Here is a 110679-nt window from a genome sequence, read left to right on the forward strand (position 1 = left end):
CGGACTACGTCAACGCCCTGTGGAACATCTTCAACTGGGCCGAGATCAGCAAGCGCTTCGACAACGCCGTCGCCGGCGGCAACGGCCTCCTGCTCGGCTGAACCCGACGCACTGAAGGCACCGGAAACGGGGTCCGGCCCACGCGGCCGGGCCCCGTTTCGCCGGTTTCGGCGCAATAGTCGCCCGGCTGGGGGAAATCGCCGCAGCACCTGTCGGGAACCGCTGGTCCGTCGGCGCTCCGCCGCACCGTCCGCTCACCCCGGAAGTTGCCCGCACAGCCTGGATCCGGGTGCATCCGGGCGTGCACGCCGCACGCCCGCCGAATACGGCCGCCGATTCGCGCGACCGGCCGTCCGCGGAAGGACCACCTGATTCAGCGAGATTCGCTGGCATTCGGTGGGTTCTTTCCCCTGAGCGAACAATCGCCTGGACAGCGGCGGACTCGCGCGGCACCCTGGAAGTGCAACCATGTCGGGGGGCAGGGGGAGCACATGGCGTTGCGCATTCATTTCACCGACGACGATTTCGGCCGGGCGAGGCGGCCCGCCGGCCCCGATCCGCTGTGGGAACTGGTGCTGAGCCTCACCGCGCTGCAGAGCCGCCGTCCGGCGGGCGGGCCGCGGGTCTGGTCCGCGCGTGCCCGCAAGCAGCTTCGCCGGGAGGGGCTGCTTCCGCACCCCCGTCCGGTGCCCGCGCTGGAGTTTCGCAACCGGGCCGTGAAGGCGCTGCCGCCCGGCGGGCAGTCCGGCGGCGGCGAAGCGACGGCCCGCCGCACGGGGGTGCTGAGACCGGCGGAGCGGCGGCGGGAGATCGGCCCGGTCGCGGGGGACGGCGTCGTGCGCGTGGAGAAAACGAGGCTGCGCGCCGACCTTCAGACGTTCTTCGTGCACGGGGTCGCGCCGTCGTGGGCCGGGGAACTGGCCGACGGGGCCCGTGCGCTGCTCGGGTCGGCGCTCACGTCGTACGGCCTCGCACGGCAGACCCCGGCCGCCCGCATCGACCGGGCCGGCGCCGCGATCTCCTGGGAGGGCCCGGAATTCTCCGGCGATCCTCCCGCGGACCGCAGTGTCTACTTCGGAGGGTTGCTCGTGATCCCCGGCTATTTCCGTTTCGTGGAAACGGATCCGGCGACCGGACCGGAGCCGTCGGCGGTACTGGTCCGGCCCGCGGGGCGCGCGATCACCGCGGGCGAGAGCGCCCAGGACCCGCTGCCGGACCTGCTCGGCGCGACCCGCGCCCGCGCGCTGCACGCGCTGGCGGTCCCGCTCTCCACTGCCGAACTGGCCGGGGAAATCGGCGTGACCCCGGTCGCGGCGAGCCGGCACGCGGGTGTCCTGCGCCGCGCGGGATTGGTGGAGAGCCAGCAGGACGGGAAGACCGTCCGGCACGCGGTGACGGCCACCGGTCAGGCGTTGCTGAGCGCGTCCGGCGGGTGACGGGGAATGATTGTGCGCGCGGGAAGAATTCCACGTACTAACGGAAGACCGCGGCAATAAACGACGTGACCGCACGACTGGCAGGCGACGCGGTACCGAGGGCGGCTCCACCGGCGCGGAATGGAACGCGGATTGCCGATCCTGCTGCGGCGTCTGGGTTGCCTCGGTGTGGCGTTACCCACGAATGAGTGAAAAGAACGGGTGAAATCGGACATCGGCTCGGTGCCGACTGCCCGCGGTGGGCGCTTTTTCCTGCGACTTGGGCACATTTGTCCGCAAACCCTGTCACGGTCCCGGTTTTCGCGGCATTCTCGAGACATGGCTTCTGGTGGTTTGCGCGCGTCCGCGCAGCGCGGGCGCACGTTCCTCCTTCCGGTCCTGGCCGCGGCCGTCGCGGTCTCGGCGCTGGCCGGGATCTGCCTGGGGCTGTGGATCCACCGGCAGGGCTCGGCGGCGATCGGCCGCGCGCCCGGCCGGTCCGTCGTCGCCGCTGTCCAGCCCGGCTCCGGCGCGCTGCGCGGGAGCGAGGGCGCCGCGACACCCGACACCCGGCGCGTCACGTGGACCGCCCCGGACGGCGGCAGAGAAGAAGCGAACATCCCGCTGCGCTCCGACCCGGCGGCGCGCGGCTTGACCCGCGTCCGCGTTGACGCACGGGGCCAGCTCCGGGCCTCGTCGCCGGACCGGATCGACGTGCTGTCGGTGTCAGTGATCACGACGATCGCCTGGGAACTGGTCACCGTGATCGCGGGATTCGCGCTGTACCGCCGGTTCGCGCGAGGGCGCGCCGCCTGAAGTCTCAGCCGCCAGCGGCGGGGCGGAGCGCATGGCGAGGGAGTTCGGTGAAGGGCTCCTTGAGAGAAACAGAGTTCCTCAAGGAGTCCTTCACTGATCTCCTCGCGATCGCCTGCCGGGTCCGTCGGCAGTGGCGAGAACTTGCGCCGGGCTCGGCCGCGCGCAGGCACGGGTTTCCTGGGCGGGGGTCTTGCCCGGGGACGGCGCGCGGGGTCAGCGCCAGTGGCAGCGGTAGAACCAGACGATCGTGAGCGGGATCGCCGTTGTGAGCACCGCGCCGACCGCGATCGGCGCGGCGGAGCCCATCCCGAACCCGACCACCAGGACGACCAGCCCGGTCAGGAACACGCTGAGGACGCCGAGCGCGGCCGCGGCGAAGGTGACCGCGGGCATCGGGCGGAACTTCTCGAACCGGCGGGCAAGGCGCGGATTTTCCTGGGCGAGGCACCGCTCGATCTCGTCCAGCTGGTGTTGTTCGTGGTCGCGCAGCGCCATCGTCCGCTCCGCCCGTCGACCTGGCCGGGATTTTCTCCGCTGATTCTGCCACGAAAAGCGGCCGGAATCCGGGTCCGAGTTCGTTTCGACGCCCTGTGCGGGCGAGTCCGGCGAGCGGCGCGAAAGCGCTTCCGGACCGCGCGCGGCGAGGGCGGCCCAGCGCGTGGCGGTCGCGGCGGGCCGCCCTCGCGGGTCAGTCGCGGCGGCGGCCGCCCGCGATGAGCCGGTAGCCGGTCAGGATGACCAGCGCGCCGAGCACCGCCAGACCCCAGGTGCGCAGGTCGAAGAACGTCCCGAGCTGGGTGTGGAACAGCGTTTTGCCGATCCAGCCGCCCACGAACGCGCCTCCGACCCCGAGCAGGATGGTGATGATGCAGCCGCCCGGGTCCTTGCCCGGCATGAGGGCCTTCGCGATCAATCCGGCGATCAGGCCCAGCACGATCCAGCTGACAACGCCCACGTCGGTCCTCTCCTCGGTACGGCGGCGGCCCGTCGGGCCGCCCCTGACCGGATCAGGATGGCATGGTCCGACCGGGTGGCGCGCGCCAGCATCGGGGCTACTGTCTGTAGCACCGTCGGGAGTCAGCGGCGGAGAGCGGTTTCGGTGTCCATGTGCGACAGCTTCGCCGGATTCCGCACCGCGTACAGGCCGGTGATCTTGCCCTCGTCGATGCGCAGCGTGAGCACCGTGTCGACCTCGCCGTCGAGCTTCAGCACCAGCGCCGGGTGCCCGTTGACCTGCGTCGGGCGCAGCGGCGCGGGGATCTGGGCGCTCCCGGCGGCCAGCAGCCGCGCGACCTTGCCCGCGCCGACGATCGGCCGCGGCACCGCCTGTTTGACGCCGCCGCCGTCGCCGAGGAAGACGACGTCCGGGGCGAGCAGGTCGAGCAGCCCTTGCAGGTCGCCGGTCTCGACGGCCTTCTGGAACGCGTCGAGCGCGCCGCGGGTTTCGGCGGGTGTGACGTCGCCGCGCGGACGGCGGGCGGAGACGTGCGACCGCGCCCGGTGCCCGATCTGCCGCACCGCCGCCGGGGTTTTGCCGACAGCTTCGGCGATTTCGTCGTACGGCACGTCGAAGACCTCGCGCAGCACGAACACCGCGCGCTCGGTCGGCCGCAGCGTTTCGAGCACCAGCAGCATCGCCGTCGAGACGCTGTCGGCCAGTTCGACGTCCTCGGCGACGTCCGGCGCGGTGAGCAGCGGCTCGGGCAGCCAGGTGCCGACGTAGGACTCCTTGCGCCTGCCGAGCGTGCGCAGCCGGGTCAGCGCCTGGCGGGTGGTGATCCGGACCAGGTAGGCGCGGTGCTCGCGGATCTCATTGAGGTCGACGCCCGCCCACTTCAGCCAGGTCTCCTGCAGCACGTCTTCGGCGTCGGCGGCCGAGCCGAGCATCTCGTAGGCCACGGTGAACAGCAGGTTCCGGTGGGCGAGGAAGGTCTCGGTGGCGAGGTCCGCGCTCGCTTCGCCGGGCGCTGTCATGGGTGGCTCCTTCGCGTTCTGGGGTCGATCGCCCATAGGACGCCGGCCGCCGGGAGTTTGTGACATCAGGTCCGGCGCTCGGTGCCGAGCCACGCCCGTGCGCCGAACCAGACGCCGTCGCGGCCGTGGTGCTCCGTCATTTCGGCGGGCAGCCGGGCGCGGGCTCGGTTTTGCTCACCGGCGTCGCGGGCGGCGAGCAGGTCGTTCGCTTCGCGGAGCTTGAGCACCGCGTCGAATGCCGCGGCGGGATCGGGGCCGTACCAGACTGGTTCGCGCACGCCGGCCAGTTCGACGTCGGCGAAGCCGTTCGCGGTGAGGACACTTCGGACAGTCGCGGGATCGGCGAGGGAGAAGGCGTCGCCGCGGGCGGTGCCGGACGGCGGATCGGCCTCGGCGAGCGCGCGGTGGATCGCGGTGACCCATTCCTGCCGCGCCGCTCCTGCCAGACGAGTTGCCCGGGCCGCAGCGCGCGGGCGACGTTGGCGAACGCGGCGGGCGGATCCTCGAAGAACATCGTGCCGAACCGGCTCAGCCCGAGCGTGAACGCGGCCGGCGGGAACGGATGGACCTGGGCGAACCGGACGTTGGGCACGTCCGCGGCCGCTCGCTCGGCGCGGGCGATCGTCGAGGCGGACAGGTCGGCTCCCAGCGCGCTGCCGCGCGTCGCGCGCTGAGCGGCGGCGCGGGTGGGCTCCCCGGCGCCGAAGCCGATGTCGAGGACATGGTCGTCCGGCTGGACGTCGGCGGCCTCGTGCAGGCGCCGGTGGTAGCGGCGGAGCTCGGCGTCGTGGTCGAAGGCCCCCATGGGATGCGAGGGTAGCCGGAGGAGACCTCGGCGGAGAGGAGTTCGCGACGATGGCGGAACGGGGACCGGACTGGCTGCGGCGGACGTGGGACGAGGCCGCGCCGCGGTACGACCGCGACATCGCCTGGTTCGAGCGGGCGCTGCTCGCCGACGGCCGCGAATGGGTGTGCGGGCAGGCCGCGGGGGAGGTGCTGGAGGTTGCCGTCGGGACCGGCCGGAATCTGCCGTTGTACCCGCCGGAGGTGCGGTTGACCGGGGTCGACCTCAGCCCGTCGATGCTGGACCTCGCCCGGCGCCGGGCCGCCGAGACCGGCCGCGCGGCGACGCTGACCGAGGCCGACGCGCAGTCCCTTCCGTTCCCGGACAGCACGTTCGACACGGTCGTCTGCACGCTGGGCCTGTGCGGCGTCCCGGACGAAGGCGGCGCGATCGCGGAAATGCACCGGGTGCTGCGGCCGGGCGGGCGGTTGTTGCTGCTGGACCACGTCGGCAGCCATCGCCGGTTCGTTCTCGCTGCTCAGCGGCTGCTGGAGAAGCTGACCGTGGCGCGGCTGGGGGACTACCTGACGCGCCGGCCGCTGCCCTTGCTCGCCGCGGCCGGGTTCGAGGTGGAACGGGCGGAGCGGAGCAAGGCCGGGATCGTCGAGCGGTTGGCCGCGCGGAAGGCCGGCTGATCCTGTACGTTCGTATAGGAGGGTGCGATGAGCGGCGCATGGGCGCGGGTCCTGGTCGGCGTGCTGATGGTGGTCGTCGGCGCGGTGCTGTACTTCGTGTTCCACGACGTCGAGACGCCGGTGATCGGGTTGCGGCAGGTCGGCGTGGTCGTGGGAGTGCTCGGGGTGCTTGAGCTGGTCGCGGTCGCGTGGCGGGCGCGCACGGGGGCGTCCCGGCGGTGAAACGCGGCGCCCATGTGCTCGATGCCGTGCTTACTGTGTTGGCCGAGCAGGGAATCGGCTCGCTCAGCGTGCGGACAGTCGCCGCGGCGGCGGGCGTTTCCCCGGCTCAGGTGCAGTACTACTACCGGACGAAAAACGACCTCGTGCGCGCCGGTTTCGAGTACGCGGGCGAGCAGTTCCTGGCCGAAATCGAGGCGGCGCGACCGAAATCGATCGCCGGTTTCGTCGAGCTGTGGCTGCCGCTGGACGAACCGCGTGCCCGGCGTGCCCGGGTGTGGCTCGCGTACGCGGCGGCGGCCGTTGTGGATCCGGTACTGCGGAAGGAAAACGCGAACCTCGATCGCGAGCTGCGGCAGTGGTACGTCGGCGCCGGGTTGTCCGAGGACGTGGCGGCGCAGGTGCTCGCGATGATCGACGGCGTGACGCTGCAGTGTCTCTCCCTGCCGATGGCGGAGCGTCGGGCGTTGGCGGACCGGACGGTCGGCACGTTCCTGGCAGCGCTACCTGAGTGAATGTAACACGTGATACATTCAGTGCTGTGGCGGACGACAAGTGGCTGGTGCTGGTGGTGCGGGTGCCGTCCGGGCCGTCGCGGCATCGCGTCGCCGTGTGGCGTGAGCTGCGGCGGACAGGGGCGTTGTCGCTCGGGCAGGGCGCCTGGGCGGTGCCGAATGTGCCCGGGTTCGCCGGTGGCGTCGCGCGGGTCGGGGAGCTGGCCGCACGCGGCGAGGGCGAGGTGATCACGCTCGACGCCGCGGAACGGGACGGTTCTCGCCTGGTGGAGATGTTCACCGCCGAGCGGGAAGAGGAGTGGGCGGAGTTCCTGGCCGACTGCGGGAAGTTCGACGCCGAGATCGACAAGGAAATCCGGATCGGCAAGTTCACGATGGCCGAGCTGGAGGAGGAAGAGCAGAGCCTGGAGCGGTTGCGGCGCTGGCATCGGGACCTGAAGGCGCGGGACGTGTTCGGCGCGCCTTCGGCGGGGGAGGCCGAACAGCGGCTGAAGCGGTGCGCCGAGCGGCTCGCGGACTACACCGAGCAGGTTTTCCAGGCCCTGCACCAGATGTGAAAGTTCCGATGCGTTCCGCTGAGCTGCGTCCGCTGTACGCCGCCGGGTTCGTCACCGCGTTCGGGGCGCACAGCGTCGCCGCCAGCCTCGGCACGTACACGCACGGCGATTCCTTGCTGACCCTGGGATTGCTGCTCGCGGTCTACGACGGGGCCGAGGTCGTCCTGAAGCCGGTGTTCGGTTCGCTGGCCGACCGGATCGGGCCGCGGCCGGTCCTGCTCGGCGGGTTGCTCGCGTTCGCGCTCGCGTCGGCGGCCTTCGTCGTCGCGGGAAACCCGGCTGCGGTCGGGCTGGCGCGGTTCGGTCAGGGCGCGGCTGCGGCGGCCTTCTCGCCTGCGGCCGGGGCACTCGTCGCGCGGTTGTCGCCGGCGAAACGGCAGGGGCGCGCGTTCGGCGGTTACGGCGCGTGGAAGAGCGTCGGGTACACGCTGGGCCCGTTGCTCGGCGGTGTCCTGATCACGCTGGGCGGGTTTTCCTTGCTGTTCGGCACCCTGGCGGTGCTGGCCTGCGTTGTCGCCGGATGGGCCGCGCTGGTGGTGCCCGCGCCGGAACCGTTGCCGCGGCGGCGACAGACCGTTCTCGACCTTGCCCGCCGGCTCGCTGAGCCTGGGTTCCTCCGGCCGGCCGCGGTGCTGGCCGGAACGACCGGGGCGCTCGCGGCCGGGATCGGATTCCTGCCGGTGGCCGGGGCGGCGAGCGGTCTCGGCACGCTGGCGACCGGCGCGGTCGTGTCGGTGCTGGCGTTGTGTTCCGCGCTGGTGCAGCCGTGGGCCGGCCGGCTCCGGGACGCCGGGCGGATCCCCGACGGGCGGGGGATGGCCGGCGGGTTGCTGCTGGCTGCCGCCGGTCTGGCGTTGGGCGCGTTCGTGCCGGGTGTCGGGGGAGTGGCGGTCGCGGCCGTGGCGATCGGCGCCGGGGTCGGGGTGGCCACGCCGATCGGGTTCGCGCATCTGGCCGGCTCCGCGCCGAAGGAACGGCTCGGGCAGACGATGGGGGCGGCTGAGGTCGGCCGTGAACTGGGCGACGCGGGCGGGCCGCTGCTGGTCGGCGCGCTCGCGTCGGCGGCGACGCTGGGGGCGGGGTTCGGCGGGCTGGCTGTGGTGCTCGCTGCGGCCGGCTTGCTGGTGGCTGGCTTCCGAAAGCCGTGCGGGGAACCCTGAGGGAATCTGATTCCCTCAGAGGGTGTTTCGAAACCCGGTGGTGTGGTCGGGCGTTGACTGTGATTTCGGCGTGGCGCGCCGTTCGCTGGGCGGTTGTGTGCAAGCTTCCGAGTAACACACGGATTCAGCGACTGACCACGCGGCTTTCGAAACACCCTCTCAGGGTTCCCCGCACCGGCGATCAGCTCGTCGCGATGGCCGGGTCGCTGGTGGAAGGTCGGCCGGTCTCGGCGTGGCCAGCGAAACGCCGGACGTACTGCCCGTCGTGATCCGCCTTGACCGTGATGTCGTACCAGCCGTTGGCCACGCCCCACTTCGGCACCGTGCGCGACGTGCCCGGGGCGAGCGTGTACTGGTAAGCCTCGGCCGGCGCGTAAGCGTCGACGCCGGTGAAGGTGACCGTCTGGCTGGTCGGGTTCGCGAACGTCACCGTCACATAGCCCGCGTCGTGCCGCGCGGTGACTTCCGGGCCCAAGCCGCCGATCGTCCCGGCCTGTTCGCGGAGCCAGCCGTTCGGGCCGAAAACCGAGTACTGGTACCAATCTCCCGCGCCGCCGGGCAGCTGCCAGCTGTCGGCGACCGACTTGTGGCCTTCCACGGTGTAGGGCCACGGCCCGTCCGAGCGCATCCGGGACGTCACGTGGAATCCGGCTCCGGCGTCGCCGAGGTTGGCGAAGGTGAAGTACATCCGGCCGTCGCGGGCCTCGGTGTCCGCGGCCAGGTCGTACGGCAGCGCGCGGGCCTTGCGAGTGCCGGGTTCCTGCTTCGGGAGCGAGCCGTTCGACGGCGGAACCGGGTGGTAGGTCGGCGGGGTGCGGTGGTCGGCGGGCGGTTGGTAGTCGCCGGTGCCGGGCAGGGCCGGGACGCCGCTGTTGGCTCCGGTGAAGTCGAACGCCGACGTGAGGTCCCCGCACACCGCGCGGCGCCACGGCGAAATGTTCGGGTTGTGCACGCCGAATCGCTTTTCCACGAACTGGATGAGCGAGGTGTGGTCGAAAGTCTGCGAGCAGACCCAGCCGCCGGTGCTCCACGGCGAAACGGCCAGCAGCGGCACGCGCGGGCCGAGTCCGTAAGGCATTGCTTTGGTGTAGGACGCGGCCGCGCCGCTTTCGTACCATTCTCCGGCGACGCTCGCCGTCGATTTGCCCCAGTTCGCGTCGCGCGGCGGGTACGGCGGGACGACGTGGTCGAAGAAACCGTCGTTCTCGTCGTAGGTGATGAGCAGGACGGTTTTGCTCCACACGTCCGGATTCGACGTGAGCGCGTCGAGCACGCCGGAGACATACCAGGCGCCGTAGTTGGCGGGCCACGCCGGATGTTCGCAGTACGCTTCCGGGGCCACCACCCAGGAAACCTGCGGCAGGCGGTTCGCCTTGACGTCCGCGGTGAGGTGGTCGAAGAAACCGTCGCCCGCGGCGGCGTGCGTGCCGGTGCGCGCCTTGTCGTAGAGCGGTGTGCCTTGCGTGGATCTCTGGTACTGGGTCAGATAAAGCAGTGAGTTGTCGCCGTAATTGCCGATGTAGGCGTCATCGGTCCAGCCCCACTTGTGCTCTTTGTCGAGACCGTTGCCGACGTCCTGGTAGATCTTCCACGAAACTCCGGCCTTTTCCAGGATTTCCGGGAAACTGGTCCAGCCGTAGCCGGATTCTTCGTTGCCCAGCACCGGTCCGTTGCCGGAACCGTCGTTTCCGGTCCAGCCGGTGTACATGTAGTACCGGTTCGGGTCGGTCGAGGACAGCATCGAGCAGTGGTAGCCGTCGCAGACGGTGAACGCGTCGGCGAGCGCGTAGTGGAACGGGATGTCCTTGCGTGTCAGGTACGCCATCGTGGTGCTGGTTTTCGCCGGGATCCACTGGTCCCACCGGCCGGTGCTCCACGCCGTGTGCGTGCCGTTCCAGTCGTGGTTGAGGTCCTCGATGAAGGTGAGGCCCAGGTTGTCCTCGGCGGGCCGGAACGGCAGGGTCTCGGCACCGGAGGAGTCCGCCTGGTTCCACACCGGTTTCCCGCTAGGCAGCGAAACCGGGCGCGGGTCGCCGAAGCCGCGGACGCCGTTGAGGGTGCCGAAATAGTGGTCGAAAGACCGGTTTTCCTGCATCAGCACGACAACGTGTTCGACGTCCGCGAGGGTGCCGGTGCGCACGGCGGCCGGCACCGAAGCCGCCCGCGCGATGCTCGCGGGCAGAGCCGTGCCGGCGGCGGTGGCCGCGGCGAGGTGCATGAATCTGCGACGGCTGACCGATGACATCGATGTCTCCTCGAAAAGTCGGGGACAGTTCGCGGACGCGTTCGGGAATTTCCCACCGGGAAAGGCCGAACGCATCATCGATGGATGATCCGCGCGCTGTCAACCGCCGGCCGGGATGGCGCCCGTTCGTACTGCGTCACAGCCGGTTCGCTGCCTGTTTCACCGTCTTGATCACCGGTGCTGTTTCCACGTGGGTGACCGCGGGGAGCGCGGCGACGCTGGTGGTGAGGTAGCGGTACAGCTCTTGATGGCTGGCGCAGACCACTGTCGCGTACAGGTTGGTCGGGCCGGTGGTCGCGGCGGCGTAGGCGACTTCCGGGTGCGCGGCGAGCGCGGTGCCCGTTTCCGCCAGTGCCGCCGGGGCGACCGACAGCCACAGCAGGGTCCGGATCCCCTTGCCGTACAACCGCCAGTCGAGGTCGAGGTCGAGGTACAGCACGTCCCGTTCGCGCAGTTCCGCCATGCGTCGGCGGACGGTGGTCGGGGACCAGCCGGTCGCGGCGGCGAGGCGTTCGAATCCGGCGCGGCCGTCGTCGGCGAGGGCGGCGAGGAGCTTGCGGTCGCCGTCGTCGAGCGTCGCCGGGCCTGGCCGGAGGGGGATCGGCGGTGGGCGCAGCCGGGCGACGGCGGCGTCGTCCAGCGTGCCGATTTTGGCGACCACGCTGTCGGAGCCGCCGTAGAACGCGTGCAGCACCGAATGCGCGGTGACACCTTCGACCCGTGGCGTGCGGGGGAGTTTGGCCAGCAGCAACGCTTCGCTGTCGGCTGCGTTTTCGAGCCGGACCGTGCAGGTGATTTCGGTGCCGCCGGAGGTCAGGCTCACCCACGCGGTGTCCGGCCGCCGCGCGAGTGCCTCGGCGACCACGCCCGCCGCTGCGGGTGCGCACCGGATGCGCAGGAACCATTGCACGGCACCGAAAGCCGCCTCGTTGACGCCGCCGATGACCCGGACCGCCCCGGTCGACCGAAGCCGGGTGTAGCGGCGGGCGACGGTGCGATCCGACACACCGAGCGCCTCGGCGATCGCGCTGAACGGTGCCCTGGGGTCGATCTGCAGTGCGTGCACGAGCTGCCGGTCGAGATCGTCGTAGTCAGAATCCACCCTCTTGAAGGTACCGGTGTCGGAATCCGCCGCATCCGGGTCGTTTTCTGGCTCGCGGCCTGGTGCCGAGCCGAGAGTCGGTTCCGAACACCGACCCACGAGGGGAGAGATCATGACTGCCGAGGTGCTCGTCGTCGGCGCCGGTCCGACCGGGATGACGACGGCGAACGAACTCCAGCTTGCCGGAGTGTCCTGTGTGCTGGCGGACCGGCTGCCGCGGGCGAGCGACCTGTCCAAGGCCGGCGGGCTGCAGTCCCGCACGCAGGAGGCGCTCGACCAGCGCGGCCTGCTCGAACCGCTGCTGGCCACCGGCGACTACCCGGTCACCACCGCGCATTTCGCGGGCAATCTGCTGCCGCTGGTCCGCGGGCGGCACCGGTTCCCGTGGCGGTCGCTCCCGCAGGTAGTGATCGAAGGATTCCTGGAGAAACACCTTGCCGCGCGGGGAATTCCCATTCGGCGAAACCACGAGCTGGCCGCGCTGGAGCAGGACGCGGACGGCGTCACCGCGACCTTCGCGGACGGTGCGGTGATCCGGGCCCGGTACCTGGTAGCGGCCGACGGCGGGCGGAGCACGGTCCGGAAGCTGCTCGGCGCGGAGTTCTCCGGCCGTGCCGGGACGGCGACCATGGTGGCCGCCGACGTGCGGCTGAGCGCCGAGGTCCCGATGCACACGATCACCCCGGAGGGCTACCGCGCGCAGGTGTTCCCGCTCGGCGCCGACGCCGAAGGGCGGCCGCTGCGCCGTCTGACGCTCGGCGGACCCGGCTGGTCGCTGGAACGGGACGTCCCGGTCACCGAGGACGAACTCCGCACCGGGCTGAAGACGGTCTTCGGCGATCGGGTGGAGCTGGTCGAACTCCGTTACGCGCGCCGGATCACCAACGCCGCGCTGCAAGCCGCGCAGTACCGGCACGGCCGCGTCTTCCTCGCCGGCGACGCCGCGCATGTGCATCTTCCGCTTGGCGCGCAAGGGATGAACACCGGAATCCAGGACGCGATGAATCTCGGCTGGAAGCTCGCCGCGGCGGTCCGCGGCACCGCGCCCGAGGGGTTGCTCGACAGCTACCACGCGGAACGGCATCCGGTCGGCGCGGCGGTGCTGCGCAACGTCCAAGCGCAGTCGCTGCTCCTGGACGACGGCCCCGATTCGGCCGCGGCCCGGTCGTTGTTCGCGGACCTGGTGCAGCTGCCCGGAGTTCAGTACCTGCTGGACGACATGCTGTCCGGCATGGGATTCCGCTACGCCGTCCCGGGCAGCGCGGACCACCCGCTGGTGGGGCTTCCCGCGCCCGGCCTCGGCCCGGAACTGCGCGCCGGACGCGGTGTTCTCGTGGACCCCGAACAGCGGTTCGGCGAGGTGGCGGCGCGGTGGGCGGACCGGGTCGACCGCGTGGAGACGGGTGCCGAAGCGATGCTGGTCCGTCCGGACGGATACGTGGCGTGGGCTGGTGATCCGGACGCTCTGGAGCCCGCGATCCGCCAGTGGTTCGGCGCGCCGGTGAGCTAGCGTGGCCGTCGTGCGGACCTGGCTGACCGACACCCGGACCTCGTACGACACCGTCGCCGCCAGCTACGCCGACCGGTTGCGCGACTCGATCGCCCGGAGCCCTTCGCTGCGCATGACGTTGGGATTGTTCGCTTCGCTGGTGCGCGAAACCGGCCCGGTGGCCGACGTCGGCTGCGGCACCGGGCACGTCACCGCGCACCTGAACGGCCTCGGCCTGGACGCGTTCGGCCTCGACCTCTCGCCCGGCATGATCGAGGTGGCCCGGCGAGACCACCCGGGATCGCGGTTCGCGGTCGGCTCGATGACCGCGCTCCCGCTGCCCGACGCTTCGGTGGCCGGGCTGCTGTCGTGGTGGTCGCTGATCCACGTCCCGGACGACGAAGCGCCCGCCGCGCTCGCGCAGTTCCACCGCGTGCTGCGGCCCGGAGCGCCGGTCGCGATCGGCTTTCACGTCGGTGACGTGGCGAAGGTGAAGACGCGAGGGTACGGCGGGCATCCGATGCGGGTGCGCGTCCATCGCCGGCGTCCCGCGCAGGTGTCGGAGTGGTTGCGCGAGGCCGGGTTCAGCGTCGAGGCGGAGTGGGTGGAACAGCTGGACAGCGAGGTGCCGCAAGCGGTTGTCTACGCTCGCCGTCCGGCCTGAGCAGTTCAGCCGAGGCCCAGCTACGCCAGGTATCTCGATGAGGGGCCGCTGGTCCGGGAGATCTGGACCGGGGCCGCTCCCGGCGCCCAGGCCTCGTGAGCGGCAATCCCGGTTCTCGCCGGGATTGCCGCTCCCGAGGCGCAACCCCGCGCCAGCCGACGCGTCCTGATGGTGTCGCCGTCCGCAGCCGGAAGGATGCCCTCGCCATGCAACTGCGCCGGTTCGCCTTCCTGGCCTCAGCCGCTGCCCTGGTCGCCGTGGCGGGAGCGGCCCCGGCGCCGGCGGTGATCGGCGGTTCGGTCAGCGGTTACGGACCGTGGGCGGTGCGGATGCTGGTCGACGGCAAACCCGAATGCACCGGCACCGCGATCAGCCGGGAGTGGATCATCAGCGCCGACCACTGCTTCGCCGAAGCCGCGGAGCCCATCGCGGACTCCCGGATCGAGTTCCGCGTCGGCAATCTCGACCAGCGGCTCGGCACCGTGGTCAAGCCGGTCCCGGGAAGCCGCGACAACCACACGCTGGCCGACATCATGCTGATCAAAGTCACCCCGATGGACATCACCCCGGCGAAGCTGCCGACCGGCGGACCGGTGCGGCCGGGCGAGACGGTTCGTCAGCTCGGCTGGGGCGCGACTTGTCCCGGCGATGAGAACAGCTGCCAGTCCGACGTGCTCAAGCAGGTGGACGCCGAGGTCATCGACCCCGACGACCCGCGCTGCGACGGCATGACCGTCTCCGGCGGCACCGATTTCTGCGCGCTGACCACGGCGGGCGTCACGGCGGGCGGCGACTCCGGCGGACCGGTCATGTCCACCGTCGATCGCGACACGCTGGTGGGGGTTACCAGCAAATCCGACCGCAGCAGTCTCGCGGCCGACGGCGACGTCTTCGGCCAGCTGGAGTGGATCAAGAAGACCATCGAAGGCTGACCGTCGAAACGGCGCTCCGCAGGGCGCGCACGGCCTCGTCGCGCCCCACCACGAGTTCCGGGCCGGACACCGCCACCAGAGCCGGGAGGACGCCGCCGTTCGCGGGTTCGGCGATGTGCTCGATTCCCGGCCGACCTGGTGCACCGGCGTCCGGACGAGCCCGTTCGCCGCGCACGCGGTGGGGGAGCCGTACCCGGACGGTCACCACGCGCCGATGCTGTCGGTCCCGCCAGTGGTGATGTCCAGAAACGCCTGAGTCGCCGCGGTCATCGGCCCGGACCGGTAGATCAGCCACTGCGGGAGTGTCTCCGGCGGCGCGAACCGGAGCACCTGCGCACCGGCCCGGCGGGCCAGCTCCGCCCAGCCGTCCGGCATCAGGCTCGCGCCGATCCCGCGCAGCACCATCGGCAGCACCACGCTCCGGTCGCCCACCTCGGCCGCGATCGACAGGTCCGGCACGCTCGCCGCGAGCCGGTCGAAGAAGCCGCGCACCGCGGTAGGCGACGTGGTGACCACGAACTGCATGCCGCTGAGTTCGGCCCGCTCCACGGCCCCGTCCGCCCCGATCTCCGTGCCCGGCGGGGCGACCAGCAGCAGTTCCTCGTCCCGCAGATGATGTGCGACCAGACCCGGCCCGGCCGGGCGTTCCGCGCTCCCGCACACCCCGGCCTCGCACCGGCCCTGCACCACCATCGCGACCACCTCGGCCGCCGACAACGCCGCCGACGTGCTCACCAGCACGCCCGGATACCGCGTGCGCATTTCGGCGACGATGCTGATCACCGGCTCCAGCGCGGACGACGACGTGGCCGCGACGTCGATCCGCCCGGCTGGTCCTTCACCCGCCATCCGCGCGGCGGCGCGCAGGGCGTCGAGGTCGCGCAGCACCAGCCGGGCGCGCTCGGCCAGCAGTTCGCCGGCGTTCGACAGCACCGCGTTGCGCCCGACCCGATGGAACAGCTCGACGCCCAGGTCCTGTTCGAGCTTCGCGATCGCCCGCGACAACGACGGCTGCGCCACCCGCAGCGCCCGTGCCGCGTGCGTGAACCCGCCGTGCTCGGCGATCGCGACGAAGTACTCCAGCTGGCGGCGTTCCATAGCGATACGCTATCGGACTGGTGTCTCAGATGTCTTTGACGTACCGCCAGCCCGCGCGCGACGATAGGGCCCATGGTCCAGACGCGCCCGACGTTGCAGGGCACCTTCGGCATGGTGTCGTCCACTCACTGGCTCGCCTCGGCGGCCGCGATGGCGGTGCTCGAGGACGGCGGCAACGCCTACGACGCGGCAGTCGCGGGCGCGTTCGTGCTGCACGTCGTCGAGCCGCACCTCAACGGGCCCGGCGGCGAGGTGCCGATGATCCTCGCCCCGGCGGGTGGCACGCCCCAGGTGCTGTGCGGGCAGGGCCCCGCGCCGGCCGGAGCGACGATCGAGCACTACACCTCGCTCGGCCTGGACCTCGTCCCCGGCACCGGCCCGCTCGCCGCCGCCGTGCCCGGCGCGGTCGAGGCGTGGCTGCTCCTGCTGCACGACCACGGCACGAAGCCGCTGCGCGAGGTGCTCAAGTATGCGATTCACTACGCGGCGGACGGCCATCCAGCGGTCGAGCGCGTCGGCGCGACGGTGGAGACCGTCCGGGAGCTGTTCGAGAACGAATGGACGACGTCGGCCGAGCTGTACTTGCCCGGCGGGGTCGCGCCGAAACCCGGCGGGCTGCTGAAGAATCCCGCCCTCGCGGAGACCTGGCGCCGCCTGATCGCGGAAGCGGAGGCGGCCGGGAGCGACCGGGAAGCGCAGATCGAGGCGGCGCGGAAGGCGTGGCGCGAGGGGTTTGTCGCCGAAGCACTCGCCGCCTTCGCCGCGAAACCGGCGATGGACTCTTCCGGCGAACGGCACGCGGGGACCCTCACCGCTGACGACATCGCCGCGTTCCGCCCGGCCTACGAGGACCCGGTCACCTCCACCTGGAACGGCTGGACGGTCGCGAAAGCCGGGCTGTGGAGCCAGGGTCCCGTCTTTCTGCAGCAGCTCGCCCTCCTGCCGGACGAGCTGGAGTACGCGACGCCGGAGTACTACCACCGGCTCATCGAGGGCACGAAGCTCGCGATGGCCGACCGGGAAGCCTGGTACGGCGACAGCACGGAAGTGTCCATCGAGGCGCTGCTTTCCCCGGAGTACACCGCGGCCCGGCGCGAGCTGATCGGCCAGCGCGCGTCCTTCGACCTGCGGCCGGGCAGCCCCGAAAGCCGCGAGCCGAAACTGAGCCGGCACGTGCATTACGTCGCGGGCGGCGGGGTCACCGCGCCGGCGATCGGGGCGGGGGAGCCGACGGTCGCGAAGGACGGCCTGACCCGCGGCGACACCTGCCATCTCGACGTGGTCGACCGCTGGGGCACCATGATCGCCGCGACCCCGAGCGGCGGCTGGCTGCAGTCCAACCCGGTGGTGCCGGAGCTGGGCTTCCCGCTGGGCACCCGGTTGCAGATGGCGTGGCTCGACCCGGGCCTGCCGAACTCGCTCGTCCCGGGGAAACGGCCGCGCACCACGCTCTCGCCGTCGCTCGCACTGCGCGACGGCGTCCCGGTGATGGCGTTCGGCACCCCCGGCGGCGACCAGCAGGACCAGTGGAACTTCCACTTCTTCCTTGCCGCGGCGCTGCGCGAAAAGGTCCGCGGCGGACTCGACCTGCAAGGCGCGATCGACGCGCCGAACTGGCACACCGACAGCTTCCCGAGTTCGTTCTACCCGCGCGGCATGGCGGCGGGCAGCGTGACGGTGGAGTCGCGGATCGGCGCGGACGTGATCGCCGCGCTGGAAAGCCGGGGGCACGACGTGACGGTCGGCGGGCCGTGGTCGGAGGGGCGGTTGTGCGCGGTGGCTAAGGATCCGGAGACCGGTGTGCTTTCGGCGGCGGCGAATTCGCGTGGCGCGCAAGGGTATGCCGCTGGGCGGTGACCCGCGCTGTCCGGGACGAGCGACCCGGACCAGCCGCGGGCGATCAACGACCGCCGGCCCGTGCTCGCGTTCGCCAAAGACCTGGGCGCCGTCCAGCCGGGCGCGGACGCCGACCCGCTGGTGGTCGCGATCGGGCACCCGCAGTCAGCTACCTCGGTGCGCAGCTGGCACCGTGGTGGACCAGCGGATCGACAGCGAAGCATCTGCCGCGGCCGACGATCATTACGCGGCGATCTGCGCGCTCGCCCTGCGCCAAGCCTTCGGCGGCACCGAACTGGTCGCGCGGAACGGCTCGCCGTGGGCGTTCCTGACGGAGATCTCGTCCAGCGGCAATGTGTCCACAGTGGACGTGGTCTACCGGTGCTGGACCACGCGGAGCACGGCGGCTGGCCGATGACGTTTTCGGAGCACGACACCGGCACCCTCTTATCCACAACGACGGCAACGAGGAAAGCATGCCGGTCGAGGAATCGGCCAATATGCTCATCATGTCGGCCGCAGTCGTGCAGCGCCTGGGCCGAATACCTGGTCGGCAACACTCTCGACCCGGGCAACCAAAACCAGGCCGGCGACTTCACCGGCTGGATCGCGCACAGCGCCAACCTCGCGTTGAAGGGCGTCATCGGCGTAGGCGCGATGGCGGTTCTCGCCGATGTCACCGGAAATTCCGCCGATGCCCTGCGTACATCAGCCAGTGGACGACGTTGGCCGACGACCGCTCGCACCTGCGGATGGTGGGCCTCGACCTGGTTCCGCTCGGCGCCGCCGCGCGGGAAGCCGCCTGGTATCAGTCGAAACGAGGCGCACACGGCGTCCCGCCGGACCTCTGCCACGATGACACGAAGGCCGACTGGGAGTTGTGGACGGCTGCCTGGCTGACCGGCCACACCGACATCCGCACGACGCTCGTCGAAGGCGTCTACAGCTTCGCCGATACGACTGGCTCCCGGGTCCCGTTCTCCGGCTGGTATTTCGTCGCCGACGCCCGGAAATCGGGCTTCCAAGCACGCCCGGTCGCCGCTGGGTGCCTGGTTTTGCTGCGGCGCCCGGCCGCTTCGACGACTTTGTGGCGGCGAATCCAGAACCGGCGGTCCGGGAAACTGCGGTTCAGCTAACCCGCTGACGTGCCGTGAGGGGAACCCTGAAGGAATCTGAATCCCTCAGGGTTCCCCTCACAGCATTACCGGGAGACCGAAGCGGCGGAGTCGGTGTAGCGAGACCGGAGTTCGCGCTTGAGCAGCTTCCCCGTGGCATTGCGCGGAAGCTCGTCCACCACCTCGACCCGGCGCGGACACTTGAAAGCGGCGATCCTCTCCCGGCAATAAGCGATCACCGCGTCCCCGTCGAGCGAGTCTCCGGCGGGCACCACCACCGCGACCACGGTTTCGCCCCATTGCGGATCCGGCGCGCCGATCACCGCGACGTCGGCGATGTCCGGATGCCGGTGCAGCACCTGCTCGACCTCGATCGGATAGACGTTCTCGCCGCCGGAAATGATCATGTCTTTCTTGCGGTCCACCAACGTCACGAAACCGTCGGCGTCGCAGCGGGCCAGGTCGCCGGAGTGGAACCAGCCGCCGCGCAGGGTCTCGGCGCTGGCTTCGGGCAGGCCCCAGTAGCCGGCGAAGACGTTCGGGCCGCGCAGCACCAGTTCGCCGACCGTTCCGGTGGGCACGTCGTCGTCGCGTTCGTCCACGATCCGCGCCTCGACGTGCAGGAAGGGCCGTCCGACGGACCCGGCGTGCGAGCGCACGAACGCCGATTCCAGCACCAGCGCGGCGGGGGAGAGTTCGGTCATCCCGAAACCCTCCACAAAGGTCAGACCCTTGTCCTCGTAGAACTCGATCACCGGCAGCGGGCACGGCGCGCCGCCGCACAGCAGGTACCGCAGCCGCGACAGGTCGTAGGAATCGAAATCCGGGACCTGCGTCATCGCCGCCCACATCGCGGGCACCATGAAGTGGACGGTGACCTTTTCCCGCTGGATCAGCGCGAGTGTCTCTTGTGGATCGAACTTGCCCGCGACCACCACGGTGCCGCCCGCGTACAGCAGCGGCAGGGTGAACAGGGCCAGCCCGCCGATGTGGAAGAGCGGGGCCACCGTCAACGTGATGTCCGAGGGGAGGATGCCTTCCCCGGAGGTGAGCACGTTGATCGCGTTCGCCTCCAGGTTGCCGTGCGTGAGCATGGCGCCTTTGGGACGGCCGGTGGTGCCGGAGGTGTACATCAGCACCGCGACGTCGTCCGGCCCGGCCGGTTCGGGTTCGACGCGGCCTTCCTGGACGAGTTCGCTGTCGCTGACCAGCGTCCGCGCGCCCGAAGCCTCCTTCGCGAGTGCGGCGAAGGTGTCGTCGTGCACCACGACCACGGGCCGGGCGTCGTCGAGGAGGTACTCGATTTCGGCCGCCGCGAGCCGGAAATTGATCGGCAGCGTGATCGCGCCGAGCCAGGCGACCGCGAAGAGCGTTTCGAGGTAGCCGGTGGAATTCAAGCCCAGCAAGGCCACCCGGTCGCCCTTGCGCACGCCCAGTGCGCGCAGCGCCGCCGCTCGCCCCGCGACCCGGCGTTCGAGGTCGGCATACGTGATCCGTTCGCCGGTCTCGGCGGCGACGAGCGCGACCGACCCGGGGGTGATGGTGCCGCGCCGGGCAATCCACTGCGCCAAGCTCGATGCCATGCCGAGACTCCTTCGTCGCCGGGGACCACGACGAAGGTAACCGTACGGACGGTCAGTGGTCAAACCTTCGGTTACAGTGGGCCGATGCCATCCAAAGGCCGCGCCGGGGACATCCTCGCGACGTTCACCCGGTATGTCGCCGAGCGCGGGTACGACGCCACGAACTTCTCCGACATCGCCGGCGAGCTGGGGCTGTCGAAGGGCACCATCGTGCACCACTTCGGCACGAAGGACCGGCTGCTCGCCGCGCTGCACGAGTCGTACATGCGCCGCAGGCTCGCCGAGGCCGCGCTGATCCGCGACCGCCTCGCGACGCCAACCCGGCAACTGGCCGGGCTGCTGTACGCGTTCGTGCTGTACCAAGTGGTCGACCGGGAGGCGACCGTCGCGTTCCAGCGCGAGGTCGTCCGGCTCGCCGACCACGAGGCGATGGCCGAGGGCCGCCGGATGCGCGCGGAATACCTCGACCTGGTGCGCGCGACGTTGGCCGAAGGGATCGCGTCCGGGGAGTTCCGTCCGTGCGACGTCGAGGTGCAGAGCCTGCTGATCTTCGGCTCGGCGCACTGGGCGTGGACGTGGTTCGACCCGGCCGGTCCGGTGTTGGCGGAGCAGGTGGGCGCGCAACTGGTCGAGCTGGTCCTGGGCGGCCTGTTGACGCGCCGCGCCCGGCTCAACGGATTGACCGGAGCGGAGGGCAAGGTGGTCCAGGTCGTGCGTCAGTCCATTGCGGACACTACCGGATCCTGAGCCGCCGCATCATCTTCAGCCCGGACAGCATTCCTTCCACGTACTTCTCGTACTTCTGCCCCGGTCGCGGGCTCATCACCGGCTTCTTCAGCACCGCCAGGTTCTGCACGTCGGTGTACTTCAACAGCCCCTGGTCGCCATGCCGGGCACCCACTCCGGACGTCTTCACGCCGCCGGAAGGTGTTCCCTTGGCGGCGTACGCGGTCGCCAGGCTGTCGTTCACGTTGACGTTGCCCGTCTCCAACCGGGCCGCCACCGCGGAAGCCGCGCGAATGTCCTTGCCCCACACCGAAGCGTTCAGCCCGTAATCGGTGTCGTTGGCCAGTTCGACGGCCTCGTCCACTGTCCGATAGCGATGCAAGGCGACTACGGGGCCGAACGTTTCGGTGACCCCGCACAGCATGTCCTTCGTGACGCCTTCCAGAATGGTCGGCTCGAAGAACGCCGGGCCCAGATCCGGCCGGGGACGCCCGCCGCACAAGACGGTGGCTCCCTTCGCGACCGCATCGTCCACATGGGACTTGACCCGGTTCAGGTGGTCCACCGAGACCAGCGAGCCCATTTCCGGGCCGAAATCGTACGCCGCCCGCACATCCAGCGAAGAAGCCTTGGCCACAAAGGCTTCCTTGAATTCCTCGTAGCGCGACTCCGGCAGGTAGATCCGCTCGATGTGCATGCAGATCTGCCCGGTGTTCCCGAACGCGCCGAACACCGCGCCCGGAACCGCGTCGGCGAAATCGGCGTCCGGCAGCACGATCATCGGATTCTTGCCGCCGAGTTCGAGACAGCAGCCGATCAGGTTCCGGCCCGCTTGCTCGCCGATCACCTTCCCGGTGGCGGTGGAGCCGGTGAACATGACGTAGTTCGCCTGGCCGATGAGCGTCGGACCGACGTCCGGGCCCTCGCCGCACACGACCTGGAACAGGCCCTGCGGCAACCCGGCTTCTTCGAGCAAGTGCACCCCGTACAGCGGCGAAAGCGCGGTCTTGTTGTCCGGCTTCAACACCACCGCGTTACCTGCCAGCAAGGCCGGAATAGCGTCGGAAATGCCGGTGGCGAACGGGAAATTCCACGGCGCGATGATCCCGGCCACGCCCTTGGGCACCCGGATCTCGGTCGAGGAAGACACGAGAGGCACCGGTCCGCCGCGCCGCGTCGGGGCCAGCAGTTTGGGCGCGCGCCGCAGATAGTGGCTCATGATCATCGGCGGATCGCACGTTTCCTCGATCGCCATCCGCCGGTTCTTGCCGCTTTCGATCTGGATCAGGTCGGCGATCGTCCGTGCGCGGTCGATGAACAGCGAATGCGCCCGCCGGAACACCGCGAGCCGCTGTTTGAGCGGCGTCGCGGCCCATTTCGCCTGTGCCGTCCGCGCGGCGGCGAACGCCTGCTCGATGTCCGACGGCGTCGACTGCGGCAGCTCCACCAGGACGTCGCCGGTGTAGACCTCGGTGAGCGGCCACACCGCGCCGCCCGAGCCGGGGACGCGCGCGACGAGCCCGCGGAGGAGTTCGTCGGTCGCCGAAGCCGGGCGGGTGGGCCGGACCGGGGTGAGGGTCATGGGTCTCGCGCTCCCGTCAGTTGCCGGAAAGGACCAGCTGCGCGCCCATTTCGCCGATCATGATGCAGGGCGCGTTGGTGTTGCCGCCGGTGATCGAGGGCATGATCGAGGCGTCGCAGACCCGCAGCCCGTCGACCCCGCGCACCTTGAGGTCGGGCCCGACGACGGCGAGGTCGTCCACGCCCATCCGGCAGGTGCCGACGCCGTGGTAGACCGACGTCGCGCGGTTGAGGATCGCGTCGCGCAGTTCCTGCCCGCGCAGCTGCTTGCCCGGGTGGATTTCCTCGTTGACCGAGCCCTTGAACGCCTTCGAGGCGAAGATCTCCCGCACCGTCTCGGATCCCTCGCCGAGCACTTCGAGGTCGGCCGGGTCGGAAAGGTACTGCGGGTCGATGAGCGGCGCGGCGGCCGGATCGGCCGAGGAGAGCCGGATCGTGCCGCGGCTCTTCGGGTAGATCAGCGTGGCGAGCACGGTCAGCGCCGGCCGCTTGTCGACCGGATGCCGGACCGGCGCGTCCTGGTTCGGCGACACGTACGCCCACGGCAGCAGGTGCAGCTGCAGGTCCGGCACCGTCGTGGCCTGCGACGTCTTGAGGAACGCGAGCGCCTCGAACACCGAGTTCGCGAGGAACGTCGAGCCCGGCTTGAGCAGCTCGCGGGCCATCCCGCGGGCGAAATACGGTGCGGTGCCCTTGTTCTTGCACGACGACACCTGGAACGTCAGCGCGTGGAACATGTGGTCGTGCAGGTTGTCGCCGACCGGCAGATCGGCGAGCACGTCGATGCCGTGCTCCTTGAGGTGCTCGGCGTGCCCGATCCCGGACAGCATCAGCAGCTGCGGCGACCCGACGAACCCGGCGGCGAGGATGACCTCCTTGCCCGCCCGGACCGTGCGGTGCCCGCCGTTGGCGTCGGTCACCTCGACACCGGTCGCGCGGCCGTTCTCGATCACCACTTTCCGCACGAACACGCGGGACTGGATCTCAAGCGTCCGAGGCGCGAGGTGATGCAGGTAGCCGCGGGAGGCGCTGTAGCGCAGGCCATCGGCAGCGTTCTGCTGCATCCGGCTGACGCCCTCCTGCGACGGCCCGTTGTAGTCGTCGATGATCTCGCAGCCGATCGCGTCGGCCGTCGCGTCGAGGAACTGCAGCGTGCCTTCCTGCGGGATCTTGTTGCGGGTGATCTTGATCGGCCCGCCCGCGCCGCGGAAGGCGTTCTCGCCGTCTTCGAAGTCCTCCATGCGCTTGTACGCGGCGTTGACGCTGTCGGCGTCCCAGCCGGTGTTGCCCTCGGCCGCCCAGGAGTCGAAATTCGCCCGGTTGCCGCGGACGTAGACCATCCCGTTGACCGAACTGGAGCCGCCGAGCACCTTCCCGCGCGGCACCGGCAGGCGCCGATCGAGAACATGTTTCTGCGGGACCGAGGAGAACCCCCAGTCGCTCATTTTCTTCAGCTGGGGCACCGCGTGCAACGGGGCCACCAACCCCGGCTTGCGCAACAGCAGCTGCTCGTCGCTCTTGCCCGCTTCGAGCACGATCACGCTGGCCCCAGACTCCGCGAGCCGCCCGGCGACGGCAGCTCCCGAGCTGCCCGACCCGACGACCACATAGTCGGCTTCGTTGCCTCGGGCCACCCTGGCTGCCATGTCCGCTCCTCGTCCCGCGCCCCGCCGAAACTGTAACCTGTTCTAGTTAAGGCACGGTATAGCTTTCCCGTCGGACGCGCAACGCCTCGCGCGCGAACCTGATGGACTCGCCCTCGTGAGGTTTTCTCAGTGCTGCGGAGCATTGGCTGGCGAGACCGGCTGCGCTGCTTTCTCCCGCTGAGGTCCGCGAAGGGCTCCTTGAGGGAATCTGATTCCCTCAAGGAGCCCTTCGCGGGCGTCGCGCCTTCGCGGGCGTCGCGCCTTCGCGGGCGTCGCGCCTTCGCGGGCGTCGCGCCTTCGCGGGCGTCGCGTGTCTCGGCAGGAGGCAGAACCCCCGCAGGCGCGGTGACAGGAGCGCCTGAAGTTGTCCCTGGCCGATGGGCGCGGTCTGGTCGGTGTGGGCGTGCGCGAGCAGAGAGTCACGCGGCCCGGGCGTAGCGAGACTGCGCACCGCAGCTACTGAGAAACCCTCCATGGGACCGGGGAAGCCAACCGCCGGGGAGGAGACGCTGGATCTGCGGGGCTCGCACCTGACCGAGGTCCCGTCAGGGGAGAGCCGGGGATCGGCGGTCTCGGGAAGCTGGTCTTGAAGGGCGACGTCCTGCGGGCGCTGAACGTCCGCCAGGCCCGCCTCGTCCGGTGGCTGGAGCGGCTGGGGGAGACGGCGAGCCTCCGGAGGGGGGCGCACGCTCTGCCTGTGCCCGGAGCACCTGGCCTTCTCCCGCGGCCCCGCGTGAGCGGTCTTGCTCCGTTCGGTGCGACCCCGCGCACACCGGCTGTGCAAACCAGGCGATAGCGGACACATCGGGCTCCGGTTCGATTGACTGCGGACCAGCGCCGCCGTACCGTGCTGCTCGCGCGACGGCTTCCCGAAGCCGGTGGGATTCCGGCACGGTCGCGCCACTGTGTGCCCATCCCGGGCGAGTCAGGTCGAGGAGCCGTCGTCGAGGTCCACCCGCAAGGGACGCGTCATCCCGAAGGAGAGCCATGGCCACCATTCCGGCCGATCGGTCCACCCCGGTCGTCTTGCCCGTGTCGAAAGCCGTGCTGCTGCTCGGCGCGACCGTCGTCGGCGCGCTCTTGCTGTACTACTTCATCGGCGTCGACCAGGGCGCGGTCTCGATCTTCGGCAGCGACACGCACGTGCACGAGTTCGTCCACGACGCGCGGCACTTCCTCGGCTTCCCCTGCCACTGACGCGCGCGGAACGGACAACCGAACAATGCAGAACAAGCTGATTCTGCGCGGCCTCCTCGCCGGAGCGCTGGGCGGAGTGCTGGCGTTCGTCTTCGCGCGGATCTTCGCCGAGCCGGCGATCCAGGCCGCCATCGACTACGAATCCGGCCGCGACGAGGCGCAGACGGCGCTCGACAAGGCCGCCGGGCTGCCGGTCGAGCCCGAGGGGCACGAGGTCTTCAGCCGCGCGGTGCAGGGCAACCTCGGCATCGGGCTCGGGATGGTGCTCTTCGGCGTGGCCATGGGCCTGCTGTTCGCCGTCGTGTACACCGTGCTGCTGGGCCGCGTCGGCCGGATCCGCGCGCGGGTGCTGGCGGTGCTCGTGGCCGGGGCCGGATTCCTGTCGCTGTACCTCGTGCCGTTCCTGAAGTACCCGGCCAACCCGCCGGCGATCGGGCACGAGGCGACCATCGGCGCGCGCACCGGGCTGTACCTGACGATGGTCGTCGCGTCGGTGGTTTTCCTGGTCGCGGCCGTCGTCGCGGGCAAGCGGCTCGCGCCGAGACTGGGCAACTGGAACGCGACACTCGTGGCGGGCGCCGGGTTCGTGGTGCTGTGCGCGCTGCTGATGGCGCTGCTGCCGTCGCTCGGGTCGCTGGCCTCCAACGTCGCCGAGTACGGCCCGCAGGCCAGCGAAACCCCGTTGCCGCTCAAGGGTCCCGACGGCCAGATCGTGTACCCGGGGTTCCCTGCCGACACGCTCGCCGGGTTCCGGCTCTGCTCGGTGCTGGCGCAGGTCATCCTGTGGGGGACCATCGCGCTCGTGTTCGGCCCGCTCGCCGAACGCGTGCTCGACCGCGGGCGCGCGGTTACCGTCGAGGCGTGAACCCGCTGACCGGACTGGGCCCGTTCTTCGCTGTCGACACGCATCCGGCCGGGGAACCGGCCGGGCCGTGGCGTCCGTTGTCCGAGGTCCTCGACGACGGCCCGGTGCTGCGCGAACGCATCGCGCGGAACCGGTCGGTGCTCGGCGGCGATTTCGTGGAACTGCGGGTCGCGGCGTCGATCGCGCATCTCGGGCTGGCGGCTCGGATCATCTCGCCCGCGCTCGGTCTCGCGGTCGGTGCGCGAGCGGTGCCGGACTATTCGACGGCGTGGTGGCAGCCGAAGCTGGGTGGCGCGTTTCCGTTGTCTCTGGCGGAAAAATCGCCGGTCGAGTCCGATGTGGTCAGTGCGTTCGCGGAACGGGTTCTGCGCGGTCCGGTGGCGCGGTTGGACAAGGCGATGGCGCAGTTCTCGCTGGCGCGGAACGTTCGGCGGGGGAACGTGGCGTCGGCGCTGAACGGGGCGGTGACAGTGTTGCGGTCCGAGCGTCCAGAGTGGACTGACCGGGTCTCGGGGATTGTCGCCGCGCTGGAGGAATTGCCGGAGCTTTCCGGAACCGCGACTCGGGAGAACGGGCGGTTCCGTCGTCGCAGCTGCTGTCTTTTCTATCGGGCGGCACCGGATCGCGACGGCCCGAAATGCGGGGATTGCGTGCTCGCCTGAACTGTGCCCGAATGCCGAAAATCTCCCCAGTGAACCTGCGATCGAGATCTGCGCGAGGAACAACTGGACAGGGAGAACATCGGGAGGCCGCCATGCGCAGGTATCGCACCCGCTGGACCTACAGCGCCGGGCTGCTCGTCGCGTGGGGGCTCGTCTTCCTGCTCGCCGGAGTGCTCCGCGGCGGACACGAGGTGCGGGTCGTGCTGCCGGTGTTCGTCGGCTCCTGCATCGGCTGGGCGAGCACGACGATCGCGCGGTACGTGTACCCGTCGCCGAAGAAGTGGCTGAGCTGAACCGCGTCCCAGTCGCCGGGACGGTTGCCGCTGCCAAGCCGTCGTGATCCATAGGCTCGGCCCGGTGTTCAACGAGGGGCACCAGCTCGATCACCTGCCGGAGAACCTGCGCCTCCCCGGTGTCGCGCACGGCGACCGCTGGGCGTGGACCGGCGACGGCGCCCCGCCGTACGAGCAAAGCGTGGCCGGATGGCGCAAGCGCGGACTGTTAACCCCGGGCGTGCGGCGGCCGCTATTGGCGTTCTTCACGCCGGTCCTCGGGTATGTCGCGCCGCGATCCGGCTGTCCCGGCCGAATCGCGGACTGCACGTCACGGTCACCGAGCTGGCCGAACCGCACAGCGGCGAGGCGCACGCGCAGTTCGCGTGGCAGGACCGGACCCGGATTCCCGACCTGCCGACCTGCCGACCTGCCCGGGCGTCGCCGGTGCCTGGACCCGACGTTGGACATCGGCTCCGGAGCGGGCCGCACGCCGGGTTCGCTGCTGTACCTGGACGAGGACCCGGTCGAGGTGAGCCGCGCGATCGCCGAGCGGGTCTTGCCGTCGATCGTCCCGTGGCGGGACTGGTGATCCCCGTGGCGGAGTGGGCCGCGCTGCACGATCTCGTGCACCGTTACACAGCCCGCGTCGACGAGCGGGATTTCGCGGGTGTCGCCCAGTTGTTCGGCGGCGACGGGGTGCTCGTGCTGCCGGATCCGCCGCACGACTTCGGCCCGGTCCGGGAACATCCCAGTCCCGAAGGCGTAGCGGCCGCGTTATCGGTGCTGGATGACGTGCCGCTGACCGCACACGGCATCACCGGCGTTGTCTTCGACCCCGGCGGCAATCCCGCCGCGCGAGGACGGATCACCTGCGTCGCCCACCACGTCGGCCCGCGCGACGGCCGATTCGCCGACGCGGTGTGGCACCGGCACTACCTCGACCGCTACGCGAAGACCGGCGGAGGATGGCGGTTCGCGCGCCGCGAGGCGCACCTCGATCTGCTCGACACCCGGGAGGTCCGCGCGACCCGCCTCGGCCGGTGACCTGCGCCGAGTCACCCGAACGGGCGGACCCGCCGGGGGCGGCGGCGTGACGGGTTTGCCCGGAAACTGCGTAAGGTCGAAGCCATGTCAGGGGACGACGGCCTGCTCACGCAGGACAGCACGCGCGGGCTCACCGCGGCCGAGGTGGCCGAGCGGGTCGCCGCGGGACGGACCAACGACGTGCCCTCGCGCACGAGCCGCAGCGCGTGGGAGATCGTCCGGTCGAATGTCTTCACCCGGATCAACGCGATCTTCGCGGTGCTCGCGGTCATCATCTTCTCCACCGGCTACCTGCTGGACGGGCTGTTCGCCGGGGTGATCGTGGCGAACAGCGTCGTCGGCATCGTGCAGGAGCTGCGCGCCAAGCGAACGCTGGACCGGCTCGCGATCGTCGGCCAGGTGCGCCCGCGCGTCCGCCGCGACGGGGTCAGCAGCGAGCTGGCCCCGGAGGAGGTCGTGGCCGACGACGTGATCGAGGTCGGCGCGGGCGATCAGGTGGTGGTCGACGGCGAGGTGCTGGCGGCGGACGCGCTCGAGGTCGACGAATCGCTGCTCACCGGCGAGTCGGATCCGGTGGTGAAGCGCGCGGGCGACCCGATCATGTCCGGCAGTTTCGTGGTGGCCGGGAACGGCGCGTACCGGGCGACGAAGGTGGGCTCGGAGGCGTACGCGGCGAAGCTGGCCGAGGAGGCGGGCCGGTTCACGCTGGTCGATTCGGAGCTGCGGAACGGGATCAACAAGATCCTGAAGGTCATCACCTATCTGCTGGTCCCGGCGGGCGCGCTGTCGATCTACAACCAGCTTTCCGGTTCGCAGCGGCTGCCCGACGCGCTGCGCGGGATGGTCGCGGCGCTCGTCCCGATGGTCCCGGAGGGCCTGATCCTGCTGACGTCGGTCGCGTTCGCGGTCGGCGTGATCCGGCTGGGGCGGCGGCAGTGCCTGGTCAACGAGCTGCCCGCGATCGAGGGCCTGGCCCGGGTGGACGTCGTCTGCGCGGACAAGACCGGCACGCTCACCGAGAACACGATGCGGCTGTCCGAGCTGCGGCGGCTGCACGAAGCGGGCGAGGCGCCGGAGACGGTGCTGGCCGCGCTCGCCGCCGCCGACCCGCGGCCGAACGCCAGCCTGGTCGCGATCGCCGAGGGCTGCCCGGCCGCGCCGGACTGGAGGCCGACCGCCGTGGTGCCGTTCTCCTCGGCCCGGAAGTGGAGCGGCGCGGCGTTCGGTGAGCACGGCGACTGGGTGCTCGGCGCGCCGGACGTGTTGCTGCCCGCCGAATCGGAGGAACGCGCGGAAGCGGAACGGATCGGCGCGCAGGGCCTGCGGGTGCTGCTGCTCGGCCGGGCCGCGAACGCGGTCGACGCGCCGGACGGGCCGGGCAGGGTCACGCCGGTGGCGCTGGCCGTGCTGGAGCAGAAGATCCGCGGCGACGCGCGCGAAACGCTGGACTACTTCGCCGCCCAAGGCGTCGCGGTGAAACTGATTTCGGGCGACAACGCGGTGTCGGTCGGCGGCGTGGCCCGCGCGCTGGACCTGCCCGGCGGCGAAGCCCCGGTCGACGCGCGGACCCTGTCCGAAGATCCCGGGGAGTTGGCTTCGCAGCTTGAAGGGACCGCGGTGTTCGGCCGGGCGACTCCGGCGCAGAAGCGGGCGATGGTCGCCGCGTTGCAGGCTCGTGGGCATACCGTCGCGATGACCGGCGACGGGGTCAACGACGTGCTCGCGCTGAAGGACGCCGACGTCGGCGTCGCGATGGGCGCGGGCAGCCCGGCGACCCGTTCGGTCGCGCAGATCGTGTTGCTGGACAACGCTTTCGCGACCCTGCCGCAGGTCGTCGGCGAGGGCCGCCGGGTGATCGGCAACATCGAACGCGTCGCGAACCTGTTCCTCACCAAGACCGTGTACTCGGTGCTGCTGGCGCTGATCGTCGGCGTGCCCGGGCTGATCGGCCTGGACGCGATGCCGTATCCGTTCCTGCCCCGGCATGTCACGATCGTCGGCTGGTTCACCATCGGCCTGCCCGCGTTCGTGTTGTCGCTGGCCCCTAACAACGACCGCGCGCGCCCCGGATTCGTCGGCCGGGTGCTGCGGATGGCGGTTCCGGCCGGGGTGGTGATCGGGGCCGCGTCGTTCGTGTCGTACATCCTGGTCCACCCGGGCCACGCGACCACCGGCACCGCGCAGGTGCAGGCGAGTACTACGGCGTTGATGACGTTGATGGCGCTGGCGTTGTGGGTGCTGGCAGTGGTCGCGCGGCCGTATACGTGGTGGAAGGCGGCGCTGGTCGCGACGATGGCGGTGGTGTCGGCGCTGATGTTCCTGCTGCCGTGGACGCGGGAGATCTTCCAGCTGGACCCGAGCAACACGGGGTACACGCTGATCGCGGTGATCTGCGCGGCGGCGGGAGTGGTGCTGATCGAGATCGGCCGCTGGATCGGAACCCGGATCGGCACTCGCTGAAGGTCCGTGCGGGGAACCCGGAGGGAATCAGAGTCCCCCGCACGGACCGAGGGGTCAGCTGAACGAGACGGGGATGAACACGTCGAAGGACCGGTCGGCGGACCCGAGGTGGTCGCGCCGGCTGACGACGGCGCAGGTCACGGTCGCGCAGTCGAGATTGGTGCTGGCCTGCTTGACCCGGATCCGCGCGCTGAAGCCGCCGCTGGAGTCGATCGGGGTCGAGGCGCTGCCGCCGACCGGGCTGTTCGTCACCCAGGCCGAGGGGCCGACCCCGGTGCTGCCCTGGCCGTCGCCGCCGGCGCACGGGCTCGGGACCTGGCCGTAGCTGTAGTCGTCGGGGACCTGGCACAGCGCGAGGTAGTAGCCCTTCGCCGGGTCGTAGCCGGAACCGGTGACGGTGATCGTTTCCCCGGCCGCAGCGAGGCCGGTGGCGTTGGACGCGGTGAGCGTGTGCCCGTTGTGGGTCGCGGTGCCGGAAGCGGCCGACGCGGCTCCCGCGGCGCCGAGCAGCAGGCCGACGACCGCGGCCGGCACCAGGCCGAGCACGGCGCGTCTCTGCCGCTTGCGGCGGATCTGGGCGGCGGCTGAGCGGTCTGCGGGGGAGATGTGCTGAGACATCGGGGAAGCGCTCCTTAGTTCCGTGGAATACCGAGACCGCTGTCGGGTGGGGAGAAATCCGTTCGGGGGACACGAGAAGCGCCGAGGAACACGCTCCGAAATGAGGAACACCGGCAGCTTACCCAAAACTCACTCGATATGGTAAGCCTAACCTAACAACTTGAAGTGAGGGTCGCCTCAGTCGCGCGGCCGGCTTGCCGAAGGGGAGGGGCGCGGTGCGCTGGAGTCGAGTCGTCCGGTCCGGGAGATGGGCCGCGGGGGTGTGCGCGGCACTCGTCGTGACCGCTTGCGGCGGGCAGGGGGCGGCACCGCCGCAAGTCCCCGCGGCGGTGCCGGGCCAAACGCCGTTGGCACAGGTGAAACCGCTTGCCGACCCCCGCGGCTACACCGGCCCGACCACCGCCGTCGTGGCACAGCCGGACATCCAGCCGGTGGCGCCGGAACCGAAGCCCGCGCTTCCGGTGACAGTCACGGATTTCCAGGGAACGAAGGTGACGGTCTCCGACGCGAGCCGGATCCTGGCGTTCGACATGTCCGGCACGCTCGCCGCGACGGTGTTCGGCCTCGGGCTCGGCGACCGGGTGATCGGCCGGGACGTGTCCACCGGCTTCCCCGGTTCGGAAAAGCTCCCGGTGATCACCGCGAACGGCCACCAGCTCAACGGCGAAGCGATCATGGCGCTGAAACCGACCGTGGTGCTCACCGACACGTCGATCGGCCCGTGGAACGTGGTGCTGCAACTGCGCGACGCGCACGTGCCGGTCGTCGTGGTGGACTCGAAGCGCTCGATGGACAACACCCGCGAGCTGGTCGGCAGCGTCGCCGCCGCGCTCGGCGTCCCCGCGGCGGGGAAACAGCTGGCCGACCGCATCGACGGCCAGATCGCGCGGAAGAAAGCCGAAATCGCGCACCTGGTCCCCGCGGATCCGGCGAAGCGGCCGCGCGTGGCGTTCCTCTACGTCCGCGGGCAGGCGGGCGTCTACTACATGTTCGGCAAGGGCAGCGGCGTCGAGTCGATCCTTTCCGCGCTCGGCGTCGTGGACGTGGCGGCCGAGGCGGGCATCGACGGCATGCGGCCGATCAACCCGGAGGCGCTGAGCCGGGCGCGGCCGGATCTCGTGCTGATGATGACGAAGGGCCTGGAGTCGGTCGGCGGCGTCGACGGCGCGCTGGCGATTCCCGGCCTCGCGCAGACCCCGGCCGCGAAGAAGCGCCGGTTCGTCGACCTGAGCGACTACCAGATCCTCAGTTTCGGCCCGTTGACCGCGTCCGTGCTCGACGCGCTGGCCCGTGCGGTCTACGCGCCGGATTCGGTCAAGGCGGCGAAATGAGCGCGGTCCAGGAGAAACCCGTCGCGGTGCTGCCGGAGCCCGGCCTCCGGAGACGTCCGCTGCGCGTCACGGTGCTGTTCGCCGTGCTCGTCGCCGGACTGCTCGCGGTGGCGCTGGTTTCGGCGGCGGCCGGGCAGTACGGGATCCCGGTTCCGGACGTGCTCGGCTCGATCCTGCACCGGATCGGGATCGGCTCCGCTCCGGCGGGCATGGACAGCTACGCCGAAGGCACGCTGTGGCAGGTCCGGTTCCCTCGGGTGGTGCTGTCGCTGATCGTCGGCGGCGTGCTGGGCGTGTGCGGCGCGCTGATGCAGGGCGTTTTCGGCAATCCGCTGGCCGAACCCGGAGTCGTGGGAGTGTCGTCCGGGGCCGCGGTCGGCGCCTGTCTGTCCATTGTGGGCGGTTGGACTTTCCTCGGCACGTTCACCACGCCCGCGCTCGCCTTCGCCACCGGACTGGCCACGGTCCTGACGGTGTATCTGCTCGCCCGGTCGAAGGGCCGGACCGAGGTCGTCACGCTGATCCTGACCGGAGTGGCGGTGAACGCCGTGGCCGGGGCGGCGATCGCGTTCCTCGTCTTCCTCGGCGACCAGAGCGCGCGCGAGCAGATCGTGTTCTGGCAGCTGGGTTCGATGGCGTCGAGCCGCTGGCCGTACGTGTACACCGTCGCGCCGCTGGCGGTGGCGAGCGTACTCGTCGCGCTGGTGCTGGCGCGCAAGCTCGACCTGCTTTCGCTGGGGGACCGGCAGGCCCGGCACGTCGGCGTCAACGTCGAATCGCTGCGGCTGACCGCGGTCCTGGTGGTCGCGGTCGCGGTGTCCGCGGCGGTGTCGTACTCGGGGATCATCGGGTTCGTGGGGCTGGTCGTGCCGCACCTGATCCGGATGATCGCCGGTCCGGGCCACCGGGTGCTGCTGCCGGCGAGCGCGCTCGGCGGCGCGGTGCTCCTGTCGCTGGCCGATCTGCTCGCCCGCACGCTGTTCCCGTTCGCCGATCTCCCGATCGGCATCCTCACCGCGCTGGTCGGCGGGCCGTTCTTCTTCGTTCTGCTGTTGCGCACCAGGAAAAGCTCCGGAGGATGGGCATGAGCACAGTCGTGCGCCTTCCGCTCGACCGGCGCGGCCCGGGCATCGAACCGCTGGCCGCGGTGCGGCAGGCCACTGTCCGGGCGGGCGGTCGCGCGCTGCTCGACGCGGTGGACCTGGAAGCGCGCGCCGGGGAGGTGCTCGCGGTCGTCGGGCCGAACGGCGCGGGCAAGACCACGCTGCTGTCCGTGCTGGCAGGCGATCTCGCCCCGGACGCGGGCGCCGCGACGGTTGCCGGGCGTCCGGCGGGCCAGTGGCGGACGGTGGAGCTGGCCCGGCGCCGGGCCGTGCTGCCGCAGCAGAATCCGCTGTCTTTCCCGTTCACCGTCGGGGAAGTGGTCGCGATGGGCCGGGCGCCCTGGCGGGGGACCGAGTCGCAGGACCGGGACGAGGAGATCGTCGCGACGGTGCTCGCCGAAACCGACGTGGCCGATCTCGCCGGACGCCGGTACCCCACGCTGTCCGGCGGCGAGCAGGCCCGGGTGGCGCTCGCCAGGGTCCTCGCGCAGGACACCGAACTGGTGCTGCTGGACGAGCCGACCGCTTCGCTGGACCTGCGCCATCAGGAGGACGTGCTCCGGCTCGTCGGCGCGAAGGCCGCCGGGGGAGCCGGAGTGGTGCTGGTGCTGCACGACCTGACTCTCGCGGCGGCCTACGCCGACCGGATCGCGGTGCTCGACGAGGGCAAGCTCGCCGCGGTCGGGCCGCCCGAGCAGGTGTGCACGGCCGGACTGCTGAGCGAGGTGTACCGCTGCGCGGTCGAGATCGTCCCCCATCCCGGCAGCGGCAAACCGATCGTCCTGCCCCGACGCGACTGAAGGAAAACCCGATGAGCATCCGTTTCCGCGCGGCCGTCGCCGTGCTCGCCGCCGGCGCGGCGGCCGGCCTGGTTCCGGTCCCGGCCTCGGCGGCGGGCGCGAGCGTCCGGCTGTCGCCCGCCGCCGCCGATCCCGACTACGCGACCGTGCTCACCCTGCGCGGCACCGGTTTCCAGTCGATTCCCAAGGGCCACGGCGGGATTTACGTCCTGTTCGGCACCGTGTCCGGCGACCGGTGGCGGCCGAGCCAGGGCGGGGCCACCGGGACGACCTACCGGTACGTCCAGGACAGCGAAACCAAGGACAACAACGGCTATCAGCGGTTCGTGGCCTTCCCCGGCGGCGACACCGCCTACGCGGCCAACGGCGGCACCATCGCGCCGGACGGGACCTGGTCGGCCAAACTGGTCGTGCCGGGCGCGCGGTTCCCGGCCGCCGACCGCACCGGCAAAGCGACCACAGTGGACTGTTCGACGGTGCAATGCGGGGTGATCACCGTCGGTGCGCACGGCGTGGTCAATCCGGAGAACGAGACGTTCACCCCGGTCACGTTCGCCGTGCCGGGCGCGCGCAAACCGGCGGTGCCGAAAACCGCCGCGCCGCCTCCTGCTTCTTCGCCGCCGCCGCCGCCGTCGTCCTCCGCAGCCAAACCCGCACCGGCAGTCACCGCGGCGATGCACGAGGCCCGCGCTGGCGACAAGGTGCCGGTCACCGGTCGCGGGTTCGCGCCGAACGAGCGGATCTCCGTGGTCCTGCACTCCGATCCCGTCTCGCTGCCGGACGCGAAAGCCGACGCGAACGGCGTATTCGCTTATGTCGCTTCGCTTCCGGACGGGCTTCCGCCAGGCGAGCACCGGATCGCGTTCACCGGAGCGACTTCGGCGACGGAAGTGTCGGCACCGCTTTCCGTCGCCGCGCCTCCGGTCGCGGCGGCGCAGAACGCCGCACCGGCGGCGGAGCCGAGCGGCTGGCCGGTCTGGGCGACCGTCGTGTTCGCCGTCGCCGCGGTCCTGGTGCTGGCCGTGGCCGGATTCCTGCTGTGGCGGCGGGCGCGTTCCCGTGCCGCCGCGAACAGCTGACCGCATTCTCTCCCCAGGAAAGGCAATCAGTTGATGAAGAAGAACAGACCCGGTGCGAGACGGTGGCTTCGCCGGACCCTGACCGTCGCCGTGAGCGCGGCTCTGGTCCTGGCGACCGGCAGTGCCGGAATCGCCGGTGCCGACGCCGGGCCTTCGTTGACCGTCACGCCGTCGACCGATCTGGCTCCCGACGGGAGCACGGAAATCACCATCAAGGGCACCGGTTTCCGCCCGGACGGCAACGGCGGCAACGGTTACGGCCTCCGCATCGGCCCGGCACTGTCCACGTTGAAGGACCCGGGCACGGCGAACGGTTACCAGCTCGCCCGGCTGGTCAAGAAGGGCGCCGTCGGCAACCAGGTCCCGCTCGGCGACGACGGGTCCTTTTCGTACAAAGCCAAAGTGAAAGCTGTCTACGACGGCAGCGACGGCCGCAACCACGACGCGGCCGCGGAGCCGTTCTCGGTCTACACCTTCGCTTGGCGCGGCGACGACAGCTCCTTCGACACCGCGACGCCGATCCGGTTCCGCGGCACCGTCGACCCGCCGCCGCCCACCGGAGACGGAAAACCAGGTCTCTATTGGGGCTTCAAGCTTTCCTGGCGCAACTACCTCAAGAACTTCGCCGGGACCACGACGCCGCAAGGCGGCGCGATCCTCGACCCGAGTGACAAGTTCTCCGATCCGAAGCCGTACGTGTGGCCGCTCGAAAGCGCCGACTACGACGCGTCGACGAGCACCGGAACGGTTCGTTACCGCGGCGCGGTGCACTTCGCGATGCCCGCGCATTTCATCTGGGACATCGGGCTCGCCGATCCGGTGGTCACCTTCACCGGACCGGGCAAGGCGACCCTCGGCATGACGGTGAACTACAAGTTCTACGGCACCCAGGACAAACCGGAGAAGGTGCAGCCGCCGACGAAGGCGGTCATCGCGAACCTCGACGTCAGCGGGCCCGCCGCGCAGACTGCGGACGCGGCGGTCGCGAAAATCGCCAAAGCCACGCTCACCGACGCGGGAGCCGCTTCGTTCAACGGGTTCTACAACGCAGGCGCTGAACTGGACACCGGCGACATCGTCTTCCCCGGAAAAGCCGGTCCGGCGGTCCCGGCCATCACGGTCGCTCCGGCGTCGGTCGCGCAGGGCGGGTCCGTGCAGGTGACCGGCACCGGTTTCACCGCGGGCGAAGACGTGGCCCTCAGCCTGCGCGGGCAACCGGCCGGCAGCGCGAAGGCCGATGCCTCCGGCGGCTTCACCGCCGCCGTGGCGGTGCCCGCGGAACTGGCGCCCGGCGAGTACTCGGTCGCCGCGGCCGGATCGGTGTCGAAAGCCTCGGCGGCCGCGAAGATCACGGTGACCGCGCGGAACGTTCCGCCGCCCGCCGAGGGCTGCACGCTGACCCCGCAGAACGCGACCAAGGGCGATCTGCTGTGGGGCTTCAAAAAGAGCTTCCGGGAATACGTCGGCACCAGTCTCACCGGTGGCCCGGCGAAGGGCAACAGCATCACCGCCGGAGACGGCGCGGAGATCACCGGCACCGACCGGGCGGTCGCCGACGGCGTGCCGGACCCGGACGGAATCCCCACCGGCGCCTACCGGTTCCCGGCGAAGGCCGTCCGCTACGCGTCACCGTCCGACTTTTCCGTGCAGTACCAAGGCAAAGTCACTTTCGCCTACCCGGCGCACTTCTTCACGATGATCCTCGCCAACCCGGCGGTCACCGTGTCCGGGGAGACCGGCGTGCTCAAGGCGGACGTCCGGCTCGTCGCGCAGCCCGGCGCGCCCGCCTCGTCGGTGGACCTGCCGCAGGCGACGCTGGCGAAGCTGACCCTGTCGGGCGCGCAGCGGCAGCCGGGGGAGGGAACCCTGCTCGTCAGCGGAATCGGCGCGAAACTGGCCAGTTCGGACGCGTTCGCCGGGTTCTACCAGACCGGTGCCGAACTGGACCCGGCGACGGTCGGCATCGCGGCTTCGTGCGCCGCTCCGCCCCCTCTCGGCGGCGACGCTTCCGGCACGGGCGGCACCGGCGGCGGTTCCGGCCAGGACTTGGTGCCGCCGCTGAAATTCCGCCCCGAAAGCGACACGGGAGCGCTGGCTTCCACCGGCGCGGACGCCTGGCCGCCGCTGTATCTGGGCTTGTCGCTGCTGCTCGGCGGCGCCGCGCTGGTGTTCGTCGCGCAGACCCGGCGCAAGGCGAAGAGCTAAGCGGCCAGCCCCGCGGGGAAAGCGCGTGAGGGCCGCCCTGAGGGAATCAGATTCCCTCAGGGCGGCCCTCACGGACCTTGGGACGGAGGTGGGTTAGTCGCGGGGAGCGACCAGTCGTTTCCCGGACCACAGCAGCACGGTGCTCAGCCCGTAGCTGGCCAGGTGCCCGAGGCTGATCCCGGCCCCCTGCAGCAGGTGTTTCGCCCGCCCCGGCGGCACATGCGTGCCGGTGACCGCGCTCGCGACCGCGATCGGCAGGGCCGGTGCGATGAACGGCGCGGACCAGCGCGGATAGGCAGTGCGGCCGGTGGCCACCGCGGCGGTGGCGAGGGCGGACGCGGCCACGGTCGCGATTCCGAAGGGCCAGTAGACGATCCCGATGGCGCGGCCGAACGCGGCGGCCTGATCCAGCATCCGCCGCTTGGCCGGTTCGCTCACCGGGGCCAGGTCCTCGGCCGCCTTGTACGCCTCGGCCCAATGAAAGAAGGTGCCGTGGATGAACGCCGGGGTCGTCCAGGCCGCGGCCAGCACCGCCGCCGGTGCGAACGCCCGGGCGCGGCCGGCTGGTGCGAGACCCTGGTAGAGATGCCACGCGGCGGCGAGGTACAGCGGCGAGCCGAACACGCCGCTGAGCGCGCCGGCGGTGAGCCGGGTCGTGGAAGCCGGCAGCATCGCGCCGACCTTGGTGTCCACCTCCGGTTCGGCGAGGATCGGATGCCGGTCGGGTTCGACTTTCGAGCCGAGCAGGAGCACGTCGCCGAGTGCGTACAGCGCGGATCCGGCGACGCCGGCCAGTCCGGCCCAGCGGACGAGCCGGGTGTGCCGGGGCGCCCGTTTCCGGGGACGAAGGGATGCCATCGCGGCCTTCTTCCGTTTCGGGGGCGGGAATTCAGCCCAGGGTGAAAAGATTGATCTTGTAGGTGTTGATCAGCGGCGGCAGGAGCCGCGCGAGCAGCGGCAGGCCGTACCGGTAGCGCGCGGGCCAGGTGCGCGCCAGTTCCGGTTGCGGCGTCGCGAAAGTGCGGCTCTCCTCCAGCCGGAGGCCCCATTCCTCCAGCCGGCGCGGATCGTCGCATTCCCACTGCATGCGGGCGGTGAGCGTCTTGAAAACGGGGTTGCGGTCCTGGTTGCGCATCATCGCGCGGCCGCCGGTGTCGAAGGCGAAACCGCTGCCGGGGAACCGGTCGGCGAGCCGGTGGACCACCTCGCGCACCTGGTCTTCGGCGAGGTACAGCAGCACCGCCTCGCTCACGAAGAAGTACGGGCCCGCTGTCCCGGCGACCTGGTCGAGCCACTCCGGGTCGAGCACCGAAGCGGAGATCGTCGTGACCCGGCCGGAGTCGGCGAAGAACTCCCGGCGCAACGCGACGGTGTCCGGCAGGTCCAGGTCGAACCAGTGCATCCGGTCGGTGCCGAGCCGCTGCGCGCGGGTGTTGAGCCCGGTGCCCAGTTCGACGACCGTCCCGGCCGGATGCGCGGACAGGAACCGCCGCACCCAGCCGTCGAAGATCGCGCTCCGCAGCACCGATCCGGACAGCGCGGGGCCCCGGAACTTCGCGAAGTCGTAGTCGATGCGCTCGACCAGTTCGGCCGCCTTCGCGTCGCCCAGCACCGGATGACGCTTTTTCGCGTCCAAAGCACGTCCGTACAACGGAATCAGGAGAGTCTCCTGCACCGCGCCCAGTTCCACCGGTTTTCCCATCGCCGCCCCCCTCGTTCCGATAGTTAGGGCAACCTAACTTCTGCGGCACGGCCGCGTCAACGGTCTTGACGCAAGGTTAGCCAACCCTTAGTTTTACCGGGTAACTAACCCGGGGCGAAGGAGAGCGAATGGCGGCATCGGCAGGCGGACGGCCCGCCCGGATCGCGGTGCCGGACATCCTGGCGGCGGGCCGCGAACTCGGGATGCGCCGGTTGAGCGTGAAGGCGGTCGCGGTGCGGCTGGGGGTCACCGCGACCGCGCTGTACCGGCACGTCGACGGCCGGTGGGGGCTGGAGCGGCTGGTCGGCGAGGACATCCTGGCGCAGCTGCGGCTGCCCGACGATCCGGCGCACGGCACGGAGGCGCACCTGGTGTCGTTCGCGATGCGGCTGCGCGAGTTCGTGCTCGACCATCCGGGCCTCGCCGGCTACCTCCAGGTGCTGTTCCCGCGAGGGGACGGCGGGCAGCGCCTGCTCGCCGCGGAGGTCGAGGCGCTGGGGCGGCGCGGTTACGCGGCGGACGCGGCGATCGTGCTCAGCAGCGCGGTCGCTTCGCTGACGATCGCGATGGCGGCCTCGGAGGAAAACAGCATCGCGGCCGAGACCGCGGACGGCGACGGACTGGAGCGGGAACGCGCTGCGGTGTGGCAGCGGCTGTCGCGGGACGACCGGCTGGGGCCCGCGCACGCGATGCTGCCCCGGCCGTCGCGGCCGGAGTACGTGCGGCTGCTGCTCACCGCGTCGATCCGCGGTCTGGTGGCGGCGTGCCCGCCGGGCCGTCCGGTGGCGGAGATGGTGGCCGAACTGGCCGGGATCGGGGAGAACTGATGGCCAGAGGTTTCCAGGGCGCGGTGTTGCGCGGGTTCGGCGCGCGCGACCACGAGGCGACCGTGCTCGGCACCGAGGAACTCGCGCCGCATTTCGTGCGGATCCGGTTCTCCTCGCCGACGTTGTTCGAGGACGTGACCGCCGAGCCGACCGCGTGGCTGCGGTTCTGGTTCCCGGACCCCGGCGGCGGACCGGCCGAGCACCAGCGCGCCTACACGCTGTCCGAGGCGGATCCGGCGGCCGGGACCTTCGCGGTCGACGTGGTGCTGCACGAACCGGCCGGACCGGCGTCGCAGTGGGCGCGCCGGGCCCGTCCGGGCACGACGGTCCCGGTGGTGTCGCTCGGTTCGACGCGGTTCGAGGTGCCCGCGGACCGGCCTGCCGGATACCTGCTGCTCGGCGACGCCGCGTCGATCCCCGCGGTCAACAGCATTCTCGCGGTGCTCCCGGCCGATCTGCCGGTGGAGCTGTACCTCGAACAGCACACCGGCGACGACCTGCTGATCCCGCTGGGCGAGCACCCGATGCTGCGCGTGCACTGGGTGCCGCGCCGGGACGCCACGACGCTCGCGGACGCGATCGAAGCACGCGACTGGTCGGACTGGCACGCCTGGCTCGCCACCGAATCGGGCACGCTGAAGCACGCGCGCACCAGGTTGCGGGAGGCGTTCGGGTTCCCGAAGGCGGAGGTGCACGGCCGGGCGTACTGGTACTACGGCCGCGCGATGGGCACCTTCCGGTCCGGAAAGGACGGAGACCAGCCGGAAACCGCGGTGCCGCAAGCAGAACCGGCCTCCGGGGAAGACCAGCCGACGGAAACTCCGCAACGGACTCCGATGCGCGGACGATGGCAGGCGCAGGCGGCCGGGCGGTTGCTGGCCCCGCTGCGCCGCACCCTGATCTTCGCCGGGATCGTGCAGGCCGTGGTCACGCTGCTGCGGCTCGCGCCGTTTGTGCTGCTGGCGGAGCTGGCGCGGCTGGTGCTCGCGCACGCCGCGCCGGAACGGCTGTGGACGGTCGGAATCCTGGCGGTCGTCTTGCTGGCAGCCGGCGCGCTGCTGGAATCGGCGGTGATGGGCTGGCTGCACGCGGTCGACGCCCGGTTCGCGCGGGAACTGCGGCAGCGGCTGCTCGGCAAGCTCGCGCGGCTGCCGCTCGGCTGGTTCTCCGCGCGCGGCTCCGGGGCGGTCGGCAAACTGGTACAGGGCGACACCCTGGCGCTGCACCAACTGGTGACGCACGCGGTCCCGGACGCGGTGGCCGCGGCCGTGGCACCGCTGGCTGTGCTCGGCTACCTGTTCTCGGTGGACTGGCGGCTCGCGCTGGTGCTGCTCGGCCCGATCCTCGTCTACGTCGTGACGACCGCGGTGATGCTGGTGCAGTCGGGCAGCAAGACCGGGCAGGCCCAGCGATGGGCCGAACGGATGGCCGGGGAAGCGGCGGGCTATCTGGAGGGCCAGCCGGTGGTCCGGGTGTTCGGCGGGGCGGCGGCCTCGGCGTTCCGCCGCAGGCTGGACGAGTACGTTTCCTTCCTCGGCGCCTGGCAGCGGCCGTTCGTCGGCAAGAAGACACTGCTGGACTTCGCCACCCGGCCGGCCACCTTCCTGCTGCTGATCGCGGCGGTCGGCACCGCGCTGGTGCTGGGCGGGACCGATCCCTCGGCGCTCGTGCCGTTCCTGGTGCTGGGCACCACGTTCGGCGCGCGGCTGCTGGGCATCGGCTACGGACTCTCCGGCGTCCGCGACGGGGTGCTCGCCGCGCGCCGGATTCAGGTCGTGCTCGACGAACCGGAACTGGACGTGCGCGAGCTGCCCGCGGCCGCCGTTACCGCACCGGGTACGGTAGAGCTGGACCAGGTGGATTTCGCTTACCGCGCAGGGGTTCCGGTGCTGCGGGACGTGTCCCTGCGGCTGACGCCCGGCACGGTGACCGCGCTGGTCGGCCCGTCCGGTTCGGGCAAGTCGACGCTCGCCGCGCTCGTCGCGCGCTTTCACGACGTGACCGCGGGCGCGATCCGGGTCGACGGCCGGGACCTGCGCAGCCTCCCCTCGGACGAGCTGTACCGGCGGATCGGCTTCGTACTGCAAGAAACCCAGCTCGTGCACGCTTCGGTCCGCGACAACATCGCGCTCGCGGTACCGGACGCGACCGGCGAACAGATCGAGGCGGCGGCCCGGGCCGCGCAGATCCACGACCGGATCACCCGGTTGCCGGAGGGATACCGCACCGTGCTCGGCCCCGGCGCCCCGTTGTCCGGCGGCGAAAGCCAGCGGCTCGCGATCGCCCGCGCGCTGCTGGCCGATCCGCCGGTCCTGGTGCTGGACGAAGCGACCGCGTTCGCCGACCCGGAGTCGGAGTATCTCGTCCAGCGGGCGCTCGATCGGCTCACCGCCGGGCGGACCGTGCTGGTCATCGCGCACCGGCTGTACACCGTTTCGGGCGCCGACCGCATCGTGGTGCTCGACCACGGCCGGATCGCGGAATCCGGGACGCACGAGGAGCTTCTGGCCGCCGATGGTCGTTACGCGCGGCTGTGGCGCGCGGGCGGCGCCGCGGTCGTGGCCGAGGCAGCTCGATGACTCGCCCGCCGCACGCAGGACTCGCACCGGAGGCCGCTCGATGATCCGCACCCTGCTCCGCCTGATCCCCGCCGGCTCCCGCCCCGTCCTGCGCCGGTACGCCGTCCTGACCGTCGTCTCGGTTCTGCTGCGCGCCGCGGGTTCGGTGTTGCTCGTCCCGTTCGTCGCCGCCCTGTTCGGCTCCGATCCGGCGGACTCGGTGCCGTGGCTGGCGGCGCTCGCCGTCGCCACCGCGGCGGGGTGGGCGGTCGACGCGGCGGTCCACCGGCTCGGGTTCGACCTCGGGTTCGCCGTCCTGGACGACGCCCAGCACCAGGTCGCCGACCGGCTCGCCCGGGTCCGGCTGGCCTGGTTCGGCCCGGACACCACCGCGACCGCGCGGCAGGCGATCGCCGCCACCGGCCCGGATCTGGTCGGGCTGATCGGTTACCTGGTGACGCCGCTGGCCGGCGCGGTCCTGCTGCCGATCGCGCTCGGGCTGGCGCTGCTGCCGATCGCCTGGCCGCTCGGCGCGGCCGCGCTGGCGGGCGTTCCGGTGCTGCTCGGGGCCTGGTGGGCGAGCGGCCGCATCGCGCGCCGGGCCGACCGCGCCGCCGAGGAAGCCAACACCGCCTTCGGGGAGCGGATCGTCGAGTTCGCGCGCACCCAGCAGGCGTTGCGCGCGGCCCGCCGGGCGGAACCAGCCCGCAGTCACGCGGGCGCGGCGCTCGCCGCGCAGCACAGCGCGACGCTGCGGGTGCTGCGGATGCAGGTCCCCGGGCAGATCTTGTTCAGCGTGGCCACGCAATGCGCGCTGATCCTGCTCGCCGGGGTGACTGTCCTGCTCGCCGCGCGCGGAGACCTGAGCGCGCCCGAGACGATCGCGCTGATCGTTGTCGTCGCGCGCTACCTCGAACCGTTCGCCGCGCTCGCCGACCTCGCTCCGGGGCTGGAGAACGCTGCGCTGACTCTAGGTCGGGTCAGGACCGTGCTCACCGCGCCGCTCGCCCGGTCCGGAGCGGCGGCGAAACCGGAATCGAGCGGCGGGGCCCGGGTGCGGCTGGCGTCGGCGGGCTTCCGCTATTCGCCGGAGGCCGAACCTGTGCTCGACGGGTTCGACCTGGTCCTCGAACCGGGCACGACGACCGCGATCGTCGGCCCGTCCGGTTCGGGCAAGAGCACCGTGCTCGCCCTGCTCGCCGGGCTGCGGGAGCCGACCGCCGGGCAGGTGCTGGCCGACGGCGCCGACCTCGCCGAACTGTCCGCGGAGGACCGCCGCGCGCTGGTCAGTTTCGTGTTCCAGCAGCCGTATCTGTTCGACGGCACAGTGCGGGAGAACATCCTGGCAGGCGACCCGGACGCGGACGAAGAGCGGCTCGCCGAGGCCATCGGACTGTCCCGAGTGGACGAACTGCTGGCCCGGCTGCCCGAGCGCGACCGCACTCCGGTCGGGGAAGCGGGCACCGCGCTTTCCGGGGGCGAACGGCAACGGGTCTCCATCGCCCGCGCCCTGCTCAAACCGGCGCCGCTGCTGCTGGTGGACGAAGCGACCAGCGCGCTCGACACCGAGAACGAGGCCGCGGTCGTCCGCGCGCTCAGCGCCGATCCGGTTCCGCGGACGCGAGTCATCGTGACGCACCGGGTCGCGGCGATGCGCTACGCCGACCGGGTCGTGTTCCTTGAGGACGGACGTATCGTGGAAGACGGCTCGGTGGACGAACTTCTCGCCAGGCGGGGCCGGTTCGCCCAGTTCTGGCAGCAGCAGCTCGACCGCACGCGCTGGCGTCTCGCCGCCGCGCCTTCCGCACCGCCGGAGTAGCCGCCGGTGCGGGTGACGCTCTGGCGCGGCTTACCCGAGCCGGGCCGTGATCGCCGGACGCTCGGTCGGTCCGCTGTTCACATTCGTCCGGCGATGCCACTGCAAGCGGTCGTCGCCGAACTCGATGGTGACCGTGTCGTGGAACGGCGATTCCACGAAGTACCACTCCAGCACCAGTTCACCGGGAGAACGCCACTGCGCGGCGGCGAGGACCCGCGTCGATTCGGCCTGGTACGAGTGGTGCAGCTGCCAGGTGGTGACCCCAGTGTCCGACTCGACCCAAGTGGACAGTCCACAACGGACCGAGTGGCGGCCGCGAGCGTCGTCCAGGGTCACGACTAACGCCTCGTCGTCCACAGTGAACGAGATCGCCGAGAGCCCGTCCTCATTGGACTCGCATTCGTATCGCTGGCCGTCCAGCGCAACGGAGGTCGGCGAAAGCTCCGGAGCGGTGTAAGTCAGGTCGGCGGCCAGTGCGGCATCGGCCACAGTGGACGGTGCGCCGTCGAACGCCGGGACCAGCAAGTCGTGCACCAGCCCGGACAGCAGCCGGTGCTTGCCGTGCGTGATGCTGCCGGTGGTGACGATCACCGCGTCGTGCCGGGGGAGTACGAAGACGTCCTGGCCGAACATCCCGGACGCCCGATAGCCGCCGTCGGCGTCGAGCCACAACTGATAGCCGTAGCCTTCCGGCCGCTCGCCGGAGTCGGCGGAGGACGGGACGAACTCGGTGCCGTTCCAGCTTCCGGCGTCGGCGTTCTGGACGTGCCAGGCAGTGGCTTCGCGCACCCACCCCTCGGGCAGGATTCGATCGCCCTGCCAGATTCCGTCGTGCAGGTGCAGCACGCCCCACTTCAAGAAGTCGATGCTGCGCAGGCTCAGGCCGTTCCCGCCGGAGCAGATGCCTTCCGGGTCGGTGTCCCAGGTGTGCCCGGCGAAACCGAGCGGCTCGAACAACCGTGGCCGCAAGTAGTCGTAAACAGACTGGCCGGACGTCCGTTGCACGATGGCGGACAGCAGGTGCGACGTCGCGCTGGAGTAGGTGAATGCCTTGCCCGGCGGCAGATCCACGGGAGTGCGCAGGTATTCCCGCACCCAGCTGCTCTTCAGCAGCCGCCAGGTTTTGCCGGACAGGCCCACGCGGTGGCCGGTCCGCATGGTCAGCAGGTCTTCGACGGTGATCGCGCGCAAGTGCTCCGACGCGTCGGGCGGCACGAGTTCCGGGAAGAACGAAACCAGGCGATCGTCCAGTCGCACCAAGCCTTCGTCGAGCGCGAAGCCGATCGCCGTGCCGACAAAGGACTTCGTCGCCGAATGTGTCGTATGCGGACGGTCCGCGCGGTAGGGCCACCAGTAGTGCTCGAACGCCAGCTTGCCCGACCGGTAGACGAGCAGGCTGTCGAGCGAGATGCCGTCGGCGGTCAGCCGCTGCAGGAAGCCGCGCACGCGGTGGGCGTCGAGGCCCGCGTCGGACGGGGCGGCGGAGGGGAAAGCAGAGGTCACGAAGGCTCCCGGACGAGTGTTTTCTTGCGGTTGGCGAGTCGTTCGGCGACCCGCGAGAGGGTGATGTTGACGACGATGTAGAGCAGCCCGGCCCCGACGTAGGCCTGGATGAAATCGCCGCTGAACTCGCCGAGCACCTTGCCGTTGTTCAGCAGTTCGGCGATGCCGACGACGTAGCCGAGGCTGGATTCCTTGATGACCCGCACGGTCTGGCTGATCAGGGCGGGCGCGAGCGCGCGGGCCGCCTGCGGGAGCACGACGAACGTCATGACCTCCCAGTGCCGCAGGCCGATCGCATGCCCGGCTTCGCTCTGCCCCCGGCCCACCGCGAGGATCCCGGCCCGCACGATCTCGGCGAAGATCGCCCCGGCGTGCGCGACGATCGCCAGCACCAGCTGCCAGAAGATCGGCACCCGGACGCCGAGGAGCGGCAGCCCGAACATGAAGAAGAACAGGATCAGCAGCAGCGGCATCGCGCGGAAGAACTCGATCACCGCGGCCGACGGCCAGCTCAGCCACCGCTTCCGGCTCAACCGGCCCAGCGCGAGCAGCACCCCGATCGCGACCGACAGCACCGTGGACACGACGCCGACCAGCAGCGTCATCGCCAGGCCCTGCAAGAGGAATCGGAGCATCGCGCCGTCGGCGAGGATCGCCCAGCGGGCCGGGTCGAGCTGGCCGGAGGCGCCGAGCTTGACCAGCACGAGGGCCAGCAGCCCGAGCAGCACGATGCCGCAGAGGATCGAAACCGTGCGCAGCCGGGCCTTGGCTTTCGGGCCGAGCGCGTCGAAGAGGATGTCGTCGTTCACCGGAGCACCCGGACCTTTCGCTCGATGAGCCGCACGACCCCGCTGACCGCCAGGTTGATCACGAGATAGCCGCAGGCCGCGACGGCGAAGGCCAGGATCGGCTCGGCGGTCTCGAGGTTGAACGAGCGGGTTTCCAGGGTCAGTTCGTCCACTCCGACCGCCGCGCCGAGCGCCGACCCGAGTGCGACGTTGATCAGGATCGTGCCCAGCGGCTGTACCATCGCGCGGAATGCCTGCGGCAGCAGGACATCCAGCACGACCCGGTGGAACGGCAGCCCGATCGCCCTGGCCGCCTCGACCTGGCCGCGATCCACCGCACGGATGCCCGAGCGGATGGTTTCGCAGACATACGCGGCGAAGTAGACGCCCAGCGCGAGCACCAGACACCAGAACAACGGAATCAACACGCCTGCGTCGGGCAGCCCGAAGATGATCAGCACGGCGATCAGCAGCAACGGCGAGTTGCGGACGAGATCGACATACAACCGGCCGGCGACCCGCAGCGGCCGGACCGGGCTGATCCGGCAGATCGCGACGAGGCAGCCGAGAACGAGCGCGAGCGGGAAGGCACACGCGGTGAGCAGCAAAGTGGTGGTGAAACCGCCGAGGATTTCCCCGGCGTGACCGGAAAGCACGGGTGGTCTCCCTTCAGGAGCCGGGGACAGAGCCGGGCTCGGGCGGCTCGGGAGCGGGACCGGACACGAGCGGGCCGACGGTCTGCTCCCACAGCCGCCGCCAGCTTCCGTCGGCGGCGATGCGGTGCAGGAAACCGACGACGATCTGCTTGAACGCCGGATCGTCCTTCGGCAGGCCGATCCCGAACGGGCTGCTGCCGTACGTCGCGGGCGTCATCCGCAGTCGCGCGTCGACTGCCGCTTTGCCGAGCAGGATCGCGGTGTTCGCCGACCACGCTTGGACCCGGCCCTGCCGGACGGCGGCGGCGCACTGGCTCGATTCCTCGAACACCACCGCACGCGCCTGCGGGCACGCCTTCTGCAGCGCTTCCTGCGCCGCGCCCGGCTGTACCGCGACGTCTTTGCCAGACAGGTCGCGCACGGCGGTGACCTGCGGACCGTCTGCCGCGGTGACGATGCCGGAGCGCGCGATGTAGTACGGCCCGGCGAAGGAGACGAGCCGCGCCCGGCTTTTGCTGATCGTGTAGGTACAGACGGCGACATCGACGGATTGGTTCTGCAGGATCGCCTCGCGCGTGTCGGCGCCGCCGGTGATGGTGTCCACCTCGGGCGTGCCGAGCAGGTACTTGGCCAGCAGCTGGGCGATCCCGATGTCGAATCCGGTGATCTTGCCGGTCGCCGGGTTCATCATGCCGAACCCCGGCGTGGTCACCGAACCGGATTGCCGCAGGACACCTTGGTCGCGGATCCGGCGCAGCGTGGGCGTTTCCGGCAAGTCGGTGCCGACCGGTCCGCGCGCGACGGCGTCGGCCTGGTCAAGCGTGGCGTACGCGGGATTGCCTGCCGTTCGAGTGGTTCCGCCGCCGCAGGACGCGAGAAGCGGGACCGTGCCGGCGGCGAGCAGCGCGGTCCGGCGGGAGAGGAGAGCGGACATGAGAGCCTCCAGGCTCAGTGGCTGAGCACACGGGCGAGGAAATCGCGCGCGCGTTCGGTCTGCGGCGAGCCGAAGAAGTCCTCCGGCGCGGCGGATTCGGCGATCCGGCCCTCAGCCATGAACACGACGCGGTCGGCGGCCTTGCGGGCGAAGCCCATCTCGTGGGTCACCACGATCATGGTCATGCCTTCGGCGGCGAGCGCGGTCATCACGTCGAGCACCTCGTGGATCATCTCGGGGTCGAGCGCGCTGGTCGGTTCGTCGAACAGCAGCACGCGCGGCTCCATCGCCAGCGCGCGGGCGATCGCGACCCGCTGCTGCTGGCCGCCGGACAACTGCGCCGGGTACTTGTCGCCGTGCGCGCCGACGCCGACGCGCTCCAGCAGTTCCTCGGCCCGTTTCCGCGCGTCGGCGCGGCTGAGCCCGCGCACCCGGACCGGGCCGAGCATCACGTTGTCCCGCACGGTCTTGTGCGCGAAGAGGTTGAAGGACTGGAACACCATGCCGACGTCGGCACGCAGCCGGGCGAGGTCCGCGCCCTCGGCGGGCAGCGGGCGGCCCTCGATCTCGATCGAGCCCTCGTCCGCGGTCTCCAGCCGGTTGACGCAGCGGCACAGCGTCGATTTCCCGGAGCCGGACGGTCCGATGACCACGACGACTTCGCCGCGCCGGACGTCGAGGTCGATCCCGGTCAGCACCCGGGCCGATCCGAACGACTTGCCGACGCCGCGCAGCCGTACCAGGGGCTGATCTGTGCTCATGAGCGCTCCTCGTCGAGCCGGCGGGGTAGGGTTCGCTACACAACGGAGAACCCTCCGGCAGTTTGTAGTAGCTACTACGTCTAGTCAAGGGTGTCATGTCCACTACTTATCTCGGCGGCGACCAGTTCGACGACCACGTCCGCGCCCGGCTCGACGACCTCAAGCCGGCGGAACGCCAGGTCGCCCGGTTCATGCTGGCCAATCCGAACGAGGTGCTGTTCTCCTCGGCGGGCGATCTCGGCGCGGCGGCCGGGACCAGCGACGCGACCGTGGTCCGCACCGCGAAAGCGCTCGGCTACTCGGGGCTGCCGGAGCTGAAGCGGCACCTCGGCCAGACGTTCACCGCGCGCACCGAGCCGACCGTCCGGCTGAGCGCGGCGATGGAGAACCTCGGGTCGACCGGTTCGCGCCAGATCGACCGGGTGATGGCCGACAGCGCCGAGCGGCTGCAGGAAATGCAGCGCCAGCTCGCGCCGGAAGCGGTCGAGGAGGCGGCGCAACTGCTGCTCGACGCCCGGATGGTGTTCACCTGGGGGCTCGGGCTCTCGTCGGTCTGCGCTGAGTACGCCGCGTTCCGGCTCGCCCGCCGGGGTCTGGTCACGCGGCACTGCGACGACACCGGCTTCCGGCTCGCGGACGCGTTGCTCCCGTTGCGCGCCGAGGACGCGGTGCTGGTGTACGTCCCGGCCCGGCAGAACCGCGACGTCGAGCTGATCCTGCGTTACGCGGAGGAGGTCGGGGCGGCGGTGGTGCTCGTGACGAGCCAGCTGTCCGCGGACCTCGAATCGCGAGTCCGCGTCGTGTTGCCCGCACCGGATTCCCCGACGAAGTTCACCGGCGAAACCCTGACCGCCTCGATCGTCACCGACATCCTCGCGCACACCATCGCGGGCCGGGAGCCGGACCGCGCGAAGGCGACCGCGGACCTGCTCACCCGGCTCCGGGCGGACCTCGGCGAGCGCAAGTAGCCCTCGTGAGTGGTGGTCCCGGTTCTCGCGGCGCCAGCACTCACGAGACCCCCTCCGGTCGTTGCCCGCCGCTGCTGCTGCCCGCTGCCCGCCGCCGTTGCCGCCCGCTGCCGCTGCCCGCTGCCGCCGCTGCCCGCTGCCCCGCCCGCTGCCGCTGCCCGGGCCCGCTGCCGCTGCCGCCGCCGCTACCCGCCGCTACCCGCCGCTACCCGCTGCCGCCGCCGCTACCCGCTGCCCGCTGCCCCGCCCGCTGCCGCCCGCTGCCGCCGCTGTCCCGCGTGAATGTGCGTCGTGCCCGGGCCCTCGTGAGTGGTGATCCCGGTTCTAACCAGGATCGCCACTCACGACACCCCTCACCTGCCAAAACACACTATCCTGCGGTGGTATACACGCCGCGTATACCCGTGTTGTATAGTGATCTTCACCCCCGGGATTCCGGGGTCAAGGGAGGAACAGGGGAATGTCGGTTTCACATACCTTGCTCGGGTTGCTCGAGTCGGGTCCGAGACACGGGTACGACCTGAAACGGGCGTACGACGAGCAGTTCGGGCAGGACCGCCCGCTCGCGTACGGCCAGGTCTACTCGACGCTGTCGCGCCTGCTGCGCAACGGCATGGTCGAGGTCGCGGGGGTCGAGAGCGGCGACGGGCCGGAGCGGAAGCGCTACACGATCACCGACGCCGGGATCACCGACGTCGAGCAGTGGCTGAGCACTCCGGAAAGCCCGGAGCCGTACCTGCAGAACACGCTGTACACGAAGGTGGTCCTGGCGCTGCTGTCCGGCCGCGACGCCACCGACGTGCTCGACGTCCAGCGCAGCGAGCACCTCAAGGTGATGCGCTCGCTCACGAAGCGGAAGTACGAGGGCGACCTCGCCGATCAGCTGATCTGCGACCACGCGCTCTTCCATCTTGAGGCGGACCTGCGGTGGCTCGAGCTCACCGCGGCCCGGCTCGGCGAACTCGAGAAGGCGGTGCGCTGATGACCAGGCCGGGAACTGCGTTGCTCGCGGGCAACGGGCTGCATAAATCGTTCGGCCAGACGCGGGCGCTCGACGGGGCGGCGCTGGCCGTCTCGGCGGGGGAAGTGCTCGCGATCATGGGCGCGTCCGGTTCGGGGAAATCGACGCTGCTGCACTGTCTCGCCGGGATCGTCCGGCCGGACTCGGGGGCCATCCACTACGGCGGCCGGGACCTCGTCGCGATGGACGACAAGGGCCGGAGCGCGCTGCGGCGCACCGAATTCGGCTTCGTGTTCCAGTTCGGCCAGCTCGTTCCCGAGCTGACCTGCCTGGAGAACGTCGCGCTTCCGCTGCGGCTGACCGGGGCGAAGCGGGGGCCGGCCGAGGCCAAGGCGAAGGAATGGCTGGCCCGGCTGGAGGTCGACAACCTGGCGAAGCGCCGTCCGGGCGACGTGTCCGGCGGGCAGGCGCAGCGGATCGCGGTCGCGCGGGCGCTGGTGACCGGGCCGAAGGTCGTGTTCGCCGACGAGCCGACCGGCGCGCTCGACTCGCTCAACGGCGAGAAGGTCATGCAGATGCTCACCCAGGCGGCGCGGGAAACGCACGCCGCGGTGGTGCTGGTGACCCACGAACCGCGGGTGGCGGCGTACTCCGACCGCGAGATCGTGGTCCGGGACGGGCGCACGGTCGACCGGGAGCTGGTCGCATGATGCGGGATCTGCTGCTGGGACTCCGGCTGGCCGTCGGGGGCGGCCGGATGTCCGGTTCGGCGCTCCTGCGGCTCGCGATGACCGCGTTCGGGATCGCGCTCGCGGTCGCCGTGCTCCTGCCCGCCGCCTCGGTGAGCCACCTGGTGAACGCGCGGGCGGACCGGGCGGCGGCGATCAAGCAGGACACCGCTCCGCGCGAGGGGATCGCGCCGCTGGCGACCTACCGCTGGTATCCGTCCGTCGGCGAGGACTACCTCCTGCTGACCGCGGTCGCGGCGACCGGGGAGAACTCGCCGGTGCCGCCGGGGCTGTCGCGGCTGCCCGCGCCGGGCGAGGTGATCGTGTCGCCCGCGCTGGCGGAGAAGCTGAACTCGGCCGAGGGCGCGTCGATCAAGGCGCGGCTGCCGGGGAACGTGGTCGGCCAGATCGCGGAGCCGGGCGTCGGCGACGCGGCCGACCTGACCGCGTACTACGGGTCGACCGCCGCGGAGATCAAGGCCGAAGGGGAGAACGCCAGCAGCGTTTACGCCTACGGCAAGCCCGCCGAAGGGTTCGCGCTGTCGGCGATCATGTGGATGGTCGTCGCGCCGATCGCCGCGGTGCTGCTGCTGCCGCTGCTGATCTTCGTGACCACCGCGTCGCGGATGGGCGCGGCGCAACGCGAACGGCGGCTCGCCGCGCTGCGGCTGGTCGGCGTGGACGCCCGGCAGATCAAACGGGTCGCGGCGGCGGAATCGCTGGTCGGCGCGGTGATCGGGCTCGTGGCGGGCGGGGCGCTGTTCTACGCGCTGCGGCCGTTCATCGGGGACTGGCTTCCGTTCGGCCTCCGGGTGTTCGCGGACGATTTCACGCCGTCGTGGGTGGCGTTGCTGGTGATCGTGCTGCTCGTGCCCGGTCTCGCGGTCGGCTCGGCGCTGTTCGGCCTGCGCCGCACGATCGTCGAACCGCTCGGCGTGGTCCGGCAGGGCAAACCGGTGCGGCGGCGGATGTGGTGGCGCTGGACGGTCACCGGGATCGGCGCGGTGTTCCTGCTCGGCACGCTCGTCGTCTCGCCGGGGTCGGGGGACCAGGCCGCGGCGCTCGCGCTCGCGGTGGGCAGCGTGTTCCTGCTCATCGGTGTCGCGGCGCTGCTGCCGTGGCTGGTGGAGCGGATCGTGGAACGGCTGCAGGGCGGTCCGCCGTCGTGGCAGCTCGCGGTGCGCAGGCTGCAGCTCGACAGCGGTACCGCCAGCCGGGTGGTGTCCGGGCTGGTCGTCGTGCTGGCCGGGACGATCCTGATCCAGGGGGTGCTCACGTCGATGAGCAACCGCAGCTCGCGGTCGTACGAGACGCCGGCCGGGGTCGCGGCCGCGCCGGTGCGGGTGGACACGACGAGCGCGCACGAGGCGGAGGTCCGCGAACGGCTGTCCGGGGTGGCCGGGGTGACCGGGGTGCACCGCTCCCAATCCCTGCAGCTCGGCTCCGGCGAGCGCCAGGTCTACGGCACCGTCGGGGACTGCGTGGCGTTGAAGACGGAGGCGAATATCGGCGACTGCGCCGACGGCGACGTCTTCTACGTGGCGGGCTCGTCGGCTCAGGCCGCTCCGAAGGGCGACTACCGGCTGATGACCTACCGCAACGGCCACGAGGTCGAGGGTCCTCAGTGGACAGTCCCGGGGAACGTCCGGGTGGTGCCGTCGGGCAACACCGCGAAGGCGTCGGTCAGCAGCCTGCTGATCACGCCGAGCGCGTTCGGCGACGTCAAGCTGCCGGGGGAGCGCACGCAACTGCTCGTGGCGGGCACCGGTGGCGCCGACGCGCTGATCGACCGGGTCGCGGCCGCGGTGCGCCCGCTGGCGTGGAAGGCCGAAGTCGGCAAGACGGACTTGATGTCCGACTACGCCGGCCGCGACGACCGGATGCTGGCGAGCTTCCGCGCGGTGCTGCTGACCGCGTCGCTGTTCGTGCTGGCGGTGGCGGCGATGAGCCTGCTGATGCTGTCGATCGAGCAGATCAGCGAACGCCGCCGCCCGCTCGCCGCGCTGTCCGCGGCCGGCGTGCCGATCGGCGTGCTGGCCAGGGGATCCCTGTGGCAGACCGCGGTCCCGGTGGTCGTCGGGGTGGTGCTGGCCGTCGGAGCGGGGCTCGGCCTGACCGCGCCGATCCTGCGGCTGGCGAAAATGCCGATGATGGTGGACGGCGGGGTCCTCGCCGGACTGGCCGGAGCCGCGGTCGCCGCGGTACTGCTGGTGACGGCGTTGACGCTGCCACTGCTGCGCCAGGTGACGAGGCTGGACACGCTCCGCTCGGAGTAGACCGGGGGCATCTGGCGATGTACGTGAGGGGAACCCTGAGGGAATCTGATTCCCTCAGGGTTCCCCTCACGACTCTTGCCGCACCAGGCCCAGTTCAGCGCATCCAGCTCGGAGCGGCTCCATGCCGAAGGCGTCCATTGGGCGCACTACGCCTGGTGTTGCCGGGCCGTCGACGCTCAACCGGATCGCGGCCCAAGCCAGCAGATCCCCGGTGAGCGTGTACGCATTCGGTCCCGCAAGCCGAACCCCGGCCCGGGAATCGGCGACTGCGACGACCTGTGCGCCGGTTTTCGCCCGCGCGGCCGCGTCCGGCCCTCCGGGCGGACCCGCCATCGGCCCGCTCGCCGCCCGCATCAGCGGCCCGGCGACCGCGGCCAGCGCGGAAACCGCAGGCATCGCCCGGCTCAAGGCGGGAAACCAGCCATTGTAGACAGTGACCTCGTCGAGCGACGGGAAGGACCCCGGCAGGAAGAGCACTTCGGTCCCGGAAACCAGAAAAGCCGGCTTGGTCCGCCCTCGGACCGGGAACGCGCGCACCCGGCTGCCGGTCCGTTCCTCGACCAGCCGCCGTCCTCGCCAGCGCAGCGAAGGCAGGGCCAGTCCGTCCCGCATGGTCGTCCGGGTGCCTTGGCTGAACCCGCGATAAAGCGGCCCGGTCGCGAAGTATCCGATTTCCAGCGAGCGCACGCCGTCGCCCGCCTCTCGCGCGGCAAGGGCACCGGCGAGGATGCCGGGGACGTAGTCGTAACCGAAGGCCGGGACCATCGCCGCGCCGGTTTCGACTGCCCGCTCATGGTGCCGGGCACGCACGTCGCGGACGAAGCCGACTTCGCCAGTCGAGTCCAGATAGTGCGCTCCGGCGTCGGCGGCGGCTTGTGCGGCCGCGTGTCCGATCCGGTCGAACGGGCCAGACGGTAGCGATCAGCACGTCCCCGGGCCCGGCCAGCGAGCGGAGGCTCGCGGGATCGCTGACGTCCGCGACCGCGGTCTCCAGATCGCCGTGGCCGGCGGCGAGCACCTCCAGCGCGGCCCGGTTCCGTGCGGCCAGAACCGGCCGCACCCCGCGTCGCGTCAGCGACTCCAGGACGAGGCCGCCGGTATAGCCGGTCGCCCCGAACACCACGATCTGCCCGGTCATGCCGCCACCGGGACGTGCCGGCGGAGGAAATCAGCCTGATCCGCGACAACCCGTTCGAACTGATCACCTTGGCAGACCGCGAAATGTCCGTCCGGACAGGTCCATACCCTCGCCGCGTGGCGCACGGGTGGCGTACCGCAGCGTCGGTCCGGCAGGAGCGACGGAATCCTTCTCGCGCACCGCGGACAACCTAGGCGCCTCGATCCGGCCGGTACCGCAGGATGTCGAACACCACCCGGGCCGCGACCTCGTCGCGGAAATCGCTGCCCGGCGGCACCAGCGCAAGATACCCCGGCTCGGTGTCCGGCGCGGTGCCCCGTTCCGGGCCGGCGGTGGCGATGAGCTGCGGCGGCCGTCCGAGCCAGTGCCCGGATCACATCCCGGGCCGCGGCGGCGGTCGCCTTGGCCGAACTGGCGGACGCGATGCCGTCGGTGAACGGGGCATTGCGCGATCGCGGCGACGAGTCCGGCCGGGCGGTTCGCGGCGGCGCTGAGCACAGGGCCGCCGCCGAAGGAGATGCCCCAGGCGATGACCCGGTCGCCGCCGACCTGGGGGAGTGCGCGCGCAGGCGATCGCGGCGGCGCAATCGGCGAGTTGTTTCCGCGGGGACAGCAGGTGGCGCGGAGTGCCTTCGCTGTCGCCGCATCTGGCGCTGGCCCCGCTGCTCGGGCCTGGTCGAAGGCGGTTCCGCGCACGCGGCGGCGACCGCGCGCCGGCTGACCGGGGCGCTGCTGGCACCGTATCCGCGCGGACCGACGCGAATGCGAATTGCCGTTCGCGGCGTCCTCGCGGGAAATCCGGAGTGGTATAGACTGGCGCGGCCCACGTGCTTACCGATCCGCCGCCCGCGCACCGACAGGGGTCGACCGATGACCAGCAAGCAGAACGCCACGCCCGGGGAAAAGGGCGGCACTCGGCGGCTGGCGGAAAAGGTGTCCGAGCAGATCGAAAAAGACATCATCGACGGCGGCTGGCGGGTCGGATCGGTGCTGGGCTCGGAAACGGAGCTGATCGAGCGGTACGGGGTCAGCCGGGCGGTTTTCCGCGAGGCGGTGCGGCTGGTCGAGCACCAGCAGATGGCGGCGATGCGCCGCGGTCCCGGCGGCGGACTCGTGGTGACAGAACCGGATCCGGGCGTCGTGCGCAACGCGGCGCGGGTGTACCTGCGCCACGCCGAGGTGAACCGGCAGCAGCTGATGCAGGCGCGGACCGCGCTGGAGGTCGCGGGCATCGCGCTGGCCGCGGAAAACCTCACGGAATCGGGAATCGTGCGGCTGAAAGAAGCGCTCGAATCCGAACGCGAACTCATTGAACAAGGATTCACCCGCGGGCACGCACGCAATCTGCACCGCGTTATCGCCGAACTCGCCGGAAACCCGGCGATCACATTGTTCGTGGAAGTCCTCGCGCAACTCGATCAGGACATCGTGCAGCGGGAATGGGACGCGGAATCCGCCGGCGGCGAGCACCGCGACGCCGCCCGCGAATCGCACGAGGCTCACGAAGCGATCGTGGCGGCCCTCGTCGCCGGGGACGCCCCGCTGGGCCAGCACCGGATGCGCAGGCACTTGCAGGCCATCGCCGCGTTGCTGCGCCCCGAGGCTTGATCTCCGCCGTCAGAGTACACCCTTTCTCCTTCGGGGCGCTGAGGTTGTCCGTGTGGGGAACCCTGACGGAATCAGATTCCCTCAGGGTTCCCCACACGCACAACGGCGGGTCGCCAGGAGCGAGCCTGGTGTCGGGCACCGCAAAAGAGTATACTGTATTGATGCTGACCACGATGGGTTTTAAAGCCGGAAGCTGTGTCCTGGTCACCGGCGCGGGCAGCGGGATCGGCCGCGCGATCGCGCTCGGGGCAGCCGAATCAGGGGTGGCAGTGGCCGCCTGGGACCTCGACCCGGCGGCAGTGGCCGGTCTCGCCGAGGAGTCGAGCGGAGCAGTGCTGCCCGTCGAGGCCGACGCCGCGGACCCGGCCTCGGTGAAGACGGCGCTCGACCGCACGCTGGCCTGGCGCACCCCGGGCATGCTGGTGAACAACGCCGGTCCGTCGAGCCAGCGGCCGCGGCCGTTCGCGGACGGAGTGGCCGGCGTGCTCGGGCTCGTCGAGCTGGTCACGACGTCCTGGCTCGACCGGGTGCGGGAGCGGGCGGAAGCCGTCGTGAACGTCGCGTCCATCGCGGGCACGGTGATCGGCGGCGGCGTGAGCTGGTATTCCGCGGCGAAAGCGGGCGTGCTCGGCTACACCCGGTACCTCGCCGCGGAAGCGCCGTTCGGCGTGCGGGTCAACGCGGTCGCGCCCGGCCTGGTGGAAACGCCGCGGATGAAGGAGTTCCTGCCCTCGGAGACGGGCAGGCGCATGGTGGGCCGCACGCCGCGCGGGCGGGCCGTGCAGCCCGCCGAGGTCGCCGCGGCGGTGTTGTTCCTGGCTTCCCCGCTGGCCGGGGGGATCACCGGCGCGGTCGTCCCGGTGGACGCCGGGCTGTCCGTCACGGTCTGACCCCAGTTCCGCTGACCCGAGTCTCGCTGACCCGAGTCCCGCTGACCCGAGTCTCGCTGACCCGAGTCCCGCTGACCTCAGGAAGTGTTCATGAGCTCCCGCAGCACCCCGCCCGACGCCGGCCTCGTGCGCAGCCTCGGCCTGCCCGCGACCGGTTCGGTGTACGACCTGTCGACCGGCTGGTGGCGGCACATGCCGACGTTCGCGGGCAACCCGCAGCTGGAAGTCGTCACGTACAACTCCCCGCAGGGCCAGCGCGCCGAAGGCCGGTTCCCCTTCGACTCGCCCGGCACGAACGACGTCGAGTTCGGCTATGTGTCCGAACTCGTCTCCGGCAGCCTGCACACCGGAACGCACATCGACGCGTTGTGCCACGTCACGTGCGGCAGTGAGGACGAATGGCACGGCGGAACCTCGGCGAACAGCGCGCTCGGCGACTACGGCGCGCTGCGCGGCGACGCCTCCGAGCTGGGGCCGATCATCGGCCGCGGCGTGCTGCTGGACATCCCGAAGGTGCTCGGCCTCGACGTCCTGCCACCGCATTTCGCCGTCGGGGAAGACCATCTCCGGGAGGCGGCCGGGGCTGGCGGCGTCACGATCACCGGGTCGGACATCGTGCTCGTGCGGACCGGGCAGATGAAATTCTGGCCGGACGCCGCGCAGATCGCCGAGCGCGGCGGAGGCAGCGGCGTCGGCGTGGACGGGGCGGAATGGCTGGTGTCGAAGGGCGTGCGGTACGTCGGCGCGGACACCATGTCGTTCGAGGTCCGGCCGTCGCCGGTGCCGGGAAATCCCTTGCCGGTGCACGTGCTTTTGCTGCAGCGGCACGGGGTGCACATCATGGAATGGGTGAACTGCGAGGACCTGGCGGCCGACGGCGTCGTCACGTTCCTCTTCGTCGCGCTGCCGCTGACGCTGCGGGGCGGGACTGGTTCGCCGCTGCGCCCGATCGCTGTCGTGTGAAGGGAACCGGGATGGAATTCGCGAACGACGTGCCGCTCAGCCCGCTGAGTTTCCTGCGGCGCACGGTCGACCTCGACGGCGACGGGATCGGCGTGGTCACCGACGCCGGGGAACGGATGTCGTGGGCGCGGCTCGCGGACCGGGCGGAGCGGCTGGCCGGACGCCTCCGCGAACTGGGGCTCGGCGAGGGCGACCGGGTCGCGGTGCTGGCGCCCAATGGCGTGCCGTTGCTGGAGGCGCATTACGGCGTGCCCGGCGCCGGATGCGCTTTGGCGGCACTGAATACGCGGCTTTCGCCGGACGAATACGCGCAGCTGCTGCGGCTTTCCGGTGCGAAGGTGCTCATCGTCGACGAATCGCTGGCCGCGCAGGTCGTCGAGCGGACGCCGGAGCTGCGGGCGGTCCTGGTGATCGGCGACGGCTACGAGGAGTGGCTGCGAACCGCGGATCCGGTGCCGTTGCGACTGCCCGGCGACGAACGGCAGCCGCTGGCGGTCAACTTCACCTCCGGCACCACGGCTGGCCCGAAGGGCGTGGTTTACACGCATCGCGGCGCATACCTCAACGCGCTCGGCCAGGTCGTTTCCACTGGTCTGCAAGCAAGTTCGCGCTATCTGTGGACGCTGCCGATGTTCCACTGCAACGGCTGGTGCTACACCTGGGCGGTCACCGCGGCGGGGGCGCGGCACGTCACGCTGCGAAAAGTGGACGCGGCGCGGGCGTGCGAACTCATCGAGCAGGAAGGGGTGACGCATCTCAGCGGTGCTCCGGTCGTGCTCGACATGCTGGTGCAGGCGAGCGGCGGTGCGCGGTTCGGGCAGCGGGTGCGGTTCGCGGTCGGGGGAGCGCCGCCCTCGCCTGCCGCGATCGCGGCGCTGGCCGGCATCGGGATCGAGGTGACGCACCTGTACGGGATGACGGAGACGTACGGGCCTTCGCTGATGTGCCTCCCGCGGCCGGAATGGCAGGACCTCGAACCGGGAAAGCGGGCGAAAATGCTGGCGCGGCAAGGGGTCCGGACGGTCAACGTCGAGTCGGCGCGGGTGGTGACTCCGGAGTTCGCCGACGTTCCCGCGGACGGGGAAACCCTGGGTGAGCTGGTGATCCGCTCGAACACGGTCATGGCCGGATACCTCGGCGACCCGGCGGCGACCGAGGCCGCGTTCGCCGGCGGCTGGCTGCATACCGGGGATGTGGCGGTGCGGCATCCCGACGGGTATGTCGAGGTCCGGGACCGGCTCAAGGACGTGATCATCAGCGGCGGGGAGAACATCGCGTCGATCGAGGTCGAGAACGCGCTGCTGGGTCACGAGGCGGTGGCGGAGGCGGCGGTGGTCGCGAAGGCCGATCCGCGGTGGGGCGAGGTGCCGGTCGCGTTCGTCCGGCTCCGCGACGGGGCCGAGGTGTCCGATGTGGACTTGACCGGCTGGTTGCGGGAGCGGCTGGCGCATTTCAAGGTGCCGCGAGACATCCGGTTCGCGGAGTTGCCGAAGACCTCGACCGGCAAGATCCGCAAGGCGGAGCTGCGCAAGCTGGCGCAATGACGGATCCGTGCGGGGAACCCTCGGGGAATCGGAGACCCTGAGGGTTCCCCGCACGGACTCCGAGCTGAGGCCGGGACGGGTGGCGGAATGCCGAGCTTCAGTCCTGGGAGGCGGAGAGGGCGTCCGCACGGGCCTGCCGGCGGTCCGGTTTGTTGTTCGCGGTGAGCGGCACCGCGGTGATGAGCCGGACCGTCTTCGGGATCTTGTAGCCCGCCAGTTCGGCGCGGCAGTACTCCCGCAGCGCGGCCGGTTCGACAGTCCGGCCCGCCACCGCGACGACGCTCGCCGCCACCCGTTCTCCCCAGTGCTCGTCCGGCATCCCGTACACGATCGCGTCGGCGACGTCCGGATGCCGGAGCACGACTTCCTCCACCTCGCGCGGATAAACGTTCTCCCCGCCGCTGATGATCATTTCCTTGCGGCGGCCCGCGATCGTCACCCAGCCCTCCGCGCTCCGCGACGCGAGGTCTCCAATGTGGACACCGTCCGCCTGGAAGGTCGCGGCCGTCTCGTCGGGGAGGCCGTAGTAGCCGTGGGTCTGCCAGGGACACGACACGACCAGGTCGCCGACGACGCCCGGGGCGGCCTCGCGGCCGTCGGCGCCGAGAATGCGCACGGTCGCGCCCGGCAGCGGCCTGCCGACCCCGGCGAACCGGCCTGCCAGCAGGTCGTCGTGGTCGAATCCCAGCACCGACCCGAACTCGGTCGCGCCGAAACCGGCCCGGATGCGGGCATTCGGGAAGTCGCGCAGCAGGTCCCGCACGAAATCGCCGGTGGACGGCGCGGAGCCGAAGCGGATCGCGGTGACGTTCTCGCGTCGCGTCGCCGCGTACTCGGGGCGGGCGCGCAGGGCGGCGAACATCGTCGGCGCGCCCATGAGCCTGCTCGCGCCCTGGTCGATCGCGGCGAGCGCGGCCGCGGGATCGAAACGCCGGTGGATCCAGACCTCGCCGCCGGCGAACAGCGGCGTCAGGAGGTTCGTGCCGAGGGTGATGTGGAAGAACGGCGAGAAGAACAGTTCGACGTCCGACGGGACCCGCGGATTTCCGTGTGCGCAGGTGTTCAGCCACAGCCACAGGCTGCGGTGGGTGTGCACGGCGGCCTTCGGGCTGCCGGTGGTGCCGCCGGTGCCGAAGACGATCGCGAACTCGTCCTCGTCCGGGGCGATCCGGTCGCCGCCCGGGTGATACAGCGGGGCCAGGCGTTCGGCGATCGGCGCGGGCTGGTTCGCCGCGGGAAGTTCGACGAGGCGGTAGCCGGTTTCCCGGGCGAGGGGCGCGTACGTGGGGTCGGCGAGCAGCGCCGTGGGCTTGAGCGCGCTGAGGTACGCGCGGGCTTCCGGCGCGGTCAGCCGGATGTTCAGCGGCGCGGCCACCATCCCGGCCGCCAGCGTGCCGAGGATCGCGACGGTGTGCGGGACCGACGGCTCCATCGCGGTGACGATCCGGTCGCCCGGCTCGGCCCCGGACTCGCGCAGCGCGGCGGCGGTCGCGTCCATGGCGGCGACCAGTTCGGCGAAGGTCAGCTCGCCGTGCTCGTCGGCCAGCGCTCGCCGGTGCGCGCCGTGCGGTTGTCCGCCGATCGTCCGCAGCCAGCTCGGCAGCGTCAAATCGTTGCCCACGGTCGTTCCTCCTTCACGGCTCCGCCCGGAAAACCGGGGCGGGCTCCTCGTATCGTGCCTCGTCCAGTGCGCGCAGTTCCGCCGCCCATCCCGGATAGCTGGCCTCCAGCCGCGCGATCTCCTCCGGCGCCGGGGCCAGCCCGGCCGCGGCGAGCAGGGCCTCGACGACAGTCATCGGACGATCTCCCACGGGGTCTGGAGGTGCCAGCTCGTCCGTTGCTGGTACGCGTGCCCGGCGGCGAGCACGGTGGCCTCGGCGAACGGCCGCCCGGCGATCTGCAGGCCGAGCGGCAGCCCGTCGCCGGTGAACCCCATCGGGACCGACAGCGCGGGATTGCCCGCCGCGTTCCAGTAGGAGGTGAGCGCCGTGTCGGCCATCCCGGACGTGCTGAGCCCCTCGATCTCGGGTGCGCCGCGGGTGGCGGTCGGTGTCACCACGAGATCGACCTCGGCGAACAGCTGGGCGAGCTTCCGTTGCCCGGCCCGCCGGACGCGCTGCATCTGCACGTAGTCACCGGCGGAGACCAGCGCGCCTCTCGCGAGCGCCATCCGGGTGGAAGCACCGTAGTCGGACCACCGGTGCTGGAGATTCGTCCGGTGCCAGGCGAAAGCTTCCGCGGCGAGACCGAACTTGGTCACCGTCTTCAGCTCCTGGCAGTAAGGCAGCTCGACCGGTCTCGTGCGCGCCCCCGCGTCGCGCAGAACAGCTACTGCCCGCTCGAAAGCACGGTCCTCGGCGTGCGGCACCACTCCGATCCGCAATCCGGACAGCGACTCGGTCAACCCGCCGCGGTAGTCCTCGACCGGGTGGCCTGCCGAGGAAGGATCGCCGGGATCGGGCCCGGCGAGCACGGTCAGCAGGAGCGCGCAGTCCTCGGCGCTGCGGGCGAGCGGGCCGATGTGGTCGAAACCGGGCGCGAGCGGGACGCAGCCGTTCTTCGGCACCCGTCCGTACGTCGGCTTGAGCCCGCTGACCCCGCACAACGCGGCGGGGTACCGGATGCTGCCCGCGGTGTCGGTGCCGAGGCTGCCGAGGACCAGGCCCGCGGCGACCGCGCTCGCGCTGCCGGAGCTGGAGCCGCCGGCGTAGTGCGTGGGACGCCACGGGTTGCGCGGGAGCGGGAACGGCTTCGTCCGGTCCGGTGCGCCGATCCCGAATTCCATCGTGGTCGTCTTCCCGGTGAGCACCGCGCCCGCCGCACGCAGCCGGGCGACCGCCGGACCGTCGCCGCGGAGACCCCAGGCGCGATCGAGCACCTGGCTTTGCGCGGTCGTCTCGCCCTCGCCGGTGGCGAGGAGGTCCTTGACTGCCAACGGAATCCCGTGCAGCGGCCCGCGATCGACGCCAGCCGCCAGCTCGGCGTCCGCCCGTTCCGCCGCGGCCAGCGCGGGTCCGTCGAACCGCGAGAGGTAGACGCCCAGCGCGGCGTCGTGCTCGTCGGCGGCGGCGAACGCGGACTCGGCCAACGCCACCGCGGTGGTCCTCCCGGTACGGAGGGCCACCGCGGCTTCGCTGATGCTCAGGACCATCGAGCGGCCGGTTCGGGGGAGACGGCGTCGGGAGAATCGGTGAGGTCGCTGCCGCGGGTCTCGGAGATCCGCCAGATCGCCACGATGGTGATCACCGCCCCGACGCCCGCGATGGCGCTCAGCGGCAGGCTCGACCCGCCGAACCCGGCGACCAGGCTGCTCGCGAGCAGCGGCGTGAACCCGGCGCCGAGCAGGCTCGCCAGCTGGTAGCCCAGCGAAACCCCGGTGTAGCGCACGCCGGTGCCGAACATCTCCGACAGCATCGGCGCGAGCGGCGCGTACATCAGGTTCTGCAGCACCTGCGCGCCCATCAGCCCGAGCGTCAGCAGCAGCACCGAACCGCTGTTGACCAAGGCGTACAACGGAAGTGCGTAGAGAAGCGTGCCGACCGCGCCGATCAGGCTGACCACCCGCCGCCCGACGCGGTCCGACCACGCGGAGAAGGCCGGGATGCAGATGATCCCGACGCCCGCGACGAACAGGAGCGCACGAGCCACGTCGGACACGTCGTAGCCGAGGGTTTTGGCGTAGGCGATGCTGTGCGAGCTGACCAGCGCGGTGAGCGCGAACGGCCCGATCCCGGCCGCGCAGGCGAGGACCAGCGCACGCGGGCGGCGCAGCACCTGAAGGACCGGAACAGCGGGCTTGCGGTCGGCGGGCTTGGCCGCCTGCTCGCGGAAGACCGGGCTTTCCGACACCCGCAGCCGCACGTACAAGCCGATGATCAGCAGCAGCGCGCTGAGCAGGAACGGCAGCCGCCAGCCCCACGAGAACAGCGCGTCCTTCGGCAGCAGGCTCACCAGCGCGAACACGAGCGTGGCCAGGAACGATCCGAGCGGCGACCCGAGCTGCATGATGCCCGCCCACAGGCCGCGCCGGCGCGCGCTCGCGTGCTCGACGACCATCAGCGCCGCGCCGCCCCATTCGCCGCCGACCGCGATTCCCTGCACCACGCGGAGGAAGACGAGCAGCAGCGGCGCGGCGATGCCGATGGAGCCGTACGTCGGCAGCACGCCGATGAGGAAACTGGCCGCGCCCATCAGCGTCATGGTCACCATCAGCATCGACTTGCGGCCCAGCCGGTCGCCGAAGTGGCCGAAGACGAGCCCGCCGAGCGGCCGCGCGACGTACCCGGCGGCGAGCGTGCCGAACGCGGCGATGGTGGAGGTCGAGGAGTCCAGCGACGGGAAGAACAGCGGCCCGAACACGAGCGCGGCGATCGAGCTGTAGATGAGGAAGTCGTAGTACTCGATCACGGTGCCCAGCAGGCTGGACATCGTCACCTTGCGCAGTTCGGGGGACGCGGCGCCGCCGCCCGGGGCGGGCGGCTGGGGTTCTGGCGAGACCATCGGGACCTCCGGGAATGGGGGCGGTGGGCGACCGAGTTGAGGATACTGATCAGCGGCCGGAGTGCAAGAGGTGCGCGATCCGGATGCGATTCCGTTACCAGCGCTGTTACCGGCAGTTTTGCGGCGCTTCGCGTGGGATCGGCTAGGTGAATGGTTGCGTAGCGGAGCTAATTGAGTATCCTTTATTTATCGAACGAGAGGAGTCGGCGACGTGCACCGACTGGACGAGCGCCGGCGCGGGCCGGAGGGACGCTGATGGACTTCGCGTGGGATCAGGCCGACGTCGCGTTCCGGCGCGAGCTGGGGGACTTCCTCGACCGGGAGCTGGCCGGATGGGACCGGTCCGAGACCGGCCTCGGCAGCGCGGTCTACAGCGATTTTTCGCGCGGGTTCGTCGGCAGGCTCGCCGACCGGGGCTGGCTCACGCCGCACTGGCCGCGCGAGTACGGCGGCGGCGGGCAGGGCGCGTGGCAGCATTTCGTGCTCGGCGAGGAGATGTGGCGGCGCGGGGAGCCGCGCGGGCCGCAGTACATGAACGTCAACTGGGTCGGGCCGGCGATCATCAAGTACGGCACCGAGGACCAGCGGCGGAAGCTGCTGCCGCCGATCGCGCGCGGCGAGGTCTTCTGGTGCCAGGGCTTCTCCGAGCCCGAGGCGGGCACGGACCTGGCCGCGCTGCGGACGAAGGCGGTCCGCGACGGCGACAGCTACATCCTCAACGGACAGAAGATCTGGACGTCCTACGCCAACGTCGCCGACTACTGCTTCCTGCTCGCGCGCACCGGATCGGCCGCCGACGGCCGCGACGGCATCTCGGTCTTCCTGCTGCCGCTGAACACCCCGGGGGCGCAGGTCCGGCGCATCCCGGGGTTCGTGGGCGATCATTCCTTCAACGAGCTCTTCCTGACCGACGCCCGGATTCCGGCGGACTGCCTGCTGGGGGAGGAGAACAAGGGATGGGAGATCGTCCGGCGCACGCTCGCCTACGAACGCGTCGGCGCGCCCCGGTACGCGCGGGCCGCGCTGGTGCTGGACCGGCTGGCCGCCGAGGTGGGCGCGTCAGGGCGGCTTGCCGACCCGGGGATCCAGGAGCAGTTCGGCCGCGCGCGGGCAGCGTGCGAGGCGGCGCGCGTGCTGGTGTACCGGGTGATCGACGAACGGGCGAAGGCGAAAGAACCCTCGCCGAGGGCGTATCAGGCCCGCGCCGCGATGGTGCAGGCCGAACGCGCGGTGGGCGACCTCGCGCTGGACGTGCTGGGCAGCGAAGCGCTTGTCGAAGGAGCGCTGGGCGACGCGCAGTTCCGCAACTCGCTCGGCGCGGGCATCGCCGCGGGCAGCTACGAGGTGCAGCTCAACCTGATCAGCCGTCTCATCCTCGAACTGCCGAAGGACTAGCCGTGGATTTCGAACCGACCTCGACCCAGCGCGCGGTGCTCGACGCGCTGGGCACGCTCCTGGCCCGGCACGCCGGGCCGGAACGCAGCCGGGAGCTGGCCGCTCGCGGCGCATACGACTGGAACCTCGAAGAAGCTTTGCGCCGCGACGGTTTCCTCGACCTGTTCGCCGCGGAGGACGCCGGTCCGCTCGACGCGGCCCTCGCGGTCGAGGCGATCGCCGCCGACCTCGGCGCCGTCAGCGCGGTGCCGCATCTGCTGGTGTTGCCCGCGCTCGGGCTCGACCGGCCTGCCGGGCCGGTGGTGCTCGCGGCGGGCGACCCGGGTCCGGTGCGCTACGGCGGCGAGGCGACGCGGATGCTCCGCGCCGACGGCGACCGGTGCTTTGCCGCTGACCTCGATTCCGATGCGGCTGAACGGGTTCCGTCGGCTTATGGTTATCCGCTCGCCCGCGTGGTCGCTGCGAACCAGGAGGAACTGGCTCCCGGAAGCGCGGCGGCGATGGTGAACTGGTGGCGGGTCGGCGCGTCTGCCGAGGCGGTCGGCATGATGCGCCGGGCCGTCGACATCGCGGTCGCCTACGCCAAGGACCGCACGGTCTTCCGCCGCTCGCTGGGTTCGTTCCAGGCGCTGCAGCACCGGTTGGCCGAGGTGGACGTGGCCGTGGAGGGCGCGCGCTGGCTGGTCTACGAGGCCGCGTTCGCCGGTGCGCCCGCCGAAGCCGCCGCGGTCGCCGCGACGCACACGATGTCCGCTCTCGGCCGTGTGACCAGGGAAACCCACCAGATCATGGGCGCGATCGGGCTGACCGCGGAACACGACCTGCACCTGTGGACGCTGCGGTTGCAGGCGGTGCGCGCGGAACTGGGCAGCTGGCGGACGCCGAGCCGGGCCGTCGCCGAGGCGCGCTGGGCGGCGGTATGAGCGTCGCGTTGACGCCCACCGAGGAGCAGCGGGCGCTGGCCGAGGCGGTCCGGAGTTTCTGCCGGGCGCACTGTCCGGACGAGGTCTGGCGCTCCAGTGCGTTCCCGGCGGAGTTCTGGCGGGGGCTGGCCTCGCTCGGAGTGCTCTCGCTGGCGGTGCCGGGCGAAGGCGGGGGAGCGGGCGACGTCGCGGCTGCCGGTGCGGAGCTGGGCCGGGCTGCCGCGCCTGGGCCGTTGGCGGCGACGGTGTTCGCGACGCAGGTGTTGCCGCCGGAGCTGGCCGCCCAGGTCGCGGACGGGAGTTGCGTAGCCTCGGTTGGTGCGCCGCCCTTGCTGCCGTGGGCTCCGATGGCGGGAGTTTTCGTGGAAACGGACGGCTCTCGCGCGTGGCTTGCCGAGGCCGGTTCGGTTGAACCGGTTGCGGTGCTGGGCGGCGAGCAGTGGGGGCGGGTCGAGCTGACGCGGGTTCAGCCGTTGGAACGAGTCGAGGCGGCGACCGCGCTCTCCGACCTCGCGGCGGCCTCTTACCTGAGCGGTGCGGGACGGCGGTTGCTCGATCTCGCTGTCGAGCATGCCCGGAACCGAGTCCAGTTCGGACGTCCGATCGGGACGTTCCAGGCGGTCGCGCATCCCCTCGTGAACGCTGGGCTTTCGCTTGCCGCGGCGGAAAAACTCACCATGATGGCCGCGCTCGCGTTCGACGACGGGCACCCCGACGGAACCGCGCTGGCAGCCGCGGCTCGGTGCTCGGGCGGACGGGCGGCGGTCGAGGCGGCGGAAGTCGCGCACCAGACGTTCGGCGCGATCGGCTACTCCGTCGAAGGACCGATCGGGCCGCTCTCGCAGCGGATCAGGCACCAGGCATCGCGGCCGGGGTGCGCGGACAAGATAGCGGCGAAGTATCGCCGGAAAGGCCAGGAACGATGAGCGACGCGCCCGAGGTGCTGTTCGAAAAGCGCGACCACGTCGCCTGTCTCACGCTCAACCGCCCGCACCGGGGCAACTCGCTGACCGGGTCGATGATGCCGGTGATCCGCGAGATGTGGGCCGAGGTCCGCGACGATCCGTGGATCCGCGCGGCGATCGTGATCGGGGCCGGGGAGCGGCATTTCTGCACCGGGGCCGACGTGCACGCGGTCGCCGGGCGCGGCGGGATGAGCACCGGGAACGGGCCGCTGACCGACGAGGTGTTCTGGTCGCCGCGGCAGAACCGGGTGTGGAAACCGGTGATCAGCGCGGTCAACGGGCTGGTCGCCGGGGCCGGGCTGCACTTCGTGGTCGACGCGGACATCGTGCTCGCGGCCGACCACGCGGCCTTCATGGACACGCACGTGAACGTCGGCCTCGTGGGCGCGATGGAGAACATCGGGCTGGCGAAACGGCTTCCCCTCGGGTCGGCGCTGCGGATGACGCTGATGGGCAAGAGCTACCGGATGCCCGCCCAGCGTGCCTACCAGCTCGGGCTCGTCGACGAGCTGTCCACTTCCGACGAGCTGATGGCCGGCGCGGAGGAGATGGCGCAGCAGATCGCGCGGAACTCGCCGGCGGCGGTGCAGTTGTCGAAGCAGGCGGTCTGGAATTCGCTGGAGACGGGGTACGGGCAGGCGTGCGAGTACGGCTGGTCGCTGCTGCGCATGCACTGGGCGCACCCGGACGCGAAGGAAGGCCCGCGCGCGTTCGCCGAGGGCCGCGAGCCGCGATGGACGACTGGCGCCGACGGGGAGCAGTGAGATGGATTTCGGCTTCACCCCGGAGGAAGAGGCATTCCGCGCGGAGGTCCTTGAGTTCCTCTGGGAATACCGCGACACCGACGGCTACTTCCACCGCGGCAAGGACACCGCCGGCGGCGTCCGCCGGGTCTACCGTGCGCTGGGCGAGCGGGGCTGGCTGTCGCTGTCCTGGCCGGTCGAGTTCGGCGGCGGCGGCCGTTCGCCCGCGTATGAGTTCATCCTCTGGGACGAGATGGCCTACGCGCGGGTGGCGCGCCCGCCGATGGGCCCGGGTTTGGTGGCCAAAGCGCTGATGGCGCACGGCACCGACGCGCAGCGCGAGCGATACCTCGCCGACCTGCGACGCGGCCGGCTCAACTTCTGCCTCGGCTATTCCGAGCCCGACGCTGGCTCGGACCTCGCCGCGGTGCGCACCCAAGCTCGTCGCGAGGGTGACCACTACGTGGTCGACGGGGCGAAATGCTGGACGTCGAACGCGCACTGGTCGGACCGCATGTGGCTGCTGTGCCGGACCGGGGCGGCCGGCAGCCGGTCGCGCGGGCTGAGCGTGCTGATCGTCCCGCTGGACAGCCCCGGGATCACCGTGTCGCCGATCCCGACCCTCGACGGCGGACGCCTGAACGAGGTCCGGTTCGACGGCGTGCGGGTCCCGGTCGCGGATCGGGTCGGGGCGGAGAACGAGGGGTGGCAGGTCGTCGCTTCGGCGCTCGCGGTGGAGCGGCACGTGCAGTTCCCGCCCAAGCGATTGCGCCGGGACCTGCACGAGGTGCTGGCCGCGCTGGACGCGGCCGGAGTCGCCGACGACCCGGTGGTGCGGCGGAGAATGGGGGAGTTGTCGGTCCGGCTGGCCGAGGTCGACGCGCTCGCGCTGGCCCTGCTGGGCGAGGTGATCCGGGGAGAACCGGCCGCGGTCCCGGCGGCGTACCACAAACTGGCGGGCACGGTGCTGGCCCAGGACATCGCCCGCGCGGGGGTGGAGTTCGGCGGGGCGGAGGCCGCCGTGGCGGGGACGGATACGGAGTTTTTGTGGCGGCAGTCGATCCTGGAGACGATCGGCGGCGGGACGACCGAGGTGATGCGGGGGTTGATCGGGAGGCAGGAGTTCGGGTTGTCGTGAGTGTTCCTGCCGGTTCTAACCGGCAGGAACACTCACGAGGCCCCGCAGGTGCGCCGCCACCCGGATCCGCAGTCCGCGCAGGTCCGGCAGCGCCAGCGGCAGGTGGCAAGCCGGGCGGTACCCCACCGCGCTCCCCGGCTCCCCGCACGGTCCGGCGAAGTACACGAACCCGTCGTCGTGGTCGCGGCTGGCGGGGGACCACGGCTGGTCCTGCCAGGCACGCGCCGCGGCGTGGCTGGCGGTCCAGTAGTTCGGCGCTTTCATCGTCTCGGCGATCGCGGCGGCGAAACCGGCGGCGTCGGCGTCGCTGACGCCCAGGCCGCGGCCCGGCCAGAGGCGCGGCAGCACCCGGTCCGCGGTGTGGTCTTCGAGCCACGGCGCGCAGACGAAGATCGCGTGGGGGCCGTCGACCGAGACCGACCAGCGTTGCATGGCCGCCGTGGGCGGGATTTCGTACATGGCGACCACCTGCCGGGAGAGACGCTTGAGCGAAGCATAAATGAACGTCATCCCGGTGCGCCGAGCGCGGCGGAGATCCGGTCGGCGACAGTGCGGGCGAACCGGCCCGCCGCGGGCAGGCGTGCGCCGAGGCGCGATTTCGGGGCGGAAACGTTGACTGCCGCGACGATGTCGCCCCGGAAGCCGTACACCGGCGCGGACACGCCGGCCAATCCCGGTTCGAACTCCTCGTCCACGGTTTCGTAGCCGCGTTTCCGGATTCCCGCGAGCTTCCCGGCGAGCTGGTCGAGCGTGATCGGCGGCGGTTCGCCGGCGGCGCCGGGGAGATCGGGGAGCGGATGCGCGGCGGTGCCGGCGAAGGTCCGCCACCAGTGTCCGACGGTTTCCTCGTCCCATTCGCTCAATAACACCCGTCCGGGTGAGGTCGTGAACGGGTCGACGCCGACGCCTTCCCAGCCGAGTCCGCGAAAAGCATGGGAGGCGAGTTCGCTTCGGAGGGTGAACACCTGACCGGCGCGCAGGACGCACAAATGCGTCGTTTCGTTCAGCCGCGCCACGATCGTGCGCAGAAACGGCGCGGCGAGGTGCGCGAGGTGCGTTTCGGTGGCGTGCGTGGCCAAGGCGAACAGCCGCCAGCCCGGCCGGTACGCGCGGGTGTGCTCGTCGCGCGACACCAGTCCGGCGTCGGCGAGCGTCGCGAGGGCACGCGAGACCTGTGCCTTGTCCCGGCCGGACAGTTCGGCGACGCGGGACACGCCGAGTCCGTCGCGCGCTTCCGGCAGTGCCAGGACTTCGAGCAGGTCGACGTCGCGGACCAGGCCCGAACCGTAGGTGCGCTGGTTCGCCATGTTGAGGACTGTGCAACAACGATTGGGCGAGCGTCAATCCGCGGTTACCGTCCGGGGAGTGAAGATCGCCGACATCCAGCTGCTGCCCGGGACGCTGCCGCTCGATCCGCCGTTCGACGCCGCGTGGGACCCGGTTCCGCGCACGCGGTTCGACGCGACGGTGGTCAAAGTGGTGACCGACGAGGGCGTGGCCGGCTACGGCTCCGGCGACACGATGGCGGGGTTCGAGCCGTACGCGGAGCTGTTCCTCGGCCAGGATCCGATGGCGATCAGCCGGCACGTGCGGACGCTGGAGACGATCGCGTTCCACGCCGGGCGCTACTGGCCGCTGGAGATCGCGCTGTGGGACGTCATCGGGAAGGTGCTCGGCGTCCCGGTCGCGACGCTGTTCGGCGGCGCGGCGACGGCGATCCCGGCGTACGCCTCGACCGGCCGGATCCTGCCCGCCGAACAGCGGGCCGAGATGATGACCGGGGTCCGCGACCGCGGGTTCCAGGCGGCGAAGATCCGGCTGGCCGCGGACGATTTCGCGGGCGGGATCCGCACCATGCGGGCGGTCCGGGAGGCGGTCGGGCCGGAGATGACGCTGATGGCCGACCTGAACCAGGCCTGGCGGATGCCCGGCGACGTGCGGCCTTCGCTCGACCCGGCGGAAGTCCGGCGCTTCGCGGCGGCGCTGCGCGAAGCGGACGTCTTCTGGCTTGAGGAACCGTTGCCGCTGGACGACCGGCCCGGCCTGCGCGCGGTGCGGGACGCCGGGGTCCGCGTCGCCGGGGGCGAAATGGTCCGGACCTTCAGCGAGCTGCTGGACCTGGTCGCATCCGACGCCCTCGACGTCTACCAGCCGGACGTCGCGCTCGCCGCCGGGATGCTGCGGGCCCGCACGCTCGCCGAGCTGGTGCTGGCGCGCAACCGGCTCTTCACGCCGCACACCTGGTCCAACGGCCTCGGCCTGCTCGCGAACCTGCACGTGACCGCGGGAGTCGGCGGGGGACCGTACCTCGAATTCCCTTACGACCCGCCGGTGTGGACGCCGCAGCGGCGCGATTTCCTGCTTTCCGCCCCGCTGGACATCGACGGGGACGGCCTGCTGCACGTGCCGTCCGCGCCGGGGCTGGGCGCCGCGGTCGACGAGGACCGGTTCGGGAGGTAGGCGTGCCGGAGGTCCCAGCTGCCGAAATCGGAACTATCCGGCTGCGCCGTCGAGCAGTTGCCGCGATTGGTCCAGATGATCGGCGCGCGGACTGTTGTGCTGCTCAGCGATCGCGGGCTCGTCGCGTTCCCGTTGCCGGAGCGGGCAGTCCAGTTGGCGCGGCAAGGCGGGTCGGCGGTCGAGGTTTTCTCCGAAGCGCACCCGAATCCCACCGCCGGCGACGTCGACGCGGGCGGTGCTTTCGTGCGCGCCGCGCAGGCGCGAGCGGTGGTCTCGCTGGGCGGCGGGTCCGCTTTGGACGCGGCGAAGGCGATCGCGCTGGCCGCCGTCAACGACCGTCCGGCCGCCGAACTGACCTGGAGCACCGAAGCTTCGGCGGGCTTGGCGCCCGCGTTGCCGATCCTGGCGATCCCGACCACCTCCGGCACCGGTTCGGAGTGCGACGACCTCGGCGTCGTCACCGACCCTCGGCAGCAGCGCAAGTGTTACCTCGGCGGCCCGGCTTGCCTTGCCCGGTACGCACTTCTCGACCCGGAGCCTGCCGCCGCGCGCGACCGCGGCCGCCGGAATCGACTGCCTGACCCATGCCGTGGAGTCCTTTCTCCCCGCCCGGCCCCCTCCCAGGGCGGATGGTCTGGACCTGCACGCCGTCCGCTTGGTCGCGGAGAACCTGCGCCGCGCGCTTCGTTTCGCATTCCATCCGCCCGGCGAGGCGGGCGGTCCGGCGGTGATGCCGTCCGTCGACGGCATCGCGCTCACCGACCTGATCGACCGGTTCGAACTCGGCGCCGGCATGTCCCCGGGGCGGTGGCGCTTGCGGCGGACTTCTCCCGCGCGAGTTCAGTCGCACCATGACCGAGCACTTCCACGGTCTCGACGCGGAGGAAGGCTGAATCCCGCTGCTCGCCTGCGCGTTCTCGGGCTGCTGGCGCGCAGCACGGTGACCGAGGACGAGGTCGTCTGGGATTCGTTCGGGCAACCGCACCGTCCGAAGCGGGACTACCGCGGGTTCGGGCCGTTCCGGTTCGCCCGCGCCCAGTACGACGCGACGGTGCTCCGGTTCGCGTCCGCCTGACGGTCTGGCCATGCCGGGCCCCGGAGGTCGCGAGCGTGGTCTTCGTCGTGTTCGACGGCGTGAAGACGCTCGACGTGACCGGGCCCGCCGAGGCGAATCTGGCCGGGGCCGGGTACTCGATCAGCTACCGCCCGCGCCGGACCAGCCCGCGCCGGACCAGCCCGCGCTGCGGCCGAGCGCTCTCCCTTCCGGCTCGCCTGCACGGCGATCCCGCCCGGCCTCCGCGTTCGCGGCGAGGTGCCGGCCGCGGCGACCGCTTTCGGCGGCGGTCTTGAGGTCGGCGAGCCAGGTTTCGAGACCCATGTCGGAGGTGGGATCGGCTTGGGGGCCGCGGTGGCTTTCCTCGGTGCGGACGAGGACACCGCCGCGGACGGGGCTGAACGTCCAGACGTGGACGCCGTCGATGTGGTACCCGGCGCTGTCGGCGGGGCCGGTCCAGCGGAGGCACTTGCCGCGCTGGAGCTGCTGGACGGTGGAGCTGATGACGACGGTGGCCGGGGGAGCGGAGGGCACGCGGACGGTCGCCTGGAACCGGGAATGCTTGCGCAGCGGTCCAGGATCCAGCCGCCGGACGGTCATCGGCGCGGCGGGTTTCTGCCAGGACGTCCAGGCTTCGACGTCGGTGTGAAGGCCCCAGATCGCGGGCAGCGGCGCGTGGATGAGGATTTCGGCCCGGTGCCGGGCTTTCGCGGTCTGGTCGACGCCTTTTCCTTGGCAGGTCAGCGATGCCGGGCCAGGGGAAGCGTCGGCCGGGGCCGCCGCCAGCGCGCCGGCGACCGTCAGCGGGACCGCGAGCAAGGCAACTCGGAGGCCGGTCCGGCGGCTGGGCTTGCGCGAGATCTTCGAGCGGATGGCGGGCATGAGCGATACTCCCTGTTCACGAGTGTTAATGCCATTAACTATGGTGAAACCCTATAGACCGGATCTGGTGAACGTCAAGAGGAAAAGTGAGAACCTCTAACGCGGCGCGCACGTCCGGCACGGGGGTCTTCAGGTTCGGAGCAAGACATCCGTCAGGGCGAAGGCCGGTCGAGTGCGCGCGCACGGCTGCCGCGGCAGCCTTCCGCGCGGTACTCCATCGCGATGACGGGTTTTCGTGGATCTCGATTCAGCACGGTCACGAGTTCGCGGAAGACATCGACGACGTCCGGCTCGCGCCGGTGCCGGACGCGGACGCCGCGGTGGCCAGGGTCCCCGGTGAGGTGCAGTTGGGGATCTTGACCTCGCGCACGAATGCGTCGCCCGACGCCTCTTCCGTCTGCGGGAGGACGTCGAAAACGGAGAACCGCACCTCGTCCCCGGCGACCGCGAACTCCACGCGGGCAACCTGCCCGGCCGGGAAACAGCCGTGCGGGGAACCCTGACGGAATCAGCTTCCCTCGGGGTTCCCCGCACGGGCTTCGGCTCAGGTTCCCGGCGCGAGGAGGGTCCGCCGCACCGCGTCGCGGAGCCAGCGATGCGCCCCATCGGCGGACTGCCGCGGATGCCAAGCCATGCCGATCGTCAGCGGCGGCAACGGAACCGGGATGTCGAGAAGCCGCAAGCCGAGTGCGGTCGCGTCGGCGGTGAGCGGCGACGGCGGTTCGCCGGGGAGCGATGCCGGGATCAGGCAGACCGCGTCGCTGCGGGCGGCGAGCGCCATCGCGGCCAGGTGGCTCGGCAGGACGACCGTGACCCGGCGGCGGAGGTCGTGCTCGGCCAGTGCCGCGTCGAGGGGGCCGGTGAATCGGCCGCGGCGGCTGACGGCGACGTGGTCGGCCGCGGCGAGCCGGGCCGGGGTCAAGGGGGCCGAAGCCAGGGGGTGGCCGGGACGGACGGCGGCGACCAGGCGCAGGGTGAGCAGTTTTTCGACCTGCGTCTCGGGATCGACGTGGTCGATGGAGCCGACCTCGAGGTCGAGGCGGCCGTCGCGGAGGGCTGAACCGGCTTCCAGCTCCTCGGCTCGGACGCGGAGGGAGATGCCGGGGGCTTCCTCGCGCGCGAGGTGCAGGAGGCCGGCGGCCAGGGCGGCACCGACCAGGTCGGCGGTTTGGATCGTGAAGGTCGAGCGCAGCGCCGCGGGATCGACGACGGCACCGGGGCTGAGCAGCGCGTTCAGGCTTTGCACCACGGCGGCGGCTTCGTCGCGCAGGGACCGGGCACGCGGCGTGGGCACCATGGCTTGCCCGGCCCGGACCAGCAGCGGGTCTTGCAGGATGCGGCGCAACCGGGCGAGCGTGCGGCTCATCGCGGCAGGCGAGGTGTGCAGGCGCGCGGCGGCGCGGGTGACGCTCTGCTCGGTCAGCAGGGCGTCCAAAGCGACGGCGAGGGTGGCGTCGATCGCCGGGTTCAAGCTGTTCACCAGGGTAATTCCAGTTCTGGCAAGGATTGCGTGCCGAAGTTCCCATTGTGGCAGCACGGCGGCGCTCAGCAGGATCGAGGGCGTACTCAACGGAGGTTTTGCATGATCGTCATCACTGCCCCTACCGGAAACATCGGCAGCCGGGTGCTGGGCCGGCTGGTCGACGCGGGCGAGGATCTGCGGGTGATCGTCCGCGACCCCGCCCGGCTGCCGGACTCGGTGCGGGAGCGCGTCGAGGTCGTCGTCGGTTCGCACGGCGACCCTGAAGCGGTCGACCGGGCTTTCGCGGGCGCGGACGCCGTTTTCTGGGTCGTGCCACCGGATTCGTCGCGGACTCCGGCGGACGGGTGGAGCGGTTTCACCGGCCCGGCGGCGAAAGCGCTTGTCGCACACGGGGTCGGGCATGTCGTCGGCGTCTCGGCGCTCGGGCGCGGAACTGCGGTCGCCGACCAGGCGGGGCTCGTGACCGCGTCGCTCGCGATGGACGAGCTCATCGCGGGCACCGGTGTCGCGTACCGGGCGCTGGCCAACCCGTCCTTCTTCGAGAATCTGCTGGAAGAGGTCGATTCGATCCGGGAGAAGGGGGTCTATGCCGACGTCCTGGACCCGGATCGCACGGCCCCGCTCGTCGCCGTCGCGGACATCGCCGCGGTCGCCGCTGGGCTGGTGCGGGACCGGTCTTGGACCGGCTTCGCCGACGTTCCGGTTCTGGGGCCGGAAGACTTGTCGCCCAACGACTTGGCCCGCATCATGACCGAGCAGCTGGGCCGTCCGGTCCGCTACGAGCGCGAGTCTCTGGACGACCTGCGCACCACGCTCATCGGCTACGGGCTCAACGAAACCTTCGCCCACGCCGTCGCGGACATGAAGCACGCCAAGGACAACGGTCTCGACGCCGGGGTCGCGCGCACCGCCGAAACCGCGTCTCCGACCACGTTCGAACAGTGGTGCGCCGAAACCCTCAAGCCCGCCTTCGGCGCCTGACCCGTGAGGATCCGCAATGCCCATCGATAACCCGCCGGTCACCGCGTTCCTGCTGGTCAAGACCACTCCGGAATGGCTGGCGCTGACCCCGGAGGAACGGGCGGACGCGTTCGCCGCCCAGGTCGTCCCGGCGATCGAGGCGAAAACCGCCGGCGTCCGGTCCCGGTTCTACGACACCGAGTTCTACTCCGCGCGCGTCACCGACGTCTGGGTCTGGGAGGCCGACGACCACCACGCCTACCAGCTCCTGATCGACGCCCTGCGCGAAACCCCGTTCTGGGACCGGTATTTCGAGATCGTCGACCTGCTGGTGGGCACCGAGAACGGCTACGCCCGCACGTACGGCCTGGACCCGCTGGCCACCATCGCCACCTGAGCACGCGAACGGGCCCCGTCTCCGGAAAGACGGGGCCCGAGTGCGGTGCTCAGTGCGCCGCGGCCAGTGCCGCCGTGGCGGGCGGCATCAGCTTCGGGTATTCCTTCTGGAACTTCTCGATCATCTTCGCGGACGGGATGATCCGGTTCGGGTTGTTCTGGCTCACGGCCTGCTTCTCGCCCCACGCGCCGGCGGCCTTGCGCTGGTCGGGGGTGCCGTGGCTGTGGTAGCAGTCGCCGATGGAGGCGTCGAGGTAGGTGACCTCCTGCTGGGCGCGGGCGTTCCAGGCCTCGCCCTTGGCGTGCGCTCCGAAGTAGCCGCCGTAGGCGTCCGGGCCCATCTCGCCGGATTCGTCGCGCGGGTAGTTGTCGTGCGCGAAGTCGACCTGGTGGCCGTACTCGTGGCCGACGACCGCTTCCACCGACACGTCGTCGAAGCCGAGGTGGTTGACCACGTCGAGCAGGCCGTCCCCGAGCATGATGCGCTTGCCGCCGAGGCTGTCGGCCGGGGCGGAGAACGCGTTCAGGGTCAGCAGCGGGTGGCGGCCGCCCTGCAGCGCCGGGACCTCGTAGAGCACCTTGGTCGCGAGCGCGCCCGCCTCCGCCGCCCGCTTCGGGTCGAGGCCGAGCTTGAACGTCTGCGTGGTGCGTTCCTGGCTGCCCAGGTCGGTGCCCTTCCAGGCCACCAGCTGGATGTTCCAGCTCTCGATGTCCCAGAACCCGCGCAGCTTGTCGATCGTCGCGCCGGCGCGCGGCGTGTACTGGCCGTCGGTGCCGAAGACCTGCGGCGTCTTGTCGTTGGCGACCGCTTGGGTGTAGAGCTGGCCGATCGCGCTCAGCGCGCTGAGCGCCTGGCCCTCGGTCGGGGTCAGCGAGGAAGCGAGCTTGTTCGCGTACGTCAGCAGCGACCCCTCGGTGCAGCCCGGGATCGGGCCCTGCGCGGCGTGCGCCTGCTGGCCCGGCCGCTTGACCGGCGAGTCGAACAGCGGGTCGACGCCGCGCAGCGCGTTCGCGGGCAGCCCGTTGTAGAGATCCTCGACGTCCTGGTACAGCTGCGCGACGTCCTGTTCGACCGACGTCGGCTCAGCCGCTTTCGCCTGCGGCGCCGCGGTCGCCGGGACGGCCGTGGCCATCGTCAGCGCCGCGAGGGTGCCCGCCGCGGCGAGCGTTCTGCCGAGAATCCTGGTCCGTTTTCGCATGGGCCCCTCATTCCGGTTTCAAGATCACGAAGTGCGCCCAACCCTAAGACGATCTTGGGCGCGGAAACCGGGGCGCGGGAAAGAACCCCGGAATGGCCCACGCCTTTCGGCGGGTTTTCGCCCTGCGGGCATCGGCCGAAAGTACTATCGGGCAAACACGGCAGCGGATCCGGTGGACCGGGTGTCCGGGAAAACGGGACGAAATGGGCTTGGCTAAGCGCCGATCCGGAATCGCGTCCGGCAGACGACGGCGTCGGACCGGCGGCGCAGCGCCCGGTCCAGCACCGCGCCGCGGCGGTTGCGCAGGACGCGCTGCCCGACGTGTTCCGGTTCGACCTCGGCGACCAGGACGAAAACGCGGCGGCCCTCGTGCCGCCGGAGGTGTTCCGCGATCGGCTCGCCGAGGCGGCGGCGTTCGTCGTGCAGCTGGACCAGCGTGACGTCCGGATGCCACCGTTCCCACGCTTCGACGAACTCGCGCGCGGACGCTTCTTCCCCGGGATGTGTCACGTGGACAGCCTCGACGCGGTCGCCGAGCGAAAGCGCGGCGGCGAGCGCGTCGCGGGTCAGCCGGGACGACCACCAGCGACCGGCGGGGGGCGGGACAGGCCCGAGTCCGATGCGGCGGTAGCCGCGGTGGACCCATTCCATCAGCAGCACGAGCACCGGCAGCGTGATCACGATCAGCCAGCCGCCTTCGCCGGACTTCGTCGCCGTGACCACGATCGCGGCGAGTCCGGTGAGCAGCGCGCCGAAGCCGTTGAGCGCGGCTTTTCCGCGCCAGCCGCGCGGGCGCGAACGGAACCAATGCCGCACCATTCCGGTTTGCGACAAGGTGAAATCGACGAACACTCCGATCGCGAACAACGGCACCAGAGTGTTCATGTCGCCATTCGCGAGGAGCAGCAGCAAAGCCGAAGCGATCGCGAGGAAACCGACGCCGTAGCGGTACACCTGGCGTTCGGCGCGCAGAGCGAAAACGTGCGGCAGATTGTTGTGTTTCGCGAGCAAGTGCGCCAGCACCGGCAGCCCGCCGAAGGACGTGTTCGCCGCCAGCGCCAGCAGGACGACAGTGGAGAATTGCACTAAGCAGTACCCGAAACCGTTCCCGAGCGACGCGGCGGTCACCTGCGACAGCACTGTCACGCCGTCAACGGGGCGGATCGAGAACTTCCCGATCAGCACGGCGATCCCGAGCAGCATCACCGCGAGCAGCCCAGCGAGCGCGACCTCCGCTCGCTGGGCTCGGCGTACCCGCGGTTCGCGGAAGGACGGGACGGCGTTGGCGATCGCTTCGACGCCGGTCAGTGCCGCGCAGCCGTTCGCGAAAGCTTTGAGCAGCAACAGGACGCCGACCGACTGGAGCGTCTGGAGATGTCCGCTCGCGACAGTCGCGGCCGGAGTGCTGCGAAAGAGACCGACCACGACGACGAGGAGAATCGACCCGACGAACACCGCGGTCGGCACGATGAAGGCACGCGCGCTCTCGGCGATGCCGCGGAGGTTGATGCCGGTGATCAGCGCGAGCACGCCGAGGCAAAGCCACAGCTTGTACGGCAGCAACGAGGGAACCGCCGAGGTCAGCGCGGCGACCCCGGCGGCGGACGACACCGCGACGTTCAGCACGTAGTCGACGATCAGCGACGCCGCGGCAACGAGCGACGCGCGGCGGCCGAGATGAGCGCGGCTGACGCCGTAGGCCCCGCCGCCGTGCGGAAACGCGGCGATGACCTGCCGATACGACAGGGTCAGGACGGCGAGCAAGAGGGCGATCGCCAGCGTCACCGGGAGGGTGAAGCCGAGCCCCGTCCCGCCGGCGACGGCCAGGACGAGCACGATCGCCTCGGGTCCGTAGGCGACCGACGCCATCGCGTCGAGGGACAGTGCGGCGAGGCCGCCGAGGACGGAAAGCCGGTGCCGATCGGCGGCCCGCGGCGTTCCCGGGCGGGACAAAGTTGCGGTCACCCGCTCAGGCTGGCCCCCGGGCGGCGCTCACGAGGCGGTCGTTGACGGTTTCCTGACAGTGATCCGGTCAACGAGGGTTACCGGGTGCCGCCTTTCCCGTGCCGCACCGCGAACGGCCCGCCCAAGAGCACGGCGAGCGCGACCACCCCGGCCACGATCATGCCCGGCCGCGAGTCGAACGCCCCGGTGGCGATCAGCACTGCGCCGGTGACGATCGCCAGCACCTCCAGCGCGGGACGGCACCGCCCGGATCCACGGGCCAGCTTGGCGCTGAGCCACGGATCCGCGGCGGACAAATCGCGTTCGATTTCGTTCAGCGCGCGCTGTTCCCGGTCGGTCAGCCCGCGTCACCCTGCTTCCGGTGCGCGTGCCGGCGGCGGATCACAAAGCGGAGCACGACCACCCCGCCGAAGACCGCCGCGAACAGCGGGAGCGGGTTGCTCCGGACCGCCTGCGCACCAGCGCGGACCTTCTCCGCGGCTGGCGCCGAGACGGTCTTCTCGACCTGTTCGGCGGCCTGGTCGATCGTCGCGTCGACCTTCTCGCCTGCCCGCGTGCGGACGTCCAGCTTGTGGCTCAGCGCGTCCAGCGTTTCGGCCAGTTCCTCGCGGGTGACGTCCCGGTCCGCCCGGGCCCGCTCGACCTCGCGTTCCGTCATGACCGCACCTGCTTCATCGTCTCGACGTCCTCGCGGACCCGTTCGACCGATTCCTCCGGCACCACCGGCCCGGCGCGGCTCGCTTCCTTGCCGCCGGCCAGCGCCGCGAGGCCCGCGACCAGCAGCAGCGCGCCTCCGACGAGCAGTGCGGACAGCCAGCCGGGCACGACGAGCGCCAAGGCGAGCACGGCCGCGGCGATCAGGGTCGCGCCGCCCAGGAACGCCAGCACGCCGGCGAACCCGACGAGCCCCGCCCCGATGCCGAAGCGCTTCCCCTTCGCCTGGAGTTCGGCCATGGCCAAGCGGAGTTCGTCGTGGAGCAGGCGTTTGAGCGAAGCGCTCAGATCGGCGGCGAGGTCCGCGGCGGACTTCTCGTGCGCGGGCGTCCGGTTCATTTCCTCCAGCACGGCTTCCTCCCTTCCTTCTTCGAGGCGTACCCGGCAGGTGTGCGGCGAAACCGGTCAGCGCGCTTCCAGCTTGGCGAGGGTTTCGCGGAGCGCGTCGACGACCCAGCCGTGGCCCAGCGGCAGCGGGCTCGGCACCTGGTCGTCCGGGTCGTCGCGACTGTGCGCCAGTACTTCGACTTCGACGCCGGACTCGCGCAACGCGGCGATCTCGGCGTCGTGCTGGACCAGCCAGGCTTCGTCGGCGACGGCGGCGTCACCGGGGCTGATCACACCCTCGGCGGCCGGGTCGACGAGAAGAACGGACCGCAGCGACCCTGGATGCTCGGCGGCCAGCTGCAGCGCGTCGGCAGCGAGCGGTCCGCTCGTGACGAGGTCGCCGCTCTCCGGCGCGGCAAGGGTTTCCGCGGTTTCGCGCCACGCGCCCTCGACCGGGATCCGGTACCAGAGGATCTCGTGGTCCTCGGCGAGCGGCCGCCAGGTGGCGGGAAGGCCGTCGTGTTTGGCCGCGCCCGCCGGGTCGAGCACGATCAGCCGGGGCGCGCCGGACCGGCCTGCCGCGACCAGCGGCGGGCCCTCCGCGCGGACCGGGTCGGACGGGAACGGTTTTGGCATGTCGGCTCCTTCCACGCGCCTCCGGTTACCCGGGCGGGCGGAGGAGAAACCGTCCGGGGGGCGCAACGGCCGGGAACACGGGCAGCCGGGAGAAAAGAGACAGTCTCATGACCACTGCCCGCGACTTGATGACGCCGGACGCCGGGTGCGTGCGCGAGTCGGACACCGGGCACGGCGCCGCGCGGACGATGGCGCGCGAACAGCTGGGAGCGCTGCCGGTCCGCGGCGAGGACAACCGGCTCAAGGGGGATGCTGACCGACCGTGACGTCGTGGTGAAGGTGATCGCCGAGGGCAAGGACCCGCGCGGTGCAGGCCGGCGAGCTGGCGCACGGCGAACTGGTGACGGACGACGTCGCCGAGATCCTGCAGACCAGTCGCAGCATCAGGTGCGGTGCCTGCCGGTGATCGACGGCCGCGACCTGATCGGCGTCGTCGCGCGCGCCCTGCCCAATCCGGAGGCCGGAGTGCTGGCCGAGGCGCTGTCGCAGGATTACTGACCGTCCCCGGGTTTGCCGGACGCGGATCGGGGTAACCGCCGCGCATCCGCAGAGCGGAGCAGGGGGCTAGAGGCCGCGCGACCGTCGCAAGGGGACGGTCGCGCGGTTCTTGCCGTGATTGAACCGCGGCCCAGCGGGTAGCCGGAACGGAACAGAACCGACTTTCCGGGGAGGATTCCCGTGGCCGACCGCATCCGACCTCCGCAGCAGCAGGACCCGCCGGGCACCACCGCGGCAATGGACCCGCGGCCGCGCGATTCGATGACCGGCTACGAGGGCCGCGGCCTGCTGGCCGGACAACGCGCGCTGATCACCGGCGGTGATTCCGGCATCGGCCGCGCGGTGGCGATCGCCTTCGCGAAGGAAGGCGCGGACGTCGCGATCTCCTACCTCGACGAGCACGAGGACGCCGAGTACACCGCGGACCGCGTGCGCGCGGAGGGCCGGGAATGCGTGCTGCTGCCCGGTGATCTCGCCGGGGCGAAGCAGTGCCGGGACATCGTCGAGCGCACTCTGTCCGAACTGGACGGACTCGACATCCTGGTGAACAACGCGGCGACGCAATGGCCGGTCGACCGTCCCGAGGACCTGACCGAAGAGCAGTGGATGCACACGTTCGACGTGAATCTGCACAGCTACTTCCGGGTGACCGCCGCCGCGCTGCCGCATCTGGGCGATGGGGACGTCATCATCAACACCGGTTCGGTGAACGGCTTGCGCGGCAACAAGAGCCTCATCGATTACTCGGCGACGAAGGGCGCGATCCACGCGTGGACGTACGCGATGGCGCAGGCCTTGGCGGATCGCGGGATCCGGGTGAACTGCGTCGCGCCGGGTCCGGTGTGGACGCCGCTGATCCCGTCGACGTTCCCGCCGGAGAAGGTGGAGAAGTTCGGCTTGCAGGCGCCCATGCGGCGGGCGGCGCATCCGGACGATCTCGCGCCGTCGTATGTCTTCCTCGCGTCGAATCGGCTGTCTTCGTACTACAGCGGCGAGGTGCTGGCCGCGCTGGGCGGCGAAACGGTTCCGGGCGGCTAACCTTCACGGACCTTCAGCGGTCTGGGGAGTCGGATCCGACACCGGCTTTCCCGCGACCCCGCCCTGGCCACGACGAGCGCGGTGGAGTCCCGGGAGAGCGCGCCGCCCGGCACCGGGCAGCGCGCGTCGATCCCGTTCGGTGTGCGGGGCGGCGACGGCTACCGCGACCGTCCGGGCAGGAACTCCTGCAGCTTCGTCTTCGCGCCCTGGAACATCAGGTGGAACGCTTCGGGATCGCCCTTGAGCACGGACTCGGTCACCGATTTCATCTGCTCGAACGTCGCGTGCGGCGGAATCGGCGGGACCTCCGCGTCACAGCGCACGTCCAGCACCGTCGGCCGGTCCGCGGCGAACGCGGTCCGCCAGGCCGAAGCGAGATCGCCCGGATCGTCGACGTTGACGCCGTCGAGGCCGACGCTGCGGGCGAACCCGGCGTAGTCGACGTCCGGCAGCGACTGCGATTCCTCGAACTTCGGCGCGCCGCCCATCGCGCGCAGCTCCCACGTGACCTGGTTGAGGTCGTTGTTGTGGAACACGCAGACGACGCACCGCGGATCGGTCCACAATCCCCGGTAGCGGGCGATGGTGATCAGCTCGGCCATCCCGTTCATCTGCATCGCGCCGTCGCCGACCAGCGCGATCGCCGGCCGGTCGGGATGCGCGAACTTGGCGCCGATCGCATACGGCACGGCGGGACCCATCGTCGCGAGCGTGCCGGACAGCGTGCTCCGGATGCCTTCGCGGATCCGGAGATTGCGCGCGTACCAGTTGGTCGACGAGCCGGAATCGGCGGTGACCATCGCGTCGCCCGGGATCTGCTTCGACAGCTCGTGCACGATCCGCATCGGGTTGACCGGTTTCGCGTCGACCTCGGCCTGCTGGTCCATTGTGGTCCACCAGCCGGCGACGTTCTTCTCGATGTTCTCGCGCCACGAACGGTTTTCGCCCCGGTTCAGCTTCGGCAGCAGCGCGCGCAGGGTCGCGGCGGCGTCGCCGACGAGGTTGACCTCGGTGGGGTAGCGCATGCCGATGAACCGGCCGTCGATGTCGATCTGCACCGCGCGGGCCTGGCCGTACTCCGGCAGGAACTGGCTGTACGGGAAATTGGACCCGACGATCAGCAGCGTGTCGCAGTCGCGCATCATCTCGTAGCTCGGCCGGGTGCCGAGCAGGCCGATCGCGCCGGTCACGTACGGCAGGTCGTCGGGGAGAACATCCTTGCCCAGCAACGCTTTCGCCACTCCGGCCCCGGTGAGGTCGGCGACCTGGCGCAGCTCGCCGGCCGCGCCGCGCGCGCCTTGCCCGACGAGGATCGCGACCTTCTCCCCGGCGTTGAGCACCTCGGCCGCCTCGGTGATGGCGGGTTCGGGCGGCACCGGATTCGGCCACGCGGTCCCGGGCGGGCTCGACGGCATCTGCTTGAACGCGTGCCGCGGCGGCTCGTACGGCTCTTCCTGCAGATCCGCCGGGACGATCAGCGCGGTCGGCGTGCGGGACGCCTGCGCGACCCGGAACGCGCGGTCGAGCGCGTTGGGCAGCTGCTCGGCGACGTTCACCTCGATGCAGTACTCGTTCGCGACATCCCGGTACAGCGCCTGGAGTTCGACCTCCTGCTGGTAGCTGCCGCCCATCGCGGTGCGCGCGGTCTGCCCGACGATCGCGACGACCGGGACGTGGTCGAGTTTCGCGTCGTAGAGCCCGTTCAGCAGATGGATCGCGCCAGGCCCGGATGTCGCCATGCACACGCCGACCGCCCCGCTGAACTTCGCGTAGCCGACCGCGGAGAAGGCGGCCATTTCCTCGTGCCTGGCCTGGACGAAGCGCGGCTGGTTGTCCGCTTTGCCGAAGGCGGCGACGAGACCGTTGATCCCGTCCCCGGGATACGCGAACACCTGTTCCACGCCCCAGTCACGCAGCCGCGAAAGCAGGTAGTCGCCGACGGTCTCGGTCATGACAAGTCCTCCCGTGCGTTGAGTCCTCCTCGGCTACCCGGGGGCCGGAGGCGCTACACGTCGTGCCGCGCGGTGGTGACGATCCCGATCCTGCTGGACGCCCGCGGCATGTTCCCGAACGGGCCTGAAGGCCAGCCGGATCACCAGCCGCTGCGCGGATGAGTCATTCGCGCAGGCTTTCAACTCGGCGGATAGCCGGTGCCGGCGAGTGCTCGCGGGGGTGAAGGTGGCGTCGCGCTGTTCCGGCAGCGAAATCGCTGGCGTGGCGAGAGTGCCGCCAGGTCGAACCTCGGCCGCAGGCAAGTCCGTGCATGCCTTCGACGATCCGGACGAGATCGGCCGCTCCGTCGCGCGGCGGCATGAGGCCGAGCATGCGCACGGGACCGTCGGCAGATTCCCCTTCGCGGGCGAGGACCAGGGAGTTATCGACATAGCCGCGGCGGGTGGCCGGTCCGCCGTCGACGGGTCCGAGCGGCCACATCCCCGCGCCCGTCGTGCAGAAGCGCGGGGAAGTCGCAGCCGCTCGACCGGGCCTCCTCGCGACACCAGCGCCGCGGTGAGCGGGCCGTGATTCTCGATCAGTCCCGGCCGAGCGCCTTCGCCAGTTCCTTCTTGGTCATCGTGGACCGGCCGTGGATATTGCGCTGCTTGGCCTCGTTGTACAGCTGGTCGCGCGTCGGGCCGCCGGGCCCGAGCCGCTTGCCGGAGCGGTGCCCGCCGCGCTGCTGCGGCGATTTGTCCCGTACCGAGGTCTTGCTCGCGCGGTCCGATTCACCCGATTGCGCCCGGTTCTTGTTCACCGTGCGGGCGGCGATCTCCTTTGCGAGCTTTTCGCTCGCGCCGCGCTCTTCCTGCGCCTGCTCGATGTGCTGGTACTGCCGTTCGCGTTTCGAACTCCAAGCCTGCTGCGGCATCCCAGTCTCCTTCCGCCGTTCTCGGTCCCCGGATTGCCCGCGATGCGCACGCGGAAACATCGTGGTTCGCCGCGCCGGAAACGGGTACCCGTTCGCGAGTGGGACGCGAACAGACTCTCGCCGGACGGCTGCTGGCCGAGCACCTGGTCGCCGGACGGCTCGAACCAGGGACCGAAATCGGCCTGCGGGTCGATCAGACGCTGACCCAGGACGCCACGGGCACGCTTGTGATGCAGGAGCTTGAGGCGCTCGGGCTCGATCGCGCGCGGACCGAGCTGAGCGTCCAGTACGTCGACCACAACCTGCTGCAGGCCGACGAGAAGAACGCCGAGGACCACGCGTATCTGCGGTCGGCGTGCCGCCGGTTCGGGCTGTGGTTCTCCAAACCGGGCAACGGCGTTTCGCACCCGACGCACATGGAGCGGTTCGGCGTGCCCGGCAAGAGCCTCGCCGGGTCCGATTCGCACACCTGCGCGGCAGGCGCGCTGGGCATGCTCGCTATCGGCGTCGGCGGCCTCGAAGTGGCGCTGGCCATTGCCGGAGAGCCGCTCTATCTGCGGATGCCGGAGATCTGGGGCGTCCGGCTTGGCGGCGAGCTGCCGCCGTGGGTGTCGGCGAAGGACGTCGTGCTGGAGATGCTGCGGCGCCACGGCGTGAGCGGCGGACGGCACCGGATCATCGAGTACCACGGCCCGGGGCTGGCCTGCCTGAGCGCGATGGACCGGCACGTGATCGCCAACATGGGCGCTGAACTGGGCGCGACCGCGACGGTGTTCCCGGCCGACGAAGCGATCCGCGCGTTCCTGCGGGCGGAGGGGCGCGAACACGACTTCCGCGACCTGCGCGCCGGACGCGACGCCTCCTACGACATCGAAGACGAGATCGATCTGTCCACTGTGGAGCCGTTGGTGGCGAAGCCGTCTTCGCCGGGCAACGTGGCACCGGTGCGCGAGGTGTCGGGGACGCCGGTGGGGCAGGTCGTGATCGGTTCGTCCGCCAACCCCGGGTTCCGGGACTTCGCGGTCGCCGCGGCCACCGTCCGGGGCAGGCAGACGGCCGATTCGGTGAGCTTCGACGTCAACCCGGCCTCGCGGCAGATCCTGGTCGAACTGGCTCGCAGCGGATACCTCACCGACCTCGTCGCGGCCGGGGCCCGGGTGCACCAGGCGGGCTGCCTCGGCTGCATCGGGATGGGCCAGGCTCCCGCGCCCGGCACGAACTCGCTGCGCACCTTCCCGCGGAACTTCCCCGGCCGGTCCGGCACCGCCGACGACTCGGTCTGGCTGTGCTCGCCGGAGACCGCGGCAGTGTCGGCGCTGACCGGCGTGCTGACCGATCCGCGCGACTACGCCACCGCCCACCACCTCGCGCACCCGCGCGTCGCCGGACCGGCCCGTTCGGCGGCCGACCCGCGCGTCTTCGCCGCGCCGCTGCCCGAGGCGGAGGCTCTGCGGGAGGAGCTGGTGAAGGGCCCGAACGTCGCCGGGCTGCCGGATTTCGACCCGCTGCCGGACGAGATCGAGGGCCCGGTCCTGCTGAAAGCCGGGGACGACGTGTCGACCGACGAAATCTCGCCCGCCGGGGCCCGCGCGCTGCCCTACCGCTCGAACATCCCGAAGCTGGCCGAGTTCACCTTCACCCGGATCGACGAGGACTACCCGGAGCGCGCGGCAGGCAGCCCGGCGCATTTCGTGGTGGCGGGGGAGAACTACGGCCAGGGCTCGTCCCGCGAACACGCCGCGATCACCGCGCGGTACCTGGGTTTGCGCGTGGTGCTGGCCCGGTCGTTCGCCCGGATCCACTGGCAGAACCTGGTCAACTTCGGGGTGCTGCCGCTGGAATTCGCCGAGCCGGAGGACAGCGAGAAGATCCGGCGCGACGACGTGTTGTCGGTGTCCGGGCTGCAACGGCTGGCTGAGCCGGGGGAGTTCGCGGTGCGGAATCTGACCCGGGACGAGGAGTACCGGGCGAAGCACCAGTTGTCGCCGCGTCAGGTGGATGTGCTGCTGGCCGGCGGGCGGATTCCGCAGCTGGCGCGGGCGCTGCACTGAGAGGTCCGTCCAGGCCGAAGGCGACGTCGGAGCTGGAGCGCGGAAGACACGGTCATCTGGCCGTCAATCGGGCATTTCGGCGACTCTGATGTCTCCTGTGGACAGCAGGGGGTGGATCGACGCGGCTTGCGTTTCCGGCCTGGGACTCGGCGGCCAGGTTCCCCTCGCGGACCTCTGGCTGGTCAGGAAGCCTTCAGTGCGGCCTCCAGATCGGCGCGGGACATCTTCGAACGCCCCTTGACGTCGCGTTCCTTCGCGAGTTTCCGCAGCTCGGTCTTGGACAATCCGGACAGATCCGGGGTGCGCGGCTTGCGGCTGCCGCGCACGCTCTTGGCCAGCGCCTCCATCAGGTCGACCACCTTCGTCGGCTGCTCCGGCTCGGCGGCGGGCGTGACGGTGTTCCCCGCCCGCTTGGCCTCGATCAGTTCCTCCACCCGCTCGCGGTAGGTGTCGCGGAACTCCTCCGGTTTCCACGGCTCGGTCATCGCGTCGATCAGCTTGACCGCGAGGTCCAGTTCCTTCCGGTTGGTCTTGGCCTTGGCGGGCAGCTGCGGAACGTCGTCCGCGCTGCGCACCTCGGCGGCGTAATGGAGCGTGTTGAGCACGATCACTCCGTCGCCGGCCCGGGCGAGCGCCAGGTGTTCGCGGCCGTGGAAGACGAACTTCGCGACGGCCGCTTTGTCCCGGCCGGACAGTGCGTCGAGCAGCAGCACGTACGGGCGCTGCGCCTCCTCCTTGGCGGGCGCGAGCCAGTAAGCGCGGTCGAAGTACACCGGGTCGACTTCGTCGAGGTCCACGAAGCTCTCCACCTCGAGCGACCTCGACCGCCCCGGCGCGATCTCGTCGAGTTCCTCCTGCTCGACCAGCACGTACTCGTCGTCGCCGACCTCCCGGCCGCGGACGATCTCGTCGTAGGGCACCTCGTCGCCGGTCCGCTCGTTGACCCGCCGGTAGCGGATGCGGTCCCGCGTCCCGCGCTGGAACTGCGTGAAGCGCACGGCGTGGTCCTCGACCGCTTTGTACATCCGCACCGGGACGTTGACCAGCCCGAACGACAGCGCACCCTGCCAGACCGGACGCATCGGCGCTCCTTCCTCCCTGCTGCCCGCCGGGTACCCGATCCGGGCGCGCGGCACACCGCCCCGGTGTGCGCGAGGAGGTTACCGGGTAGCTTTTGCTCCGATGCGCATAAAACCTCGCGGAAGCCAGTTCTTCCAGCTGCTCGCGGACGCGGCCGCGAACCTCGTCACCGCCACCGCGCTCCTGCGGGACCTCACCGAGGCTCCGCCCCCGGACCGGGAGGCGATCGCGGCCCGGCTGCACGAGGTCGAACACGCCGGCGACGACCTGACCCACACCATCATGGTCGAGCTGAACAGCACCTTCGTCACGCCGTTCGACCGCGAGGACATCCAGGCGCTGGCCGCCCGGATCGACGACGTACTGGACTTTGTGGACACTGCCGCGGACCTCGCGGTGCTGTACCGGCTCGACAAGTTCCCGCCGGGCACGGACGGGATGCTGCGGGTGCTGTGCCGCGCGGCGGAGCTGACCGCGGAATCCATGCCGGGGCTTTCGAAGGTCGGCGAGCTGTCGCCGTACTGGATCGAGATCAACGCGCTGGAGAACGAGGCGGACCACACCTACCGGCGGATGCTCGCCGACCTCTTCCAGCCGGGAGCCGACGCGCTTGAGGTGCTCAAGGCGAAGGAGGTCGTCGAACAGTTCGAACTGGCGGCCGACGGCTTCGAGCACGTCGCGGACGTGGTGCAGACCATCGCGGTCAAGGAGTCCTGAGTGGACAGCACCGCCGCGCTGGTCGCCGTCGTGGTGCTGACGGTCTTCTTCGACTACACCAACGGCTTCCACGACGCGGCCAACGCGATCGCCAGCGCGGTTTCGACCAGGGCGCTCCCGCTGCGCACCGCGCTCGTGCTGGCCGCGGTGATGAACCTGGCCGGAGCGCTGCTGTCGACCGGGATCGCCGCGACCGTCGCGAAAGGAATCATCGACGTCCCGCCCGGCCCGGGCGCGTTGACCGTGGTGCTCGCCGCGCTGGTCGGCGCGATCGCGTGGAACCTCGTGACCTGGTATTTCGGGCTGCCGTCCTCGTCGTCGCATTCGCTGATCGGCGGCATGGTCGGGGCCGCGCTGGCCGCGGCGAGCACGGTGCACTGGACGGGCATCGTCGAGAAAGTGCTGGTGCCGATGGTCGCGTCGCCGCTGCTCGGGCTCGTGCTCGGCTATGCGGCGATGGTCGCGGTGCTGTGGCTGCTGCGCCGGGCGAACCCGCACCGCAGCGGCCGGGTGTTCCGGCGGCTGCAGATCGTCTCGGCCTCGGCACTGGCGCTCGGACACGGCTTGCAGGACGCGCAGAAGGGGATGGGCGTGCTCGTCCTGGCGCTGATCGCGGCGGGGAAACAGGACACGTTCTCGGTGCCCCTGTGGGTGACGCTGGTGTGCGCCGGAGCGCTGTCGCTCGGCACCTGCTCGGGCGGCATGCGCATCATGCGGACGCTCGGCCGCCGGGTCTTCCCGCTCGACCCGCCGCACGGGTTCGTCGCGGAGTCGGTCGGGGCTTCGGTGCTGTACTTGACGGCTTTTGCCGTGAAGGCCCCGATTTCGACCACGCACGTGATCACGGCGGCGGTGATGGGTGTCGGTGCGACGAGGCGGCTTTCGGCGGTGCGGTGGGGGATTGCCCGTGACATCGTGCTGGGCTGGGTGTTGACGTTCCCGGCCGCGGCGGGGGTCGCTGCGCTGATGTTCTGGCTTTTGTCGGCGTTCGGCTGATCATCTGGGCGCCAGGGCGAGGACGTCCTGGTCGCTGGCAGGGCTGAAGTCCGGGGCAGAACTCGCCGACGGGAGCGGCGAAGACCGCTCGCGGCGGCGCGACCGGAGGGCCCGCAGTGCGGTGATCGCGGTCCCGCCGGTGAGCGCTGGACACGGTTGCTCCGGTAGCGGCAGACCTGGTCACGGGCTTCGGCGCGGGTGTGGCCGACCTGGCGGGCCGGTGTGCGGCACTGGCCGGGAATCAGCTCTCCGCATAGGTGATCGAGTACCGAGCCGCCACCGGATTGATCTTCACCGGGTCCACCGCGCCGTCGGTCAGCACCGCCGGACCAGCCTCGAACAGATCCTCCAGATAGTGCTCCCACCCGCCCGGCGAGGAGATCTGCAACAGCCGCGGCGCCGGATCCGAAACCGCCCGCAGCGCATGCGGGACCCCGTGCGGCAGCAACACGAACGTCCCCTTCGCCGCCACATGGCTTTCGTCCGCGAAGTCGATGCCCAGTTCGCCTTCGAGGACGTAAATGCATTCGTCGGCCTCGTGGTGGACGTGGCGCGGGATGTCGCGCGCCAGTGTCACCTCCAGCAGCGAGAACCGGGTCTCGGTGTCGCCCGTCATCGCCTTCACCGCGAACGCGGGCGGCAGCGGCACCCGGCCCGGGCGCGCCTCGCCGGGCTGCAGCAGGAGGAAGCGGTCCTTCGTCATGGGGTATCCTCTCGAACATATCGGAAACGGAGTCCGTTTCCAGATTAACCGGAGGAGGGTGTCGGTTGTCAACGGAGCGCAGGCCGAGGGCGGACGCGGAACGCAACCGGGTGCGGGTGCTCGAAGCGGCCCGCGCGCTGCTCGCCGAGCAGGACGACGTCCAGTTGCCGGAGATCGCGCGGGCCGCCGGGGTGGGCGTCGGGACGGTGTACCGGAACTTCCCGGACCGGCGGGCGCTCGTGGAAGCGCTGGCGGAGCAGCGGTTCCACGAGATCGCGCAGTACGCGCGAAAGCGGTGCCTCGACGGGAAATCCGGCGTCGAACGCTACCTGCGGCACGTCGGCGAGGTGCTGTCCGGGGACCGGGCGCTGTCGTCCGCCATCGAGGCGGCGCGGGAGTCGGCGGGGAGCGAGCCGCGCGGCGACGCGCTGGCGGAGCTGGAAATCGTGGTGACGCAAGCGATCGAGGCCGACCAGGCGGCGGGGGTGCTCCGCGCGGATTGCACGGCGGGGGACGTGTATCTGCTGGTCGGCTGCCTGTCGTCGGTGGTCCGCACGGGAAGCGGGGACTGGCGGCGGTTTCTGGCGCTGGCCCTGGAGGGGTTGCTGCCCCGGGACTATCCGGCCAGGCGCAGCACGTAAGACGTGAGTTCGCCGCTGTCGGCGAGGAACCTCGGGCCGAACGAGGTTCGCACGACGTGGCAGGCGGAGTCCCCGCCGGCGGAAAAGCGTGACGGGCCGCCCCGGAAGCCCCTCCGGAACGGCCCGCCGGCGGGGAGATCAGGCGAGGTCCTCCAGCGGGACCCCGGGGTCGGCCAGCCGCTCCGGGTCCACCGCCTTGCCCGAGCGGATGAGCGCCTTGATCGGGTCCGTGACGTCCCAGACGTTGACGTTCATCCCGGCCAGGACGCGGTTTTCCTTGAGCCAGAAGGCGATGAACTCGCGCCCGGGCACGTCGCCGCGGAACACGACGCGGTCGTGGCCCTCGATGACGCCCAGGTATTCCATGCCCAAGTCGTACTGGTCGGTGAAGAAGTACGGCAGCTCGTCGTACGACTCCTCCTCGCCGAGCATCCCGGCCGCGGCCACGGCGGGCTGGTTGAGCGCGTTCGCCCAGTGCTCGACGCGCAGGTGCTTGCCGAGGAACGGGTGGTAGGCGTTCGCGATGTCGCCGACGGCGAAGATGTCCGGGTCGCTCGTGCGCAGGCTCGCGTCGGTCACCACGCCGTTGCCGACGCGGAGGCCGGCCGCCTCGGCCAGTTCGTCGTTCGGCTTCGCGCCGATCCCGGCCAGGACGGCGTCCGCCTCAAGGAGGCTGCCGTCGCCGAGGCGGATCCGCTTGCCCTGGCCGCCGTTGGCGATGTGCTCGACCTGGACGCCGAGCCGCAGGTCGACGCCGTGTGCGCGGTGCAGGTCGGCGAACACCGGGGCGACGTCGCGGCCGAGCGCGGTGATCAGCGGCAGTTCGAGCGCCTCGACCACGGTGACCTCCACCCCGGCCTGGCGCGCGGCGGCGGTCGCTTCGAGGCCGATCCAGCCGCCGCCGACGACCACCAGCTTCGAGGCGGTGCCGAACAGCTCCTTGAGCCGGTCGGCGTCCTCGATCCGGCGCAGGTAGTGGATTCCCGCGGTGTCCGGCAGTTCGCGCGGGCTCGCGCCGGTGGCCAGCAGGAGCTTGTCGTAGCCGAGGCTGGTGCCGTCGTCGAGCGCGACCTGCTTCCGGTCCCGCTCGATCGCCGTCGCCTTGACGCCCTGGCGCAGCTCGACGTGCTTCTCGGCGTACCAAGCGGCATCGTGCACCTGGAAGCTCTCGGCCTCCGCATTGCCCGCGAGGTAGTCCTTCGACAGCGGCGGACGTTCGTAGGGCAGGTGCCGCTCGTCGCCGACCATGGTGATCTTCCCGTCGAATCCCTTGTCGCGCAACGCTTCCGCGGCCTTGGCTCCGGCCAGCCCGGCTCCGATGATGACGAACGACGAGGTCACTGGCGAACTCCTTCGGCGCGGGGACGACGGGGTACTGATATCGCTAGCGAAGTTTGGTCTTATTCGACTGCTTGGTCAAGTTCCCCTGATCAGAGGTACCCAATTGAGACAGCGCCTATCGGGAAGGGCGTTACTTCGCTGCTCAGCCGTGCCCGTCGCCGGGTGGCCGCCTCCGCTGTGCTCGTCTGCGCGGACCAGCTGTCGCCGTGGAGATCCGGGCTCCCGGCCGTTGATCTGCCCGGCGGGCTTGTCGCCGATGCGGCGGTGCGGCGGAAAGCCGGGGGTGTCGCTCTTCCTCCGGCACGCGGCTGGCGCCAGAACGGTTCGGCCCGATTTAGCGAGCGTCACAGCATCTGGACGGGAGGGACGCCGGTGCGTACGGTATGGCAAGCCTAACCTTAGTAACTCTCCGAGGAGGACCCATGCCAGAGCGTGTGCTCGACCGGGCCGTCCCGTTCGTGCTCGGCCTGTTCCGGATCGTCGTCGGGCTGCTGTTCGCGGCCCATGGTGCGGCGGCGCTGTTCGGCATTTTCGGCGGCGGCCCGAAAGGCGGAACCGTCGAGGCGGGCGCGTGGCCGTCCTGGTACGCGGCGGTGATCCAGCTCGGCTGCGGCCTCCTGATCGCCTTCGGTCTCGGCACCCGGATCGCGGCGCTGCTCGCGTCCGGCTCGATGGCGTACGCCTACTTCGTCGTCCACCAGCCGGACGGCCTGCTGCCGCTGCAGAACCACGGGGAGCCCGCGGCGATGTTTTGCTGGGCGTTTCTGTTGCTGGGCTTCACCGGGCCGGGTGCGCTGGCGGTCGACGTGGTGTTCCGGAGGCGGTCAGACAGTGCTCGCGGCACGCGACCACTGGGCAGCCCACCGCGCGGCGTCCTCAGCGTGGTGCAGGTCAATCCCGGCACGCGCGACTAGCCGGAGCCGGGAAACGCCGTCCGGGACGCTCGGCGGCCGGAAGCAGCCGACCACGATGTCCCGTTCGTACAGCTGGTCAGCAGCAGCGACAGCCTGCTCCGGAGAGTCCGCGGGAATCGACTGAACCGCGCCAGGCGCACGCGAAACCCCTGCGGCATCAGCGATCGCGACCGCGGCACGGTGCAGATCCTCGACCCGCGAAGGCTCGGCTGCGATGATCCGGCACGCTTCCGCCGCACTTGCCGCCGCGGCGGGGGCGAGGCCGGTGTCGAAGATGAATGTCCGCGCCGTATTGACCAGATGTTCGCGCAGCAGCGGCGATCCCAGCACTGCGCCGCCCTGTGCGCCCAAAGCCTTTGACAGGGTGGCGGTCACCGCGACGTGCGGCGCGCCTGCGAGACCGGCCGCGTGCGCCGCGCCCCGTCCGTTTCCCGCGACGCCGATGCCGTGTGCTTCGTCAACCACCAGGAAAGCGTCGTATTCAGCGCACAATGCCGCGGTGCGCTGAAGATCGGTGGCGTCGCCGAGCACCGAATAGATCGACTCGACCGCCACGATCGCCCGCTCCTGCGCCCGGTCGCGCAGCAAGTGCGCGAGGGCGTCCAGGTCGTTGTGCGGGCAGATCGCGACGGGGGAGCGGGACAGCCGCGCGCCGTCGATCAGCGAGGCGTGGATGTGCGCGTCGGTGATCAGCAGCGTGTCCGGCGAGCCGAGTGCGGTGATGACGCCGATGTTCGCGGTGTAACCACTGGAAAAACCGAGCGCGGCCGGTTGCCCGGTGAGGTCGGCCAGTTCGCGTTCCAGCTCCGTGTGACACGGCGTGGTGCCGGTGACGACTCGGGACGCGCCGGCACCGGCTCCGTACTTCTCGACGGCCTGGACGGCGGCCGCGCGCAGTCGCGGATCGGTGCTGAGGCTCAGATAATCGTTCGACGCGAGATCCAATGTGGACTTTCGCGGATGCCGCCGATCATCGGTCCGCCGGACGAGACCGGCGACGTGCCGGTCCCGGCCGGCGGCGGTCAGCCAGTCGTGCATCGACACCATGGCGGTCACGCGTTGGGTGCGGCGGCGGTGCCCGCTCCGCGTTCCCGCAGCGCCGGGGTGGTGTGCTCGGCCGGCTGCTGCTCGCCCGCGCCGAGAACCTCGAAGCCCGCGTCGGCGATCATCTCCAGATCGGCCTTCGCGGCCTGGCCTTCGCTGGTGAGGTAGTCGCCGAGGAACAGCGAGTTCACCACGTGCAGCGCGAGCGGCTGCAGCGATCGCAGGTGCATCTCGCGGCCGCCGGCCATCCGGACTTCCGTTGCCGGGCAAGCGAACCGGGCCAGCGCGAGGATGCGCAGCGCGCGCAGCGGGCTCAGCTCCCAGGTTCCGGCGAGCGGCGTGCCCTCGAACGGCATCAGGAAGTTGACCGGGATCGAATCGCTGCCGATGTCGCGCAGCGCGAAGACGGCGTCGATCAGCTCGTCGTCGGTCTCGCCCATGCCGACGATCAGGCCGGAGCACGCGGAAAGCCCGGCGGACTTGGCCTTTTCGACGGTGTCGACGCGGTCGTCGTACCCGTGCGTCGTGCAGATCTCGGAGTACCGCGACTCGCTCGTGTTCAGGTTGTGGTTGTACGCGTCGACCCCGGCGTCGCGCAGCTTCTCGGCCTGCCCGTCCTTGAGCAGCCCGAGGCAGGCGCACACCTCCACGCCGGAATGCGCGGACTTCACCGCCTCGACGGCCTGGGCGACCCGGTCGACGTCGCGGTCGCTCGGCCCGCGCCCGCTCGCGACCAGGCACACCCGCGACGCGCCGCCCTGAATGCCCGCGCCTGCCTGGCGCGCCGTTTCCTCGGCGGACAGCCACGAGTACTTGAGGATCTGCGCGGACGACCCGAGCCGCTGCGAGCAGTACCCGCAGTCCTCGGGGCACAGGCCCGATTTCAGGTTGACGAGGTAGTTGACCTTGACCCGGTTGCCGAAGTGCGCGCGCCGCAGCCGTCCGGCAGCCGCGACCAGGCCGAGCACGTCCTCGTCCGGCGCTTCCAGCACCGCGCGGGCGTCAGTGCGGTCGAGTACGCCGCCGGCCAGCTGCCGGTCGGCCAGGTCGTCGAAGGTTTTGAACACCTGTCAAATTCTAGGCGGCCGATCGGCCGGAAGCAAGCGGCAGGCAGAATGAGCGGGGTGAAGGTGACGCGAGACCAGATCGTCGACCGGGCCTACGAGCTGCTGGCCGAAGCGGGGCTGAGCGGCTTGTCGATGCGGCGGGTGGCCCTCGACCTGGGGGTCCAGCCGGGCGCGCTGTACTACCACGTCGCCAACAAACAGGAGCTGCTCGCCGTCGTCGCCGCGCGGATCCTGAAGGGGCTGCCCGGGGTGGCGAAGGACCCGCGCGAGGCGGCCGGAGACTTCCGCTCGGCGCTGCTGCGGGTCCGCGACGGGGCCGAGGTGGTGTCGTTCGTGCAGGCGTACCGGCCGGATCTGCTGGTGCCCACGCACGCGCTGCGCCGGCTGTTCACCGGGAAGTACGACGAGCGGCGCGCGGAGTGGGCGGCGCGGACCGTCGTCCACTATGTACTCGGGTTCGTCGCGGAGGAGCAGAACCACGCCGAACTGGTGCGCGCCGGGATCGTCGAGGAGGAACCGGCGCACAGCGGCGATTCGGACGAGGCGTTCGGGTTCGGCATCGACGCTATCCTCAACGGACTGTCGTGAGCGTTCAGCGCGGTCGGAGTCTCCTGGCTGCCGCCCCGCCGCCGGTGAGCGCGAACTGAAATCCGGTGGGCTGGATGCCGCGGCCGAACGCCTGGACGGGCTCGAAGGGGGGCTGATGATCGTGATGGTGCGGTTCGCGGCGGGATCGACGACGCGGAGCGCGGCTCGGGGTGCCGAGGGTCTCGCCGGCTTGAGTGCTGCGCCCCGCCGATGAGCACCCGCCGGCCGGCTACTTCCCCCAGATCAGGCCGCGATTCCCCCGACCACGCGTCAAACCTGCTTCGACCAGCCAGCCGCGCCCGTGTGCGTAGGGGTGTCGCCTGTTCGGCCGGCCAGGGGTGCTCTCATCCCGATGGACTCGATACACCCGAAGAATGACCAGCGATGTGCGACGCGCCAGGGATGATCCGGATCAAGCTGCCCTACGGCGAGCCGGCGTGGCTGGCCACCCGCTACGACGACGTTCGCATGGTGTTCGGCGACCGGCGGTTCAGCCGGGCCATGGCCGTCGACGCCGACGTGCCGAGGATGACGCCGCACAAGCTGGACGGCGGGATCATCATGATGGATCCGCCGGAACACAGCCGGCTGCGCAAGCTGGTGGCCAAAGCCTTCACCCAGAACAGGGTGCGGCAGCTGGCCGGGGAACTCGTGGACGCGGCCGGCGGCAGGACGGCGGACCTGGTGGAGAATTTCGCGTTGCCGCTGCCGGTGGCGGTGATCTGCGAGCTGCTCGGCGTGCCAGTGGCCGGCTGGCCGAAGTTTCGGGTCTGGAGCGACCGGATCCTGTCCACGAGCGAGACCACCGCTGAAGGAGTACGAGGCCAGCGAAGCGGAGCTCCAGGAGTACATGAGCGGGCTCATCGCCGCACGGCGCGCGGAGCCCGCCGATGACCTGATGACCGCGCTGATCGAGGCCCGCGACGAGCGCGACCGGCTCTCCGAGCCGGAGCTGATCGATTTGTGCGACGGGCTTCTGGTGTCCGGCAACGAAACCACCGCGTCGCTGCTGGCCGGCTCGGTCTTCGTCCTGCTGGAGCACCCCGAGCGGCGGGCCGACCTCAGCCGGATGCCGGCCGCGGCCGAGGAACTGTCGCGGTTCATCCCGCTGAGCCATTGGCCGGGCTTTCCCCGCTATGCGACCGAGGACGTCGAGGTGGGCGGTTCGCTGGTGCGCGCGGGAGAGCCCGTGGTGTCCGACTTCGCCTCGGCCAACCGGGATCCCCGGCAGTTCGAGGATCCCGATGTGCTGCGCTTCGACCGGGAGGGGGCCTCGCATCTGGGTTTCGGGCACGGTGTGCATCCCTGTGTCGGCTCGAACCTCGCCAGGGTCGAGCTGCAGGAAGGCCTGCGCGCGCTGCTGAGCAGGCTGCCGGGGCTGCGGATCGCCGGCGAGATCGAGTGGACGGCCGAGATGCCGGTGCGCGGCCCGCGCCGGATGCCGATCGGCTGGTGACGGCTGCCCGGTGCCGGGCCGGGTTGCCGCCCCGAGGCCGGCGTGGAATTCGTCGGCGGCGGATGGTGCGCGTGCTGGCTCCGGGCTCCTCGGCCGCAATGATCATCAGGTCCGGCGGCGGTACCTTCCCACGGTGGGAGTCCTATCGCCCCACGAGGCCGGATCGAGGAGCACGCCCGTTGTCGCAGTCGCCCGGTCTGGTGCCACGGATGCAACGGCACCAGGTCGTCATCTACCTGGCCGCGCTCGCCGTCGGCGCACTGGCCGGCTGGCTGGCCCCGGCGGCCGGGCCGGGGCTGGAACCGGCGATCAACCCGGTGCTGGCGGCGCTGCTGTACGTCACGTTTCTTCAGGTGCCCGCCGCCGAACTGGGCCGTTCCCTGCGCGACGGCCGGTTCCTCGGCGCCGCGCTGGCGGTGAACTTCGTCGTGGTGCCGCTGGTCGTCGCGGCGATGTCTGCCTTCTTCCCGGCCGGGCAAGCGCTGCGGCTGGGCATGCTGCTCGTGCTGCTGGCCCCGTGCGTGGACTACGTGATCGTCTTCAGCGGCCTGGCCGGAGGCAGCAGCCGCCGCCTGCTCGCCGCGACGCCGTTGCTGCTGCTCGCGCAGATGATCCTGCTGCCCGGGTTCCTGTTCCTCTTCCTCGGCGCGGACCTGGCGCGTTCCGTGCGGGCCGGGCCGTTTCTCGAAGCGTTCCTGGTGCTGATCGCGATCCCGCTGGCGCTGGCCTGGCTCACCCAGGCGTGGGCGGCCCGGCACGCGACCGGCCGCCGGTTCGCCGACGCGGCCGGGACCGCCATGGTGCCGTTGATGGCCGCGACGCTGGCGACTGTGGTGGCGTCGCAAACCCCGAAGCTCCACGGCGGACCCGGCCCGGTCGCGTCGGTGGTGCCGTTCTATGTGATTTTCCTGGTGGTGATGGCCTTGGCCGGACTGGGCGTCGCGCGGTTGTTCCGGCTGGACGTCCCGGCGGGCCGGGCGGTCGTTTTCACCGGGGCGACCCGGAATTCTCTGGTGGTGCTTCCGCTGGCGCTGGCGTTGCCGGACGAGTTCGCGGTCGCCGCGGTCGTGGTGGTGACGCAGACCTTGGTCGAGGTGGCCGGCATGGTGTGGTACGTCCGCCTAGTGCCTCGCTTGCTCCCGTAGCCGGGGGTAGAGGCGCGCCGGTTCCCCGCGATCCAGTTGCGCGCGCAGGCGGGCGGCGCCGTCCGGGAGGAACGGGCTGAGTTCGGTTGCCAGTTCCCGGCAAGTGCCCACGACGGTCCCCAATACCTCCGCCAGATCGGCACCGCGCAACGTCCAGGGCCGGGTCTGTTCGACGTACCGGTTGGCGTCGCTGATCACCTCGGCCACGGCACCGGTGGCCGTGCGGAAGTCGAAGGCGGCGAGTGCCGTGTCGATCCGGGAGGCGAGCGCGTGCACTGTCCTCAGTGGACTCGACGGGGCGATCCGGCCGGTGCGGCGGGCGAGGCTGAGCACCCGGTGCACGAGATTGCCGAGGCCGTTGGCGAGTTCGTCGTCGGCGCGGTCGATCAGCCGCGTTTCGGTGAAGTCGGTGTCGCCGAGCGGGGCGACTTCGCGCAGCAGCCACCAGCGGACGGCGTCGGCGCCGTACCGGTCGACCAGGTCGGTCGGACGGACGGTGTTGCCCGCGCTCTTGGAGATCTTCGCGCCGTCCAGAGTCAGATAGTCGTGCACGAAGATGGTGTCCGGCAGCCGTTCGCCGGCGGAGAGCAGCAGCGCGGGCCAGTACACGGCGTGGAACCGCAGGATGCCTTTGCCGATCACGTGCACTCGCTCGGCCGCCTGGGCCCAGCGGGACGGGTCGGCGGTGAGGTAGCTGGCGAGCGCGTCCCACCAGACGTAAATCACCTGGTCCGGGTCGCCGGGCACCGGGATGCCCCAGCCGTCCGAGCGCGCGGCGGGCCGGGACACGCTGATGTCGGACAACCCGGAGCGGACGAATCCCAGCACCTCGCGGAGCCGGGCGGCGGGTTCGATCCGGAGGCGCCCGGTTTCCAGCAGGTCCCGGATTTCTCCGGCATAACGGGAAAGCCGGAAGAACCAGTTCTGTTCGGTGACGATTTCCGGCGGGGTTTCGTGTTCCCGACGGCGTTCGCCGTCCGCGTAGAACTGTTCGCAGCCCACACAGTAGCGGCCGGTGTAGTCGCGCAGGGAGAAGTCGCCGCGGCGGGCGCTGGCTTGCCACAGGCGCCGGACGCCGTCGAGGTGGCGGCGATCGGTGCTGGTGCGGATGAAATCGTCGACGGCGAGTCCGAGCGGTTCCCGCAACGCGGCGAAGCGCGCGGCGCCGTGGCCGACGAACTCCCGCACGGGAACGCCCGCGGCCTTCGCCGCGGTGACGTTCTTGAGAGCGTTGTCATCGGTGCCGGTGAGCAGCCGGACGTCGGTGCCGCGCAACCGCCGGTGCCGGGCCAGAACATCGGCCTGCACGAGTTCGAGCGCGTGCCCGAGATGCGGTTCCGCGTTGACATAAGGGATCGCGGTGGTGATCACGTCGGTCATGGTCAATCCTCTCCGCCGCCGGCCGACGGCGGAGAGCCCCCGGCGACGGCCGGGGCTGGGCGGGTCAGCGCACGAGAACGGGCCCCAGGCCGGGGCTCGTCATCGGTGCGGTGGTCATGCCTTCCATAGTGGCCGGGCACCCGCCTTCGGGACCACTGGTTTTCTTCCCCACGTCACGGACGTCCCCGCCGCTTGTTGCCCGGGCAGCGTCGCCTTGAGTTCCTGCCACTGGTTTTCAGCGTCCGGTCGTGCCGTCGATCAGCTCGCGCAGGATGTCGGCGTGCCCGGCGTGCCGTCCGGTTTCCTCGATCAGGTGCGTCAGCGCCCAGCGGACGCTCGGGCCGGCGCGGCCCGGCAGCGGGGCGGCGAGATCCGGGCAGCTGTCGAGAAGTTCGTTGGCGAGTTCGACGGCTTCCCGGTAGCGGGCGACGACGTCGGCGACGCTGTCCTCGGTGCGGAACGTCGAGGGCCAATTCTTCACGGTCTCGCCGAGAAACAGCGACCGCTCCACGAAGGTCAGGTGGTTGAGCAGGCCGACCAGATTCGTCCCGGACGGCACCGCGGCGGCGTGGGCTTCGGGCTCCGGCGCGCCGTCGACCTTGGCGGCGACCGAGGTGCGGAGATAGTCGAGAAATCCGCGCAGGACTTCGGTTTCGCTGCTTCCGGTACGGGGCGGCGGGGTGTCGCGACGGCGGGCCACAGTGGTCTCCTTCGGGGTTCAGGCGGTGCGGCGGATCAGCAGGACGTGGTCGACGACCTCGGCGGTCTGGCCGTCCGGCCCGGTCGCCAGGCGAGTGGGGGAGTCCGCGCGCTCGACGGTCCACCGCACCGGATCGAGGGCGAGGTCCGCGGCGATCTCCGCGGGGCTGGGGAAACGCGCGTCCGGATCCTGGTTCCACGACCACGGCGCGATCGAGCCGTGGTCCACGACCAGCAACCGGCCGCCTGGCCGCAGTGCGTGCGCGGCGGTGCGCAGGACTGTCGACCGGTCCAGTTCGAAGGGGGTCTGCAGGTAGTGCGCTGTCACGAGGTCGAACGCACCGGCCGGGAAGCTGACCCGCAGGTCGTGCCGCACGGCGGTGATCCGCGGGCCGGCGAGGCGGTTGACCGCGACGGCGGAGATGTCAGTGGCGGTCACGTTCCAGCCGCGCCCGGCGAGCCAGCGTGCGTCGCCGCCGTTGCCGCAGCCGAGGTCGAGCGCGTCGCCGGGAGGAAGATCGGAGACGGTTTCCACGAGCCGGGCGTTCGGCTTCGGGTCCGAGGGCGGCCGGGCGGCGTGCACTTCGTCCCAGAACAGGTTCGCGTCGGTGGTCATCGGTCGGCTCCTCGGGTCGGGTGCGTCCAGCGTCGCCGGAGCCGGGCCCGCAGCGCACGCGATCTTGCCGGAACGGCAACTCCCGCATGCTGGACCGGATCGTTTCGCCGGTACCGTCGGAGACGAACGGTCCGGAAAGCGGGGAGCGGTCAATGAAAATCGGCGCCGTGGACATCGTTCCGATCCTCGACGGCATCGCCCGGCTGCCGCTGGCGGGCACGGTCGTGCACGCCCGGGGCGCGCGGTGGGAATGCCGCCATCAGCCGCTCGACGCCGAGGGCCGGATTCGGATGGACGTCGGATCGTTCCTCGTCCGGCTCGGCGACCGGACGGTGCTGGTCGACGCCGGGACCGGGCCGGGATTCGAGCACGACGGCTTCGCCACCGGCGGCCTCCTCGGCAACCTGCGCCGCGCCGGGGTCGCGCCGGAGGAGGTGACGGACGTGGTCTTCACCCATCTGCACGTGGACCACGTCGGCTGGTCGAGCGTGCGCGGCGAAGCCGTTTTCCCGCGGGCGGCCTTCCGCATGCACGCTGCCGACTGGGCGCACTTCACGACCGGCGAAACCGCGGATCCGGCGGTGCGGGCCACGTTCGCGCCGATCCTCGGACAGGTCGAGACCTTCGACGGCGAAATCGAACTGGTCCCCGGCCTTGTCGCCCGTCCCGCGCCCGGCCACACGCCCGGCTCGACGGTTTTCGTGGTCAGCGACGCCGGCGAACGCGCCCTGCTGCTCGGCGACGTCCTGCATACCGTCAGCGAGCTGACCGACCCGGAATGGGAGGGCATGTTCGATGTGGACCGGCCCGCGGCGACCGCGATGCGGCAGCGGATCGCGGCCGAACTCGAGGCGTCCGGCGACGTTTTCGCGCCAGCGCATTTCCCGGGACTCGCCTTCGGGCGGCTGGTCACCGCGGCCGGGATCCGGCGGTTCGCCTGGGCCTGAGCGGGGGTTACCCGCTGCGGCACCGGGGCGGGGTTTCCCGCGACCACCTGCTCGGCTGCCGCGTCCCGCCCAGCAGGACCAGCACGTCCGGGCTCACCCCCGCGCGCACCCGGGAGGCCAGCTCCGGCGAGGTCTGCCCGAGTGCCGAGTAGACCGCGCGGACCAGGCACCTCGCCGCGTGCGGGGAACGCCTGGTGCGCAACGAGACCTCCATCAGGAGGGCCTCGCGGTCGCAGGTGCGGCCGCGGTTCGCCGCCACGATGCCCAGCCGGGTTTGCTCGGCCAGAGGAAGGCATCGCAGCAGGCTGTCGACGACGCAGTCGATCGCGAGCCGGTTCCGTTCCGTGCGGGGCAGGCGAGGCCCGGGCAGAATTTCCTTCCGCACCACCATGGACCATCAACTCCTGGCCGCAGAGTAGCCGATCCGGCGCGCGCGGCGACGTTCCGGTTCCGTGCGACGGAAAACGATCCGGCGGAGTCCACTGTGGACGGATTCAGCCGGGCGAGCCGGACAAAACGGCGAGCCGGTCGAGCGACTCGCGGATCCGCGCGGGCACGTCGTCGCGGTCCTGGCCCGCCGGAACCGACAGGTGCAGCGTCGCGTGGCTCGTGCCCGCCGCGCCGGGCGCGACCTGGAGCTAGCCGCCGTTCCATTCGAGCCGGAGCCGGTCCGGGCGCCGCGACCGGCTCCGGCAGCCATTCGTTCAGGTGCGCGGCATCGGAGGCGACGGCGTAGACGTGGCCGGCCGGCGCGGGCATCCTCCGCCGCGTTTCGAACTCGCTCATCATCCCGCCTGCCCGTTTCGCGGCGGCGTGAAACCGGAGGGTCCACAGTGGACGTTCACGGACGGTGAGCTGCCCGGTTCACCCCGCGTCGCGGAGGAGGGCGTCGAGGTCGGCGGGCGTGCCCGGCGTCCGGAGCCCGGGCGGCGCGAGGCAGCCGATCCGGTGGTCGTCGTCGCGGACCGCGGCCGCGAATTCGGCGACGCGGGACGCGGGCGGCGCGACCGAAGGCCCGGCCAGGTAGCGGATGACGATGAGGTCTTCGCCGGAATGCGTTTCCACGGCGGCGGCCCAGCCGTGGATCTCGTCCCACAGCAGGGCGACGTCGCGGCCGGGGTAGGCGGGCAGACGGCCGTCGAGCGCGACGTAGGCCGACACCGGGGTGTCGTGGTCGACGGTGCAGGATTCGAGGCCGATGCCCAGAGCGCCGGTGACCTCGGCGAGGTAGTTCCACAGGCGCACCGACGCGGGGTGCGACGAGCCGGTCTGGGCGGTGTGCAGCGGCAGGGACACGGGGACAACGCCTTTCTCGCGCGAAGGACTGGCGCGGAACAGGGGTTTCCTGTCCCGCGCCACGGGCCGCATCCGGTGGCGCGGCGGGGTTCTCCGGCTAGCGGCCGGAACGCGCCCTCGCGGGCGGCCCGGACCTTATTCCCGGTGACGGGGCCCGGGAAACCCGCGGAGCGCGGCGAATCGGCCCGCGAGGCCGGCCGGTCATCGGATTCACCTCCGCCGCTCGACAGGGGACGCCCTTTTCTTCTAGCATGTCATCGAACTGATGACAACTGCCAAGTCGTCGAGAGGATGACGCGATGGCGGAGGTGGACCCCGGCCCGCTGATCCAGGGCGTCCGCGAGGCGGTGCTGGCCGCCCGGGACGGCGGCGCGGCGGCCGACCGGTCGCTGGCCGCGCTCTCCGTGCTGCGGGCGCTGCGCGACCAGCTCGGCGAATGGGAACCGGAACTGATCGCGTCCGCGCGCGCGGCGGGCGCGAGCTGGGCGGCGCTGGCCCCGGCGCTGGGCGTGGCGAGCAGGCAGGCGGCCGAACGCCGGTACCTGCGGGTGCGGCCGTCGGCGACCGGGGAGGCCACTGGCGAAGCACGCGTCGACGCCGAACGCGGCCGCCGCGCGGGAGACCGGGCAGTCGCCGGCTGGGCCCGGCGCAACGCCGCGGTGCTGCGGCGGCTGGCCGCGGAGGCCAGCGCCGCGCCCGGCTTGGACCCCGCCGGACAGGAAAGCGCCGACCGGCTCGGCGTCGCGCTGGGAGACGACGACGTCACGAACCTGCTGCCGCCGCTGGCCGACCTGCGCGCGCATCTCGAACCGCGGCACGCCGCACTGGCGGACCGCGTCGGGGAGATCGCCGAGCACGCGGACCGGCTGCGCGAGGACGCGGCCGGGCAGCGGCGCGGTCGTGCGCGATGAGCGCCGCGCGATGAGCGGGCGCGGCGTTCGGGTCGCGACGTGCCGGGCTGGTCCGGCTGGCGGTGCGGGGGCGTGGTGTGCCGGGTCGGGTGCGTGGTCGGTGGTGGTGTGCGGGCTGGGCGAACGGGGTTGTCCGGGTGTGCCGGGCCGGGTTGGCTGGCGGTGCGGGGACGCGGCGGCCCAGTGGTGCGTCCCGGGCGCGGCGAGCCATTCCGCGTGCCCGGCTGGCGGCGACGTGCCCGCCGGGCAAACCAGGTCGTCTGGGCGTGCCGGATCAGGCCGGCCGGCAGCGCAAGGCCGCCGCGGCAAGGGCACAGCCACGCACATCGAGCCAGGCAGTGCGCTCCGCCGGAAAATCGCCGGTCGCCCCCAGCCGCAAATCGCCGGTCGTCCCCAGCCGCGACACCGCGTCGCCGCGCTGGTTCGGCGAGCACGCCGACCGGCCCGGCGACCACCAGCCAAGGCCGCGCCGAAACGCGGTGCAATGAGCCGAATGTCTCCCCCCGGGCGCCCCGCACTGCCGCCGTTCCCGGGATCCGAGATCATTTCCCCGCGGCGGCATTCGTGCGAGCCGCCGTCGTGAGGCATGCTATTCGCGGTTGAGCAGCCAGCCGCGTCCTTTTCCTGCCCGGACGAAGAGCGCTCCGGGCTTCCTGAGGAGGGAAAGAGCGATGAGTGAGCTGACCGACCCGGTGATCGACCCGCCGGGTTCGCTGTCGATCGAACGGGCCGACCGCTCGCCCGCGGCGGTGCTGGCCCTGAACGGGGACCTTGACCTCGGGACCGCCCCGAAATTGACGGCCGCGGTCGCCGAGACCGTCACCGGGAAGCCCCCGGTGCTGGTGCTGGACCTGACCGGGGTCGATTTCCTCGCGTCGGCGGGGCTGACCGTCCTGCTGGCCGCGTGCCGGGAAGCGCCGGAGGGGACGCAGGTGCGGATCGTGGCGTCCGGCCGGGCGACTCTGCGGCCTATCCAGCTCACCGGGCTGGAGCAGAGCCTCCCGCTGTACCGCACGCTCGACGAGGCGCTGGCCGCGGAGTGATCAGTGCGCCCCCGCAGCGCGCTGGAGCACCACGAGTGCGACGTCGTCCTGCGGGGGCCGCGATCCCACCATCGCGGCCATGATCCGGGCGCAGGCCCGGTCCGGGTCCTCCGGACGGACCAGTCCGGCGAGCTGGTCCATGCCGGTGTCGACGAGCCGGTCCCGGCGCTCGACGAGACCGTCGGTATAGAACGCGGCGACGGCTCCCGGCGGCAGTTGCACCATGGTGGTGCGCCGTTCGACGGTGGCCCCGACCGTCAGGCCGACCGGCGGGTCCGGCGGGGCAGGCACGAGCCGCGCCGGTTCGCCCGGCGAAGCCAGGACCGGCGGCAGGTGCCCGGCCAGCGACAGCGCCATCGTCTGGTGGCCGGGTCTGAGGATGCCGTAGGCGACCGTCGCCATCACACCGTGCTCGAAGTGGTTCGCTTTGCGGTCGAGTTTGGCGAGGACTTCCGCGGGATCGTCGCAATCGAGCGCGTACGCCCGCAACGCGCTGCGGAGCCGCCCCATGATGACCGCGGCTTCGAGACCGTGCCCGGAAACGTCGCCCATCACGATGCCGGTCTGGTCTCCGGGAAGCCGGAACACGTCGTACCAGTCGCCGCCGAGCCCGGCCTCCGCGCCCGGCACGTAGCGCGCGGCCAGGCGCAGGCCGTCGATGACGGGCAGGACGCCCGGCAGCAGGCTGCGCTGCAACGCGATGGTCGCGGCCTGGTTCTGGTGCATGAGTTCTGCCTGCAGCACGGCGGCCAGCCGGTCGGCCAGCAGCCGCAGGGTTTCGATGTCGGTGGTGGTGAACCGGCGGTCCCGCGCGGCTCCGATGTGCAGGACGCCGACCAGTTCGGTGCCGGCCAGCATCGGGACGCCGAGCATGGTGTGCAGGCCGCGTTCGGCCAGCAGCGCGTTCAGCACCGTGGTCTGGTCGACCTGGTCGATGACGACCGGCTCCCGGCGCGCGGCGACACTGCCGGGGAATCCCGCGCCGACCGGCACCTGGACTCCCTGGTAGACCTCTTCCTCGAGACCGGCGGCGGCGATCGCGACAAGGCGCTGCCACCGGGAATCGTGACGCAGCACGGTGGCGGTGTCGACGTCGAGAACGGCGCAGGCCCGCGCGAGGACCTTGGTGAGCTCCTCGCCGAGCGCGGCGTTGCTCGCCCCGGCGCCGAGGATTTCGGCGAGGCGAGTGCGCGATTCGGGCTCCGGCGCGTGAGACGGCATGCAGCGACAGTAGCCGAACCGTCGCCGCGGTCCAGCGAGGAGAGACAACAGGTGTGAAGTCGGCCCCGTCCGGGTACGCCCGATGGGGCACCGGCGAAGTCGAGCACGAGAAAGGGACTTCCCCACGTGATGTCAAGCGGCTGCGGCGAGGAGCGGCGAAGCGCGGCGGCGCTTTCCGGCGCAGGCAGTTCCCGGCACTCCGTCGCGCCGTCGGCGGGAGCGGGGCCTTGTTGTCCTGGCCGAACGAGGAGGGGCCGGCGGTGACCGTCTCGGCTTCCGGGGCGGGCGACCCGCCCTGGGTACTGGATCTGGAGGGCACCGGAGTTTCCGCGCTGCCGCGGGTGCGCGCCTGGGCGGGCAAGTCGCTGGGGCATCTGTCGCCTGACCATCTCGCGGACGTCCTGATGGTGGTCGAAGAACTCGCGTCGAACGCTTACGAGCACACCTCGGGTCCCTCCTGCGCGCGGTTGACCGTGCTGCCCCGGCCGTGCGTCGTCGTGATCGAGGTGGAGGACCCGGAGCACGGGCGTCCGGAGGTCCGCCCGCCGGACTTCGAACGGGCGCGCGGCCGGGGAATGCTGCTCGTCGACCGGCTCGCCGACGACTGGGGAGTGCACGAGCATTCCGGCGGCAAGACAGTCTGGGCCCGGCTCGGCTGCGGGGTGCCTGCCCGGGAGTCCTGCGAATCGTCCCGCTGAGGCCGCGGTTCACCGGCCCTGCCGCGGGCCGGAGTCGTCGTTCGCCGCCGGACGTGCCGGTTCGCCGGGGATGGTCTCGCGTTCTTCCTCCGGGGATGCCGCCGCGGACGTCTTCGGGTTCGCGCGGTTCGGCCGTGGTCTCGCTCCTTCCGTTCCCGGATGCGGGTATCCGGCAGGCGAGGCGGAATGGCCGCAGGGGACATTCCCCGGGCCGCGAGGGCGGGCTGTGGAGATCGCCGGGCAGCGGTGCTGCCGGCGCTTGACCGGCCGATTTCGGGGCGGTGCGGCGGAAATCGTGGTTTGTCCTGACTGGACGGGGGTATCCGGGCGGACCGGCCGAGCCGGAGGACCGCCAGGCCGACGTCCGCGCTCCCCGTGTCGGAGGCACGACCGCCGGGCAGAGTATTCCGGCTGCCCGGGGCCTGCCGTCCGCGATGAGGACACTGCCTTGCTTTCCAGCGTGCTGACCGCAGACCCGCGAACCGGCAGCGGTGCACTGGCCAACGCCCTGGCGCGGACTGGAGCCGCCGTCGTCGCGGCGGACTCCGGGAAACCTGAGAAACCGGACCGTACGACGTCGTGGTCGGCAATCCTCCGCACGCGCCTTCTCCGCCGCCGACGGTCCGTTCGACTCGCGCGTGGGATGCCGGACGGGCGCGCGATACTGGACCCGTTGTGCGTGGCCGATCCTTTCCTGCTGACCCGCACCGGCGCGCTGTACCTGGTGCGGCCGACGGTGTCCGATGTGGACAAAACGCGCTTCGCGCGGGCCGAGGGAGGCGCTGGCGCGGCCGGAAGGGCGGTCTCTACTTGACAGAACGCGGTTTCGTGCGGCCTGGCGACCGCATGGCGGAACTGGGAATGCTCCGTGCCGCCTCCCGGAACCCGGTGGCGTTCCACCTGGGTCGCGGGCAGTTCCTGATGGACGGCCGCCCTGTCCGCGAGCCGCCCGGGCACCTCGTCCCCGACGCCGTGATGCCGACCGATGTCCCGCGGCGGCGACGAGCGGTTACGCGTCGCATGCATGCCGGTCGATCGGGATCACCGTTCAGGCGTGGAACCGGGTGGTCTCGTCCAGCGGAACGCGTCCGGCGGCGAACCGGTTGGCTGGTGCGGTGCGGTCGGCGTACCCGAACGAGATTCCGAACAGCGGCTTCCCTCGTTCGAGGCCGAGCGTTTCCCGCACCGTGTCGACGTAGAAGCTCAGCAATCCTTGCGGGCGCCGCCCGCCGCGGCCCGGCGCTTCTGGTGCACGGCTTCGTAAATGGCTTCGCTGTACGGGAAATCGACCGACCGGCGGCTTTCCTGGTGTGCGGCAACCAGTGCGTCGGCGAGTTCGTTCCGCTTGGCGCCGCTGACGACCTCGACCTGCCACGGCTGCGCGTTGGAGCTGGACGGCGCCGCGGCGGCGTCGGCGAGGAATCCGCCCGCCAGCGGGCCGCCGACGAGGGAGAGGCCCAGCAACAGGCCGGTCCAGCTGGAGATCCGCGTGGATTCCTTGGGCGGCACCAGAACCTGGACCATCGCCATCGCCCCGACGAGCAGCCCGCCGGCCCCGATGCCTTGCA

At 71.1% G+C, this 110679-nt stretch carries 110 protein-coding genes and 5 pseudogenes (1 of these 115 only partly in view); 64 read left to right on the forward strand and 51 right to left on the reverse strand.

From position 1 onward, the window contains the following. From BM362_RS46660 to BM362_RS41200, 3 genes and pseudogenes are all read left to right on the forward strand, one after another. Positions 1 to 101 (forward strand): annotated as a pseudogene (locus tag BM362_RS46660) (Fe-Mn family superoxide dismutase); the annotation flags it as partial. A gap of 390 nt (positions 102 to 491) precedes the next feature. Beyond that, positions 492 to 1436 carry a winged helix-turn-helix domain-containing protein gene (locus tag BM362_RS41195; protein WP_067595074.1) on the forward strand — a complete coding sequence of 315 codons (945 nt, stop codon included), beginning with the start codon at positions 492 to 494 and terminating at the stop codon, positions 1434 to 1436. A 318-nt stretch (positions 1437 to 1754) separates the two neighbouring features. Next, positions 1755 to 2231 carry a hypothetical protein gene (locus tag BM362_RS41200; RefSeq protein WP_198545671.1) on the forward strand — a complete coding sequence of 159 codons (477 nt, stop codon included), beginning with the start codon at positions 1755 to 1757 and terminating at the stop codon, positions 2229 to 2231. A gap of 213 nt (positions 2232 to 2444) precedes the next feature. On the opposite strand, the gene BM362_RS41205 is transcribed toward BM362_RS41200, so the two are convergent. The 4 genes from BM362_RS41205 to BM362_RS41220 form a co-directional block, all read right to left on the reverse strand. Continuing rightward, positions 2445 to 2726, reverse strand: coding sequence for a DUF3040 domain-containing protein (locus BM362_RS41205; protein WP_067595068.1), 282 nt, complete (start codon positions 2724 to 2726; stop codon positions 2445 to 2447). 193 nt (positions 2727 to 2919) lie between these two features. Beyond that, positions 2920 to 3186, reverse strand: coding sequence for a GlsB/YeaQ/YmgE family stress response membrane protein (locus tag BM362_RS41210; RefSeq protein WP_067595066.1), 267 nt, complete (start codon positions 3184 to 3186; stop codon positions 2920 to 2922). Positions 3187 to 3308: 122 nt separating this feature from the next. Next, positions 3309 to 4205 carry an RNA polymerase sigma-70 factor gene (locus BM362_RS41215; protein WP_244287448.1) on the reverse strand — a complete coding sequence of 299 codons (897 nt, stop codon included), beginning with the start codon at positions 4203 to 4205 and terminating at the stop codon, positions 3309 to 3311. 136 nt (positions 4206 to 4341) lie between these two features. Then, complete coding sequence (locus tag BM362_RS41220) at positions 4342 to 5010, reverse strand: class I SAM-dependent methyltransferase (protein WP_244287449.1); 669 nt, start codon at positions 5008 to 5010, stop codon at positions 4342 to 4344. 50 nt (positions 5011 to 5060) lie between these two features. Here BM362_RS41220 and BM362_RS41225 point away from each other — a divergent pair, with 50 nt between their 5' ends. Genes BM362_RS41225 through BM362_RS41245 form a run of 5 tightly spaced genes read left to right on the forward strand, consistent with a single transcriptional unit; the run spans position 5061 to position 8135 of the window. Then, positions 5061 to 5684: a class I SAM-dependent methyltransferase gene (locus BM362_RS41225; protein WP_067595060.1), complete on the forward strand. Its 624-nt coding sequence runs from the start codon at positions 5061 to 5063 to the stop codon at positions 5682 to 5684. Positions 5685 to 5711: 27 nt separating this feature from the next. Beyond that, positions 5712 to 5906: a hypothetical protein gene (locus tag BM362_RS41230; protein ID WP_067595056.1), complete on the forward strand. Its 195-nt coding sequence runs from the start codon at positions 5712 to 5714 to the stop codon at positions 5904 to 5906. A 26-nt stretch (positions 5907 to 5932) separates the two neighbouring features. Beyond that, on the forward strand, positions 5933 to 6418 hold the full coding sequence (locus tag BM362_RS41235) for a TetR/AcrR family transcriptional regulator (protein WP_167545633.1): 486 nt from the start codon (positions 5933 to 5935) through the stop codon (positions 6416 to 6418). Between the two features lie 26 nt (positions 6419 to 6444). Next, positions 6445 to 6975: a Chromate resistance protein ChrB gene (locus tag BM362_RS41240; protein WP_093576841.1), complete on the forward strand. Its 531-nt coding sequence runs from the start codon at positions 6445 to 6447 to the stop codon at positions 6973 to 6975. 8 nt (positions 6976 to 6983) lie between these two features. Continuing rightward, complete coding sequence (locus BM362_RS41245) at positions 6984 to 8135, forward strand: MFS transporter (RefSeq protein ID WP_067595094.1); 1152 nt, start codon at positions 6984 to 6986, stop codon at positions 8133 to 8135. Positions 8136 to 8316: 181 nt separating this feature from the next. On the opposite strand, the gene BM362_RS41250 is transcribed toward BM362_RS41245, so the two are convergent. Then, on the reverse strand, positions 8317 to 10380 hold the full coding sequence (locus BM362_RS41250) for a phosphocholine-specific phospholipase C (RefSeq protein ID WP_093576842.1): 2064 nt from the start codon (positions 10378 to 10380) through the stop codon (positions 8317 to 8319). 136 nt (positions 10381 to 10516) lie between these two features. Further along, complete coding sequence (locus BM362_RS41255) at positions 10517 to 11482, reverse strand: Lrp/AsnC family transcriptional regulator (protein WP_093576909.1); 966 nt, start codon at positions 11480 to 11482, stop codon at positions 10517 to 10519. 112 nt (positions 11483 to 11594) lie between these two features. Here BM362_RS41255 and BM362_RS41260 point away from each other — a divergent pair, with 112 nt between their 5' ends. The 3 genes from BM362_RS41260 to BM362_RS41270 all read left to right on the forward strand — a co-directional run bounded on the left by BM362_RS41260 (position 11595) and on the right by BM362_RS41270 (position 14567). After that, a complete protein-coding gene (locus tag BM362_RS41260; protein WP_093576843.1) occupies positions 11595 to 12992 on the forward strand; it encodes an FAD-dependent monooxygenase in 1398 nt (465 codons plus the stop codon). Position 12993: 1 nt separating this feature from the next. Further along, the gene (locus BM362_RS41265) at positions 12994 to 13635 is read left to right on the forward strand and encodes a class I SAM-dependent methyltransferase (RefSeq protein WP_093576844.1); all 642 of its coding nucleotides are present in this window, start codon (positions 12994 to 12996) and stop codon (positions 13633 to 13635) included. Positions 13636 to 13841: 206 nt separating this feature from the next. Further along, positions 13842 to 14567, forward strand: coding sequence for a S1 family peptidase (locus tag BM362_RS41270; protein ID WP_067595038.1), 726 nt, complete (start codon positions 13842 to 13844; stop codon positions 14565 to 14567). Here BM362_RS41270 and BM362_RS47995 read toward each other — a convergent pair. Beyond that, positions 14545 to 14775, reverse strand: coding sequence for a hypothetical protein (locus BM362_RS47995; RefSeq protein ID WP_157905162.1), 231 nt, complete (start codon positions 14773 to 14775; stop codon positions 14545 to 14547). The two genes, BM362_RS41270 and BM362_RS47995, sit on opposite strands and share 23 nt — an antisense overlap. Next, the gene (locus BM362_RS41275; protein ID WP_067595035.1) at positions 14769 to 15665 is read right to left on the reverse strand and encodes a LysR family transcriptional regulator; all 897 of its coding nucleotides are present in this window, start codon (positions 15663 to 15665) and stop codon (positions 14769 to 14771) included. The genes BM362_RS47995 and BM362_RS41275 overlap by 7 nt, the downstream gene beginning before the upstream one ends. Before the next feature lie 72 nt (positions 15666 to 15737). Here BM362_RS41275 and BM362_RS41280 point away from each other — a divergent pair, with 72 nt between their 5' ends. The 4 genes and pseudogenes from BM362_RS41280 (at position 15738) to BM362_RS49700 (ending at position 18637) form a co-directional block, all read left to right on the forward strand. Further along, a complete protein-coding gene (locus BM362_RS41280; RefSeq protein WP_093576845.1) occupies positions 15738 to 17522 on the forward strand; it encodes a gamma-glutamyltransferase family protein in 1785 nt (594 codons plus the stop codon). A 172-nt stretch (positions 17523 to 17694) separates the two neighbouring features. After that, a complete protein-coding gene (locus tag BM362_RS50160) occupies positions 17695 to 17919 on the forward strand; it encodes a glutaminase domain-containing protein (protein WP_280142776.1) in 225 nt (74 codons plus the stop codon). A gap of 91 nt (positions 17920 to 18010) precedes the next feature. Further along, positions 18011 to 18188 (forward strand): annotated as a pseudogene (locus tag BM362_RS50860) (glutaminase domain-containing protein); the annotation flags it as partial. A 38-nt stretch (positions 18189 to 18226) separates the two neighbouring features. After that, positions 18227 to 18637, forward strand: a complete 411-nt coding sequence (locus BM362_RS49700; protein WP_244287450.1) for a glutaminase domain-containing protein — start codon at positions 18227 to 18229, stop codon at positions 18635 to 18637. 65 nt (positions 18638 to 18702) lie between these two features. On the opposite strand, the gene BM362_RS41290 is transcribed toward BM362_RS49700, so the two are convergent. Then, positions 18703 to 20199: an acyl-CoA synthetase gene (locus tag BM362_RS41290; protein ID WP_093576846.1), complete on the reverse strand. Its 1497-nt coding sequence runs from the start codon at positions 20197 to 20199 to the stop codon at positions 18703 to 18705. An 84-nt stretch (positions 20200 to 20283) separates the two neighbouring features. On the opposite strand from BM362_RS41290, the gene BM362_RS41295 reads away from it, so the two are divergent. Beyond that, positions 20284 to 20946 carry a TetR/AcrR family transcriptional regulator gene (locus BM362_RS41295; protein ID WP_093576847.1) on the forward strand — a complete coding sequence of 221 codons (663 nt, stop codon included), beginning with the start codon at positions 20284 to 20286 and terminating at the stop codon, positions 20944 to 20946. Here BM362_RS41295 and BM362_RS41300 read toward each other — a convergent pair. Both BM362_RS41300 and BM362_RS41305 read right to left on the reverse strand, forming a co-directional pair. Continuing rightward, the gene (locus BM362_RS41300) at positions 20933 to 22507 is read right to left on the reverse strand and encodes a succinic semialdehyde dehydrogenase (RefSeq protein WP_093576848.1); all 1575 of its coding nucleotides are present in this window, start codon (positions 22505 to 22507) and stop codon (positions 20933 to 20935) included. The genes BM362_RS41295 and BM362_RS41300 overlap by 14 nt on opposite strands. 16 nt (positions 22508 to 22523) lie before the next feature. Then, entirely contained in the window at positions 22524 to 24152 is a 1629-nt protein-coding gene (locus BM362_RS41305; RefSeq protein WP_067595014.1) for a GMC family oxidoreductase, read from the reverse strand. A gap of 987 nt (positions 24153 to 25139) precedes the next feature. Between BM362_RS41305 and BM362_RS41310 the strand changes: the two genes are divergently transcribed. From BM362_RS41310 to BM362_RS41335, 7 genes are all read left to right on the forward strand, one after another. Continuing rightward, positions 25140 to 25349 carry a CbtB domain-containing protein gene (locus tag BM362_RS41310; protein ID WP_067595011.1) on the forward strand — a complete coding sequence of 70 codons (210 nt, stop codon included), beginning with the start codon at positions 25140 to 25142 and terminating at the stop codon, positions 25347 to 25349. A gap of 25 nt (positions 25350 to 25374) precedes the next feature. Then, positions 25375 to 26214, forward strand: coding sequence for a CbtA family protein (locus tag BM362_RS41315; protein ID WP_067595008.1), 840 nt, complete (start codon positions 25375 to 25377; stop codon positions 26212 to 26214). Further along, complete coding sequence (locus BM362_RS41320) at positions 26211 to 26876, forward strand: (2Fe-2S)-binding protein (protein WP_198545669.1); 666 nt, start codon at positions 26211 to 26213, stop codon at positions 26874 to 26876. Before BM362_RS41315 ends, BM362_RS41320 begins: the two co-directional genes overlap by 4 nt. A 92-nt stretch (positions 26877 to 26968) precedes the next feature. Next, positions 26969 to 27169, forward strand: a complete 201-nt coding sequence (locus tag BM362_RS41325) for a hypothetical protein (RefSeq protein ID WP_093576850.1) — start codon at positions 26969 to 26971, stop codon at positions 27167 to 27169. 64 nt (positions 27170 to 27233) lie between these two features. Next, the gene (locus BM362_RS48000; RefSeq protein WP_167545634.1) at positions 27234 to 27740 is read left to right on the forward strand and encodes a hypothetical protein; all 507 of its coding nucleotides are present in this window, start codon (positions 27234 to 27236) and stop codon (positions 27738 to 27740) included. Continuing rightward, positions 27725 to 28195: a nuclear transport factor 2 family protein gene (locus BM362_RS41330; protein ID WP_167545635.1), complete on the forward strand. Its 471-nt coding sequence runs from the start codon at positions 27725 to 27727 to the stop codon at positions 28193 to 28195. The genes BM362_RS48000 and BM362_RS41330 overlap by 16 nt, the downstream gene beginning before the upstream one ends. An 84-nt stretch (positions 28196 to 28279) precedes the next feature. Continuing rightward, a complete protein-coding gene (locus tag BM362_RS41335; protein ID WP_093576852.1) occupies positions 28280 to 30655 on the forward strand; it encodes an HAD-IC family P-type ATPase in 2376 nt (791 codons plus the stop codon). A gap of 54 nt (positions 30656 to 30709) precedes the next feature. Here BM362_RS41335 and BM362_RS41340 read toward each other — a convergent pair whose 3' ends face one another. Next, on the reverse strand, positions 30710 to 31273 hold the full coding sequence (locus BM362_RS41340; RefSeq protein ID WP_232792055.1) for a hypothetical protein: 564 nt from the start codon (positions 31271 to 31273) through the stop codon (positions 30710 to 30712). A 356-nt stretch (positions 31274 to 31629) separates the two neighbouring features. Here BM362_RS41340 and BM362_RS41345 point away from each other — a divergent pair, with 356 nt between their 5' ends. From BM362_RS41345 to BM362_RS41365, 5 genes are all read left to right on the forward strand, one after another. After that, positions 31630 to 32604, forward strand: coding sequence for a heme/hemin ABC transporter substrate-binding protein (locus tag BM362_RS41345; protein ID WP_232792054.1), 975 nt, complete (start codon positions 31630 to 31632; stop codon positions 32602 to 32604). Further along, a complete protein-coding gene (locus BM362_RS41350) occupies positions 32601 to 33692 on the forward strand; it encodes a FecCD family ABC transporter permease (protein ID WP_067594999.1) in 1092 nt (363 codons plus the stop codon). The genes BM362_RS41345 and BM362_RS41350 overlap by 4 nt, the downstream gene beginning before the upstream one ends. Beyond that, positions 33689 to 34507, forward strand: a complete 819-nt coding sequence (locus BM362_RS41355; RefSeq protein WP_208865491.1) for a heme ABC transporter ATP-binding protein — start codon at positions 33689 to 33691, stop codon at positions 34505 to 34507. Before BM362_RS41350 ends, BM362_RS41355 begins: the two co-directional genes overlap by 4 nt. Positions 34508 to 34518: 11 nt before the next feature. Beyond that, positions 34519 to 35586 carry a hypothetical protein gene (locus BM362_RS41360; RefSeq protein ID WP_244287451.1) on the forward strand — a complete coding sequence of 356 codons (1068 nt, stop codon included), beginning with the start codon at positions 34519 to 34521 and terminating at the stop codon, positions 35584 to 35586. A gap of 90 nt (positions 35587 to 35676) precedes the next feature. Next, positions 35677 to 37791, forward strand: coding sequence for an HtaA domain-containing protein (locus BM362_RS41365; RefSeq protein ID WP_167545636.1), 2115 nt, complete (start codon positions 35677 to 35679; stop codon positions 37789 to 37791). Positions 37792 to 37884: 93 nt separating this feature from the next. On the opposite strand, the gene BM362_RS41370 is transcribed toward BM362_RS41365, so the two are convergent. Next, complete coding sequence (locus BM362_RS41370; protein ID WP_067594990.1) at positions 37885 to 38649, reverse strand: DUF6796 family protein; 765 nt, start codon at positions 38647 to 38649, stop codon at positions 37885 to 37887. A gap of 31 nt (positions 38650 to 38680) precedes the next feature. Next, positions 38681 to 39493, reverse strand: coding sequence for a class I SAM-dependent methyltransferase (locus tag BM362_RS41375; RefSeq protein WP_093576856.1), 813 nt, complete (start codon positions 39491 to 39493; stop codon positions 38681 to 38683). 128 nt (positions 39494 to 39621) lie between these two features. Between BM362_RS41375 and BM362_RS41380 the strand changes: the two genes are divergently transcribed. From BM362_RS41380 to BM362_RS41390, 3 genes are read left to right on the forward strand one after another with little or no spacing between them, the layout of a single operon-like run. After that, positions 39622 to 40320: a TetR family transcriptional regulator gene (locus tag BM362_RS41380; protein WP_067594984.1), complete on the forward strand. Its 699-nt coding sequence runs from the start codon at positions 39622 to 39624 to the stop codon at positions 40318 to 40320. Further along, the gene (locus tag BM362_RS41385) at positions 40320 to 42899 is read left to right on the forward strand and encodes an ABC transporter ATP-binding protein/permease (RefSeq protein ID WP_093576857.1); all 2580 of its coding nucleotides are present in this window, start codon (positions 40320 to 40322) and stop codon (positions 42897 to 42899) included. Before BM362_RS41380 ends, BM362_RS41385 begins: the two co-directional genes overlap by 1 nt. A 40-nt stretch (positions 42900 to 42939) precedes the next feature. Then, positions 42940 to 44697, forward strand: a complete 1758-nt coding sequence (locus tag BM362_RS41390; RefSeq protein WP_093576912.1) for an ABC transporter ATP-binding protein — start codon at positions 42940 to 42942, stop codon at positions 44695 to 44697. Between the two features lie 30 nt (positions 44698 to 44727). On the opposite strand, the gene BM362_RS41395 is transcribed toward BM362_RS41390, so the two are convergent. Genes BM362_RS41395 through BM362_RS41415 form a run of 5 tightly spaced genes read right to left on the reverse strand, consistent with a single transcriptional unit; the run spans position 44728 to position 49339 of the window. Further along, entirely contained in the window at positions 44728 to 46200 is a 1473-nt protein-coding gene (locus BM362_RS41395; RefSeq protein ID WP_093576858.1) for a serine hydrolase domain-containing protein, read from the reverse strand. Continuing rightward, complete coding sequence (locus BM362_RS41400; RefSeq protein WP_067594976.1) at positions 46197 to 47009, reverse strand: amino acid ABC transporter permease; 813 nt, start codon at positions 47007 to 47009, stop codon at positions 46197 to 46199. Before BM362_RS41400 ends, BM362_RS41395 begins: the two co-directional genes overlap by 4 nt. Beyond that, the gene (locus BM362_RS41405) at positions 47006 to 47644 is read right to left on the reverse strand and encodes an amino acid ABC transporter permease (RefSeq protein ID WP_167545637.1); all 639 of its coding nucleotides are present in this window, start codon (positions 47642 to 47644) and stop codon (positions 47006 to 47008) included. The genes BM362_RS41400 and BM362_RS41405 overlap by 4 nt, the downstream gene beginning before the upstream one ends. A 13-nt stretch (positions 47645 to 47657) precedes the next feature. Then, positions 47658 to 48578: a transporter substrate-binding domain-containing protein gene (locus BM362_RS41410; RefSeq protein WP_093576860.1), complete on the reverse strand. Its 921-nt coding sequence runs from the start codon at positions 48576 to 48578 to the stop codon at positions 47658 to 47660. A 14-nt stretch (positions 48579 to 48592) separates the two neighbouring features. Further along, entirely contained in the window at positions 48593 to 49339 is a 747-nt protein-coding gene (locus BM362_RS41415; RefSeq protein ID WP_067594967.1) for an amino acid ABC transporter ATP-binding protein, read from the reverse strand. 95 nt (positions 49340 to 49434) lie between these two features. Between BM362_RS41415 and BM362_RS41420 the strand changes: the two genes are divergently transcribed. The 4 genes from BM362_RS41420 (at position 49435) to BM362_RS41435 (ending at position 54272) form a co-directional block, all read left to right on the forward strand. Then, a complete protein-coding gene (locus BM362_RS41420; protein ID WP_093576861.1) occupies positions 49435 to 50307 on the forward strand; it encodes a MurR/RpiR family transcriptional regulator in 873 nt (290 codons plus the stop codon). Between the two features lie 460 nt (positions 50308 to 50767). Then, positions 50768 to 51289: a PadR family transcriptional regulator gene (locus BM362_RS41425; RefSeq protein WP_037813352.1), complete on the forward strand. Its 522-nt coding sequence runs from the start codon at positions 50768 to 50770 to the stop codon at positions 51287 to 51289. Continuing rightward, a complete protein-coding gene (locus tag BM362_RS41430) occupies positions 51289 to 51978 on the forward strand; it encodes an ABC transporter ATP-binding protein (protein WP_067584521.1) in 690 nt (229 codons plus the stop codon). Before BM362_RS41425 ends, BM362_RS41430 begins: the two co-directional genes overlap by 1 nt. Next, the gene (locus BM362_RS41435; RefSeq protein ID WP_093576862.1) at positions 51975 to 54272 is read left to right on the forward strand and encodes an FtsX-like permease family protein; all 2298 of its coding nucleotides are present in this window, start codon (positions 51975 to 51977) and stop codon (positions 54270 to 54272) included. The genes BM362_RS41430 and BM362_RS41435 overlap by 4 nt, the downstream gene beginning before the upstream one ends. A gap of 66 nt (positions 54273 to 54338) precedes the next feature. Here BM362_RS41435 and BM362_RS41440 read toward each other — a convergent pair whose 3' ends face one another. Then, positions 54339 to 55082, reverse strand: a complete 744-nt coding sequence (locus tag BM362_RS41440; RefSeq protein ID WP_208865492.1) for a saccharopine dehydrogenase family protein — start codon at positions 55080 to 55082, stop codon at positions 54339 to 54341. Continuing rightward, complete coding sequence (locus BM362_RS50865; RefSeq protein ID WP_208865493.1) at positions 55063 to 55410, reverse strand: NAD(P)H-binding protein; 348 nt, start codon at positions 55408 to 55410, stop codon at positions 55063 to 55065. Before BM362_RS50865 ends, BM362_RS41440 begins: the two co-directional genes overlap by 20 nt. A 402-nt stretch (positions 55411 to 55812) precedes the next feature. Here BM362_RS50865 and BM362_RS49705 point away from each other — a divergent pair, with 402 nt between their 5' ends. The 4 genes from BM362_RS49705 to BM362_RS41465 all read left to right on the forward strand — a co-directional run bounded on the left by BM362_RS49705 (position 55813) and on the right by BM362_RS41465 (position 60415). Next, complete coding sequence (locus BM362_RS49705) at positions 55813 to 57018, forward strand: FadR/GntR family transcriptional regulator (protein ID WP_244287452.1); 1206 nt, start codon at positions 55813 to 55815, stop codon at positions 57016 to 57018. 161 nt (positions 57019 to 57179) lie between these two features. After that, positions 57180 to 57908 carry an SDR family NAD(P)-dependent oxidoreductase gene (locus tag BM362_RS41455; RefSeq protein WP_093576863.1) on the forward strand — a complete coding sequence of 243 codons (729 nt, stop codon included), beginning with the start codon at positions 57180 to 57182 and terminating at the stop codon, positions 57906 to 57908. 90 nt (positions 57909 to 57998) lie between these two features. Then, positions 57999 to 58871 (forward strand): cyclase family protein, encoded by an 873-nt coding sequence (locus BM362_RS41460; protein ID WP_067584506.1) that lies wholly within the window; start codon positions 57999 to 58001, stop codon positions 58869 to 58871. Between the two features lie 11 nt (positions 58872 to 58882). Further along, complete coding sequence (locus BM362_RS41465) at positions 58883 to 60415, forward strand: AMP-binding protein (protein WP_093576865.1); 1533 nt, start codon at positions 58883 to 58885, stop codon at positions 60413 to 60415. A gap of 97 nt (positions 60416 to 60512) precedes the next feature. Here the strand turns inward: BM362_RS41465 and BM362_RS41470 are convergent, their stop codons facing one another. The 4 genes from BM362_RS41470 to BM362_RS41480 are packed head-to-tail and all read right to left on the reverse strand — an operon-like array spanning position 60513 to position 64915. Continuing rightward, the gene (locus tag BM362_RS41470) at positions 60513 to 62036 is read right to left on the reverse strand and encodes a class I adenylate-forming enzyme family protein (protein WP_093576866.1); all 1524 of its coding nucleotides are present in this window, start codon (positions 62034 to 62036) and stop codon (positions 60513 to 60515) included. A gap of 13 nt (positions 62037 to 62049) precedes the next feature. Next, complete coding sequence (locus BM362_RS48005; RefSeq protein WP_167545638.1) at positions 62050 to 62211, reverse strand: hypothetical protein; 162 nt, start codon at positions 62209 to 62211, stop codon at positions 62050 to 62052. Continuing rightward, on the reverse strand, positions 62208 to 63566 hold the full coding sequence (locus BM362_RS41475; protein ID WP_093576867.1) for an amidase: 1359 nt from the start codon (positions 63564 to 63566) through the stop codon (positions 62208 to 62210). Before BM362_RS41475 ends, BM362_RS48005 begins: the two co-directional genes overlap by 4 nt. Further along, a complete protein-coding gene (locus BM362_RS41480) occupies positions 63557 to 64915 on the reverse strand; it encodes an MFS transporter (protein ID WP_067584494.1) in 1359 nt (452 codons plus the stop codon). Before BM362_RS41480 ends, BM362_RS41475 begins: the two co-directional genes overlap by 10 nt. A 255-nt stretch (positions 64916 to 65170) precedes the next feature. On the opposite strand from BM362_RS41480, the gene BM362_RS41485 reads away from it, so the two are divergent. Genes BM362_RS41485 through BM362_RS41505 form a run of 5 tightly spaced genes read left to right on the forward strand, consistent with a single transcriptional unit; the run spans position 65171 to position 70079 of the window. Further along, entirely contained in the window at positions 65171 to 66310 is a 1140-nt protein-coding gene (locus tag BM362_RS41485; protein WP_093576868.1) for an acyl-CoA dehydrogenase family protein, read from the forward strand. A gap of 2 nt (positions 66311 to 66312) precedes the next feature. After that, positions 66313 to 67233: an acyl-CoA dehydrogenase family protein gene (locus BM362_RS41490; RefSeq protein ID WP_067584488.1), complete on the forward strand. Its 921-nt coding sequence runs from the start codon at positions 66313 to 66315 to the stop codon at positions 67231 to 67233. Continuing rightward, positions 67230 to 68159: an acyl-CoA dehydrogenase family protein gene (locus BM362_RS41495; RefSeq protein ID WP_093576869.1), complete on the forward strand. Its 930-nt coding sequence runs from the start codon at positions 67230 to 67232 to the stop codon at positions 68157 to 68159. Before BM362_RS41490 ends, BM362_RS41495 begins: the two co-directional genes overlap by 4 nt. Then, positions 68156 to 68962, forward strand: coding sequence for an enoyl-CoA hydratase/isomerase family protein (locus BM362_RS41500; RefSeq protein WP_067584484.1), 807 nt, complete (start codon positions 68156 to 68158; stop codon positions 68960 to 68962). The genes BM362_RS41495 and BM362_RS41500 overlap by 4 nt, the downstream gene beginning before the upstream one ends. A gap of 1 nt (position 68963) precedes the next feature. Then, positions 68964 to 70079 carry an acyl-CoA dehydrogenase family protein gene (locus BM362_RS41505; protein WP_067584481.1) on the forward strand — a complete coding sequence of 372 codons (1116 nt, stop codon included), beginning with the start codon at positions 68964 to 68966 and terminating at the stop codon, positions 70077 to 70079. A 15-nt stretch (positions 70080 to 70094) separates the two neighbouring features. On the opposite strand, the gene BM362_RS41510 is transcribed toward BM362_RS41505, so the two are convergent. After that, positions 70095 to 70589 (reverse strand): hypothetical protein, encoded by a 495-nt coding sequence (locus tag BM362_RS41510; RefSeq protein WP_244287453.1) that lies wholly within the window; start codon positions 70587 to 70589, stop codon positions 70095 to 70097. Then, the gene (locus tag BM362_RS41515) at positions 70586 to 71386 is read right to left on the reverse strand and encodes an IclR family transcriptional regulator (protein WP_093576870.1); all 801 of its coding nucleotides are present in this window, start codon (positions 71384 to 71386) and stop codon (positions 70586 to 70588) included. Before BM362_RS41515 ends, BM362_RS41510 begins: the two co-directional genes overlap by 4 nt. A 58-nt stretch (positions 71387 to 71444) precedes the next feature. Here BM362_RS41515 and BM362_RS41520 point away from each other — a divergent pair, with 58 nt between their 5' ends. The 3 genes and pseudogenes from BM362_RS41520 (at position 71445) to BM362_RS48570 (ending at position 73614) form a co-directional block, all read left to right on the forward strand. Further along, positions 71445 to 72539, forward strand: coding sequence for a mandelate racemase/muconate lactonizing enzyme family protein (locus BM362_RS41520; protein ID WP_093576871.1), 1095 nt, complete (start codon positions 71445 to 71447; stop codon positions 72537 to 72539). Positions 72540 to 72614: 75 nt separating this feature from the next. Further along, positions 72615 to 73013, forward strand: a pseudogene (locus tag BM362_RS41525) (iron-containing alcohol dehydrogenase); the annotation flags it as partial. A gap of 181 nt (positions 73014 to 73194) precedes the next feature. Then, positions 73195 to 73614: a hypothetical protein gene (locus BM362_RS48570; protein WP_208865505.1), complete on the forward strand. Its 420-nt coding sequence runs from the start codon at positions 73195 to 73197 to the stop codon at positions 73612 to 73614. A gap of 120 nt (positions 73615 to 73734) precedes the next feature. On the opposite strand, the gene BM362_RS41530 is transcribed toward BM362_RS48570, so the two are convergent. The 3 genes from BM362_RS41530 to BM362_RS41540 all read right to left on the reverse strand — a co-directional run bounded on the left by BM362_RS41530 (position 73735) and on the right by BM362_RS41540 (position 75955). After that, the gene (locus BM362_RS41530) at positions 73735 to 74475 is read right to left on the reverse strand and encodes an SRPBCC family protein (RefSeq protein ID WP_093576872.1); all 741 of its coding nucleotides are present in this window, start codon (positions 74473 to 74475) and stop codon (positions 73735 to 73737) included. Positions 74476 to 74731: 256 nt separating this feature from the next. Continuing rightward, positions 74732 to 74932, reverse strand: a complete 201-nt coding sequence (locus BM362_RS48575; protein ID WP_208865494.1) for a hypothetical protein — start codon at positions 74930 to 74932, stop codon at positions 74732 to 74734. An 87-nt stretch (positions 74933 to 75019) separates the two neighbouring features. Beyond that, complete coding sequence (locus BM362_RS41540) at positions 75020 to 75955, reverse strand: LysR family transcriptional regulator (protein WP_208865495.1); 936 nt, start codon at positions 75953 to 75955, stop codon at positions 75020 to 75022. Positions 75956 to 76057: 102 nt separating this feature from the next. Between BM362_RS41540 and BM362_RS41545 the strand changes: the two genes are divergently transcribed. Next, a complete protein-coding gene (locus tag BM362_RS41545; RefSeq protein WP_093576873.1) occupies positions 76058 to 76939 on the forward strand; it encodes an NAD(P)H-binding protein in 882 nt (293 codons plus the stop codon). Positions 76940 to 76955: 16 nt separating this feature from the next. After that, positions 76956 to 77315, forward strand: a complete 360-nt coding sequence (locus tag BM362_RS41550; protein WP_067584335.1) for a darcynin family protein — start codon at positions 76956 to 76958, stop codon at positions 77313 to 77315. 49 nt (positions 77316 to 77364) lie between these two features. On the opposite strand, the gene BM362_RS41555 is transcribed toward BM362_RS41550, so the two are convergent. From BM362_RS41555 to BM362_RS41580, 6 genes are all read right to left on the reverse strand, one after another. Then, positions 77365 to 78513 carry a M48 family metalloprotease gene (locus tag BM362_RS41555; RefSeq protein ID WP_093576874.1) on the reverse strand — a complete coding sequence of 383 codons (1149 nt, stop codon included), beginning with the start codon at positions 78511 to 78513 and terminating at the stop codon, positions 77365 to 77367. A 213-nt stretch (positions 78514 to 78726) separates the two neighbouring features. Further along, positions 78727 to 80478 (reverse strand): APC family permease, encoded by a 1752-nt coding sequence (locus tag BM362_RS41560; RefSeq protein WP_093576875.1) that lies wholly within the window; start codon positions 80476 to 80478, stop codon positions 78727 to 78729. A 77-nt stretch (positions 80479 to 80555) separates the two neighbouring features. Next, on the reverse strand, positions 80556 to 80774 hold the full coding sequence (locus tag BM362_RS41565) for a hypothetical protein (protein ID WP_244287454.1): 219 nt from the start codon (positions 80772 to 80774) through the stop codon (positions 80556 to 80558). Between the two features lie 41 nt (positions 80775 to 80815). After that, positions 80816 to 81136, reverse strand: coding sequence for a DUF3618 domain-containing protein (locus BM362_RS41570; protein WP_067584326.1), 321 nt, complete (start codon positions 81134 to 81136; stop codon positions 80816 to 80818). Next, the gene (locus BM362_RS41575; protein WP_093576877.1) at positions 81133 to 81543 is read right to left on the reverse strand and encodes a phage holin family protein; all 411 of its coding nucleotides are present in this window, start codon (positions 81541 to 81543) and stop codon (positions 81133 to 81135) included. Before BM362_RS41575 ends, BM362_RS41570 begins: the two co-directional genes overlap by 4 nt. A 54-nt stretch (positions 81544 to 81597) precedes the next feature. Beyond that, complete coding sequence (locus tag BM362_RS41580; RefSeq protein ID WP_093576878.1) at positions 81598 to 82155, reverse strand: hypothetical protein; 558 nt, start codon at positions 82153 to 82155, stop codon at positions 81598 to 81600. A gap of 107 nt (positions 82156 to 82262) precedes the next feature. On the opposite strand from BM362_RS41580, the pseudogene BM362_RS41585 reads away from it, so the two are divergent. Together BM362_RS41585 and BM362_RS41590 are read left to right on the forward strand one after the other, a co-directional pair. Next, a pseudogene (locus tag BM362_RS41585) lies at positions 82263 to 82653 on the forward strand (CBS domain-containing protein). Positions 82654 to 82833: 180 nt separating this feature from the next. After that, entirely contained in the window at positions 82834 to 83691 is an 858-nt protein-coding gene (locus BM362_RS41590) for an SDR family oxidoreductase (RefSeq protein WP_232791730.1), read from the forward strand. Positions 83692 to 83849: 158 nt separating this feature from the next. Here BM362_RS41590 and BM362_RS41595 read toward each other — a convergent pair whose 3' ends face one another. After that, a complete protein-coding gene (locus BM362_RS41595; protein ID WP_093576879.1) occupies positions 83850 to 85643 on the reverse strand; it encodes a thiamine pyrophosphate-requiring protein in 1794 nt (597 codons plus the stop codon). Positions 85644 to 86221: 578 nt separating this feature from the next. Next, on the reverse strand, positions 86222 to 86557 hold the full coding sequence (locus BM362_RS41605; RefSeq protein WP_067584312.1) for a plasmid stabilization protein: 336 nt from the start codon (positions 86555 to 86557) through the stop codon (positions 86222 to 86224). 98 nt (positions 86558 to 86655) lie between these two features. Here BM362_RS41605 and BM362_RS41610 point away from each other — a divergent pair, with 98 nt between their 5' ends. Further along, positions 86656 to 88608 carry an aconitate hydratase gene (locus BM362_RS41610; protein WP_093576880.1) on the forward strand — a complete coding sequence of 651 codons (1953 nt, stop codon included), beginning with the start codon at positions 86656 to 86658 and terminating at the stop codon, positions 88606 to 88608. 182 nt (positions 88609 to 88790) lie between these two features. Here the strand turns inward: BM362_RS41610 and ku are convergent, their stop codons facing one another. Beyond that, entirely contained in the window at positions 88791 to 89690 is a 900-nt protein-coding gene (gene ku, locus BM362_RS41615) for a non-homologous end joining protein Ku (RefSeq protein ID WP_067584306.1), read from the reverse strand. 100 nt (positions 89691 to 89790) lie between these two features. On the opposite strand from ku, the gene BM362_RS41620 reads away from it, so the two are divergent. Continuing rightward, entirely contained in the window at positions 89791 to 90405 is a 615-nt protein-coding gene (locus tag BM362_RS41620; protein WP_067584303.1) for a DUF47 domain-containing protein, read from the forward strand. Further along, on the forward strand, positions 90406 to 91401 hold the full coding sequence (locus BM362_RS41625; protein WP_067584300.1) for an inorganic phosphate transporter: 996 nt from the start codon (positions 90406 to 90408) through the stop codon (positions 91399 to 91401). A 241-nt stretch (positions 91402 to 91642) separates the two neighbouring features. On the opposite strand, the gene BM362_RS41630 is transcribed toward BM362_RS41625, so the two are convergent. Continuing rightward, positions 91643 to 92104, reverse strand: a complete 462-nt coding sequence (locus BM362_RS41630) for a cupin domain-containing protein (RefSeq protein WP_067584297.1) — start codon at positions 92102 to 92104, stop codon at positions 91643 to 91645. Between the two features lie 65 nt (positions 92105 to 92169). On the opposite strand from BM362_RS41630, the gene BM362_RS41635 reads away from it, so the two are divergent. Then, the gene (locus tag BM362_RS41635; protein WP_093576881.1) at positions 92170 to 92745 is read left to right on the forward strand and encodes a TetR/AcrR family transcriptional regulator; all 576 of its coding nucleotides are present in this window, start codon (positions 92170 to 92172) and stop codon (positions 92743 to 92745) included. A gap of 138 nt (positions 92746 to 92883) precedes the next feature. On the opposite strand, the gene BM362_RS41640 is transcribed toward BM362_RS41635, so the two are convergent. Next, positions 92884 to 94086, reverse strand: coding sequence for an NAD(P)/FAD-dependent oxidoreductase (locus BM362_RS41640; RefSeq protein WP_093576882.1), 1203 nt, complete (start codon positions 94084 to 94086; stop codon positions 92884 to 92886). Between the two features lie 422 nt (positions 94087 to 94508). On the opposite strand from BM362_RS41640, the gene BM362_RS41645 reads away from it, so the two are divergent. Further along, the gene (locus BM362_RS41645) at positions 94509 to 95000 is read left to right on the forward strand and encodes a DoxX family protein (RefSeq protein WP_093576883.1); all 492 of its coding nucleotides are present in this window, start codon (positions 94509 to 94511) and stop codon (positions 94998 to 95000) included. On the opposite strand, the gene BM362_RS41650 is transcribed toward BM362_RS41645, so the two are convergent. Continuing rightward, the gene (locus BM362_RS41650) at positions 94911 to 96047 is read right to left on the reverse strand and encodes an 8-amino-7-oxononanoate synthase (protein WP_167545643.1); all 1137 of its coding nucleotides are present in this window, start codon (positions 96045 to 96047) and stop codon (positions 94911 to 94913) included. The two genes, BM362_RS41645 and BM362_RS41650, sit on opposite strands and share 90 nt — an antisense overlap. 5 nt (positions 96048 to 96052) lie before the next feature. Further along, positions 96053 to 97111, reverse strand: coding sequence for a biotin synthase BioB (bioB, locus tag BM362_RS41655; RefSeq protein WP_093576885.1), 1059 nt, complete (start codon positions 97109 to 97111; stop codon positions 96053 to 96055). A 48-nt stretch (positions 97112 to 97159) separates the two neighbouring features. Between bioB and BM362_RS41660 the strand changes: the two genes are divergently transcribed. The 3 genes and pseudogenes from BM362_RS41660 (at position 97160) to BM362_RS41670 (ending at position 100300) form a co-directional block, all read left to right on the forward strand. Further along, complete coding sequence (locus tag BM362_RS41660) at positions 97160 to 97699, forward strand: TetR family transcriptional regulator (protein ID WP_093576886.1); 540 nt, start codon at positions 97160 to 97162, stop codon at positions 97697 to 97699. A 393-nt stretch (positions 97700 to 98092) separates the two neighbouring features. Further along, positions 98093 to 99155, forward strand: a pseudogene (locus BM362_RS41665) (cytochrome P450); the annotation flags it as partial. 209 nt (positions 99156 to 99364) lie between these two features. Continuing rightward, complete coding sequence (locus BM362_RS41670; RefSeq protein ID WP_093576915.1) at positions 99365 to 100300, forward strand: bile acid:sodium symporter; 936 nt, start codon at positions 99365 to 99367, stop codon at positions 100298 to 100300. Here the strand turns inward: BM362_RS41670 and BM362_RS41675 are convergent. From BM362_RS41675 to BM362_RS41685, 3 genes are all read right to left on the reverse strand, one after another. After that, the gene (locus BM362_RS41675) at positions 100277 to 101680 is read right to left on the reverse strand and encodes a methionine--tRNA ligase (protein ID WP_093576887.1); all 1404 of its coding nucleotides are present in this window, start codon (positions 101678 to 101680) and stop codon (positions 100277 to 100279) included. The two genes, BM362_RS41670 and BM362_RS41675, sit on opposite strands and share 24 nt — an antisense overlap. Before the next feature lie 235 nt (positions 101681 to 101915). Further along, a complete protein-coding gene (locus tag BM362_RS41680; RefSeq protein WP_067584286.1) occupies positions 101916 to 102380 on the reverse strand; it encodes a DinB family protein in 465 nt (154 codons plus the stop codon). A gap of 18 nt (positions 102381 to 102398) precedes the next feature. After that, the gene (locus tag BM362_RS41685) at positions 102399 to 102995 is read right to left on the reverse strand and encodes a class I SAM-dependent methyltransferase (protein ID WP_067584283.1); all 597 of its coding nucleotides are present in this window, start codon (positions 102993 to 102995) and stop codon (positions 102399 to 102401) included. A gap of 152 nt (positions 102996 to 103147) precedes the next feature. Here BM362_RS41685 and BM362_RS41690 point away from each other — a divergent pair, with 152 nt between their 5' ends. Next, complete coding sequence (locus BM362_RS41690) at positions 103148 to 103942, forward strand: MBL fold metallo-hydrolase (protein ID WP_067584556.1); 795 nt, start codon at positions 103148 to 103150, stop codon at positions 103940 to 103942. A gap of 7 nt (positions 103943 to 103949) precedes the next feature. Here the strand turns inward: BM362_RS41690 and BM362_RS41695 are convergent, their stop codons facing one another. Beyond that, positions 103950 to 104333: a DUF2267 domain-containing protein gene (locus BM362_RS41695; RefSeq protein WP_067584279.1), complete on the reverse strand. Its 384-nt coding sequence runs from the start codon at positions 104331 to 104333 to the stop codon at positions 103950 to 103952. A 473-nt stretch (positions 104334 to 104806) separates the two neighbouring features. Continuing rightward, positions 104807 to 105232, reverse strand: coding sequence for a DUF6292 family protein (locus BM362_RS41700; protein ID WP_067584553.1), 426 nt, complete (start codon positions 105230 to 105232; stop codon positions 104807 to 104809). A gap of 305 nt (positions 105233 to 105537) precedes the next feature. Between BM362_RS41700 and BM362_RS41705 the strand changes: the two genes are divergently transcribed. Both BM362_RS41705 and BM362_RS41710 read left to right on the forward strand, forming a co-directional pair. Beyond that, on the forward strand, positions 105538 to 106149 hold the full coding sequence (locus BM362_RS41705) for an HSP18 transcriptional regulator (protein ID WP_093576888.1): 612 nt from the start codon (positions 105538 to 105540) through the stop codon (positions 106147 to 106149). 671 nt (positions 106150 to 106820) lie between these two features. Then, entirely contained in the window at positions 106821 to 107192 is a 372-nt protein-coding gene (locus tag BM362_RS41710) for an STAS domain-containing protein (protein WP_093576889.1), read from the forward strand. On the opposite strand, the gene BM362_RS41715 is transcribed toward BM362_RS41710, so the two are convergent. Then, positions 107193 to 108413, reverse strand: coding sequence for a PP2C family protein-serine/threonine phosphatase (locus tag BM362_RS41715; protein WP_167545640.1), 1221 nt, complete (start codon positions 108411 to 108413; stop codon positions 107193 to 107195). 260 nt (positions 108414 to 108673) lie between these two features. On the opposite strand from BM362_RS41715, the gene BM362_RS41720 reads away from it, so the two are divergent. Beyond that, entirely contained in the window at positions 108674 to 109111 is a 438-nt protein-coding gene (locus BM362_RS41720; RefSeq protein ID WP_093576891.1) for an ATP-binding protein, read from the forward strand. Between the two features lie 643 nt (positions 109112 to 109754). Further along, complete coding sequence (locus BM362_RS48580; RefSeq protein WP_208865496.1) at positions 109755 to 109925, forward strand: hypothetical protein; 171 nt, start codon at positions 109755 to 109757, stop codon at positions 109923 to 109925. Positions 109926 to 110159: 234 nt separating this feature from the next. Here BM362_RS48580 and BM362_RS48585 read toward each other — a convergent pair whose 3' ends face one another. Beyond that, on the reverse strand, positions 110160 to 110321 hold the full coding sequence (locus BM362_RS48585) for a nitroreductase family protein (protein ID WP_208865497.1): 162 nt from the start codon (positions 110319 to 110321) through the stop codon (positions 110160 to 110162). Continuing rightward, on the reverse strand, positions 110315 to 110679 hold the 3' portion of the coding sequence (locus BM362_RS41730) for an MFS transporter (RefSeq protein WP_208865498.1). The gene runs 343 nt beyond the window's last position; 365 of the gene's 708 nt are visible here — the last part of the coding sequence; its start codon lies off the right edge, out of view — the gene reads right to left on this strand; it ends in the stop codon at positions 110315 to 110317. The genes BM362_RS48585 and BM362_RS41730 overlap by 7 nt, the downstream gene beginning before the upstream one ends.

Source organism: Amycolatopsis rubida, assembly GCF_900115345.1.
Classification (GTDB): Bacteria; Actinomycetota; Actinomycetes; order Mycobacteriales; family Pseudonocardiaceae; genus Amycolatopsis; species Amycolatopsis rubida.

What these genes read in the sequence shown, in the direction of transcription:
- BM362_RS41660 (WP_093576886.1), top strand. Translation starts at nt 97,160, where the DNA reads ATGAGCGGGGTGAAGGTGACGCGAGACCAGATCGTCGACCGGGCCTAC.
- BM362_RS41715 (WP_167545640.1), bottom strand. Translation starts at nt 108,413, where the DNA reads ATGCCGTCTCACGCGCCGGAGCCCGAATCGCGCACTCGCCTCGCCGAA.
- BM362_RS41340 (WP_232792055.1), bottom strand. Translation starts at nt 31,273, where the DNA reads ATGTCTCAGCACATCTCCCCCGCAGACCGCTCAGCCGCCGCCCAGATC.
- BM362_RS41435 (WP_093576862.1), top strand. Translation starts at nt 51,975, where the DNA reads ATGATGCGGGATCTGCTGCTGGGACTCCGGCTGGCCGTCGGGGGCGGC.
- BM362_RS41570 (WP_067584326.1), bottom strand. Translation starts at nt 81,136, where the DNA reads ATGACGGAACGCGAGGTCGAGCGGGCCCGGGCGGACCGGGACGTCACC.
- BM362_RS41215 (WP_244287448.1), bottom strand. Translation starts at nt 4,205, where the DNA reads ATGACAGCGCCCGGCGAAGCGAGCGCGGACCTCGCCACCGAGACCTTC.
- BM362_RS41205 (WP_067595068.1), bottom strand. Translation starts at nt 2,726, where the DNA reads ATGGCGCTGCGCGACCACGAACAACACCAGCTGGACGAGATCGAGCGG.
- BM362_RS41245 (WP_067595094.1), top strand. Translation starts at nt 6,984, where the DNA reads ATGCGTTCCGCTGAGCTGCGTCCGCTGTACGCCGCCGGGTTCGTCACC.
- BM362_RS41270 (WP_067595038.1), top strand. Translation starts at nt 13,842, where the DNA reads ATGCAACTGCGCCGGTTCGCCTTCCTGGCCTCAGCCGCTGCCCTGGTC.
- BM362_RS41315 (WP_067595008.1), top strand. Translation starts at nt 25,375, where the DNA reads ATGCAGAACAAGCTGATTCTGCGCGGCCTCCTCGCCGGAGCGCTGGGC.
- BM362_RS41550 (WP_067584335.1), top strand. Translation starts at nt 76,956, where the DNA reads ATGCCCATCGATAACCCGCCGGTCACCGCGTTCCTGCTGGTCAAGACC.
- BM362_RS41530 (WP_093576872.1), bottom strand. Translation starts at nt 74,475, where the DNA reads ATGCCCGCCATCCGCTCGAAGATCTCGCGCAAGCCCAGCCGCCGGACC.
- BM362_RS41385 (WP_093576857.1), top strand. Translation starts at nt 40,320, where the DNA reads ATGGCCAGAGGTTTCCAGGGCGCGGTGTTGCGCGGGTTCGGCGCGCGC.
- BM362_RS41275 (WP_067595035.1), bottom strand. Translation starts at nt 15,665, where the DNA reads ATGGAACGCCGCCAGCTGGAGTACTTCGTCGCGATCGCCGAGCACGGC.
- BM362_RS41225 (WP_067595060.1), top strand. Translation starts at nt 5,061, where the DNA reads ATGGCGGAACGGGGACCGGACTGGCTGCGGCGGACGTGGGACGAGGCC.
- BM362_RS48005 (WP_167545638.1), bottom strand. Translation starts at nt 62,211, where the DNA reads ATGACTGTCGTCGAGGCCCTGCTCGCCGCGGCCGGGCTGGCCCCGGCG.
- BM362_RS41250 (WP_093576842.1), bottom strand. Translation starts at nt 10,380, where the DNA reads ATGTCATCGGTCAGCCGTCGCAGATTCATGCACCTCGCCGCGGCCACC.
- BM362_RS41425 (WP_037813352.1), top strand. Translation starts at nt 50,768, where the DNA reads ATGTCGGTTTCACATACCTTGCTCGGGTTGCTCGAGTCGGGTCCGAGA.
- BM362_RS41295 (WP_093576847.1), top strand. Translation starts at nt 20,284, where the DNA reads ATGCCATCCAAAGGCCGCGCCGGGGACATCCTCGCGACGTTCACCCGG.
- BM362_RS41200 (WP_198545671.1), top strand. Translation starts at nt 1,755, where the DNA reads ATGGCTTCTGGTGGTTTGCGCGCGTCCGCGCAGCGCGGGCGCACGTTC.
- BM362_RS41675 (WP_093576887.1), bottom strand. Translation starts at nt 101,680, where the DNA reads ATGACCGACGTGATCACCACCGCGATCCCTTATGTCAACGCGGAACCG.
- BM362_RS41220 (WP_244287449.1), bottom strand. Translation starts at nt 5,010, where the DNA reads ATGGGGGCCTTCGACCACGACGCCGAGCTCCGCCGCTACCACCGGCGC.
- BM362_RS41710 (WP_093576889.1), top strand. Translation starts at nt 106,821, where the DNA reads ATGAGTGAGCTGACCGACCCGGTGATCGACCCGCCGGGTTCGCTGTCG.
- BM362_RS41465 (WP_093576865.1), top strand. Translation starts at nt 58,883, where the DNA reads ATGGAATTCGCGAACGACGTGCCGCTCAGCCCGCTGAGTTTCCTGCGG.
- BM362_RS41230 (WP_067595056.1), top strand. Translation starts at nt 5,712, where the DNA reads ATGAGCGGCGCATGGGCGCGGGTCCTGGTCGGCGTGCTGATGGTGGTC.
- BM362_RS41380 (WP_067594984.1), top strand. Translation starts at nt 39,622, where the DNA reads ATGGCGGCATCGGCAGGCGGACGGCCCGCCCGGATCGCGGTGCCGGAC.
- BM362_RS41475 (WP_093576867.1), bottom strand. Translation starts at nt 63,566, where the DNA reads ATGGTCCTGAGCATCAGCGAAGCCGCGGTGGCCCTCCGTACCGGGAGG.
- BM362_RS41690 (WP_067584556.1), top strand. Translation starts at nt 103,148, where the DNA reads ATGAAAATCGGCGCCGTGGACATCGTTCCGATCCTCGACGGCATCGCC.
- BM362_RS41455 (WP_093576863.1), top strand. Translation starts at nt 57,180, where the DNA reads ATGCTGACCACGATGGGTTTTAAAGCCGGAAGCTGTGTCCTGGTCACC.
- BM362_RS41355 (WP_208865491.1), top strand. Translation starts at nt 33,689, where the DNA reads ATGAGCACAGTCGTGCGCCTTCCGCTCGACCGGCGCGGCCCGGGCATC.
- BM362_RS41310 (WP_067595011.1), top strand. Translation starts at nt 25,140, where the DNA reads ATGGCCACCATTCCGGCCGATCGGTCCACCCCGGTCGTCTTGCCCGTG.
- BM362_RS41300 (WP_093576848.1), bottom strand. Translation starts at nt 22,507, where the DNA reads ATGACCCTCACCCCGGTCCGGCCCACCCGCCCGGCTTCGGCGACCGAC.
- BM362_RS41580 (WP_093576878.1), bottom strand. Translation starts at nt 82,155, where the DNA reads ATGCCAAAACCGTTCCCGTCCGACCCGGTCCGCGCGGAGGGCCCGCCG.
- BM362_RS41515 (WP_093576870.1), bottom strand. Translation starts at nt 71,386, where the DNA reads ATGGCGAACCAGCGCACCTACGGTTCGGGCCTGGTCCGCGACGTCGAC.
- BM362_RS41695 (WP_067584279.1), bottom strand. Translation starts at nt 104,333, where the DNA reads ATGGTGGTGCGGAAGGAAATTCTGCCCGGGCCTCGCCTGCCCCGCACG.
- BM362_RS41460 (WP_067584506.1), top strand. Translation starts at nt 57,999, where the DNA reads ATGAGCTCCCGCAGCACCCCGCCCGACGCCGGCCTCGTGCGCAGCCTC.
- BM362_RS41305 (WP_067595014.1), bottom strand. Translation starts at nt 24,152, where the DNA reads ATGGCAGCCAGGGTGGCCCGAGGCAACGAAGCCGACTATGTGGTCGTC.
- BM362_RS41360 (WP_244287451.1), top strand. Translation starts at nt 34,519, where the DNA reads ATGAGCATCCGTTTCCGCGCGGCCGTCGCCGTGCTCGCCGCCGGCGCG.
- BM362_RS41705 (WP_093576888.1), top strand. Translation starts at nt 105,538, where the DNA reads ATGGCGGAGGTGGACCCCGGCCCGCTGATCCAGGGCGTCCGCGAGGCG.
- BM362_RS41555 (WP_093576874.1), bottom strand. Translation starts at nt 78,513, where the DNA reads ATGCGAAAACGGACCAGGATTCTCGGCAGAACGCTCGCCGCGGCGGGC.
- BM362_RS41430 (WP_067584521.1), top strand. Translation starts at nt 51,289, where the DNA reads ATGACCAGGCCGGGAACTGCGTTGCTCGCGGGCAACGGGCTGCATAAA.
- BM362_RS41260 (WP_093576843.1), top strand. Translation starts at nt 11,595, where the DNA reads ATGACTGCCGAGGTGCTCGTCGTCGGCGCCGGTCCGACCGGGATGACG.
- BM362_RS41505 (WP_067584481.1), top strand. Translation starts at nt 68,964, where the DNA reads ATGGATTTCGGCTTCACCCCGGAGGAAGAGGCATTCCGCGCGGAGGTC.
- BM362_RS41280 (WP_093576845.1), top strand. Translation starts at nt 15,738, where the DNA reads ATGGTCCAGACGCGCCCGACGTTGCAGGGCACCTTCGGCATGGTGTCG.
- BM362_RS41350 (WP_067594999.1), top strand. Translation starts at nt 32,601, where the DNA reads ATGAGCGCGGTCCAGGAGAAACCCGTCGCGGTGCTGCCGGAGCCCGGC.
- BM362_RS41480 (WP_067584494.1), bottom strand. Translation starts at nt 64,915, where the DNA reads ATGGTCTCGCCAGAACCCCAGCCGCCCGCCCCGGGCGGCGGCGCCGCG.
- BM362_RS41390 (WP_093576912.1), top strand. Translation starts at nt 42,940, where the DNA reads ATGATCCGCACCCTGCTCCGCCTGATCCCCGCCGGCTCCCGCCCCGTC.
- BM362_RS41650 (WP_167545643.1), bottom strand. Translation starts at nt 96,047, where the DNA reads ATGGTGTCGATGCACGACTGGCTGACCGCCGCCGGCCGGGACCGGCAC.
- BM362_RS41510 (WP_244287453.1), bottom strand. Translation starts at nt 70,589, where the DNA reads ATGACGTTCATTTATGCTTCGCTCAAGCGTCTCTCCCGGCAGGTGGTC.
- BM362_RS41375 (WP_093576856.1), bottom strand. Translation starts at nt 39,493, where the DNA reads ATGGGAAAACCGGTGGAACTGGGCGCGGTGCAGGAGACTCTCCTGATT.
- BM362_RS41670 (WP_093576915.1), top strand. Translation starts at nt 99,365, where the DNA reads ATGCAACGGCACCAGGTCGTCATCTACCTGGCCGCGCTCGCCGTCGGC.
- BM362_RS41545 (WP_093576873.1), top strand. Translation starts at nt 76,058, where the DNA reads ATGATCGTCATCACTGCCCCTACCGGAAACATCGGCAGCCGGGTGCTG.
- BM362_RS41630 (WP_067584297.1), bottom strand. Translation starts at nt 92,104, where the DNA reads ATGACGAAGGACCGCTTCCTCCTGCTGCAGCCCGGCGAGGCGCGCCCG.
- BM362_RS41410 (WP_093576860.1), bottom strand. Translation starts at nt 48,578, where the DNA reads ATGTCCGCTCTCCTCTCCCGCCGGACCGCGCTGCTCGCCGCCGGCACG.
- BM362_RS41335 (WP_093576852.1), top strand. Translation starts at nt 28,280, where the DNA reads ATGTCAGGGGACGACGGCCTGCTCACGCAGGACAGCACGCGCGGGCTC.
- BM362_RS41325 (WP_093576850.1), top strand. Translation starts at nt 26,969, where the DNA reads ATGCGCAGGTATCGCACCCGCTGGACCTACAGCGCCGGGCTGCTCGTC.
- BM362_RS41685 (WP_067584283.1), bottom strand. Translation starts at nt 102,995, where the DNA reads ATGACCACCGACGCGAACCTGTTCTGGGACGAAGTGCACGCCGCCCGG.
- BM362_RS41645 (WP_093576883.1), top strand. Translation starts at nt 94,509, where the DNA reads ATGCCAGAGCGTGTGCTCGACCGGGCCGTCCCGTTCGTGCTCGGCCTG.
- BM362_RS41605 (WP_067584312.1), bottom strand. Translation starts at nt 86,557, where the DNA reads ATGCCGCAGCAGGCTTGGAGTTCGAAACGCGAACGGCAGTACCAGCAC.
- BM362_RS41290 (WP_093576846.1), bottom strand. Translation starts at nt 20,199, where the DNA reads ATGGCATCGAGCTTGGCGCAGTGGATTGCCCGGCGCGGCACCATCACC.
- BM362_RS41620 (WP_067584303.1), top strand. Translation starts at nt 89,791, where the DNA reads ATGCGCATAAAACCTCGCGGAAGCCAGTTCTTCCAGCTGCTCGCGGAC.
- BM362_RS41485 (WP_093576868.1), top strand. Translation starts at nt 65,171, where the DNA reads ATGGACTTCGCGTGGGATCAGGCCGACGTCGCGTTCCGGCGCGAGCTG.
- BM362_RS50865 (WP_208865493.1), bottom strand. Translation starts at nt 55,410, where the DNA reads ATGACCGGGCAGATCGTGGTGTTCGGGGCGACCGGCTATACCGGCGGC.
- BM362_RS41195 (WP_067595074.1), top strand. Translation starts at nt 492, where the DNA reads ATGGCGTTGCGCATTCATTTCACCGACGACGATTTCGGCCGGGCGAGG.
- ku (WP_067584306.1), bottom strand. Translation starts at nt 89,690, where the DNA reads ATGCGTCCGGTCTGGCAGGGTGCGCTGTCGTTCGGGCTGGTCAACGTC.
- BM362_RS41500 (WP_067584484.1), top strand. Translation starts at nt 68,156, where the DNA reads ATGAGCGACGCGCCCGAGGTGCTGTTCGAAAAGCGCGACCACGTCGCC.
- BM362_RS41495 (WP_093576869.1), top strand. Translation starts at nt 67,230, where the DNA reads ATGAGCGTCGCGTTGACGCCCACCGAGGAGCAGCGGGCGCTGGCCGAG.
- BM362_RS48580 (WP_208865496.1), top strand. Translation starts at nt 109,755, where the DNA reads ATGCCGGACGGGCGCGCGATACTGGACCCGTTGTGCGTGGCCGATCCT.
- BM362_RS41595 (WP_093576879.1), bottom strand. Translation starts at nt 85,643, where the DNA reads ATGACCGAGACCGTCGGCGACTACCTGCTTTCGCGGCTGCGTGACTGG.
- BM362_RS41420 (WP_093576861.1), top strand. Translation starts at nt 49,435, where the DNA reads ATGTCCACTACTTATCTCGGCGGCGACCAGTTCGACGACCACGTCCGC.
- BM362_RS41370 (WP_067594990.1), bottom strand. Translation starts at nt 38,649, where the DNA reads ATGGCATCCCTTCGTCCCCGGAAACGGGCGCCCCGGCACACCCGGCTC.
- BM362_RS41415 (WP_067594967.1), bottom strand. Translation starts at nt 49,339, where the DNA reads ATGAGCACAGATCAGCCCCTGGTACGGCTGCGCGGCGTCGGCAAGTCG.